This window comes from Paraburkholderia sp. EB58 (assembly GCF_050436665.1).
Classification (GTDB): domain Bacteria; phylum Pseudomonadota; class Gammaproteobacteria; order Burkholderiales; family Burkholderiaceae; genus Paraburkholderia.
On the sequence record NZ_JBNDMQ010000006.1, the window covers coordinates 1 to 115343 of the forward strand.

A 115343-nucleotide genomic window follows, 5' to 3' on the forward strand; every position below is an offset into this window, starting at 1 on the left:
AACCGTTGGCCCTTAAGCGGATGAAATGGATGACAGATCTCCGCCCAACCCAAATGCTCGTTGAGCACGTGTGCAGTTCGCGCTGACCGTCCCGACCATGAAGGACAGGGCGATGCAAGCTCTGTATCTGCTGGCGTTGGAGCCGGTGTCGGAATCGACGAGCGACCCCAACTCGTATGGGTTCAGGTTAAACCGCTCGACGGCTGATGCCATGTCGCAGATTTTCGTAGCCATGTCTCAGAAGGGCTCTGCTCATTGGGTACTGGAAGCGGATATCAAGGGATGCTTTGACTACATCAACCATGACTGGCTGGAAAGAAATGTCCCGATGGACACGACGATCCTGCGGAAGTGGTTGAAAGCGGGCCTGATTTATCGAGGTCAGCTTCAGGCGACTGAGGCCGGTACGCCACAGGGGGGCATCATTTCCCCAACGTTGGCAAATGTGACGCTGAACGGGCTGGAACGTGAACTGATCGCGCACCTCGGTGCGAAATTCGGGATTGCGAAGGCGAAGAAGCTGAAGGTGCATGTGGTGCGATACGCGGATGACTTCGTGATTACTGGCGACTCGCGAGAGATGCTGGAAAGCGAGGTCCGACCTTGGGTGGAGACATTCCTCGCTGTTCGAGGACTGCAACTGTCCGAGGAGAAAACACGGATTACGCACATTGACCAAGGCTTCGACTTCCTTGGGTGGAATTTTCGGAAATATTCGGGAAAACTGCTCATCAAGCCGAGCAAGAAGAACGTGCAAACGTTCTATCGCAAGGTGGCGGATACGATCAGCAGCAACAAGGCGGTAAGGCAGGAGGATCTGATTCGCTTGCTGAATCCGATGCTACGAGGCTGGGCGCAGTATCACAGTCCCGTGGTTGCCAAACAGGCGTACAGCCGTATGGAGCATCTGCTTTTCGGGAGGCTCTGGCGGTGGTCGAAGCGGCGGCACCCGCAGAAGAACGCGGACTGGGTGAGAAAGAAATATTTTCACACGGTCGGTGAACGGAATTGGGTGTTTGCTGCTCCCGTGGTCTGGCAAGACGGCAGTAAGGGACTGTTTGAGATGTATCAGGCCGGAAGTACGGTCATCAAACGGCACAAAAAGATCAAGGGGGATTTCAATCCTTTTGATCCCAAGTGGGAGCAGTACAGCGAGCAGTTGCGTCAGGAGCGCATGTGGGAATCGATGCGCTACAGGAAGCAATGGGCGACGCTGTACATGTCACAAAGCGGGCTTTGCGCGCAATGTGGCTGCGCCTTGACGGACGAAACGGGTTGGCACGACCATCATCTGGAATATCGGATGCACGGTGGGACCGACGCGCTGTCCAACAGGGTTCTGCTTCACCCGGAATGTCATCGCCAGGTACATTCTGGTAACATCGCCGTGGCTAAGCCGGTCCTGTAGTAGACAGGATTTTGTTTGTAGGCTTGAGCCGTATGCGGGGAAACTCGCACGTACGGTTCTTAGGGGGCCCTTCTTCCGCAAGGAAGGAGGGCTACCCTACCAAGACCGCTGTTACGACTACCTGACAGCGCCCGACAGGCGCGCAGCGAGCTGTAATACAGCGGTTTAGCGCAATGAGAAAAGTTTGCAGGTGGGGCCTTTTTGCGCGACTGCAAGACACCTGTGAGACTATGCCGCAGGTCGCGGGTCGCTCGCGGCGGGCCGCCCGAGGTATGCTGCCCGACGGTGTGTCGCCCGGCCCCAGGCCGTCCAGATTATTCAAAACACGTTCCCGATGTCCATTCCGTCCGCAACATCTTCACGCATGAGCGCGCCTGAGCTGCGCGCGACCGTGTCGCTCGCAGGCATCTTTGCGCTGCGCATGCTCGGTCTCTTCATGATCATGCCGGTGTTCTCGATCTACGCGAAAACCATCCCTGGCGGAGACAACGTGGTGCTGGTGGGCATTGCGCTCGGCGCCTACGGCGTGACGCAATCGCTGCTGTATATCTTCTACGGCTGGATTTCCGACAAGGTGGGGCGCAAGCCCGTGATCGCCACCGGGCTTGCGATTTTCGCGCTCGGCAGCTTTGTCGCGGCGGGGGCGCACGACATGACGTGGATTATCGTCGGCCGGGTGATTCAGGGGATGGGCGCCGTGTCGTCCGCCGTACTCGCCTTTATCGCCGATCTCACGTCCGAGGAACATCGCACCAAGGCGATGGCGATGGTGGGCGGCAGCATTGGCATTTCTTTCGCAGTGGCGATTGTCGGTGCGCCGATCGTGTTCCATTGGGTCGGCATGAGCGGCCTGTTTGCGCTGGTCGGCATTTTCTCGATTCTGGCGATTGGCGTGGTGATCTGGATTGTGCCCAATGCGCCGATGCCCGTTCATGTGCGTGCGCCGTTTTCGGAAGTGCTTCACAACGTTGAACTGCTGCGCCTGAATTTTGGCGTGCTGGTGCTGCACGCGACGCAAACGGCGCTGTTTTTGGTGGTGCCCCGGATTCTGGAAGCCGGCGGTTTGCCGGTCGCGTCGCATTGGAAGGTGTATTTGCCGGTGATGGGGCTGTCGTTCGTGATGATGGTCCCGGCGATCATCGCAGCGGAGAAGCGCGGCAAGATGAAGGTAGTGCTGGTTAGTGCGATTGGTCTTATCCTGATCGGACAGTTGCTGCTTGGCGTCGCGCCCCATACCATTCTGAGTGTGGCCGGGATCCTGTTTATCTACTTTCTCGGCTTCAATATTCTTGAAGCGTCGCAGCCTTCGCTGGTGTCGAAACTGGCGCCGGGCTCGCGCAAAGGCGCGGCTACGGGCGTGTACAACACGACGCAGTCTATCGGCCTGGCTATTGGCGGCGTGATCGGCGGCGTGCTGCTGAAAGCGGACGGACAGAGCGCGGTATTTTTCGCTTGCTCGGGGCTTGTGTTTTGCTGGCTTATAATCGCGGCAAACATGAAGCAGCCGCCGGTCAGGAAGGCGTAATAGAACTCACCGGTGGCCGGCTGAGGCGCAGTTTTCCTCTCGGGCCAGCTGGTTCTGAGACGTTAAACGTGCGTTGCCGCGCCACCTGCAACGGAATCAACAGGAGAAACTCATGGCATCCGTGAACAAGGTCATTCTCGTCGGCAACCTCGGAGCCGATCCGGAAGTCCGTTATCTTCCGAGCGGCGACGCAGTGGCGAACATCCGCCTTGCGACGACGGATCGGTACAAGGACAAGACGTCTGGGGAAATGAAGGAAGCTACCGAGTGGCACCGGGTTTCGTTCTTTGGGCGTTTGGCTGAGATCGTGAACGAGTACCTCAAGAAGGGCTCGTCGGTTTATATCGAAGGGCGCATTCGCACGCGTAAATGGCAAGCGCAGGATGGGACGGATCGGTATTCGACCGAGATTGTTGCTGAGCAGATGCAGATGCTGGGTGGCCGCGGCGGCTCGATGGGCGGCGGTGGTGGCGATGAAGGTGGTTATAGCCGTGAGCCGTCGGAGCGCAGTGGCGGCGGCGGTGGTGGCCGTGTAGCTTCGGGTGGTGGTGGCGCTTCGCGTGGTGGTAGCGGCGGTGGTGCAAGCCGTCCGAGCGCGCCAGCCGGCGGCGGGTTCGATGAGATGGATGACGATATTCCGTTCTGAGGTTTTGTAACCACAAAGTGTAAACATCAGCCCCGCTTTTTAGCGGGGTTTTCTTTTTCAATCGGCCATTCACGGCGTGCAGTGATTTGCCCATCGCGCCGAGCCGCTCCCCCGAATTCGCTGAGCTCGCGCTGGCCGGCATCATCCGTGACGCCGCCCGCAGGCGCTCCTCCCCTCAAGCGGGCGTTCGCCCATGCGACGCCTGCTGCTGCCGAAAATCACGCGGACTCACCTGCTCCAGCCGCCGGAAGAAGCGCGAAAAATAGCCCACGTCGGAAAAACCCAACAAATCGGCAACCTGGGCGACCGACATGGTCGTGTAGATCAGATTGCGCTTCGCCTCGAGCAGAACGCGACGGTGTACATGCTCGAGCGCCGTGCATCCCAGCGACCGGCGGCAGACATGGTTGAGTTGCGCCGCCGTAATGGCAAGCTCCGCAGCGTACTGGGCGACGGACCAATGCTCGCGAAAATGCTGCTCGACCAGCCGGGAAAAGGATGCCGTATGTTGCTGTCCTCGATCCGGCCGCCATTCGGCTTCTCGTTGCTCGTGCTGCTGCCGCTCAACCCAACTGCCGAGCGCGCCGACCAGCGAATGCAGCACGAAATCGCGCCCCGGCGCTACGTTGCCATACTCGCAGGCGATCCGCTGGCATAACTGGTCGATGTAGGGCTTGTCGGCACCGACCTCATGGCAGCCTGCCCGCAACAAAGCAGGGGCGGCATCGCCCAGGCTGTCCTGCAGCCAGTCGAACAGCGGCAGCGCCAGTGTGATCACGTAGCCGGCAATATTGCGGCTGAAGCGAAAGCCGTGCACGCACATCGGCGGTACGACCTGCACGGCCGGCTCGTCGATTTCGCTGACGGTGCCCTCCACGTCGAGCAGCGCATGACCGGATTGCACGTACACGAACTGGCCGAGATCCGCATGTCGGTGCTGCGTGATCTCCCAGTCGTGCACGCGGCTGCGCTCCGGTATCGACTCGCAGTGCAGGAGATCCGGCGTGGGCCACGTCTGCCGTTCACCGAAGAGCTCGAATACCGGGACGCCGGTTCCGCCCAATGGCCGATGAAGTACTTTCCCCATCCCGCCCCCCGACTGGTTCAGGAGTTTCCAAAAGTCCAAATTTAACGCCGATTCCTCCCTTCCCGCCAGATCCGCAGTGTTAAAGAATGCCGACATCAGAAAACGAAACCTCGTGTCCGTCGCATTCGCACGAGGCGGTGAAAAACCTGGAGGCACGCAATGAAAACCCAAGTCGCCATCATCGGCGCAGGCCCTTCCGGCCTGCTGCTAGGCCAGCTGCTGACGCAAGCCGGAATCGACAACGTCGTCCTCGAACGGCAAACGCCCGAGTACGTTCTAGGCCGTATTCGGGCCGGGGTGCTCGAACAGGGCACGGTCGATCTGCTGCGCGAAGCCGGGGTCGGCGCCCGCATGGATCAGGATGGCGTCGTGCACGAGGGCGTCGAACTCGCCTTCGCGGGCCGGCGCGTACGCATCGACCTGAAGGCGTTGACGGGCGGCAAAACCGTCACCGTCTACGGCCAGACCGAAGTCACGCGAGACCTCATGGAAGCGCGCACGCGGTCCGGTGCGACGAGCATTTATCACGTAGCAAATGTCCAGATTCACGACATTACCGGCGCCTCCCCTTATCTGACTTATGAGAGTAACGGTGAGCGGCGCACGCTGCACTGCGATTACGTGGCGGGCTGCGACGGCTTTCATGGCGTCTCGCGGCAGACGATTCCCGCCGAGGTCCTGCGCGTCTACGAACGCATCTATCCTTTCGGCTGGCTCGGCCTGCTGTCCGATACCCCGCCGGTCCATCACGAGCTGATCTACGCGCATCATCCGAGCGGCTTTGCGCTGTGCAGCCAGCGCTCGCGCACCCGTAGCCGCTACTACCTGCAGGTACCCCTGACAGAAAAGGCCGAGGACTGGTCCGACGACCGATTCTGGAGCGAACTCAAAAATCGCTTGCCCGACCATCTCGGCGATCAGCTCGTTACCGGGCCTTCGCTCGAAAAGAGCATCGCACCGCTGCGCAGCTTCGTCGCCGAACCGATGCAGTATGGACGCCTGTTCCTGGTCGGCGATGCCGCGCATATCGTGCCGCCCACGGGAGCCAAAGGTCTTAATCTTGCCGCGAGCGACGTGAGCACGTTGTATGGAATCCTGATCAAGACTTACCGTGAACGGCGCACGGATCTGCTGGCGCGCTATTCGGATATCGCCTTGCGCCGGGTCTGGAAGGCTGTCCGCTTTTCGTGGTCGATGACTTCACTGCTGCACGAGTTTCCCGACAGCGACGCGTTCAGCCGCAAGATGCAGGAAATCGAGCGGGACTATCTGACGAGCTCGCAAGCCGGCTTGACCACGATTGCGGAAAACTACGTCGGCTTGCCCTACGAAGCCATCGAATGATGCAATCCTGCGCTGGCGTCAGCTAGTCGCGTCCCGCAGGTTTCGATAGTTTGGAAGCATTCAAAAGTCACTTTCTGTCCACCATGTGTAGAGGAGTGCTAATGTGCAACCTGAAATCCGCAATGCCCCTCCCGCTAGCGCGCTCGACGAAGATACGTTCGAATTCGCGAACACGGTATTCGATCTCGCGCGCGCAGGCCACTCTGAAACGCTTGGCGCGCTACTTGGCAAAGGCCTGCCGCCAAACCTGCGAGATCATCGCGGCGACAGTCTACTGATGCTCGCCGCGTATCACGGACATCTGGAAACGGTGCGCGTGCTGCTTCGGCATCGCTCCGATCCGGATCTGCGCAACAGCAACGGACAGACGCCGCTGGCAGGCGCCGCCTTCAAGGGCGATCTGCCGATGATCAAGCTGCTGCTAGCGTACAGCGCCGATATCGAAGGGCTGAGCGAACCGTCGAGTCCCGGTGCCGCTTTGTCGAATAGCCACATCCAATAGCGCGGTGAACGCCTATTCTTGAAGAGTCCATTCGGACACAATCAAGGAGGAAGACCATGCGCATGCTTCTGAACATACGAATACCTCACGAGCCATTTAACACCTTTGTGCGCGACGGCACCATCGGAGCGTTAATGGAGAGGATTCTCGCAGAGATGAAACCGGAAGCCGCCTACTTTACCTCGGAGAACGGAACACGCGGAGCAATCCTCATCGTGAACCTTGAGGAGCCGTCGCAGATTCCAAAGTTCGCGGAACCCTGGTTTCTTTCGTTCAATGCCGACTGCGAGTTTCGCGTGGTGATGGTGGCAGATGACCTCAAGAAAGCTGGACTCGAAACGCTTGGCGCGAAGTGGAAATAGGGAGCGCGGCACGGCGTCTGAGTGACTTGAGCAGCATGCCGTGCTGCCGCCCGCTTCGGTCAACCTGGGTCAACCTGCGTCAACTACAAGCTTGCGTAGGACACCCCTTGGTTTTGCATTTGCGTCCTGCACGAACCATACTGGTTCTGTCTGGCAATCTTCCGAGCGGACTTCGATGAGCCGAAACGATCCTGAAGGCGACCCGCAAGAGCATGCACATGGCGACGCTCACGACCACAACGGTAGTGAGTTGTCGGAGATGGATCTGCGCGTGCGTGCGCTGGAGTCCCTCCTAGTAGAGAAAGGGTACGTCGATCCCCGTGCCCTGGAGATCCTGATCGAGACATACGAGCACAAGGTCGGGCCGCACAATGGTGCGCGCGTAGTCGCGAAGGCATGGCGCGACGCGGCGTACAGGCAATGGCTGTTGGACGACGCTACCGCAGCGATTGCTTCGCTCGGCTATACCGGCAGGCAAGGCGAACACATGGTGGCGCTGGAGAACACGCCTGTGCTGCACAACATGGTGGTCTGCACGCTGTGTTCGTGCTATCCCTGGTCGGTGCTTGGGCTTCCGCCGGTCTGGTACAAGTCGGCGCCATACCGCTCGCGCGCGGTGATCGATCCGCGGGGTGTATTGAAGGAGTTCGGCTTCGAATTGCCCGCCGAAGTGGAGTTTCGCGTGTGGGACTCCACCGCAGAGGTTCGCTATCTGGTGTTACCCATGCAGCCGCCCGGAGCCAGTGGCCTCTCTGAGGAGGCGCTCGCTGAACTGGTGACACGTGACTCGATGATCGGCACAGGATTGCCGAAGACACCGGAATCGATACGGGGGCCCGCATGAACGGCGCACAGGACCTTGGCGGCATGCAGGCATTCGGCCTCGTACAGGCGGAAGCCGACGCCTCGCTCTTTCACGCCGACTGGGAGCGCCGGGTGCTGGCGATCACGCTGGCAATGGGCGCAACCGGCAAATGGAACATTGACATGTCTCGTGCGGCACGGGAGAGCCTGCCGCCTGCACAATACCTTTCCAGCAGCTACTACCAGATATGGTTCGAAGGACTAAAAAAGCTGCTGCTGAGTACGGGGCTGGCAACGGCGGAGGAAATCGGCACCGGCGAGTCGACGAGTGCGGCGGCGTCGGTCCCTCGCGTGTTGATGGCCGACCAGGTTGCCGCTGCGCTGCTCCGGGGCAGCCCTGTCAATCGCGCCGCGGCCGCTGGTGCACGCTTTAAGCTGGGCGACAGGGTGCAGACCCGTCAGTTGAATCCGTCCACCCATACCCGTTTGCCGCGCTACTGCCGCGGCAAGCGAGGGCGCATTCTCGCCGTGCACGGCGCGCACGTTTTTCCCGATACCAACGCAGTTGGGCTTGGCGAACAACCGCAATGGCTCTATACGGTGTGCTTCGATGCCTCTGAACTTTGGGGGACGGATACGACAGCGGCATCGGTCTGCGTCGATTGCTGGGAGCCGTATCTCGTCGACCCGGACGCCGGATCTACCTGACATGACTTCCGCCCGACCGAATCTGCCTGAACTGCGTGCCGCCTTGCCGGCGTTGCCTTGCGACGACGCTGGGCCCGTTTTTAGTGCTCCGTGGGAAGCCCAGGCGTTTGCCATGACAGTGGCTTTGCACAAGCGCGGCATGTTCACCTGGGCGGAATGGGCCGAATGTCTGAGTCGGGCAATCCGTGATGCACAGGCCGCTGGCGACCCGGACCGTGGCAACACTTACTACAGTCACTGGCTGACGGCGCTGGAGCGCATCAGCACCATCAAGGGCCTGGTGACAGAGGACACGCTCCGGCAGCGTCACAATGCGTGGGACGTCGCCGCGCGCTATACCCCGCACGGGCAGCCGATCGAACTCGGGTGACGCAAAGCGGCTGACAAAGACGTACTATCTAGCGGCGAAATGCGCGGAAACGCACAGAGGCATTCGGAGCGGGACCCTACGCTGTACGGCACCGCAGAAACGCCTCTGCCTGGCTTCCGGGAGCAGTATTTCTGCAGGTCCTTCACACGCCCCAGCTGCCGAGCAGTCGGGGAACGATCACTCGCAGGAACACCAGGCCGACATCGCCGAGCCGCGCTACCCGGCGCAAAGCGGCGCTTACGCAATCAGGTGCCACCGATGCGTCTCCAAGCCGTTAGCTATGCCGTGATACTCGCATGCGGGTGCATGGATATTGCCGATGCACGTGCCGCCGATGCGGCCGGCGTCGTCAAGACCCTAAAAGGCAAGGTGCAGATTGAGCGGGCTGCAGGAAATGCGGGCGCGGCCGTCGGCAGTGAGGTGTATGGCAGCGATCGCATCGTGACTGGCCCGCAATCCTCCGTTGGTATCACGCTGCGTGACAGCACTCAACTGTCGGCCGGCTCCAATACCACTCTCGAACTGAACAAATTCGCGTTCGATACCACGACGCATGACGGGGTGCTGGACGCCACCGTCAAACGCGGTTCCCTGGCTGTGATTTCCGGCAAGCTGGCGAAGGCGAATCCGGATGCCGTCCGTTTCAGCACGCCGACCACCACGCTGGGCGTACGCGGCACAGAATTTATCATCGAAGTCGGCGAGAAAGGGGAGAGCGGACATTGAAGGCTGCAATCCGAAGTCGCGCGTTGGTAGCTGGAGCGGCATTCGTCTTGCTGGCTCTCCTGGCCGGTTGTAGCACGCCCCCAGACAAAATTATTTTATTGCCGGATCCGGAGGGCAAAGTTGGAGCGGTCATTGTCCATAGCGCCACCGGTGAGCAAACCATCAACAAGGCTTACGCCGGAGTCGACGTCACCAGCAGTGGTGCCATCGAAACGACGATGGATAGCCAGGCAGCCGTCCAGACCCGCTATGCCGAGGTACTCGCGGCGCGGCCTCCTCGCCCCGTGACGTTCACGATTTTCTTCCTGTTCGACTCCGCAACCGACCTGGCCCCGGAGTCAGCCGCCACGGTTAAACAGCTGAAAGCCGTCCTGGCGACCTGGCCCGCGCCCGAGGTGCTGGTGGTCGGACACACCGATCTGGCGGGCTCTCAGGAGTGGGACGACAAACTGTCGTTGCGGCGCGCGCAGACAGTTGCCGCGTTCCTGGTCAAGGAAGGCATACCTGCCCGCCAGATTGAAGCCGCGGGCCGCGGCAAGCGCGAGCCGCTAGTCCCTACGGCAGATGGCGTTCCCAATCGCATGAACCGGCGCACCGTCATCACCATCCAATGACGGCGGCGATCATCGACGCGGTATGTTCTTTCCCTCGATGAAACGCTATTACGACCGGTGGGTTGCGCGCATCAGGAGTCTGGTGAGGGCAGCCCAGGGGCGCCCGGTGGCACTGGTGGTGCTGTTCGGCCTGAGCCTCATCAACCTGTCCAGCGAATGGCCGAGCGACATACACCGTCCGGCTTTCGTGGGTGCGATGGACGAGGCGCTTCCGGACTCCTTCAAAACGGCCCGGCAACTTCTGTTCGACCAGTATCAACGCCGCTTTCCACGCGTTCCAACGGCTCAGCCGGTGACCATTGTCGAGATTGATGAGGAAACATTGGCGACGGTCGGTCAATGGCCCTGGCCGCGAAATCGACTCGCGAACCTCATCGATGCGATTGCGGCACTGAAACCGCTGGCTATCGGTCTCGACATTTATATGCCAGAGCCGGATCAGACTTCGCCCGACAAGGTGGCCGCCAATCTGCCGAAGGCGGCCACGGGCCTCGCTGCCGGCTTGCGGGCTCTGCCCAGTCACGAGGCCATTCTCGCCAGTTCGTTGCGCGCTGCGCCGACCATCCTGGGTGCCGCGGCGCTTGATCATTACGTCTTCGCCGCCAGTACGGATCTGCGAAGCGCTCCGATCCTCGTGCATGGCAGCGACCCACTCGACCACGTGCAACGGTTCGACTTTGTGCTCGCGAGTCTGCCGGAATTACAGGCGGCGGCCCACGGTGAGGCAATGCTGAGCGTCTCGCTCGAACAAGGCGTGGTCCGGCATATTCCCCTCATCATGGGTTTGAGGGACAAGCTGGTACCCGGGCTGCCGATGGAAATGCTTCGCCTCGCCACGGATTCAGCGGCGATCGACGTCTACGCTGACACATCGGGCGTGCAGGCGGTGGGTGTCGCGGACGTGCAGGTGCCGACGCAACCAGGCGGCGATATCTGGCTGCACTTCGCGTCCATACGCACGACGCTGAGCCGCTACGTGTCAGCGCGCGACATTCTGCAGGGCACAGTCGATCCGGAACGGATCCGCGGCAAACTGGTGCTGGTAGGCCTGACCGGCAGCGGCGTGACCGACATGCGCACGACCGCATTGGGGGAACTGGTGCCGGGTATCGAGATTCAGGCGCAAGTCATTGAGACGATTGTCGAGGGACGATTCCTGCGCCGCCCCACCTGGCTGAAATGGGCGGAAAGCGCCTTTATTATGGCGTTCGGACTGCTGATTATCTGGTACGTGCCCCGCCCCCGATCGCGGTTTGCACTATTCCTGAGAGCCGTCCCGAGGGCTTCCACCGTCCTGGGCGTCTTCCTGCATCTACTGAATGTTGTGTGCTGCTTCTTTGTTTTCGTGCGTCTCGGATTGCTGGTCGATGCGGCATCGATTTTCATTATCCTGTCCGCAGTCATGGGCTGCTTCTTTGCACGCACATTGCTCCAGGTTGTCGAACAATCCAGGTCAGAGGCCCCGTACGCGCAGGAGCGTCAAGATGACGCCCACGCGCGCAAGACGCCTGGGCCTTGAGACACCGGTCACGCTACCCGAATACACGCCACCCTTCGATCGCCCGTCCCGCGCGAGATCGACTGCGGCACTTCTTCCGCACACGCCCCAATCGCCTCCGGACACCGCGTGCGAAACGCACAGCCGGAAGGCAGATTCAACGGCGAGGGCATTTCCCCGGTCAGCACCGCATGCGTACGCGTGCGCTCCGTCGCAGGATCAGGCCTCGGCACTGCGGACAACAAAGCCCGCGTATAAGGATGCTGCGGCGATCCATACACCTCTTGCCGCGTTCCAAGCTCCATTACGCGCCCGAGGTACATCACCAGCACGCGCTGACTGATCGCCTTAACAACGGCGAGGTCATGGGCGACAAACAGCAACGAAAGGTGCAACTCCCGCTGCAAATCACGCAGGAGGTTAACAATCTGCGCCTGAATCGAAACATCCAGCGCCGACACAGGCTCGTCGCAAATCACCAACTGCGGTTCACCCACCAAAGCGCGTGCAATCCCGATCCGCTGACACTGTCCCCCAGAAAACTCATGCGCATAGCGCGACAGATGATGCGCGCCGAGCCCCACGCGCTCGAGCATCGTCACCACCCGCGCATGCGTCTCGTCACGCCCCATACCCGGACGCTGCACCTTCAACGGCTCGGTGACGATCTGCTCAATTGTCATCCGCGGATCCAGCGAAGCTAAAGGATCCTGAAACACCATTTGCACATCCTTGCGCAGCCGCTCCATCGCAGCAGCCGGCCGTCGTCCGTCGGTGACGGTCTCGGTATCGCGCCAACGCACGCTACCTTCCGTCACGGGCGTCAGCCCAATGATCGCGCGTGCCAGCGTCGACTTACCGCAGCCCGACTCACCCACGAGCCCCACCGTCTCACCGCGCCGAACGTCGAACGACACGCCGTCCACCGCGCGCAGCGTCGCCTTCGACGACCACGGATACGCGCCGCGCGGCACCTGGAAGTGCACCTTGAGATCGCGCACCGTCAGCACGGGCTCGCCCACTGCGTTAGCGCGGGCATCGCCACCCGCCGCGCCGCCGGCGAGCGGCTTTCCTGTCGTCCCGTTACCCATACCCACCGTCTTTTGTGTCGCCGTGTCACTCACCGCACCACCTCCATCATCTCGCCGACCGGCCGCAGGCACGCACGCCAGCCGTCCGTCACACCGGCGATCGGCTCCAGTTCAGGCCGCGTGCCGTGGCAGCCTTCTTTCGCCAGCGCACAGCGCGGCGCAAACGCGCAGCCTTCGATGGCCTCACCCGGCGCCGGCGGATTGCCCGCAATCGTGCGCAGCGGCGCGTCTATGTCATGGGTCCCGTCGCCGTCGTCAATGCGCGGCAGCGCGTCGAGCAGGCCGCGCGTATAGGGATGGGTCGGGTTCTCGAACAGTGCCTGCGCGCTCGCGCGCTCCACGGTCCGGCCTGCGTACATCACCATCACGTCGTCGGCGAGCCCTGCTACCACGCCCATGTCGTGCGTAATCAGAATGATCGCCGTCCCCAGGTCGCGGTTCAGCTCGCGTAGGAGTTCGATGATCTGCGCCTGCACCGTCACGTCGAGTGCCGTGGTCGGCTCGTCGGCAATCAGGATCTCAGGTTCGGTGAGAAGCGCCGTGGCGATCGTCACGCGCTGACGCATGCCGCCCGAGAACTCGTGAGGATACCGATCGATCCGGCGTGCCGCGTCCGGAATCCACACACGCTGCAGCGCCTCGATGGCCTTTTGGCGCGCATCGCGCCGCGAGATGCCGCGGTGCAGTTGCAGTGCCTCGGTCATCTGCCGCTCGACCGTCAGAAACGGATTGAGCGAGGTCATCGGATCCTGAAACACCATGCCGATGCGATCGCCGCGAATCTGGTTCAGTTCGCGCTGGCTCAGCGCCAGCAGGTTGCGTCCTCCGTAGAGCGCTTCGCCGGAGGTTTGGCCATTGCCCGGCAGCAGTCCGAGCAGCGCCATTACGGTCTGACTCTTGCCCGAGCCTGACTCGCCGACAATCCCCAGCGTCTTGCCCTTTTCGAGCGTGAACGACACACGTTGCACCGCATCCACGGGCGAAGCGTCGCGTCGTGTAAAGCGCACGCCCAGATCTTTTACTTCGAGCAACGCCATCTCAACGCTCCTTGGTATCGAGCGCGTCGCGCAGCCCGTCGCCGACAAAGTTCACACAGTACAGCGTGACGCACAGCATCACCGCCGGGCACAGCAGCAGCCACGGCATCGACTCCAGTTTTTGCGCGCCGTCGTTGATCAGCACGCCCCAGCTTGTCATCGGTTCCTGCACGCCCAGGCCGAGAAACGACAGCACCGATTCGGTCAGCACGATGCCCGGCACCGTGACCGTCGCGTACACCACCACCACGCCGAGCAGGTTCGGCACGATGTGCCGCAGGATGATCCCCGGTGTGCTCACACCGGTGGCGCGCGCGGCGTCGATAAACTCGCGGGTCCGCAGCGACAACGTCTGGCCGCGCACCACGCGCGCCATGTCGAGCCACGAGAACGCGCTGATCGTCAGCACCACCAGGTAGAAGGCGCGGCCGAGCAGCGTCATCATCAGGATGGCGATCAGCATGTAGGGAATGGCATACATCATGTCGACGATACGCATCATCACTGCGTCGGTGCGTCCGCCGATATAGCCGGCCGTAGCGCCCCACGCGACGCCGATCAAGCCTGACACCAGCGTGCCAAGCAGCCCGACCTCGAGCGACACGCGTCCACCGGCGAGCGTACGCACCAGCAAATCGCGGCCAAGCTCGTCGGTGCCGAACCAGTGTTGGCCCAGCAGCGTGGGCGGCATGCTGATGGCGCCCCAGTCGTTGGCGGCGGGGTCGTTGGACAGGAACAGCGGGCCCACAAAGCAGGCAATGATGATCAGCCCGAGGATCACGAGGCTGGCGAGCGCGGCGCGGTTGCGGAGAAACTGCCTGAAGGCAAGTTCGAGCGGACTGCGCGAGCGCCGCGGGGCGGCGGTAGCCGTAGACGCAGCGGCGGAAGGGGAGGTGTTCATGGTGTCTCTGTCTGTCTCAAGCGAAGTTCGATGATCAAGGCGGGATCCGTTCACGCAATCTCAGTAGCGGATGCGCGGGTCGAGCCACGCGTACGCCAGATCGACGAGCAGGTTGAACACGACGGCCGCGACGGTCGTGAGTACGACGAGCCCGAGCACCAGCGTGTAGTCGCGGTTGATGGCGCCGTCCACCACCAGTTGGCCGAGACCCGGCAGCGCGAAGACCGATTCCGTGACCACGGCGGCGGTAATCGACGAAATACAGATCGAACCGAGTAGCGATACCACCGGCATCAACGCAGGTTTAAGCGCATGCCGCAGCACGATCACGTGACCGGGCATGCCCTTCGCGCGTGCGGTGCGGATGAAGTTGCCCGACAGCACTTCGATCATGCTGCCGCGCATCACCCGCGCAATCGACGAAACGTTGATGATCACCAGCAGCGCCATTGGCAACACGCGGTAGCGCCACCCGCCGTCGCCCCAGCCGCCCGCAGGCAGCCAGCCGTGACCGTCCGAACGTTTCAAAAGAATCGCAAACACCCACACCAGTACCGGCCCGAGCACGAACGGCGGAATCACGTTGCCGACGTTTCCAAGCAGCATCACGATGCGATCGGTGATGCCGTCACGGCGCACCGCGGCCGCGGTGCCGAGCAGCACGCCGATCACCAGCGCGATCGGCACCGAAAGACCACCCACGCCGAGACTCACCGGCAGCGCCTTGCTCACCAGATCGTTGACCGACCAGTCGACGTAGCGGACCGACGGCCCGAGGTCGCCATGCAGCAGCGCGTTGAGGTACAGCAGGTACTGCTTCCAGAGCGGCTGGTCGAGGTGATACTTCGCATTGAGGTTTGCGAGGGTGGCCGCGGACAGGTGTTTTTCCGTGTCGAACGGACCGCCGGGCGTCGCGTGCAACATCAGATAGCACACCGTAATCACGGCAAGAACGGTCGGAATGACCCATAGAGTGCGGCGCAGCGCGTAGGCGAGCATGGCGGATTCCGTTACTTCAACATTCAGTGGTCAAGGGTAAGTGGTCGGGGTTCAGTGCGCCAGCAGATACATGTCCTGCGAGGCACGCTGATCGACATAGTTGGTCGCCTGGTAGCCGCCCACGTACGGCTTCACGAGCCGGTCTGCCGAGTACTGGAACAGTGGGATCAGCGGCGTTTCGCTCATGGCCAGATTGTGCGCCTGCGTGAGCAACGCGGTGCGCTTCTGGTCGTCGAGTTGAGCGTTACCCTGATCGATTAGCGCGTCGACCCTCGGATCGCAGAAGTGCAGGTCGTTCTGCACGCTGCTGCAGCGGAGCTGATCGAAGTACGACATCGCGTCGTTATAGTCGACGAACCAGCCATCGCGCGAGGCTTGCACCTTGCCCGCATGGCGTTCGCTCAGCAGTACCTTGTATTCGACGTTCTCCAGCTTCGCATTCACGCCCAGCTTGGTGCGCCATTCCGAGGTGGAGAAGAGCGCCACTTTCTTGTGCAGATCGTTCGTGTTGTACGTGAGGGTGAAGGTGAGCGGTTTCGCGTCCGAATAGCCCGCTGCCTTCAGCAGGCCGCGTGCGTAATCGACTCGTTTGGCCATCGGCCAGCTCGCCCAGTCGGGGGTGTAGACGGCGGCACCCTTGGTGCCTTTGGCGATCAGCCCGTACATCGGCACTTCGCCCGCCTGCGTGAGTTTCGAAGTGAGCAGGTCACGGTCGATCACCATCGAAAGCGCCTGTCTCACACGCGGGTCATGGAATGCAGGATCGCTGTTGTTCAGGCTATAGAAGTACGTTGCAAGCTGCACGCCGGTCTGGAGTTCCTTGCCGAACTGCTTGCTGACCTGGGCGTAGATGCCCGACGGAATCGAATACGTGTAGTCGATCTGGCCGGACTGGTACATGCGCATCGCCGTCTCGTCGCTTTCCACCGGCATGTAGGTGACTTTCGTGATCACCACATGTTGTGCATTCCAGTAGTTGTTGTCCTTGACCAGCACGATGCGGTTATTCGGTTCCCAATCGTTTAGCGCGTACGGACCGTTGCTCACCATGTTGCCCGGGCGTGTCCAGCTATCGCCGAACTTGTCCACCGTCGCCTTGTTCACCGGTGCCATGGCCGGCATGGCGGTCAGTTCGGTGAAGAAAGCGGTCGGAACCTCAGTCTTGACCTCGAGCGTGTACGGATCTACCGCACGCGCGGCCAGCGAAGTAAGCGGCGCCTTGCCTGCGAGGATCGCCTTTGCGCCCTTCACGAATTCCAGCAGGATCGTATATTTCGAGCCCGTCTTCGGATCGAGCACGCGCTGCCACGCGTAGACGAAATCTGCCGCGGTTACCGGCTGGCCATTGCTCCACTTTGCGTCATGACGCAGCTTGAACACCCAGGTGTCGGGCGCAGTACGCGTCCACGACTCCGCAACGCCCGGCACGACCGCGCCGGAGGCGCTGATGCGGGTAAGGCCTTCGAACAGGTCGAGGCCGATGGTGTCGCCTGTCCACGATTCGATATGCGCGGGATCGAGCGATTCGACTTCGGTTGGCACCTGTCGCGTCAATTCCTGCTTGGCGGCGAGAGAGGTGCCCGGTAACACTGTGACCGCCGACGCTGCGCCGGCAAAGGTGAGCGAGATCGCTGAGAGCACCGCGGTAAGGGAATGCGACAGTTTCATGGCCTGTTTAGAAGAAGAGGTTCAAGAGCAAATCACGCCCCGTGATGCGGCACGAGAGGGGGCGGAGAGGAAAGTCCGGCGTCGTAACAGCACGACGAGGTTCACCGGAGATCGCGCGGCGAACCGTCCCAGCCCGCAGGGGGGCGTGGGCGTCTGAAAGGGAATGAGGTGTCAGGCGGCAGGGGGTGGCGCGCAAGCTCGCGGACCGATCGAACGTGCTCTGCAGTGCGCACCGGCGGCTCGCTCGTATCGGAGTGCCGCGCTGCCATCGCAGTCATGGATGGCTCAAGGTCTTGCCACATCGTTATGGGCGTACCGCCGTTTCGTCGCCCGGCGGCCGATACCATTTGCATACGTTTCACTTACGATTCTTCCTGTCGTTGAAGCCACAACCATGGACGATCTGCGCAGCGACGCACGAGCCGTGCGCCCAGCAGACATGCGCGTTGTCCGGCAAGCGTTTTGCCGTTGACGCGCAACATTCGTTATCGAAAGTCCCATCAGCACGCAATGCCGATTGTGTCGGCAGCACGCTGGTTTGAGGCGACGGCACACCAAGCAGAAGCTGTGCCAAAGCGCGGCTCGATCCCCGTCGATCGTCGGAGGCAACCGTGCTCAGGCATCCATCGGTACCCACACGGTCGAAAGGGTATCGCGCTTATATCACGCCGAAAGAGTTCGCGTTTTTGTAAACACCGAAACTAGAGGGAATGATCTATCGCATCCTGGTGCAGTGCGTGCACTAGTTCGAACCGGAGGTTTCAGCGGCCCTTCAACGTCCTTACGGCTCAACCGAAATTGATCGCTTCAGACAGCGCAGCGCAAAGATCGAGCGGCTGTTCTGAAAGCCGGGCAGCCGGTACAGCTTGCGGCGCAGGAACGACTCATAGCCTTCGGTGCCCGCCACGGCCACCTTGATCAGATAGTCGTACTCGCCTGACACGAGGAATGCTTCGACCACCTCCGGCAGATCCGCGAGCGCCTCACCGAAGCGCTCCAGCGTGCGTTCGTCGTGCTTGTCGAGCGTCACTTCGATGATGACGGTGTCGGGCAAGCCAAGCGCTTTCTGATTGAGCAGTGCCGCATAGCCTTCGATCACGCCGGCGTCTTCGAGCGCGCGCACCCGGTTCCAGCAAGGCGTCGCCGACAGGCCGACGCGCTCGGCCAGTTTGGCGTTGGAAAGGCGGCCGTCGCTGCGCAGTTCGCGCAGGATCCGCTGATCGATGGCGTCGAGCTTCATGTCGTCCTCCGATGGCTCCCACTACGCGGCATATGGGGAGACGATTCATCTTTAATCTGCAGTTTCAATGGTCATTGCTTCTGCCGCGGCTCGGCATGATGCCAGATAAATAGAAGAAATCCCCAGAATTGGCCGCATACACTCTTGCGGTCGAGGCGCACCCGAACTGCAGTCTTTGCGCCTCGCCCATACTCCGCATGCTGCCGCGATCCGGACCGCATGCGGTGAGGCGCGAAGCCATCGCTTCGCGCGGACGCTGAACTCTCCGCCCACAAGGAAGGAATACCGATGGACAGACTGACGACTACCGCTGCCGGCACGCTTTTCGGACTGCATGGCGAACCCGCCCATGAGCGCATCGTGCTCGCCACCGACGCCGCTTCCGGACTGCAAGCCATCGTTGCCGTTTACAGCACGGCGCGCGGCCCCGCGTTCGGCGGCTGCCGCTACTGGCAATACGCATCGGACCACGAAGCGTACAACGACGCCCTGCGTCTGTCGCAAGGCATGGCGTTCAAGAACGCGCTCGCCGACCTGCCGTTCGGCGGCGGCAAGGCCGTGATCCTGCGCCGCCCGGAAGCGCTCGACCGCGCGGCGCTGTTCAAGGCGTTCGGCCGGTTGGTGCAATCGCTGGAAGGCATCTACATCACCGCTGAGGATGTCGGCACGACGGCTGACGATATGCGCGCCGTGCAAAGCGAAACCGGCTACGTGAGCGGCATTCCGCGCGCCAACGACGTGTATGGCGGCAACCCATCGCCGCGCACTGCCTATGGCGTGTTTGTCGGCCTGCTGGCTGCCGTGGAAGCGGCGCTCGGGCGTACGACGCTCGACGGCGTCTCGGTTGCGGTGCAAGGGCTAGGCTCGGTAGGCTGGGATCTGTGCGAGCGCCTGCATCAGGCGGGCGCGCAACTGATCGTGTCGGACATCGATGCGGCCAAAACCGCGCTCGCGCAGCAACGCTTCAACGCGCGCGTGGTGGCCACGGCGGAGATCACAGGTGTCGAAGCAGACGTCTTCGCGCCTTGCGCGCTCGGCGGATCGATCACGGAATCGGTCGCGGCGCAGTGCCGGTTCAAGGTGGTGGCGGGCGGCGCGAACAACCAGTTGCTTTCGCTTGCCGAAGGCGACGTCCTGCATCGACGCGGCATTTTCTACGCGCCGGACTTTCTCGTGAACGCGGGTGGCATCATCAGTTGCGTGCGGGAATATGAGGGTTCGGGCGAAGAGCAGTCGGTACTCGCAGAAGTCGCGAAGATTGGCCCGCGCGTCTTCGAACTGGCGGAACGCGTGAAAGCAACCGGCATCGCGCCGGCGCGTGCCGCGGTGGCGTGGGCTCGCGAAAAGATGGTGGCTTGCTGACGCGAGGATTCCCGCATTCACCGCACCGATGCCCGGCCGCTACTGGTTCAAATGCGCCAGCGCGTCGCGCATCGGTTGACTCGAAATAACAATGGGTCCGGTGAACGGCGTATCCAGATCGACGATCACGTAGACTGCCGACGCAATCGACAACGCCCCCAGCGTGATCATGACCAGCGCCAGGGCGTTGCGCGGCGCAATCAGGCCGAAGCTCAGGAAGATGACGAAAAGCCAGAACGTCAGCGTTTTGAAGAACGGCTGGGAAATCTTGCTGTGCGCTTCTTCAATCAGTTTCCAGCGCGCCTGCACGACAGTTTCGAACTGCTTCATGCTCTGGTCCAGCAGCCGCTGGTGAAAGATATCCGGCGCGGACATCTGGCGCAGTTTCTGGCCGGCAAGATTGAGCATGTCGCCGAGCCGGGTATCTTCCAGTTTTTCCAGGTTGTTCTCCGCCGGGATGTCTTTCGGATAGTAGTCGCCGGCGGGGTGCGGCTCGGACGGCCAGGTGCTGGCGATGGCCGCTGCCGTGTAGGCGCGCAGCAGTTGGCGCACCTCGTTCGCGTCCGGTCCGTATTGCCGCAAGGTGGCATTGAACTGGATCAGGTCGGCGGAGTAGGTACGAAAGTCGTCGCCGACCATATCGAAGCTGTTTTTGGCGGAGGCCGTCATCAGTCCCAGCACGAGCGCTGCGAAGGTGACGAGCATGCCGATCACCAACTGGATGAGCTGCACCGTCTCGTGGGCCTTGTGCTCTTCCGGCAGCAAGGGTTTCACCACCACGCCCACCCCCGTGCCGATCAAAAGCAGCACGAATACCAGCAACGCTGATCCAATCTCGTACATGGCGCGTGCCTCCGCGGAACGTCGCCTCGCTACTTTCCACCAACTCGCACGCGAGGACAACCTCCGGGAGTTCAGGGCCATACCTACTTTGCCCACGGCCCACGGCGCACGGCGCACGGCGCACGGCGCACGGCGCACGGCGCACAGCGGCCTGCGGCCTGCGGCCTGCGGCCTGCGGCCTGCGGCCTGCGGCCTGCGGCAAAGCAATGTAAGGGTGAATTGTCTTACCACACCATAAAGTTTTCTTTAATTTGGCCGTAGACCAAGCTGTGTGGCGTTCGCTTAAATTTTAATCATCAAGTTGCGGACCTGGCCAATGGGCTTGGGCGCAGCATGCCTGTCCGGACCTTCTCGCTGACTGCCGGTCAGGCCGCCCAACGGAGATTTGCCCATGTTGAACAAGCTGTCGATCCGCGCCTGTCTAACCCTGATGGTCGCCTTCTTCGGCGTCGTCCTGTTGATCGGAGCGGCGGCCGGGTTGCTCTCGCTGCGGGCCAGTAACGACTCGCTGCAGCAGATGTACACGGTGGACACACCTGCGGTCGCTGATCTCGAAGGCAGCGCCGGCCAGTTGCTTCGCCTGCGCCTCGCGCTGGCGACGTACGCGTCGCTGGTCGACCTGAACGACCAGGACGGCGCCTCGGCGGTTCTGCAGCGTTTCGACCAGTATCTGAAGGTGTCGAACGATCGCCTTGCTCACTATGTGAGCCGCGCTGGTTCGGACGACGAAGAACAGCATCTCATCAAGGATATGCAGGACAAGCGCGACATCTTCCTGCACGAAGGGGTCGAGCCGGCGATGGCCGCGCTGAAGTCGGGCGACAAGGCGACCTTCCAGCAACTGCAAGCGCATAAGCTGCCTTCGCTCTACAACGGGTACGAAAAGGCCATGCTCACGCTGGAGCAACTGCAACTGGACCATGGCGCGCAACGCTATCAGGACGCGCAGGACCGCTTCTTTGCGATTAGCGTCGCGGTCGCTGTGGGCATGGTGCTGGCACTGGTGCTTTCGTGGCTCGCGCGCCTGGTGCTGGTGCGGGCGATCGTTCACCCTGTAGATGCGACGATCGGCCAGTTTCAGCGCATCGCCGAGGGCGACCTGACCGGCCGCATCGAAGTCATCAGCGACAACGAAATGGGTAGGCTCGCGGCCGCGCTGCGCAAGATGCAGGACTCGCTGATCTCGACGGTCAATACCGTTCGGCAGGGTACCGAATCGATCGATACCGGCGTCAGCGAAATTGCCGCCGGCAACACCGATCTGTCGCAACGTACCGAAGAGCAGGCCGCTTCGCTCGAAGAGACCGCGGCAAGCATCGAAGAGCTGACTTCCACCGTCAAGCAGACCGCCGAGAACGCCAAGCAGGCAAGCTCGCTCGCGCAAGGCGCCTCGAGCTTGGCGGCACAGGGCGGTGAGCTCACCCAGCAGGTGGTCGGCACGATGAATCACATGGTCGACGATTCGCGCCGTATCGCCGACATCGTCGGCGTGATCGAAGGCATTGCATTCCAGACCAATATTCTCGCGCTCAACGCTGCGGTCGAAGCAGCCCGCGCCGGCGAGCAGGGCCGCGGCTTCGCGGTAGTCGCGAGCGAAGTGCGCTCGCTTGCCCAGCGTAGCGCGGGCGCCGCCAAAGAGATCAAGACGCTGATCGACGATTCGAATGCGCGCGTGCAATCCGGCGCGCAACTGGTCGAGCGTTCGGGCTCGACGATGACCGAGATCGTCAACGCAATCGCGCGCGTGAGCGCGATCATGGCTGAGATCGCCGCGGCGGCGACCGAACAAAGCACCGGTATCGATCAGGTCAACCTCGCCGTCGCACAGATGGACGAAGTCACGCAGCAGAACGCCGCGCTCGTCGAGCAGGCTGCTGCTGCGGCGAGTTCGTTGGAGGATCAGGCGCGTCGCTTGACGGCGGCCGTTGCAGTGTTCCGCACCGATTCCGCGACAGCGGATGGCCGGGTACGTCCGGTAGCGGGCAATGTGCGTGCAGGCGCGCGCCGGGCGGAGCCGGTCGCGGTGTAGATAGCCTCGTTCTGAAGGGCTAGCTCCTGCTGGCCGTTCGGGAGACGTCAGTTCAAGCCGTTACGGTTTGCATCCGGGGAGCGCTGAGTTCCAGTCAAGCCGTGCGCTTCGCTCGGTTCGTCAATCTCGCGGCTAAGGCTGCGCGGCATAGTATTTCGCCAGCCCATCAATTTCCTGCTGGGTCAGATGCCGCGCAACATTGCGCATCTGCTCGTTGATGTCGTTGTGACGTTCGCCGCTCGCAAAGCGCTGCATTTGCGCGGCCAGATAGATCGACGACTGTCCACCGAGCCACGGCGCGGCGCCCTTACGATCGAGCTGGCCGTGACACGCGGCGCACGGCGCGATGTTGCGGATCGGGTCGCCCTGCATCGCCAGCTTGACGGCATCCGCCTCCTGCGCCGCGTCGGTGGCGCCGGGTTCCGCCGGCGCAGCCCGCTGCAGTGAGGCGTAGTACGCCGCCAGATCGTGCAGATCCTGATCGCTGCGATTGTGGATGATCGGCTGCATGATGGCACTGGTGCGCAGCCCATTCTGGTAGTCGCGCAACTCCTTGTAGATCACATCCGCATACTGACCGGCAAGCGCCGGCGCCGTGACCTGCACAGTGCCGAGCACACCGTGACACATCGAACAGTTCTGCGTCGCGATGGTCGCGCCGCGGCCGATGGAACCCGCGTCCGCACTCACATGCCGCGGCGGCGGCAGCACGACGACCTCGCTCGGTGCCGGGCCCTCAACGTTCGCCCCGCCACCGTACCAGCTCGACGGTGCGCCTGCAGCGCTGCAGATAGTCGCCCACAAGCCGTGTCCGCTGAAGTCGCCGTTGGCCGACGGCAGCCAGATAAAGCCGATCAGAATAGCAATCACCGCGATCGTGACGATGCCGCCCACGCTCGTCACGAACCATGGGTTGCGCACGCTGAAGACGCGTTCGTGATTCATCGTTGGGCTCCGACGGCGACCGCCGGCACGGAGGTCTGCGGCAGACGCAATAACTGGAAGATCGGCACGCTGTAGTTGACAACCGTCAGCGCAATCATCAGCGCGACCCACAGGCCGAAGCCATTCAATGCGACGGGTACGTGATCCACCGGATGGGTGGGAAGACTAAAGCGGAATTCTCTCGGTTGCGCGAGCGGTCCGAACTGCGACTTCGCGAGAATGTAGATGAACAGCACGCCGGAGATCACCAGTACAAAGCCGCCGATCGCCGACATCGCCACCCAGATGGCCTGCTGATCCAGGCCCGGCGCGCTGTAATCGTAGTAGGCCATGCGCCGTGGCGCGCCGAGCAGGCCCACGTAGTGCCACGGCAGCGTTACGACCATCATGCCGATGAACCACAACCAGAGTTGTGTGCGTACGAGACTCAGCGAGCACAGCGCGCGTCCCGTCAGTTGCGGCCACAGTTCGTAGGCGATGGCGAAATACATGATGACGATCGCGCCGCCGAAGATCAGATGGAAATGGCCGGTGACCCATTGCGTATTGTGGACCGACGAATTCAACTGGTAGCTCATGTTGATGAGCCCGCCCGCGCCGCCCAGTCCCAGCATCACGAACGAAAACGCCAGCACCAGCATCATCGGATTGCGCCATGGCAGCGCGGTCAGCCAGCCGAACGCGCCCTTGCCGCCGCGCAGGCGGCCGGCGATTTCAACCGATGCACTGATCGTGAACACAGTGAGCAACGTCGGCACCGACACCATCCCTGTGAACACCGCATGCAGGAACTTGAAGCCCGCACCGACCTGCGGATCGGCAAACAGATGGTGAATGCCGATCGGCATGGCGAAGATCAGGAACATGATGAACGAGACGCGTGCCATCGAGTCGCTGTAGAGGCGCCCGCCGATCGCGCCGGGCACGATCGTGTAATAAGCGATGTACGCGGGAACGAGCCAGAAATAGACGATGGCATGCAGCGTCCACGAGAACAGCACGCGGGCAAGGCCGGCATCGATGGTGGTTTTCCACCCGAGTGCGACCGGCAGAATCTGCAGCAGGATTTCAAGCGCCGCGCCGACCGCGGTCCATGCCCATAGATACGCGCCCGCCACGTTGGCGAACATCGCAAGCGGCACCGGCTTGCCGGGATTGGCGCGCTTCCAGACGCGCAGGTTCACGTGCATTAGCGCGACCCAGATCCACGAACCGACCACCACCAGCACCACGCCGATGTAATAGAGCGGATTGCCGATCAATGGCGGATAGAAGGTATACAGGACCGATGCCTCGCCCATCGCAACCGGAATTATGGCGACCACTGCGCCCACCGCCAGGACGAAGAACGCGGCCCACGCCCATTTCAGTCCGACCAGCGGCTGGCGCAGCGCGAGTTCGACGATTGCGTAGCCGAAGCCCATCGCCACGAGGGTCGGCATCACGTAGCCCATCACCGTGCCGTGCGCGGTCACGGAGCGATAGTAGAGTTCGGGATTGCCCACCCACGGCAATAGCGGGCTGCGCACCAGCATCTGCCACGAGCCAAGAAAGAGCGCCAGCAGAAGCGCAATAAAGGCGAGCCAGAAGTGCGCAAGAACGAGTCGCTTAGCGAGAAACACAGCTCAGCCTCCTTGATTGTCGTGCCTGCTCGAAGAACGCGGCCTTGTCGATAACCTTCACGTGCGCCCACATGGTTTGATGACCGAGGCCGCAGAATTCGTGGCATGGCATCAGATGATCCCCGGGATGAGCGAAGCTCGTGGCGAGCGTCGAGATGTAGCCCGGCACGACCATCGTGTTGATGTTGGTGTCCGTGACCAGCAGCCCGTGCACGACGTCCGCGCTGGTGGTGCGGAAGGTGACCGGCGTGTCGGTGGGGACCAGCAGGCACTGCGGCGTGAACGAATATTGCTGCGCGATGAAGCGCACCACGACCGAGCCGTCCGCTTCGACTGCAGAGCCCAGGTTGTCTTCGACGAATTCGCCGGATAACTGCAGGCGCGTCGGATCGACAGTCTCGACGCGCGACGGCGGCATCATGGCCCAATGCAGGCCGGAAAACACGACCACGACCAGCATGAACAGGATCAGTCCCGTCGCGAAGATGGCCCAGCGCCGTTCGGCACGCAGGGCGACCGCGTGGCCGCTATCCGGATGGTCAGGGGAGGGCGTCGCCATGATCAGTGAACAATCCCGCGTGGCAAAAAGACGAAAAGATAGAAGCCGACCCAGATCGCCATCACGATCAGCGTGGCAACGCCGGCCACGGCTATCGCGCCATGCGGTCCGGCCGCCACCACGCGTTCGACCTCGTCATCGGAGGGCGGCGGGGCGCTCGGGTTGTCTTTGTCGTCCATCTGATGGATCTCCGGAACAACGTTTGGAACAGTTCACGCAGGCTCGTGGCCGTTTTGGTGGCTGGTTCAGCGTATGGCTCAATGCAGCGGCGCCTTGCGCAGTTCGTTGACCTCTCGCTCCGTCACGGGCGCGCCATGATTGCCCCAGGCGGTGCGGATATAGGTCACGACGGCGGCGGCGTCCGTGTCGCTCAACTCTTGCCCGAACGGCGGCATGCCATACGGCTCGGGATTGCGTTGCGTCCCTGGCGGGAAACCGCCGTTCAGGACAATGCGGATCGGATTGACGGCCGAATTCATTTCAATCGACTGGTTGCGCGCGAGCGGCGGGTAATGCTGCACGTGACCTTCGCCGTTCTGGCCATGACACAGCGCGCATTTGTCCGCATAGATCTGGCCGCCGAGTTCGAACACCTTGGTGTTGGTCGGCGCGGACGGCCCCGACTTACGGCCGGGATCGTTGTCCGGCAGCGTCTTCAGATAGGCGGCCATCGCCTTGATGTCGTCGTCGGTCATGTACTGGAGGCTGTGATAGGTGACCTCGGCCATTGGGCCGTACACCGCGCCGCGATCGGAGATGCCGGCTTGCAGCAGATCGACGATGTCCTTCACGCTCCAGTCGCCGAGGCCGCCGTCCTTGTCGGAGGTGAGCGACGGCGCGTACCAGTTCTGCACCGGAATCAGGCCACCCGCAAACTGGTCGCGCCGCGACGAGCCACCAAGCAGGTTGATCTTCGTGTGGCAGAGCGTGCAGTGGCCGAGCCCTTCCACCAGATACGCGCCGCGGTTCCATTCCACCGAGCGCGTCGGGTCCGGCTTGTATTCGCCTTCGTGGAAATACAGCGTGCGCCAGCCGAGCAGCAGCTTGCGCTGGTTGAAGGGAAATTTCAGCGCCTGCGGGTGACTCGGTTCACGCACCGGCGGCACCGACTTCAGGTAGGCGAAGATCGCATCGGAGTCCTCACGCGTGACCTTGGTGTATTGCGCGATTGGCATGGCTGGGTAGAGCAGCTTGCCGTCGGGCGTGATGCCGGTGCGCATCATGTGGAAGAACGCGTCCGGGCTCCATGCACCGATACCGTACTGTGCGTCCGGGCTGATGTTCGGCGAGTAGAGCGTGCCGAACGGCGTGTCCATGGCGAGGCCGCCGCCGAACATCTTGCCGCGCGGCGCGGTGTGGCAGGCGATACAGTCGCCGGCGCGCGCGAGGTATTCGCCGCGCTTGACGATGTCGGGGCGGGTGTCGGGGGTTGCGTTGGCTGCGGTTGACGGGTCGGCGCCGGTTGCTGCGAACACCCGCGACATTGATGACCAGGGCGCAACGGTCAGCGCCAACATTAGCGCGAAGCGAAACAGGATCGGCCTCATTGCGGTCGACTCCCGCATGCCAATGGCAACGCCGCGTTGGTCCCAGGCGCCGGTCGCGGATCGTCGGGCCGCGGCTGGCGCGCGAGCCAGCTCGACACCGCGGTGATGTCCTTGTCGGTCAGCTTGACGGCGATCGAATGCATGCAGTCCGGCGCGATCGCATGACGCGTACCGGAGCGCCAGGTCCCCATCTGTCCAGCGATGTAACTGGCGTGCAGACCGAGCAGACCTGGGATGCCGGGCTGCGTGCCGGTCAGCCGCGCACCATGGCAGGCCGCGCACGCGGGTAGCTTGCGCGCGGGGTCGCCGTGCGTGACGAGCCGTTGGCCATATGCGAGCACCGCGGGCGAAACGTCGCCGGTGTCGGCATTCGGATAGGGCGGTTGCAGGTCGGCAAAGTACTGGCTGATCTTGCGCAGATAGTCGTCAGGCAGGAAGGCGATCAGATAGCCCATGGGCGGATAAGTGCGGCCGCCGTCGCGAAACGAGGTCAACTGGTTGAACAGGTAGTCCGCAGGTTTACCGGCGATGCGCGGAAAGTAGTCGTTATTGCGCCCCTGGCCCTGCACGCCGTGGCAGGACGTACAGGCTCGTACACGCTCGTCCATGGCAGAGGGCATGGGTGCGGCTGCGTCGGATGCGGCGGCAAGAGTCACGCAAGCCCACGCGCTGCAAATTACAAAGAGAATAGAGGATCCGATAGTTCTGCAATGCACGCCAAGCCTCGTCGGGGAGAACGCGTTGGTGACGCATATCTCTCATGCATGCGAACGCGAATGCATGACAGCCCTTCAAACCTGCTCTAGAACGCGACAATGAAACGGAGAATCAGAACGGTTTTGGTCAATGTGATGCGTAGTGCAAAATAATAAGATCGAATGTTTACTTTTCAGGGCAGTTGTTCGCGCGAAATGCCTGTGCGATGAAGGCTTCGGGTTTGCACGTCCGGTTGTATCGTGCGGTATCGCAATAGCGGCGACCGCGGCAACTGTGCAAGGCCAGATTACCTCCGTTTACCGCCAGCGGCAACTCGCGTGCCCCGGCCGTTCCTGCGGACACCGGTTAATCATAGGCGGCATCGTGGGCGCTTTCAAACCCGTGTTCGCGCGGCGGCAAGATGGGCGTCACGCTGCTGTAAGCGCGCGAGGCAGCTCAACTAAACAGTCGCACCAGAGCGGCGCGCGCATTGCTGACGCGTTCGCTTTCGCCGGTGCGCCCTGGCAGCAGATGAAATTCGACCGTGGGCAGTGCGGGCAGGCCGACGCTCGCTGCACACGCGACGACCCCAGGACCGATCGACGATTCGTTCAGGCAGCCAATCCCAAGCCCCGCTTTCAACGCGAGTTGCAGACCCGCGACGCCCGACGCCGAGTGCGCGATCAGATAGGGCACTTTGAGTTCGTCGAGCCGTTTGACGACAAAGCGCTGCAGTTGGCAGGTGGGCGGCAGCAGGACCAGCGGAAAAGGCGTGCTTACGTGCGGAGACGCATCGGCTGAGATCGCCCACAGCAGCTTCTCGCGCCGTACCACGATGCCTTGCGCACGGGCACTGCCGACGGCGCCGCGCCGGTTGCCGGGCGTCACGAGACGCAACGACAGGCCGATGTCGAAAGCCGCGTCACCACCAGCGCTGTCGTCGATCACGGCACTCGGCAAAACCGTGACGTGCAGTTTGAGCCGCGGATATTGCTCCGAGAACGTTTTCAGAATGCGGGCGATATCGTGCGGACGGTAGTAGTCGGTGATGGCGATACGCAGTTCGCCGTCGAGCGAATGGCCTTGCAGGTCGTCGAAGGCGGCTTCACTCATGGCGAGGATCCGCCGCGCATGATCGAGCAGCCGTGCGCCGGCCTGCGTGGCAGTCACGCCTTGCTTGCTGCGCACGAACAACGGCTGACCGGCGCGCTCCTCCAGCTTCTTCAACTGCTCGCTGACCGATGACTGCGACAGGAACACCTGCTCCGAGCCCGCCGATACGCTGCCCGCCTCGGCGACGGCGACAAAGCTGCGCAGGTGGCTCAAATCGAATCCACGCCAGTTCATGATTCGGAATCTCCGATGGAAGTGATCTGATTTTCCGGCTTTTCCGATAGTTAGTCCAGCCGTACGATGGCCTCAATTCATCTTGGCTGAGGGCATCATGGGAAGCGAGTCTCTATCCGTTGCACAAGGAAGCCGCACGAGCGGCGCCAATCACCGGTGGAAGGTGCTGGGGGTCGGCTTTGCCGCTAACGCCAGCTTTGCCGCGGCGTTCTCCGGTATCCCGACCACAGCGGTGTTTCTGCGCTCCGGTTACCACATCGGCAATAGCGGCCTTGGACTGGTGCTCGGCATGCTCGGACTCGGCATCGCCGTCAGCGAACTGCCGTGGGGACTGCTCACCGACCGGTGGGGCGACCGGCGGGTTCTATTGCTCGGTTTGGGTGCTACGGCCGCAGCGCTCGCAGGCATGGCGTTCGTCGCCGTGCCGCACGGCGCGTATATCCCCGGTCTGCGCATGCTGGCGCTCGGACTGTTGCTGGTGGGCCTGCTGGGCGGCAGCGTCAACGGCTCGAGCGGCCGCGCGGTGATGGCATGGTTTCGTGAAGGCGAGCGCGGACTGGCGATGAGCATTCGCCAGACGGCGGTGCCTGCCGGCGGCGGTCTCGGTGCGCTCATGTTGCCGGCGCTTGCCTCGCACTTTGGCTTTGCCAGTGTTTACGGCGTGCTGGCCCTGCTCTGCGCAGTGACGGCTGCCTTCGCCTGGAGCTGGCTGCATGAACCAGCGACGCAGCAACATGCGGATGCCGAGCGCAGCGACGCCGGCGCGGTGGCTGTGGCAACGAACGCGAGGTCCGGCCCGCTGCGCGATATCCGCGTGTGGCGGGTCGCGCTAGGCATCGGCGCGCTGTGCGTGCCGCAGCTCGCAGTGCTGACGTTCGGCACTGTGTTTCTGCATGACTTCAATCATGCCGGTGTGCTGCTGATCAGCGCCACGATGGCCGCTGTGCAAACCGGTGCGGCGATTGCCCGCGTCTGGAGCGGCGGTTGGACCGACCGGCGCGGCAATCGTCGAGCGTATATGCGGGGCTGCAGTCTGATTAGCGCATTGCTCTTTGCGCTGCTCGCTCTAGTGACGGGTTTGATCGGCCCGCACCACGCGGCGATGACGGCCGCATTTGCAGGACTGCTTGTGGTGGGTGGCGTAAGCGCTTCAGCCTGGCACGGCGTCGCGTTCACCGAACTCGCGACGCTCGCCGGCACTCGTCGTGCCGGTACCGCGCTCGCGATGGGCAACACGTTTGCATTTCTGACCTTGTTCCTGACGCCGCTGGCGATCCCGCCGCTGCTCGCCGTCGGATCATGGCCGATGGTGTGGGCGGTCGCTAGTGTGTGTGCATTGATTGCGTTGCCGGTGTTCCCGCGCGCCATTGCGGCCAAGGTGGCGCGGGCGGCGGCATAGACGCGGGTAGGTTGTGAGCCGTAGCGTGATGATAGTCAGTCGCTCACTCGGCGACCAGAACGCGGCGTAAGTGCGAGGAGAAGGGTCACGCTTCGGTTATTCCCACATATAAATTCTGCATTCCTTATGGTCTAACCGAAATTATCGACATTGACGAGTCGATTCGGAAACCTCCGATTCTATTTTTGTCAGAAAAGTGATTTTATGGAGGCGCCTGCCGCGCCGTTTCCAAGCTGTGAGAGACCGCAAGCTCGGCCTCGCGAGCGGCGCGCCTGACAGCGCTCCATCGAAGCGATTGACGCGCGCACACATACAACAAACAAACGAGAGATATCCATGGTGAACCTTCGAGTCATCCTGGCAGACGATCATCCGTTCGTTCTGCTCGGAGTCCGCTCCGCACTTTCCGCGCATAGCGACATCATGATCGCCGGCGAGGCGGCGAGTCCCGCCGCCCTTATCGACCTGTTGCAGCGCGTTGCTTGCGATGTGCTCGTCACCGATCTGACCATGCCCGAGGTGGACGGCACGGCGGAGGACGGCTTGCGGCTCATCCGCCGGATCCGCGACCAATGGCCGACGCTGCGTATCGTGGTACTCACCAGTTTGACGCACACCGCCATTCTGAGGTCAGTCATTTCGGACGGCGCGGTAAGCATGCTCAACAAGACGGAGCCGATGACCGAACTGGTCGCCGCGATCCGCTCCGCGAGTACGGGATGCACCTACATCAGCCGGTCAATCCTCGAGGCACTCGCCAGACTCGACAGCGACCCGGGCGCCATGCTGCAGATGCGACGTCTGTCGCCGCGAGAATCCGAGGTTATCGGAATGTTCGCACAAGGTCAGTCGATATCTGAAATCGCTCGTGCCCTCGGACGGGATGTCCGCACTGTTAGCCGACAAAAGCGCTTCGCGATGACGAAGCTCGGTGTCACGAACGATCCTGGTCTATTTGCGTATGTCAGGGCTCACGGCGCGATCTGACAATTGTGTCGGATAACTAAGTAAAAGCGATTTGTAAGCAACCTTCGACTGGCATTTCGGAGCAATCTTATGTTTGTGGAATCGCAAATGTTTGATGCTCGCCGCTAGGCTGGTTGCTCTGCAAGAGAACGGCACGAATCCGATAAACGAGTGGGCCCCCACACAATGAATGAAAGCGTCGACGTAAGCACGCCCGTCAGGGCGATCATCGCGGACGATCATCCGCTTGTCCTGCTGGCGGTCGAGAATCTGATGACGGGTTTCCCCAACATGCAGATCGTAGGTCGGGCCAGCGACTCGGCCGAGTTGTTTGCCGAGGCCGATCGTGTCGAATGCGATCTCGCCGTGATTGATCTGTACATGCCAGGAAGTATTGACGCAGACGCCTTTGGCACACTGAGGCAGTTTCGCAAGCGGCACCCCAAAGTCGCGCTGGTGGTGCTGACAATGGAAACGTCGCCGGAGGTATTGGAGCGATTGATTTCGCTTGGCGTGGACGCCGTGATGAGCAAGCGCGACCGGATCGACCTGATCCATGTGGCGATTGTCAATGCGCTCGCGCATGAGCGTTATGTCGGTCCGGCGGTGCGCGCGGCACTCGCCGATGCCACCGTCGCGCGACGACTCGAGTTCGTGCGCGAGTTGCTCTCGCCGCGCGAAATGGAGGTCCTCAGGCAATACGCATCGGGCATCGGCGTGACGGAAATTGCCAACCGCCTCGGCCGCAGCGTCAAGACAATCAGCGCACAGAAATGCAAGGCGATGCGCAAACTCGCTCTGCACAGCGACACCGAGTTGTTCAAGTTTGCGGCCGACCACGGCTTGCTGCCGAACGACATGCCGAAACACCGGCGCTGATCCGGTAGGGCGTCGCGTACGACGAACCGGCGCGACAGTCAGAAATATGATCGGGCAATTCCTGGGGATGCACTGTGTGCAAGGAATGTCCGTCAATAGCACAACAACAAGATGAAACCGATTACCCGAGTGATTGTGGCCGACGACCATAGCTGCGTGCGCCTTGGCGTAAGGCGTCTGCTGGAAGCAGTGCCGTTTGTGTCGATCGTGGGCGAGGCGTACGACACGCAAACGCTGGCTGAACTCGTCGACACCTGCCCGTGCGACGTCGTCGTGTCCGATATCGGCATGCCGGACATCGACGGCCTTAGAAACGCGACGCCGACCTTGCGGCGTGTCTTGCGGCACCCGCCGCATCCGCGCGTCGTGGTGCTGACTATGATCTGCCATCCGCCGACGCTGTCAGGTCTGCTGCACCTCGGTGTGTCGGCCATTGTCGACAAGCGCGACACCGTTGACGCGCTCCCTGACGCGATCGCCGCCGCGGTGGCGGGGCATCGGTTTCTGTCAGCGAGCGTGCAATCAGCCTTCGACCAGATGGACTCTTTCCCACAACCTCGCGCGGGTGTTCTGAGTGCGCGGGAATGGGAGGTGTTTCGCCTCTATATACAGGGGATGCCCATCAGCGAGATTGCGATGAGACTCAACCGCAGCAGTAAGACGATCAGCACGCAAAAGCGCAGCGCGATGCGCAAACTGGGACTCGATTCGGACACCGCGCTGATCAAATACGCACAGCAGCTAGGTCTGACCTGAGCACCTGCGGGAGATATTCCTACGTTCCGTCGGGCATCTTCGCTGATTTCGGAATCGTCTGATTAGTAGGGCCGCACCGCCGTCTCATACTTCCGTATGGCATGCGGTTCAGTGATGGTTGCAACGACCTGTCACGAATAAACGATTCGGCATGCAAATTTGATTAAAGAATCTGCATGGCAGCGTCCAGCGCGCAATGCGCGCCTTCGCACCGTGTAACTCGGACAGTGAGGGGCGCAATGACAAGCTTGGGTAAGCGATTAGTGGTCGAAGGTGCGGGCACGGCATGGCTGGTGTTCGTGGGATGCGGCAGCATCGTTCTGAATGGGGCTGCCCCGCAGCCAGCTTATGGCGTGCTGGAAGTCGCGCTTGCGTTCGGCCTTGCACTTGCTACGGCGACATACGCACTCGAGCGCCTGTCGGGTGCTCATTTCAACCCCATCGTGACGGTCGGATTCGCCGTCGCCAACCGATTCCCCATCCGCGATCTGGTTCCGTATATTGCCGCTCAGATCCTGGGCGCGGTTGCGGGTACCGCGCTACTCGCCTACGTGGCGAGCGGGCGGCCCGGGTTCGATCTCGCCGCGAGCGAGTTCGGCGCGAACGGTTTTGGAGACCACTCCCCTTCGGACTATCAACTCCACTCCGCTTTGGCGATCGAGCTGGTGATGTCGTTCGTCCTGGTGATGGCCAATCTGCTGATGTCACGTAGAGCCGTCTCACGTTCAGTCGCCCCGTTGGTCAAGGGCACCTGCCTCGCGCTGATCTATCTGGTTGCGCTGCCGGTCACCAATGGGGCGGTCAATCCGGCGCGCTCCACCGGTCCGGCATTGTTCGTCGGCGACTGGGCGCTCGATCAGCTTTGGCTCTTCTGGGCCGCACCGATGGCCGGCGGCATCGCCGCCGGCGCCCTGCACGCGCTCCTGTGGGGCAAACCGCGCGCAAGCCATGGCGGCACAGTGGGGAAACACGGCGAAGCCGCCTGAGTGGCGTTCCCCGACATGGTCTGCTCTTCCATCATGAATACTCCAGGTATCCGCAACGTGCGTGAAGCAGCGCGACGCCTTTCGCAGAGCTTCGCGGCTCTGCTCATGCTGCTCGTCACGCAGTTCGCGCTTGCAGTAACGCCAACGCCAGCGAGCGCCGCCGTGGCTCCGGCGAGCGGCGCTATCGCTGTCCCAGCAAAGCTCGTCGTCGGCACGCTCGCGGGCGGATGGGCGCCCTTCGAAGAAGTGGCAGACGGCCGTCTGACCGGATTGAGCGCCGACTACCTGCGGGCGCTCGTCGGCCCGGCCGTCGTGATCGAGCCCAGAACTTTTCCCGACATGCCCCAACTCCTCGCGGCCGTTGCGGCCGGCAAGGTCGACCTGTTGATGAGTGTCGCCCGCACGCCGGAGCGGGAGCACAGTCTCAGCTTCACGGCACCGTATTTCCGGGCATCCACATCCGTTGTTGTGAAGACTGACGACAAGGTTGCAAACGGCCCCGGGCAGTTGGCCAATGCGCGTCTCGCAATTGAAAGAGGCTTCGCGCTCGAGCGCGTGTTGCGCGAACGCTTTCCTCGCGCGCAAATCGTTTCGTTCGCAGACACGGGCTCGGCGTTGCGAGCCGTCGCGCAGGGCGACGCGGACGCCTATCTGGGCTTCACTCCCGCGGTTCAATACGCGCTCGCGAACGAGGCGTTTCGGGGTTTGCGCATCGCCTTCGAGGATAGCGCCAGGCCCAGCGAACTGCGCTTCGCCGTTTCGAAGGACCGCGCCGCTCTGCGTGATCAGCTCGATCGTGCGCTTGCGGTGATGTACCCCTCGGACGAGACTGCCATTCGCGCGCGCTGGCTCGGCGCGAGCTTCGATTCGCCGTCCATCTATCCCGCGAAACGGCTGGTGCTGACTCCTGCCGAGCAGACATGGCTGCATTCGCTGCAACCTCTCGCCGTTGGCTTTGACAGCGGCTGGCCGCCGTTTAGCTATCTCGACGGTGCGGGACATCCGAGCGGCATCGCCGCTGAGTATCTGGACTATTTGAGCCGCACGCTCGGCATCCAGTTCACGCGGGCACCGCTTACGAACTGGCCCGCGACGATAGACGCCTTTCAGCTCGGCGACCTCGCGGTTCTGGCCACTTCATCGCGCGGCGACCCGCGTTTGAAGAATGCGGTAAATACCCGTCCCTATGAGAGTTATCCGCTTGTCATCGTGGGGCGTGAAGACGAGCCCGCGGCGCGGAGTCTGAGTGATTTCGCAACACGCCGCATCGCCGTATCCGCGCATATTGCCGGTTCCATTCCGCTGTCGGCATACAACGTGCCGGCGGCGAATGTAACCGTCGCGCCGAGTCTTGAAGACGCGTTGGATCTGGTCGCGCACGGCAAGGCCGATGTGCTGGTAGGCAACGTGGCTGCCGTCGATCTCGATTTGAAGCAGCGCTACGCGGGCGAGCTGAAGATTCTTGGCACAGTCGGCGAATCCGACTCGTTGAGCTTTGCCGTACGCGCCGATCTGGCGCCGCTTGCCGGGCTGATCGATCGCGCGCTGCTGGCGATGCCGCCCGCAGAAAAGCAACGCATCCGTCAGAAATGGGTGACCGGCAGTGCGAGCGAGCACGGCGCCTGGAGCGTGACGGCGGTGCGTCTGCTGCCGTTGCTGATCGGCATAGCCGTCGTGCTGGCGGTGACGCTGCGTGCCTACCTGTTGCTGCAGCGCGAAGTGCGACGGCGCAAGCAGACGGAGCGGGAACTGGCCGCGCAGTTGAACTTCCAGCAAACCATGATGGAGACGGTGCCGTATCCGCTCGTCGCCAAGGACCTTGAAGGGCGTTACATCGCCATCAATCGCGCTTACGAAGAGAGTTCGGGTTTGCGGCGCGAGCAGGTAATGGGACTGACCAGCGAGGAGGTGCAGGCGTGGGGTCCCCTGAACAGCCGCAGACTCGAAAGCGCAACGCGTGAGATGCTGAAAACCGGCGAGCGTGTCCAACTCGAACTCGAGTTTGCAGACGCCAATGGCGAAGGGCGGCATGGTCTCTTCTGGACCCGGCTTTGCCGCGGTGTCGACGGCAAACCCTCGTGCGTGCTGGGCACGATGGTCGACATCACGGACATCCGGCGTGCGGAGATGCTTGCCCGTGAGACCGAGCGGCGACTGTTTGACGTCACGCGTTCACTGCCGGCGGTGGTATTCCAGTTGCGGCGCGATGCGCACGGTCGCTACTCGTTTCCCTATATCGGGGGCGACACGCAGCACTTGCTGGGTGGCGTTAGTAGCGCGTTCACGAGCCGCGGCGCAATCGACTTCGAGCGTGTATGGGAGGAAGACCGGCCGCGCGTATTGGCGGAACTCGAGCGGTCGGCACGCACCGAGACGCCGATTCATATGGAGTTCCGCTTCAGCGCGGCCGATGGCCTCAGGTGGGTGCGGGCGGAACTGGTTCCGCGTCGCGAACCGGCGGGCAGCGTCGTCTGGAGCGGTTACTGGGTGGACGCTAGCGCGGAACACGCTCGCTCCGAGGAACTGGCGCGCGCCCGCGATCTCGCCGAAGCCGCATCACGCGCCAAGGACGACTTCCTTGCGATGATGAGCCACGAAATCCGCACGCCGATGAACGGTGTGCTTGGGCTGGTCGAAGTGCTGGAGCGCACGCACCTGAATGCCGATCAGGGCGAAATGCTCGGCATGATCCACGAGTCCGCTGGCGCCTTGTTGCAGATTCTGGACGACCTGCTCGACTACTCGAAGATCGAAGCTGGGCGGCTTACGATCGAGGCGGAGCCGATCGACATGCGCGAACTGGTCGACAACGCCGTTGGCCTGCTTGCGGGCCGCGCGCACGAGAAGGGTCTGAAGGTGCGTGTCGACATTGCGCCCGAGGTGGCGGCGAGCTTGCGGGGCGACAGCGTGCGCCTGCGGCAGATTCTCTTCAATCTGCTCGGCAATGCCATCAAGTTCACGCTGGCTGGCGAGGTCGACGTGCGGGTTGCGGTCACCGGGCAGACCCACGCGGCGCAGACGCTCGAGATGACGGTTGAAGATACCGGCATCGGTATCGCGCCGGATGTCCAAGCGCGCCTGTTCGAGCCGTTCGTGCAGGCCGAATCGTCGACAACGCGGCGCTTCGGCGGCACCGGGCTTGGATTGACCATCTGCCGCAAGCTGATCGCGCTGATGGGCGGCGCGCTGGAGTTGCAGAGCACGCCCGGCGTGGGAACCCGCATGACCGTGCGGCTCGTGATGCCCGTCGAGGCGCAGCGCTATAAGGTAAGCGGTCTGCGCGGCAAGCGCGGCGTCGTCGCTGTGGCCGACGCTCGCGTCGCTCAGGCGCTGGTGCATTTTGGCGAGGCGCTCGGCATCGACCTGCGCAGGGTAGGGCTGGGCACGGCGGAGTTGAGCGACCCCGCGGCGTTGGCCGACGCGGACCTGATTTTCTTGAGCGAGGGAGTTGAAATACCGGGCGCCGCGCGCCTCGGTTCGCGCGTGATCTGCCTGACGGAGAAACCCAAGCCGACCGGTTACCGCATTCTTGAGGACACCGTGCGCGTCAGTATCAATCCCATTTCCTGGCGTGGACTCGGTGCAGCGTGTGCAGCGGCGTTGACCGGCTTGCCGACTCGTCCACCACGTCCACGCGGCATTGCCGAAGCCGGCTCAGCTCCTCCGGACCGGGAGCGCGCCATTGCCAGCGGCCGCTTGATCCTGGTGGCAGAGGACCATCCGGTCAATCAGGAACTGATCCGTCATCAGTTGACGCTACTTGGGTTCGCGTGCGATGTAGTCAACGACGGTGTGGAGGCGCTCGCCGCCCTGCAGCAGACGAGCTACGGGTGCCTGATCACCGACTGCCACATGCCGAATCTGTCCGGCTACGAACTGGCACGTCGGGTGCGCGAAGCTGAAGAGGCACCGCAAGGAGGCGCGCAGCATCTGCCGATCCTCGGTATCACTGCCAACACTGCGCCGGAGGATTTGAGCCAATGCCGAGACGCCGGCATGGACGATTGCCTCGTCAAGCCCACCCGTCTGGCGACGTTGCGCGAGCATCTGAGCCGCTGGTTCGGCGCGGACGGGGCGCGCCAGGCCACAATGCCGGCCGAGACGGTCAACGCCGCCTTGCCTGCTGCGGAAGCGCAAGGCCAGGAGTCCGTCGAGCCGTTCGTGCCCGTGGATCTGGGACACATGACGCAACTATGGGGCAGTGAGTCGACCGTGAAGGCGTTGCTGGACTCGTTTGTGACGTCTGTACGGGACGACGTCCGGGCGTTGCCGCCGTTGCTCGATAACGCGAATGTTGCGCAATTACGCGAATGGCATCACCGGGTGGCGGGCGCGGTTGGCGTGCTGCAGTATCCGCCGCTTCTCGCCGCGCTGGAACAATACCGGGCCGGCATGACCGTCAAGACACCCGACGCACTGCGCGCGGACGGGCTAGCGCTTGTCAGAAAATGCCAAGCCATGCTCGATGGAATCGAAGAGCAGGCTGCGCTGCTCGCTTAAAAAAAAACGCGGCCGAAGCCGCGTTGAAGATTGGAGACATCCTTCGATGAAGGAGTCACTTCTCGCTGACTGAAGCATAACGCCGCATAGCGCGTCGATTTAGTGCAAATTGTGCAATTAAGTATTTTGAAATATTGCAGGAAATGGAGGCACGGATTCTGACCGGAAGTAGTCGACCGTGAAATCGACGAACGATCGGGTTTTTGCAGAAACGTGCCGGCGTCCCGGATAGACGAGCGACACTTCCTTGTCGGCCCCTTTGATCTGGTAACTGGCCAATACCCGCACCAGCGTTCCCTCCGACAAATCCGCGGCAACGTGGTTTTCCGGGAGAATCGTAATGCCCATGTCGGCGAGGGCGGCCTGGCGCAGCATCACCGCATTGTTGACCGAGTAGGCGGGCTCAAGCGTAACCGTCTCCACGTGGCCGTCTTCGGCGACAAAACTCCAGTCAGAATTGTGCAGGTTAGCCGAGGGCGCGAGGAACGTATGCTCAGAAAGACTCGCCGGCGTCACCGGCATGCCGTTGGCGCCGATATACCCGTGTGAGGCGACCGCTATTGCGCGGACCCTGAACAGCGAGCGTGTGATCAGCGTGCCGCTGCTGACCTGTCCCGGCACCACGATGCCAACATCGAATCCTTCCTCGATCAGATCGACAGGCCGATGCAGAAGTGTCACCGACAACTTTACCTTGGGATGCTGCGCACGGTACCGCTGCAACAAAGGCGTGAGCCCGAATAGCGAGAACGAGGCCACTGCCACGAGCTTCAGTGTGCCTGCCGGATGGGTGGCGCTTTGCGAAATGCTCGACTCCATGGCATCGAGCTGCTCGAGGGTCTGTCTGCAGCCTTCCGCATAGGCCAATCCCGCTTCGGTCAACGACAGGCTGCGCGTGGTCCGGTTGACGAGCCGGGTATTGAGGTGCGTCTCAAGCAGCGCGACGTAGCGTGTCACGACCGCGTTGGATAAATCCAGACTCGCTGCGGCACGCCCGAACGAACCATTCTCCGCGACCTTCAGAAAGACGCGCATGGCCTGCAAATGGTTCATCGTTAATTTCGGTTCAAACGGAAACGAGCGGAGAAGTGTAGGAAAGAGTGGGAACGAGCCGCAATTGCCGCGCGCCGCGATAGGTGTGCGGGGCATGGAAAATACCTGAGTTCCGCATGTTAACGATTCTTGACCTGTGCAGGCGTGAGACCGGTCTGAATTCTCCCTCAGATAGTTTTACCTCGACGCTGTGGCAGGCTGGCAACGCTTTAAATAGATAAGTAACGCTAACTATAAAACGAGATAAAACACGGCCCTTGGAAATCAAGGGGTGCAGCCGGATGGAGGGGCTATTTTTGAATAATTCAAAAAATCTTTTGTGCGAATCGCGTGACCATCGCGAAAGTCGCCCACCTACACTTTGCGCTGCAGATCGAACCGGCGTCCGGTGAAAGCCGGCGCGGTGAGGCTACCCGCGCTCGGACTGCTGTCTCGCGGTCAATCAAACGAGTCTGAAGACTCAAATCACACGGTATTTAGGGAGCAACATGAAAAAGACGCTGATTCTCGCGGCTGTGGCTGCGAGCTTTGGAAGTGCGGCTTACGCACAAAGCAGTGTGACGTTGTATGGCGTTATCGATGCAGGGTTCACCTATGTGAACAACGAAGCCAATGCAAACGGTGGTCACAAGTCGGCCTATGCACTGACGAGCGGCAACGTGGATGGCAGCCGTTGGGGCCTGCGTGGCAAGGAAGATCTGGGCGGCGGTCTCGCAGCAATCTTCACGCTCGAAAGCGGTTTCGACGTGGCCAACGGCCGGTCCGATGAAAGCGGCCGCAGCTTCAACCGCGAGGCGTTTGCTGGCATCTCCAGTCCGTACGGCACGCTCACGCTGGGCCGGCAGTACGACTCCGTGGTCGACTATCTCGGTCCGTTGACGGCAACCGGAAGCTGGGGCGGCACGTACTTCGCCCATCCCGGTGACAACGACAACGCGAACGACTCTGTGCGCATCAACAACTCTGTGAAGTTTCAGAGTGCGAACTACGATGGTCTGTCGTTTAGCGGTTTGTATGGCTTCTCGAATCAGGCCGGCGGTTTCGCCAATGACCGCGCCTATAGCGTGGGTGCAGGGTATGCGAACGGTGGCCTGAAGCTGGCAGCGGGTTACCTGCAGGCGCAAGGCCTCGACCGTAGCGCGAACGGTGCAATCCAGGACGACGCACCGGACTTCGGTGTCGCTGGCACCACCCAGAAACAGCGTACCTGGGGTGCAGGTGGCAGCTACACGTTCGGCCCCGCTGTGGTTGGTGCCGTGTTCACGCAAACCCGCTACCAGTTCGCGCTGGGCGATGGCTCGCTGCGCTTCAACAACTATGAAGTCAATGCGCGCTACAACCTGACGCCGGCGTTCTCGCTGGGTGCGGCTTATACCTACACGCAAGCTGTGGTGCGCACGCCCGACACGGCGAAGGGTTCGAATCACTGGAACCAGTTCGGCTTGCAGACCGACTATGCGCTGTCGCGTCGCACGGACCTGTATGCCGAGGGCGTGGTGCACGTCGGCGCGAACGGCAACGCGCTTGACACCCAAGTGTTCGGCACCGACGCACCTGCGTCCGGCCGGAACCAGGTGGTGGTGAGCACTGGTATCCGTCACCGCTTCTAACCGCATCGTTGCCGGATCATGAAAGGCACCGTTCGCGGTGCCTTTTTTATTGGCGCGACCCCGCGCAGTGAGATTGCGGGTCCAGTCAGACGGACATCGGCCAGCGAATTGCACTAGTATGTGGTGGCTCCGTGCGCAGCCTATCCGTTGGTGCGGCGGTGCACCAAGTCCGGAGAAAATATGATTGCGATTCGGAAGGTAAGTCTGGGGGTCGTGTTGTGGGCGCTGGCATCGGGGATCGCCTTTGCTGATACGGTAGCGCTCAAGGCGGACCTGGAGCCGTCAAGTGAAGTCCCGCCGCGAGTGAGTCACGGGCACGGCATGGTCAACGCCACCTTCGATACCTCGACCAAGGCGTTGCAGTGGACGATCACGTACGAAAGCCTCTCCAGTGCCACTACGGCGGCCCACTTCCACGGCCCGGCGCCGGTCGGGCAGAACGCAAAGATCCAGATTCCCATCGAGAAGGGCGCACTTGCGAGCCCCATCAAGGGCTCAGCGACGCTGACGGATCAGCAGGTGACCGACTTGATGGCGGGCCAATGGTATTTCAACATCCACACCGCACAGAATCCGATGGGCGAGATTCGCGGCCAGGTGTTGCCTTCCAACTAAGGGGCGCGGACGGCAAGGGGGTTCCGATGAGTTGGCAGAGTGCTCTCGCATGCTGGTATCTGCGCCGCCAGTTTCGACCGGCCACCCAAAGGACGGAGATCAATGTCGAGGCTGCGCGCGCCCTGACGGCAAAGCGTGCATGGTCACCGAAAGTGCCGGCTGGCTGGCGCTTGCGTGAACAGTACGGTGCTGGCGAGACGTTGCGCGGCGAATGGTTGGAACCCTCTGACACCGGCGCAGCGCGCGCCGCCGGCACGCCCACCATCCTCTATCTGCACGGCGGTGGTTATTACTTTTGCTCGCCGCGTTCGCATCGTTCAATCGTGTTTGGACTCGCGACGCGCTCGCGCGCTCCCGCGTTCTCGCTCGATTACCGGCTCGCCCCCGAAGCACGTTTTCCTGCTGCGCTCGACGATGCGCTGGCCGCCTACCGGCAACTGCTCGCTGATGGCACGCCGCCGCAATCGATCGTGATCTCAGGTGACTCGGCGGGAGGCGGTCTTGCGCTGGCGACCCTCGTCGCACTGCGCGATGCGGGCGATCCACTGCCGGCGGGCAGCCTGCTGTTTTCGCCGTGGACTGATTTAAGCGCGAGCGGCGCGTCGATCCGCACCAACGATGGCGTCGACCCCATGTTCAGCGGTCACGCAATCGGCCGGGCCGCGAAGGTCTATCTTGGCGATACGCCTGCGACTCATCCGTACGCGTCGCCAGTCTATGCAGACTTGCATGGCCTGCCGCCGCTTTTCATTCAGGCCGGCAGCACCGAGGTGTTGCTTGACGATGCGCGGCGCGTGGCCGAGAGCGCGCGCTCGGCGAGTGTGTCGGTCGAATTGCAGATCTGGCCGAACATGCCGCACGTCTGGCAGATCTTCACGCCGTTCATCCCCGAGGCACGTCGCGCGCTCGATGGCGCCGCTGCTTTTGTGCGCCAGGTGACGAGCCCGCGCAGCAGTCAGCCGTCGAGCGCGATGTCGATGGTCTGATAGGCCGACTTGACGAGTTCAGTTCCGTATTGGCGCTCGAGCCGGCGCACAGTGAAGTGGCCGTGTGCCACGAGCTGGAAGTGATCCATGAACACCGTATTGACCATGGCGCCCAGCACGGCACCGATCGCCGGGATCGACTTGGCTGCGATCTGTTCGCTCACCTGAACGGAAAAGCGCGAGGCGATCGTGTTGAGCAGACGCAGCAGCGCAGCCGAGCCGTGCGCGGTGAAACCTTTGGTCGCGATCTCCGATGACGCTTTCGAGACGGCCTGCGCCAGCGCGCCGCGCATGATGAAGTAGCCGTAGTCGGCGTCGTCATCGGCTTTCGACGTGCCGCCCATCCCCAGCACCGTCAGACACTGCAATTGCGTGTCGATCGACGACAGGTCTTCGCCCTCGCTGCGGGCAATGTCGCAGATCGAGCGGAACATCAGCGTGGTCGTGACCGGCAATTCCACTGGCAGCGCGAACAATCCGAATGCCCCGCCCGCCGCGCCGGTGGTCGCAACCGCGAACTTGTGCAGCAGATTGCTGGGCTTGTCGGGCGCCGCGAGCGGAACGGCGGCGTCCTGGCGGCCGAGCGTGCGCAGCGCGATCTGCAGGCACTTGCGCAACGCGAGCTGCGTTGCGTCGTTCACCTTTTCGTTGGCGATGGCCGGCATCCGCGACAGCAGCTTTTCGAGCGGCGCACCGACGATACCGGCGAGTTTCATCGCCAGCGCCGGACTTTCCAGCTCATGTTTCGCGCGGCGCAGCGCGGCAAGATCTTCGACGGACAAGCTCTGTTCGGCGAGCGAAGTGGACTCCATGTGCCTCCCTGGTGCGGGCAATTTCTGTAGATAGCCGGTTGGCGGCAAACTGAAATGTGCGCCGCCACTCGCAGTTTAGAGCGCCATAACATGGTATGATTCCCTATTGTTTGACGCGTCAACTGTTGCGCTATCAAAAAATGGCCGTCCATACCGCCGCCCACCACTCGAGTGGGCAAGTCTTACCGTTCCGGGAATCGCTTATGGCGATGCTCGGCGTTTCTTTCGTGACGATGCTCGTCGCGCTCGACCAAACCGTCGTAGGCACTGCGCTGCCTACGATCGTGGCCGAGCTCAAAGGCTTCGAGCTCTACGCATGGGTCGCCACGTCCTACCTGCTGACCTCGGTCATCACGGTGCCGATCTTCGGTCGCCTCGGTGATTATTACGGGCGCAAGCCGTTCGTGATTGCGTCGATCGTGGTCTTCACTGGCGCGTCGGTGCTGTGCGGTATGGCCAACAGCATGCTGTTCCTCGTGCTGGCGCGTGGCCTGCAGGGTATCGGCGGCGGCATGCTGGTTGGCACCGCGTTTGCCTGTATTCCCGATCTCTTCCCCGATTCTGTCGTGCGCCTGCGCTGGCAGGTGCTGATGAGTTCGGCGTTCGGCATTGCCAACGCAATCGGACCGTCGCTCGGCGGTTTCCTCACGCAGTACTACGGCTGGCGCTCGGTGTTCTATGTGAATCTGCCGGTCGGTTTGTTGTCGCTGTTCTTCGTGTGGCGCTTCCTGCCACACTTGCGGCACGTCGAGCACGAAGGCAAGATGCGCCTCGATTGGCCCGGCGCGTTGCTGATCGCGATCTCGCTCGGCTCGCTGCAACTTTTCGTCGAGATGCTGCCTAAGCACGGCGTGACGTTCACGGCTGCCGCCCTGCTGGTAGCGAGCGTGGCGTCGGCCTACTCCCTGTGGAAATGGGAACAGCGCTGCCCGACGGCCATTCTGCCGGTCGACATGTTCCGTAACCGCAGTCTCGCCGCCTTGTTCACGCTGGCCGTGCTTGGTGGTTTCACGATGTTCTCGCTGCTGTTCTACGCACCGCTGCTGTTCCAGGGCGGCTTCGGCATGTCGCCGAAGGAGGCGGGCCTCGTCATCACGCCGCTGGTGGTGTTCATTACGATTGGCAGCATCGCCAACGGCCGGATCGTCTCGCGCGTGCGCAATCCGAACCTGATGCTGTACATCGGCTTCACTTTGCTTGCGCTGGCGTGTCTCGGCGTGGTGGTGGCGACCCGCGCGATGCCGCAATGGATCCTGATGACGTTCATGGTGCTCGGCGGTCTCGGTCTCGGCTTCGTGATGCCGAACCTGACGATCTTCGCGCAGCAGACCGCGGGCCGCGAACATCTTGGTATCGCGACGGCGTTGCTGCAATCGCTGCGGATGATCGGCGGCATGATCGGCACGGCGCTGACCGGCACGCTCGTGACGCATATGTACGCGAGCGGCGTGCGCAGCGCGCTGGAGCACGATCGGGCCACGCACTGGTTCTCCGATCTCGGTGACCCGCAGATCCTCATCAATCGTGACGCGCAAGCTACGCTACTAGGGCAGTTGACGCATGCCGGTCACAACGGGGCGATGCTGCTCGAGTCAGCACGCGAAGCGCTCGTCTCGGCCATTCATCTGGGTCTCGCGCTGGCCGCCGTCATCGCTGTCGTGTCGATCTGGCAGAGTCGCCGCGTGCCGCCTATCAGGCTCCGCCGTCAGGTTGAGCCGGTTATTCACGCGGATTGATTTTCGAGCACGAGCGTCAACGGAACACCATGGAAGATCAGGACCGCGTCGCCATCCTTCAGCAATTCGGCCGCACGTATCGGGCGTTCATGTCGGCGTTCGAGGCGCAGGTTGGGCATCCCCTGCCGCGTTGGCGCGTGATGCTGGCGTTGCACGACCAGGGCGGAGAGTCTTCGCAGAAGCGTCTTGTTGAGCGGCTGCGGGTCGATCCCGGCGCATTGACCCGGCAGTTGAAAGCACTTGAAGCGCTGGGCTGGATTTCGCGCAGCATGGACGAGCGCGATAACCGTGTGACCAACGTGCGGCTCACCGAAGCCGGGATGGCCGCGACCGCAGAGAGCTTGCCGCGCCGCAACGCGTTCCTTCATAACACCATGGCTGCGTTGCCGGACGATACGCTTGCTGCGCTGTCCGGCGCGTTGGGAATGCTGGAGGCACGCATTGGCGAAGTGGTCGCGGGCGGGACAGGGGCAGGAGACGGGCTGAGCTGAGTAGGGCAGCTTAGCGGCGTGCGGCGGCTGTGAAGGAGACCGTTGGCGCGACCGCTAACGGCCGCGCCGAATGTCCGTCGAGCGCGAGCGGCTAGCCTCACACGTGCCGCTCGCAAGCCGCCATATCAGAAGAACGTCTCGATCACTTCCGTGACCTGATACGACGGATCAACCACCAGCAACTGGCGCCACTTATCGAAAGTCAGACAGGGATGCGAGATGTCGAACGCAATCATGTCGCCGACTTTCAGATCCGCCCCGGCGGGAATCCGCAGATACGCGTGCTGATCCATCATGCCGAAAATCTCCCAACCCTCGTTGGCCTCGATTTCGCGCGGCGCTTCGTTGCCCGGACGGTAGTGACGGGCGGGTTCGGGCATGCCTGCGTCGAAAGCGGAATCGCGCTTGCCTAGTCCGATGATGGCGCGGTCCGGCTCGGGAATCGACTGCACATAAGCCCACAATTGCAGCGCCGGCAGTAGCCCTTCACCCATTTTCCTGGCCACCGGATTGCGCGCAAAAATATCCGTCTGCGCTTTCCGGTAGACGCCGACGTCATGCGTCAGATAGCAGCCCGGCCGCAGCACGACTTCAACCTGGCCTGCCTGTGACGCCTTCACGAATTCTTCCGCCACCACGTCGTACCAGGCCGAGCCGGCGCCGGACAGAATGGCCGGCGTGCGCGCAAAGCGTCCCTCGTTCGCCAGCGTGCGCGTAATGGCCACGGCGCTCTGCAGAAACTCGCGCACTTCCTGTTCTTCCTTCAGCACGCCCTCATACAGTTCGACGCCGGCAAGCTTTAGTGCATCCGGGTAGCGTGCGATCGCCTCGAGCACTGCATTGCGCTGCGCCTCGTCGCGCACGCCGGTGCGTCCGCCCGGCACGCCGAGTTCGAGCAGCACGTTCAGCGATTTGCGCACCGAGCCGAAGAACTTGCCGAGTTGCTCGACACCTTCAACCGAATCCACCAGACAGAAAAACTCGAACTCCGGATCGCTGAGCATCTCGGCGATCATCAGCATGTTGCGGCGGCCGACCAGCTGATTGGCCATCAGGATGCGCGACACGCCGCCGTGATAGGCGGCCCGCACCTGATGAGCGGTGGCGAGCGTGATGCCCCATGCGCCGGTTTCGAGCTGGCGGCGAAACAGTTGCGGCGCCATGGTGGTCTTGCCGTGCGGCGCGAGCTTGACACCGTATTCCGCGACAAACGCTTGCATCCACTTGAGGTTGTGCTCGATGCGATCCGCGTAGAGCACGGCGGCCGGCAGACTCACGTCCTCGTTCAGCAGATTCCATTCAAGGCGGCCGGCGTCCATCAGCTGGATACTAGCGCCCGGAACCATGCCCAAGCCCTTGCTATAAGGATCAATCGTCGCGCCCTGATAGTTTGTAACTTTCATGTAATCCTGCTCCATCGTCCAGATAAATTGCAGCGAAGTTGACTTTCACATGTTACCGAAAGTAGGATGTTTCCTGAAATGTTATTTAGTACCACGGCGGCATGGCCGGCTGGTACAAGGTGCCGCGTGCGGCGTTTCGGGCGGCGCAACGGTCTCCACGATCATTCTGTTCCTTCATGAACTCCAGCGCTGAACCGCTTACTTTCGACATCGTCGCCCGCATCGCCGAATGCGCGCCGGAGTTGCGTTCGGCCGAGCGCAAGGTAGCCGCGTTGATCCTCGACGATCTGACCGGCGCATCGCGTGCCAGCATCGGCGCACTGGCACAGCAGGCCGGCGTCAGCGTCGCGACGGTCACGCGCTTTGCCAAGGCCGTGGGTTGCCGCGACGTGCGCGAACTGAAGCTGCGGCTTGCCCAGGCAGCGGCGGTTGGTCAGCGTTTTTTGCAAAGCGGTGCGTCGGGACAGACGCCAGAGCCGCTTGCCACCCGTGTGTTCGACGAAGTGCAGACCGCGCTCACCCACAACCACCAGCTGCTGTGCCAGGCGCCGGTTGCCGAGGCCGCCGCCGCCTTGCGCGAGGCGCGCATGATCTACGTGTTCGGCATGGGCGGTGGTTCGACCGCGCTGGCCGACGAAATGCGCTTTCGCCTTGTGCGCCTCGGTCGGCCGGTGGCGACCTATCAGGACGGCTTGCTGCAACGGATGGTGGCGAGCACAGTATCGCGCGAATGTGTCGTGATTGCGTTGTCGGCCACCGGGCGGGTGCCGGAGATGGTGGAAAACTGCCGCATTGCGCGCAGTTACGGTGCGACGCTGATTACGCTGACCGCTCCGGCGTCGCCGCTGGCGCGGCTGGCCGACTGGGTGATTCCGATCGTCGCATTCGAAACCGATTTTATTTACAAGCCATCGTCATCCCGCTACGCGATGATGATGGCGCTCGACGTGCTCGTCACCGAACTTGCTGTCAGCCAGGGTGATGAGAGCCGCGAATTGCTGCGCCGCATGAAACACGCGCTCGATGCGCACCGCGGCGGCGGCGACCGACAACCGCTAGGAGACTGACCCATGCATTCGCATCCCGAAGCCGCCGACACGCTGATCATCGACGCGCAACTGTACGACGGTACGGGCGCGCCGCCGGTCGAACGCGACGTGGCGGTGCGCGACGGCAAGATTGTCGCGATTGGCAATCTGTCGAACTGGCTGGCCGAAGAGATCATCGAAGCGAACGGACGGGCGCTGGCGCCGGGATTTATTGACGTCCACACGCACGACGACACCCACGTGATTCGCGCGCCGCAGATGCTGCCGAAGATCAGCCAGGGGGTGACGACGGTGATTGTAGGCAATTGCGGCATCAGCGCGTCGCCGGTGGTGTTGAAGGGCGAGCCGCCCGATCCGATGAACCTGCTCGGTGAGCGCGATGCGTTTAAATATCCGACCTTCGCCGCGTATGTCGAAGCGGTGCATGCGGCGCGCCCGGCGGTGAATGTAGGTGCGCTGATTGGACATACGGCGTTGCGCAACAACCAGATGGACCGGCTCGACCGAGCGGCGACCACGCAGGAAATCGAAGGCATGTGTGCGCAGCTTGAAGAGGCGCTTCAGCATGGCGCGCTCGGGCTGAGTTCCGGCCTGGCGTACGGCTCGGCGTTTGCGGCGCCGACGGAAGAGGTTATGGCGCTCGCTGAGCCCCTGGCGGCGGCGGGTGCGCTGTACACGACGCATATGCGCACGGAGTTCGACGCGATTCTCGACGCAATGGACGAGGCGTACCGAGTGGGCCGTCACGCGCGGGTGCCGGTGGTGATTTCGCATCTGAAGTGCGCAGGGCCGTCGAACTGGGGGCGCAGCGTGGAGGTGTTGAAGTCTCTGGATGGCGCGCGGCGGTTGCAGCCGATCGGCTGCGACTGTTATCCGTACAACTGCAGTTCGTCGACGCTGGACCTGAAGCAAGTGACGGGCGATATCGACATCACGATTACGTGGTCGGAGCCACATCCGGAGATGGCGGGCAAGCTGGTGAAGGAGATTGCCGCCGAGTGGGGCGTGACGCAGCAGGAGGCGGGCAAGCGCTTGCAGCCGGCGGGCGCGGTGTATCACAACATGTCGGAGGAAGACGTGCGGCGCATTCTTTCGCATCCAGCGACGATGGTGGGCTCCGATGGCTTGCCGAACGATCCGTTGCCGCATCCTCGTTTGTGGGGCGCGTTTCCGCGCGTGCTGGGGCATTACGCACGGGATGCTGGATTGCTGCCGCTGGAGGAAGCGGTGCGCAAGATGACGAGCTTGTCGGCGCGGCGTTTTGGTTTGACGCAGCGTGGGGAAGTGCATATTGGGTACCACGCGGATCTGGTGTTGTTCGACCCGGCGCGGGTGCGCGATGCGGCGACATTTGAGAAGCCCCAACAGCCGGCGGACGGGATTGACGCGGTGTGGGTGAATGGCGTGTTGTCGTATCGCGATGGGCAACTTACCGGTGAGCGGGCAGGGCATTTTGTGGCGCGTGGTGTGGCATCGCAGGTTGATGCGCACGGTGTGTTTTGAGTTTTTGTTTTTTGGGTTTGTTGACGCGGCGCGTTTTGACTTTTTTGCTTTGGCTTGGGCTTACGTGCCGCTGGATCTTATAAGGAGTGTTTGTAATGAAGCGTTATGGCGTTGAAGGTGGCAAGGGGACCGGTGGACAACATATGCCGTTCGCGCGTGCCGTTGAGGCGGATGGCTGGTTGTTTGTGTCTGGGCAGACGCCTATGGAGAATGGCGAGGTGATCGAAGGCGGGATTGTCGCGCAATCGCATAAGGCGATTCAGAACGTTTTTGCCATTCTCAAAGAGGCCGGCTATGGCGCCGAGCATGTGGTTCGGTGTGGGGTGTGGCTCGATGATCCGCGCGATTTTGCTTCGTTTAACAAGGTGTTTCGCGAGTATTTTGGGGAGAATCCTCCGGCACGGGCGTGCGTTGTTTCTAGCATGGTGATTGACTGTAAAGTTGAGGTTGATTGCGTTGCTTATAAGGCGCCTGTCGGGAAGGCTTAAGGTTTTGGGTTTTTGCCTGTCGGAGTCTGGTCATGTCTGTCAGACAGCTGACTCTGAACAGTCCGCTGCGTGGTCGGATTGAATCGTAGTGCCAGGTAAAATGCAATTAGATGAATCCTATTTTCTAGAATATTTGCATTTAGCCTGAATAGTTGAAGGGTTTCGGCGCGGTTGCTTTTATACTTTTCCTCGCCATTGGCAACAACCGATGGTCAGGTTTGACAGCCTGCGCTTGAAACCGCACCCCCGCCCAGGCGGGGCGTGCGTCTGCTGCTGCACGTCTCTTTCCTATGGGCGGGCCGTGGCGGGGGAGCCGTAAGGCTCGCCGGTTTGTTTCAAGCCCGGTCTGTCAACCCCGTTACGTGCCCGCTCACCCCATCTGTTAGCGAGTGTCGGGCGATCCAGGGATGCAACCGGAAATCGCACCATGACCCAATCGGCTGAATACCAACACCTTGCGCGGCCCAAACCCGTCAGCGCCATCCACCATGAGCGCGTTGCGCGCTCCGCCTTTGAGTTTTGCGAAGGGCAGGTAGACAACCTCAAGAGGCTTGTCGAATTGTCGGCGACCATGCTTAGGTCTCCTGCCGTGACGTTCCAGGAACGACAAAGCCAGCATGTGCTGCTGGGACTGCTCGTTGATACGGCAGAGACTTATTTGAGGGAGGCGGAAGGATCACGCGAGATGTTCCGCATCATTGCTTTTGACGCGAGCGGGGTGCCGGATGCAACTGTCAGCGCTGAATCGGCGGCGCGGCTTCTTACGCCGGTGCGGAAGGCGAAAAGGGATTCCCGTGGGTCTCGTGGCGCAACTAAGGTCCAAGGCGTTTCCAGAGGCGAAACGCAGGACAGGGTGAACTAATGTGTCCGCTTTCGCATGCGCGCTTTAGTAACGATCGAGCTAGCTACAGCAAGAAGGAAGCCACTCGCCAAGCCACAGTGAAAGGCAAAAGTTAAAGCTCGCCCCCCGCATTCGTCACCGCATTCGGCCGTCGAAGGTGGCAGGGAGACGAGCAGGCCGAGCAAGCCGCCTGCGATAGCCCCGCTAACGAACATTGCGAGGGAGAGCATCGCTGTCTTCATGCAATTTCTCAAAATAGTATCTGCTTCGCATCTGCGAGATTGGAGAGCAGATTATCTGACCCGACACCGATGATCCACAACGGATTCCAGACCCTCGGAATGCCTACGTCAACCTTTAATGTGGTCTAGGTACAAGGCGTTAGCCGTTAGCCGTTCGCCGTTCCATAAGTCGATATGGTCGTCCGATGGGTCTTTCTCCTTGAGACAGCGACGCCAATAGCTTCCAAAGAAGATGATACCGGTCCTGCCCGTCTCTTTCTCCAGCGCGCAAACCGTGTGGCGTCATCGTGAGCCTTCATGTAGTCGTCATGCACCTTCATAGGTTACATGGCTATTGGCGACACGTTAGTGATACGTACTCCATATAAATCATGTATGGCGGAGGGGATCGACGTGGCGCTATTGATGTACGAAGAATCCCACCGCATTTGCAGATCTATCTCATATACGACGCCCGCAAAAAGAGGCAGCCTATGGGGAAGCGGTTTTTCCGATCCAGAGGAAACTGACGCATCAACTGTCACGGCGGAGTTCGACATCAAGGCAAACCGTGAAAGGTAAGTCTGCATCTGCAGCTAAAAAATGGAGATATATATGGCAATACCTTTGCATCTGTCGCTGAAGGATGCTGGCGGTGCTGATATCAGAGGTTCGAGCGCCGTAGCGGGACGGGAGGGAAGCATCGAGGTCCTGAGTCTGACGCATGGCATGTACACGCCTACCTGTGGGGCCACGGGGAAATTGATGGCCGGTCGCTTGCATCGGCCACTCACAATCGAGAAGGAAATCGATAAGGCATCGCCCGTTCTCTACAAAGCCGTCGCAGAGGGGACGCCGCTCTCTCAAGCAATCTTGCGTTGGTACCGCATTAACGAAGCAGGACGTGAAGAAGAATATTTCAATATGACGATGAAAAACGTCAGGGTCGTTTCCGTCGCTCCTAAGGTTCTCAACATCAAAGAACAAGAGTCGATGACAAGGAATCACTTTGAAATGGTCGAACTCCGTTACGAGCAAATTACGTGGACGTATCGCGACGGGAACCTGATGTTCAAAGACGAGTGGAACGAACGTTGGTAGGGGGATACGGGAATGCCTGTCAGGTGCACGTTTTCACTCAATAGTCGCGAAACATCGAGGCTCGCTTGCGAAGGCTTCGGCTCGGTCGTTGCCTATTCAGGACGCGGTAAAGGCCGCGATAACCCTTATGATGTTGCCGATAAGGATGTAGGGGCATTGCCGCCAGGAACCTACTATCTCGTCGACCGGCAGTCTGGCGGTCGCATTGGTTGGGTGCGCGATTTTGCCGCCGCTTACGTCGGAAGCACGGATCGAACAGAATGGTTCATGCTTTGGAATGCCAATGGTGGAGATACGACGATGATTGATGGCATCATGCGCGGTCAGTTTCGTTTACACCCTGAAGGGATAAGGCACGAAAGTGACGGATGCATCACACTCAAATTTCGTGACCAGTTCGAAGCGCTTCAGCGCTTCATTCGTTCGCACCCTGCCGACCTTCCTGTCCCAGGAAGCACGCTTAAGGCATATGGAACGGTAGAAGTGCGATGAGGCGGGCAGAACTGATTCTTTGGTGTCTCGCGTCCGTTGGCGTATGGTATTTCGCCAGTGTGCAACTTGCGCGCGTCCTTCCGACCGTATCGTTCGATGTGCCGCTATGGCTCGCAAACGTGGTCAGATATGGGTTTCATGTCGTGTACCACTACGACACACCCGACGCCGGAGATATGGACGATGGAGTAACGTTGTTTTTGGTGCTGGGAACGTTTGCCGTCGTGGGGCTGGTCGTTTCCTTGGCTAGCGCTTTTGTATGGCGTCGATTGAGCGCGCGCTGGTTCCTTGGTCGATGATTCGAAGCGTCAAACCGAGCGCGACGGTTGAATGCTTTTGGTCGTTAGCTAATACACGGATAACAAATCAAAGAGAGGCCAACGCCGCGCGAACAGCGACCTGCATTCAAGCCGCCGCAGGCAAAAAACCTTACTGCCGCGCCGTGCGCAAATTATCCGGCATGGGCAAATTAAAATTAGTCCGGAAGGGGTTGATATCAAGCCCACCACGCCGCGTGTAGCGAGCATAAACAGCCAGCTTCAGCGGCTTACAAACCTTGAGAACATCAACAAAAATCCGCTCAACGCACTGCTCATGAAACCCGGTGTGATTCCGGTAGGACACGATATACCGCAGCAAGCCAGCGTGATCGATCTGCGGCCCAACATAGTGAATCTGAACACTGCCCCAATCAGGCTGCCCAGTAACAGGACAATTCGACTTAAGCAGATTCGAGAACACGGTCTCCTCAACAGGAGACTCATCGAGTGCTGCCTTGAGCAACGAAGAATCCGGATGATAAACATCCGTATCCAGATCGAGCCGATCAAGAGAAGTCCCTTCAAACTCCTCAAGCCCCAGCTTGCCAAAGTCCATCGGCCCAGTCAGATGCACTGAAACACTAGCGCCGCAGGCACCAGAAACATCCCGCTTGATCGTATCGCGCACCGCCTCAAACGACTCAAACGAACTCTGCGCAAACGACCCCAAGTACAACTTGAACGACTTCGACTCGACGATATTCGGCGAATCCGCCGGCACATAGAAAGTCGCCACAGCAATCTGCGGCTTGCCACGCCCATTCAGCCAGGAAAGCTCATAAGCATTCCAGATATCCGTTCCAAAGAACGGCAACTGCGCCCCAATGCCAATCGCCTCGCGCGCGGCCTTGCGCGCGATCGGAAAGAGCAGCGTCGCGTCATACTGTTCGGTATATGCGGCAGGTTTGCCAAGCGGTGATTGTTCGGGTGTCATGATGCGTTCACGATGCCACTCAGCACGTGCCCCGTCGCCGTCACGACGCGGGCCGATTCGCAGTGGCCAATTTGATCGTCGAAGAAAAAGTCCGGCTCGAATTCGCGCAAAAATGCGCTCTTGTCGAGCCCACCGAGGAACATCGCTTCGTCGATTTCGATGTTCCACGCCATCAGCGTGCGGATCGCCCGTTCATGGGCCGGCGCCGAGCGCGCCGTCACCAGTGCCGTGCGGATGTGCATCGGCGCCACCTGGGTTGGCGCGGCTTCGTCCGCCAGCTTCTGCAGCCGGTGCAGCGCTTCAAGCAACGGCTTGAGCGGCCCATCGGCCAACGGCAGGTCCTTGTTGTGGATTTCATGGCCCACAAACGCCCGCAAGCCATCCTTCTGAAACACCCGCTCCGCTTCGTCCGAAAACAGCACGGCGTCGCCGTCGAAGGCAATGCGGATTTCATCCGGGTGCTTGCTCGCCATTTTCGCCGATTCCGGCAACACGCGTGCAGCCGGAAATCCGGCGGCCAGCGCGTCGCGTACGTCCTCCTGATTGGCGGACAGAAACAGCGAGGCATTCAACGGCTTCAAATAGCCAAACGGCGCACGTCCACGCGTAAAGACGCCGCGCTCGATCGCGAGCCCATGCTCGCGGCACGAGTGGAATGCCCGCAGCCCGCTGATCGGATCGCTGCGCGACAGGATCACCACTTCGACACGATGCGCTCCCGCGTTCAGCGCCAGCAGCTTGCGGATCAGCGGAAACGCCACGCCTGGCTTGGCGGGCACGCTTAGCCGTTCGCGCTGCAACGTTTCGTAGGCGTGCAGGTCGCCTTCCTCGTACACGCGGTTCTCTTCCTCGAAGTCGAACAGCGCGCGCGACGAAATCGCCACAACCAGTTTGTCCTGAAGCGTCATTGCCATCGGCAAGGTCCCGTCAGCCTATGCGAGGAACAGCCGGTACACCGGGTTCGTCGTCTCTTCCCAGTATGGATAGCCGAGCGTCGCCAGGAAGCGGTCGAACTCACTGTTCTCCGAAACAGGCACCTGGATGCCGACGAGGATCGAGCTGTAGTCCGCGCCCTGGTTCCGGTAATGGAACAGGCTGATATTCCAGTTCGGCGCCATCGACGACAGAAACTTCATCAGCGCGCCCGGCCGTTCCGGGAATTCGAAGCGGAACAGGCGCTCGTCATGCGCGAGCGGCGAACGGCCGCCCACCATGTAGCGGATGTGTTGCTTCGAGAGCTCGTCGCCGGTCAGATCGACTGTGGCAAAGCCGTGCGCTTCGAAAGCGCCTGCAATCTGCGCCGATTCGCTGCGGTTTCTGATCTGCACGCCCACGAAGATATGCGCGGAGTTCGCGTCCGCAATCCGGTAGTTGAACTCGGTTACGCTGCGCGTGCCCACCAGTTCGCAGAAGCGTTTGAAACTGCCGCGTTCTTCGGGGATTGTCACCGCGAACACCGCTTCGCGCGACTCACCGACTTCGGCGCGTTCGGCCACGAAACGCATCCGGTCGAAATTCATGTTTGCGCCGGAAGTGACCGCAATCAGCGTCTGATTCTCGATGCCTTCGCGCTCGGCATACTGTTTGGCCCCCGCCACAGCCAGCGAGCCCGCCGGCTCCAGCACGCTGCGGGTGTCCTGGAACACGTCCTTGATCGCTGCGCACAGGGCGTCGGTGTTCACGATCAGCACGTCGTCGAGATACTCGCGGCACAGCCGGAAGGTTTCCTCGCCCACCAGCTTCACGGCCGTCCCGTCGGAAAACAGGCCCACTTCGTTCAACGTGACCCGCTCGCCCGCCTTCAGGGACTGCGCCATCGCGCAGGAATCGTCGGTCTGCACGCCGATCACCTTGATCTCCGGGCGCACCGACTTGACGTAAGCGGCAACCCCGGCCGCCAGTCCGCCACCGCCGATCGGCACAAAGATCGCGTGAATCGGCCCTTGATGCTGGCTCAGGATCTCCATCGCCACCGTGCCCTGGCCGGCGATCACGTACGGATCGTCGAACGGATGCACGAAAGTCAGGCCGTGCTGTTCCTGCAGCTTGACGGCGTGCGCGTAAGCGTCGCTATACGATTCGCCCGCCTGCACGACCTCCACCGTCGGGCCGCCGTGTGCGCGCACGGCGTCGACCTTCACCTGCGGGGTCGTCACCGGCACCACGATGATCGCCTTCACGCCCATGCGCGCGGCCGAGAGCGCCACGCCCTGAGCATGATTCCCAGCCGAGGCCGTAATCACGCCGCGTTGCAGCGCTTCGACCGGAATATGCGCCATCTTGTTGTACGCGCCGCGCACCTTGAACGAGAACACCGGTTGGTTGTCTTCGCGCTTCAGGTAAACCGGATTGCGCAGCCGTGCCGACAGATTCGGCGCATGCTCGAGTTCGGTCTCGCGGGCGACGTCATAGACGCGCGCGGTCAGGGTTTTCTTCAGATAGTCGTGGGAAACCATGCGGGTGGCGCAGTGCGCTGTGTGAGACGGGAAAGGACAATGATAGCGCCAACGGCCCGCGCTCTGGACTCTACCGAATGGCCAAGGTCCCGGAAGGGTGGCCGCCCGACCGTCCGGTCGACGAATTTCGGACTCACCGGATGGAACATATTTCGGCGCTGGCCCCAACAAACGCCCGTTTTCAGGCGATTCGAGCGTCAACGCGTGCGTGGATCATGCGGTAGAATTCTATTTTGGAACAAGGATCGGAAGATGCACTGGCAGCCTCGGATCGCCCATTTGATGCCCGTCCCGCGTGAGGCTCGTCCCGCGGCGCAGAGGCACGTGTGTTGCGCACGATCGTGTAGCTGCATCTGAGCGCCGCGAAGCGGCCGGTGTGTGTCAGCCGCCGGCAGGTGCTTCGCCCAACTAGAAGATTTCCAGAATTGCGCCCCACGCGCACCGTCAGGCGGCGCCTCGTTAATCGTCGCTGAGTTGTCGATTAGCAAGCGCGCCCAACTGACTCACCGAGTCGTCCAAACATGAACGCACCTCAAGTATTCGATCCGCACGGAGCCGCCGCTGCGGTGGCCGCCGCCCCTGAAGCGCGTCTGCGCGAAATTCCCTATAACTACACCTCGTTTTCGGACCGTGAAATCGTTATCCGCCTGCTGGGCAACGATGCGTGGGACGCGCTGGCCGAATTGCGCGCCGAACGCCGCACAGGCCGCTCGGCGCGGATGCTGTACGAAGTGCTCGGCGACATTTGGGTGGTGCGCCGCAATCCTTACCTGCAAGACGACCTGCTCGACAACCCGAAGCGCCGCGCGCTGCTGATCGAAGCGCTGCACCACCGTCTGTCGGAGATCGAGAAGCGCCGTCGCGCCGACCTGACCGAGCACGGCGACGAAGCGGGTGTGGGCCGCGCCGCACGCGTCGAAACGCTAGTGGTGGCGGCGCGCCGTGCCGTGGACGACTTCGCCAACGAGTTCGACAAGACCTCTGAGTTGCGCCGCCGTGCCACCAAGGTGCTGGGCCGCGTGACGCAGAAAGACAACATCAAGTTCGACGGCCTTTCACGCGTCTCTCATGTGACCGACGCCACCGACTGGCGCGTCGAGTATCCGTTCGTCGTCCTGACGCCGGACAGCGAAGCCGAGATCGCCGGCATGATCAAGGCGTGCTTCGAGCTGGGTCTAACGGTGATCCCGCGTGGGGGCGGCACGGGCTACACGGGCGGCGCAGTGCCGCTCACGCCGTTCTCGGCCGTCATCAACACCGAAAAGCTCGAACAGCTCGGCGCAGTCGAACTGACCGAGCTGCCGGGCGTGCCGCGCAAGGTCGCGACCATTTTTTCGGGAGCGGGCGTCGTCACCCGCCGTGTGACTGAAGCCGCTGAACAGGCCGGCTACGTGTTCGCCGTCGATCCGACCTCGCTCGACGCCTCTTGCATCGGCGGTAACGTCGCCATGAACGCCGGCGGCAAGAAGGCCGTGCTGTGGGGTACCGCGCTCGACAATCTCGCCTGGTGGCGCATGGTTGACCCGGAGGGTAACTGGCTCGAAGTCACGCGTCTCGAGCACAACATGGGCAAGATCCATGACATCGCCGTGGCGCGTTTCGAACTGAAGTGGTTCGACGGCGAATATGCGCCGGGCGAAAAGCTGCTGCGCACCGAGTCGCTCGACATCGAAGGCCGTGTGTTCCGTAAGGAAGGGCTCGGCAAGGACGTCACGGATAAATTCCTCGCCGGCCTGCCGGGCATCCAGAAGGAAGGCTGCGACGGCCTGATCACGTCGGCGCGCTGGGTGCTGCACAAAATGCCCGCGCATACGCGCACTGTCTGCCTCGAATTCTTCGGCCAGGCGCGCGATGCGATTCCGAGCATCGTCGAAATCAAGGACTACCTGTTCGAAACGTCGCGGCAGGGCGGGGCCATTCTCGCGGGCCTCGAGCATCTGGACGAACGCTATCTGCGTGCCGTCGGCTATGCGACCAAGTCCAAGCGCAACGCGTTTCCGAAGATGGTGCTGATCGGCGACATCGTCGGCGACGATGCGGATGCGGTGGCGCAAGCCACGTCGGAAGTGGTGCGCATGGCCAACGGCAAGAGCGGCGAAGGCTTCGTCGCGGTGAATGCCGAAGCGCGCAAGCGCTTCTGGCTGGACCGCAGCCGAACGGCCGCGATCGCGAAGCACACCAACGCGTTCAAGATCAATGAAGACGTGGTGATTCCGCTCAACCGCATGGGCGAGTACACCGACGGTATCGAGCGCATCAACATCGAGCTGTCGATCAAAAACAAGCTGCAGCTGCTCGACGCGCTCGAAGCGTTCTTCAAGGCCGGCAAGCTGCCGCTCGGCAAGAGCGACGACGCCAACGAGATTCCGAGCGCCGAACTGCTCGAAGACCGTGTGCAGCAAGCGTTCGAGTTGCTCAAGCAAGTGCGTACCCGCTGGGAATTCCTGCGCGACAAGCTCGATTTGTCGCTGCGCGAGGCCCAGCATTACCTGGTCGGACTCGGCTACGAAGCGCTTGCAGAGAAGTTTGCTGATCGCGCCGACGCGCAGCCTGGCGTCACGGTGTTCCATGTCACGCAGGACCGTACGATTCGCGTGTCGTGGAAGCAGGAAGTTCGCGCCGAACTGCGCCAGATCTTCAACGGCGGCGAATTCAAGCCGATCCTCGAAGAAGCGCAGGCCATCCACAAGCAGGTGCTGCGCGGCCGCGTGTTCGTCGCGCTGCACATGCACGCGGGCGACGGCAATGTTCATACGAACATCCCCGTCAATTCCGACAACTACGAGATGCTGCAGGACGCCCACACGGCCGTCGCACGCATCATGAAGCTGGCGCGTTCGCTCGACGGCGTGATTTCGGGTGAGCACGGCATCGGCATTACCAAGCTCGAATTCCTGACGGAAGACGAGATTGGCGAATTCCGCAAGTACAAGCAGCGCGTCGATCCGCATGGCCGCTTCAATGCGGGCAAGCTGCTCGAGGGCGCCGACCTGCGCAACGCCTACACGCCGAGCTTCGGGCTGATGGGCTATGAATCGCTGATCATGCAGCAGTCGGATATCGGTGCGATTTCCGAATCGATCAAGGACTGCTTGCGTTGCGGCAAGTGCAAGCCGGTGTGCGCGACTCACGTTCCGCGCGCCAATCTGCTGTACAGCCCGCGCAACAAGATTCTCGCCACCTCGCTACTGGTCGAGGCGTTCCTTTACGAAGAGCAGACACGCCGTGGTGTGTCGATCAAGCACTGGGACGAGTTCAACGACGTCGCCGACCACTGCACGGTCTGTCACAAGTGCGTGACGCCGTGCCCGGTGAAGATCGACTTCGGCGATGTCACGATGAACATGCGCAATCTGCTGCGCAAGATGGGCAAGAAGAAGTTCAATGCGGGCAACGCGGCCGGGATGTTCTTCCTCAATGCCACCAATCCGCAGACCATTAACCTCGCGCGCACTGCGATGATGGGCGTCGGCTACAAGGCGCAGCGGCTTGGCAACGAGGTGCTGAAGAAGTTCGCGAAGAAACAGACGGCACACCCGCCCGCTACGGTCGGCAAGCCGAAGGTGGTGGAGCAGGTGATCCACTTTATGAACAAGAAGATGCCGGGCAATCTGCCGAAGAAGACGGCGCGCGCGTTGCTGGACATCGAAGACAACAAGATCGTTCCGATCATCCGCAATCCGAAGACCACCACGATCGATACGGAAGCGGTGTTCTACTTCCCCGGCTGCGGCTCCGAGCGTCTGTTCTCGCAGGTGGGTCTGGCGACCCAGGCCATGCTGTGGGAGGCGGGCGTGCAAACCGTGCTGCCGCCGGGATATCTGTGCTGCGGCTATCCGCAGCGCGGCTCGGGCCAGTTCGACAAGGCCGAGAAGATCGTCACGGATAACCGCGTGCTGTTCCACCGCGTCGCCAACACGCTTAACTACCTCGACATCAAAACGGTAGTGGTGTCGTGCGGCACGTGCTACGACCAGCTCGCCGGTTACGAATTCGAAAAGATTTTCCCGGGCTGCCGGATCATCGACATTCACGAGTTCCTGCTCGAGAAAGGCATGAAGCTCAACGGCGTCAATGGCATGCGCTACATGTATCACGACCCGTGCCACACGCCGATCAAGACGATGGACCCGATCAAGCTCGTCAACCAGTTGATGGGCTCGGAGAAGGACGGCTACAAGATCGAGAAGAACGATCGTTGCTGTGGTGAATCCGGCACACTCGCGGTGACGCGTCCGGACATTTCTACCCAAGTCCGTTTCCGCAAGGAAGAGGAGATCCGCAAGGGTGCGGCGAAGCTGCGCGGTATCCCGTTGGTGGCCGAAGCAGGCGCCAATGCCATCAATCCGGCCAATGCTTCGGCAGGTGCTGCGGGTGCCCCGGATGGCTCGGTGCTCAAGGCTGGCGACGGTCCCACGCCTACCGGCGCCACCGACGTGAAGATCCTGACGAGCTGCCCGTCCTGCCTGCAAGGGCTGTCGCGCTACAACGAGGACGCGAACATCGAGGCGGACTATATCGTCGTCGAAATGGCCCGTCACGTGCTGGGTGAAGACTGGATGGCGGACTACGTTCAACGTGCGAACAATGGCGGAATCGAGCGCGTGCTGGTTTAATGGCACGACCGACGATTTCAGCTTGAGGACGACGATGGACTGTGTATTTTGCCGTGAAGATGGCGGTGACGTGCTGTGGCAGGACGATACGCTGCGTGTCGTCCTCGCTGATGAACACGATTACCCGGGCTTCTGCCGGGTGATCTGGAACAGGCACGTTGCCGAGTTCTCGGATCTCGCCGAAGCCGACCGCGACCGCGTGATGCGCGCGGTGAACGCCGTCGAGCGCGCCATGCGGCGCATCCTGCAACCAGTCAAGGTGAACCTGGCTAGCCTCGGCAACCAGGTACCGCACGTGCACTGGCATGTGATTCCGCGTTTCTCGAACGACGCCCATTTCCCGCTGCCGATCTGGGCGCCGCGCCAGCGCACGGTGTCGGAGGCCCTGCTGTCGCAGCGTCGCGCGCAGGCTACCTTGCTGCGCGACGCGGTGCGGCACGAAATCGAACAAGCTCTGGCCTGAGGTCAATATATGAGTGGACTGACTCCCGACACGCCGGTGCCGACCGGCGTGGTGGTGCACGCCAAATCGCACGTGCTCGAACTGCAGTACGCGAATGGCGAATCTTTCCGTGTGCCGTTCGAACTGCTGCGCGTGTATTCGCCGTCCGCGGAAGTGCGCGGCCATGGGCCTGGGCAGGAGACGCTGCAGACCGGCAAGCGCGACGTCACGATCACCTCAATCGAGGGCGTGGGCAACTACGCGCTCCAGCCGACCTTCTCGGACGGCCATTCCACCGGACTTTATTCGTGGGACCTGCTGTACGACATTGCCATCCGCCAGGATGAACTCTGGCGCGAATATCTCGACAAACTTGCAGCGGCTGGAGTCGACCGCGACGCCCCAATGCTTGCATCCGGCGCACCGCACGGACATTGTCACTGATACGATTCGGCCTACTGCCGCGATGATGCGGCGCAACAATTCAGAATACGCGAAAGGACGAACGCGATGAGCAAAACCCACTTCGGCTTTCAGACAGTCGACGAACAGGAAAAAGCGCAGAAGGTGGCGGGCGTGTTCCACTCGGTTGCCGCCAACTACGACCTGATGAACGACCTGATGTCGGGCGGGTTGCACCGGGCGTGGAAGATCTTCACGATCGCCCAGGCGAACGTGCGGCCGGGCTACAAGGTGCTGGATATCGCTGGCGGCACGGGCGATCTGTCCAAGGAATTCGCCAAAAAGGCGGGCTCGACCGGCGAGGTCTGGCATACGGATATCAACGAATCGATGCTGCGCGTGGGCCGCGACCGTCTGCTCGACAAGGGCATCGTCACGCCGGCCCTCTTGTGCGACGCAGAAAAAATTCCTTTTCCGGACAACTACTTCGACGTGGTGACCGTGGCTTTCGGGCTGCGCAACATGACCCACAAAGATGTCGCGCTGGCGGAAATGCGCCGCGTGCTGAAACCGGGCGGGCGCCTGCTGGTGCTGGAATTCTCCAAAGTGTGGGACCCGCTTAAAAAAGTCTACGATGTATATTCGTTCAAGGTGCTGCCGTGGCTCGGCGACCGCTTCGCGAAAGACGCTGAGAGCTACCGATACCTCGCGGAATCGATCCGGATGCACCCGGACCAGGAAACTTTAAAAACAATGATGGAACAAGCCGGCCTCGACGGCGTCAAATATTACAATCTGTCAGCTGGTGTGGTAGCTTTGCATGTGGGGACCAAATACTAGGGTTCCTAACCCATCGTTTTTAAAGGAATATTTCATCATGTCCGATTCGCAGTTGTTATCTTCCCGTAAAGTTTCGAGGTCGTTGGCGAGGAGAATCGGACTGGCAGCGATGGTCGGTCTGATCGCGTTTGCCACCGTTGCATCGCTGGACGCCGAGGCAAGGCGCATGGGCGGCGGCCGCAGCATCGGCCGCCAGCAGTCCAGCACCATGCAGCGGCAAACCACGCCGCCGGCGCAACCTGCTCAATCTCCGCAGCAATCGGCTCAGGCCGCCCAGGCGCAGCGCGCGCAACCTGCGCCGACGCCGGCCGCCGCGCCTAACCGCTCGCGTTGGCTCGGGCCGATCGCGGGTCTGGCCGCAGGTCTGGGTATCGCCGCGCTGCTTTCGCACTTCGGCATGGGTGAAGCATTTGCCGGTGCCATGGCCAACATGCTCGTGATTGCTGCCATCGCAATGCTGGCGATCTGGCTGATCCGCCGCTTCATGGGCCGCAAGCGCGACGCCGCTACGCCGGCTTATGCGGGCAGCGCACCGAGCCTGAACGCCGGGCGCGATCATTACTCGCAGGAGCCCAGCTTCACGCCAGCGTCGTCCGGTCCAGGTTCGTACCTTGAACCGCAAGGCAACGGCGCGCCGGCTGCGCCTGTGATGCAAGCGGCTCCGGTCGTGCCCGCCGGCTTCGATTCAGATGCTTTTGTGCGTAACGCGAAGGTGTACTTCGTGCGCCTGCAGGCCGCCTGGGACGTGGGCAACATCGCGGACATCCGCGAGTTCACGACGCCGGAGATGTTCGCCGAAGTGAAGGTCGACCTCGACTCGCGCGGCGCGGAATCCAATCTGACCGATGTGGTGCAGTTGAACGCGGAGTTGCTGGGCGTCGAAGACCACGGCAGCGAGTATGTCGCCAGCGTGCGCTTCTCCGGCCTGATGCGCGAGAGCTCGGGCGCGCCGGCCGCGCCGTTCGTGGAAATCTGGAATCTGTGTAAGTCGACACGCGCCGGTGAAGGCTGGTTGCTCGCCGGCATTCAGCAGGTCGGCGCGTCCACGTCTGCGCATTAACGTCACGCCTTGCTCATTGGCCGTTCGGCCGAGCAAGCCGGAAAGCGAACGGACGTTACAATAGGAACCCGCGCGGGCACATCGCCCGCGCGGGTTTTTTCTTGCCACTTTCAATGACCCTCGCCGCCAAGCCCTTCGCTGCTGCCGTCAATCATCTGCTCGCCCGCGAATCGTGGGCACGTGAGCGCCTCGTCCCCTACGCCGGCAAGACTGCCCGGCTATCCTGTCCGCCTGTCGTTCTGATCCTGCTGGTTCAGCCGGACGGCTATCTGGCCGCGGTCGATGAAACGCAAACGCATCAGTTCGACGTCACTGTCTCCGTGCCGTCCGAGGCGCTGCCGGCCTTCGTACAGGGCGGTCAAGCGGCGGTGATGAAGCACGTGAAGATCGAGGGCGACGCGGAGTTCGCCACGGCGATCGCCAAACTGGCCGAGCATTTGCGCTGGGAGCCGGAGGAAGACCTGGCGCGGCTGATCGGCGATGGTCCGGCCTGGCGGGTGGCCACCGTTGCGCGGTCGGTCGGCGAGCATGCGCGCCGCACCGGGCGCAATCTGCTCGACTCGGTCGCTGAGTATCTGCTCGATGAAAATCCGCAACTGGTGCGCCGCGCCGCGCTCGACGAGTTCAACGCCGAACTCGCCCGGGCCCGCGATGCGCTGGCGCGCGTCGAAAAGCGCCTCGAGCGCCTTGAACGGAAGGTCGAAGCCCGCGGCGCCAATGCGCCGGGCGGCGCCGCCACGTCGCGCGGCACGCGCTAGTCACCGGGCTCAACCATGCGTTTTCTGCGTTTCCTCAAGATTTTCTTCACAGTCATCCGCTTCGGTCTCGATGAGATGATGCTGGGCCGCATCAACGACCGTCGCGTGCGGTTGTTGCTGCGTATCACCACCATTGGCCGCAAGTTCGATCAGCCGCCGGGTGTGCGGCTGCGCCTCGCGCTCGAGAGCCTTGGGCCGATCTTCGTGAAGTTTGGCCAGGTGCTGTCTACCCGGCGTGATCTGCTGCCCGTCGATATCGCCAACGAGCTCGCCAAGCTGCAGGACCAGGTGCCGCCGTTCCCTTCGGACGTGGCGATCGGCCTCGTCGAAAAGTCGCTAGGTGCGCCGGTCGACGTGCTGTTCGACGATTTCGAACGGGTGCCGGTGGCGAGCGCGTCGATCGCGCAGGTGCACTTTGCGAAGGTGAAGGCCGGCCAGCATGCGGGCAAGGCCGTCGCGGTGAAGGTGCTGCGCCCGAACATGTTGCCCGTGATCGACTCCGACCTCGCACTGCTGCGCGACATCGCGGTCTGGGCCGAACGTCTGTGGGCCGACGGCAAGCGTCTGAAGCCACGCGAGGTGGTCGCAGAATTCGACAAGTACCTGCACGATGAACTCGACCTGATGCGCGAAGCGGCCAACGGTAGCCAGTTGCGCCGCAACTTCGCGGGCCTCGATCTGCTGCTCGTGCCCGAGATGTATTGGGAGTTCTGCACGCCCACCGTGCTGGTGATGGAGCGCATGGTCGGCGTGCCGATCAGCCAGGTGGAGACGCTGCGCGCCGCGGGTGTGGACATTCCGAAGCTGGCCCGCGAAGGCGTCGAAATCTTCTTCACCCAGGTGTTCCGCGACGGCTTTTTCCACGCCGACATGCACCCGGGCAACATTCAGGTGAGTCTCGATCCGGCGCACTTCGGGCGCTATATCGCCCTTGACTTCGGCATCATCGGCGCGCTGTCGGACTTTGATAAAAACTACCTCGCGCAGAACTTCCTCGCGTTCTTCAAGCGCGACTACCATCGGGTCGCCACGCTGCACCTGGAGTCGGGCTGGGTGCCGCACACCACGCGCGTCGAAGAACTGGAGAGCGCGATTCGTGCCGTCTGCGAGCCGTACTTCGATCGCGCGCTGAAGGACATTTCGCTGGGCCAGGTGCTGATGCGCCTGTTCTCCACCTCGCGCCGCTTCAATGTGGAGATCCAGCCGCAACTCGTGTTGCTGCAGAAGACCATGCTGAACGTCGAAGGGCTGGGGCGTTCGCTCGATCCCGAACTCGACCTCTGGAAGACCGCCAAGCCTTACCTCGAACGCTGGATGAACGAACAGATCGGCCTGCGCGGCTGGTATGAGCGGCTCAAGATCGAGGCGCCGCAGTGGAGCAAAACGCTGCCGCAATTGCCGCGCCTGATCCATCACGTGCTGGCGGAGCGTCACGACAACTCGCGCGGTACGAGCGACGACATGGTTCGCCAGATCCTGCTCGAGCAGAAGCGGACCAACCGGCTGCTGCAGGGCTTGCTGCTGTTCGGGATCGCGGTGGGGATCGGAGCAGTGGTGGCGCGTGCGTGGCTGGCGCTGGCATATGGTGGATAGGATGCAACCGAGCGACCCTTTAAACCCCGCAGCAGCCGACTTCGCCACGCGCGACCCGAATTCTCCGGCCTTTTGGGACGAACGCTTTGAGCGCGGTTTCATCCCATGGGATCACGCGGGAGTGCCTGCGGCGTTTGAAGCCTTCGCCGCGCGGCATACCGATGCGGCAGTGGTGATCCCCGGTTGCGGCAGCGCTTGGGAGGCCCTATGGCTGGCCCGTCAGGGACGCCGGGTGCAGGCGATCGATTTCTCCCCAGCGGCAGTCGCAGCGGCGCGAGCGCAGTTAGGGTCACACGCGGAGGTAGTCGAGCAGGCGGATTTTTTCACTTGGCAGCCACCCTTCACGCCGGACTGGGTGTACGAGCGCGCGTTTCTGTGTGCATTGCCAAGGGAGCGCCGCGCGGACTATGCACAGCGCATGGCTGAGCTTCTGCCACAGGGCGCGCTGCTCGCCGGCTTCTTTTTCCTCGGCGCCACCCCGAAGGGGCCGCCGTTCGGAATCGAACGCGCCGAGCTCGACGTCTTGTTGACACCGTACTTCGATTTGATCGAAGACGAGCCGGTAAGCGATTCGATCCCAGTGTTCGCCGGTCGCGAACGCTGGCTGACCTGGCGCCGCCGGGCCGAGCCCGGGACTTGATCCCGCGGGGAGCGCCCCCACCTAAGAAAACGGTGCCTGCGTCGGCCGCTCGCCCCCAAAATCCGGGGGTGGCTATTGTTTGCGGCTATAATTCAAGGCTTTGCAAGCGTTTATCAGATTACTGTAGGGAAAAGATCATGCCGATCTACGCTTATCGCTGCGAGTCATGCGGCTTCGGGAAGGACGTGCTTCAGAAGATGAGCGACGCGCCGTTGACGAACTGTCCTGAGTGCGGAAAAGACAGCTTTCGCAAGCAGGTGACTGCGGCCGGGTTCCAGTTGAAGGGTTCGGGCTGGTATGTGACCGATTTCCGGGGCGGCAATAGCGCAAAGAGCGCAGCGGCCCCGAACGGCGGCACTGAGGCAGCACCGGCCAAGACCGAAGGCGGTAGCGCTGCAACCGGTGCGTCGGACAGCGCGGCCACGAGTTCCACGAGCACGGCCGCAGCGCCGGCGGCGCCGGCAGCGGCACCCGCCACCAACAGCGGCTCCGGCAACGCCTAGCTAGCGTCGCCGTCTTTCGAGGCGGCACACTCGCCGCGCCTGGCTTAGCCGGGGTGGCTTTCAGGCGATACACATGACGACGAAAAAAGCGACGCTCAAATCGGTGTTTCTGACTGGCCTGCTGGTGCTGGTGCCGTTGGCCATCACCTTGTGGGTGCTCGGTCTGATTATCGGCACGATGGATCAGACGCTGCTGCTGCTGCCGGAGTCCTGGCAGCCGGAGCGGGCGCTCGGCTTCCGGCTGCCCGGCCTCGGCGCGGTGCTGACGCTGGCGTTCATCTTCATCGTCGGGCTGTTGACGCAAAACTTCATCGGGCAGAAGCTCGTGAAGTGGTGGGAACTGCTCGTTGGCCATATCCCAGTCGTGGGGCCGATCTACACGAGCGTCAAGCAGGTGTCGGATACGTTGCTCTCGAGCAGCGGCAATGCGTTTCGCAAGGCACTCCTGATCGAGTATCCGCGCAAGGGGTCCTATACGATTGCGTTTTTGACCGGGATCCCGGGCGGCGACGTGGTCAACCACCTGAGGGAAGATCACGTCAGCGTGTACGTGCCGACTACGCCGAACCCGACGTCCGGCTTCTTCCTGATGGTGCCTAAGAGCGAAGTGATCGAACTCGACATGACAGTCGACGCTGCGCTCAAGTACATTGTCTCGATGGGCGTGGTGGCGCCGTCCGCGCCTCCGGCGCAGGTGCGCCGCACCACCATCGAGCCTCCGATGTAATGCCGGCACGCATTGTTTCAGTTTCATGAGCAGCGCGCCGTTCAACTAATGCAAAACGAAAGACAAACATCATGTCGATGCGATCTGAATACTGCGGTCTGGTGACCGAACACCTGTTGGGCCAAACCGTGTCGCTGTGCGGCTGGGTGAGCCGTCGCCGTGACCATGGCGGCGTTATCTTCATCGACCTGCGCGACCGTGAAGGCCTCGTTCAGGTCGTGTGCGACCCGGATCGCGCGGAGATGTTCAAGACTGCCGAAGGCGTGCGCAACGAGTTTTGCGTGCAGATCAAGGGTGTCGTGCGCAACCGTCCGGAAGGCACGACCAATGCCGGTCTGAAGAGCGGCAAGATCGAAGTGCTGTGCCATGAGCTGACCGTGCTCAATGCGTCGGTCACGCCGCCGTTCCAGCTCGACGACGACAACCTCTCCGAAACCACGCGTCTCACGCATCGCGTGCTGGACCTGCGTCGTCCGCAGATGCAGCACAACCTGCGCCTGCGTTATCGCGTCGCGATCGAAGTGCGCAAGTACCTCGACGCGCAAGGCTTCATCGACATCGAAACGCCGATGCTCACGAAGAGCACGCCGGAAGGCGCGCGCGACTACCTCGTGCCGTCGCGTACCAACGCCGGCCAATTCTTCGCGCTGCCGCAGTCGCCGCAGCTCTTCAAGCAGTTGCTGATGGTCGCCAACTTCGACCGCTACTACCAGATCGTTAAGTGCTTCCGCGACGAAGACCTGCGCGCTGACCGTCAGCCGGAATTCACGCAGATCGACTGCGAAACCTCGTTCCTTTCGGAGCAGGAAATTCGCGACCTGTTCGAAGCGATGATCCGTCACGTGTTCAAGGTGACGATCGGCGTCGAACTGGACGAAAAATTCACGGTGATGCAGTACTCGGAAGCGATGCGCCGTTTCGGTTCGGACAAGCCGGACCTGCGCGTGAAGCTCGAATTCACCGACCTGACCGACGCGGTCAAGGACGTCGACTTCAAGGTGTTCAGCACGCCGGCCAACACCAAGGACGGCCGCGTTGCGGCGCTGCGCGTGCCGAAGGGTAGCGAGCTTTCGCGTGGCGACATCGACAGCTATACGGAATTCGTGCGCATCTATGGCGCGAAGGGTCTCGCCTGGATCAAGGTCAACGAAGTCGCGAAGGGCCGTGACGGTCTGCAAAGCCCGATCGTCAAGAACCTGCACGACGAAGCCGTCAAGGCCATCATCGAGCGCACCGGCGCGCAAGACGGCGACATCATTTTCTTCGCGGCGGATCGTGCGAAGGTCGTCAACGACAGCCTCGGCGCCCTGCGTCTGAAGATCGGTCACTCGGAATTCGGCAAGGCCAACGGCCTCGTCGAGACCGGCTGGAAGCCGCTGTGGGTGGTGGACTTTCCGATGTTCGAATACGACGAAGAAGAAAACCGCTATGTTGCCGCGCATCACCCGTTCACGAGCCCGAAGGACGAGCACCTCGAGTATCTGGAAACGGATCCGGGCCGCTGCTTGGCCAAGGCATACGACATGGTGCTGAACGGCTGGGAAATCGGCGGCGGTTCAGTGCGTATTCACCGTGAAGAAGTGCAGAGCAAGGTGTTCCGCGCGCTCAAGATCAATGCGGAAGAAGCACGCGCCAAGTTCGGCTTCCTGCTCGACGCGCTGCAATACGGCGCGCCGCCGCACGGCGGTATCGCCTTCGGTCTCGACCGCATCATCACGATGATGGCCGGCGCCGATTCGATCCGCGACGTGATCGCGTTCCCGAAGACGCAGCGTGCGCAGGATCTGCTCACGCAGGCGCCGAGCGAAGTGGACGAGCGCCAGTTGCGCGAGTTGCACATCCGTCTGCGTCAACCGGAAGCGAAGGCATAAGGCTGCAGGCTGCTTCAGCGGGTCATTTGGCGGCTCATTTAGCAACTCAATGAGCCGCAATCAAGCAAACGAAAAAGGCGCGTCATGCGCCTTTTTCGTTTTTTGCGTTACAGTCGAAGCAACACGCCAAGCAATACTCGAAGCCATACCGTCGACCGACATGTACCGCGCGCAGCGCGCGCCTAGTCTTATCGCCATGCCGAAACCGCCGAAGATTCCCGAATCCGTTCTTGTTGTGATCCATACGCCGGGGCTCGATGTGCTGCTCATCGAACGGGCCGACCGCGCGGGCTTCTGGCAGTCGGTGACCGGCTCGAAAGATACGCTCGACGAGCCGCTTGCCGAGACCGCCGCACGCGAAGTGGCCGAGGAGACCGGTATCGTGATCGGCAGGCCCGCCGTGCCGCGTGAGGCGCTGTTCGACTGGCAGTATCAGATCGAGTATGAGATCTATCCGGTCTGGCGGCATCGCTATGCCGAGGGCGTCACGCACAACACCGAGCACTGGTTCAGCCTCGAGGTGCCGGAACGCTGCGAGGTGACGCTCGCGCCGCTCGAGCATACGGCACACCTCTGGCTGCCCTATGAAGAGGCCGCCGAGCGCTGCTTTTCATCGTCGAACGCTGACGCGATCCTGCAGTTGCCGCAGCGCCTGAAGGGGCGGTTCCGATGACGGGCGGTGGTCCGCGGCATTTCGAGCGACTTCGGCAGACGCTGTTCGGTCGTCGTTATTGGTCGAAATACCGCTTCACCGCCGGTAACGAAGTCCAACTGTTTCTTTCAGGCGAGGCTTTTTTTACTTCGCTGATCGAGCGCGTCGACGCGGCCGAGAAGGACGTCGTTCTCGAAACGTATATCTTCTGCAATGACAGCGCGGGCCAGGCCGTGAGCGCCGCGTTGCTGCGCGCGGCCGACCGGGGCGTGCGCGTGCGCGTGATTACCGATGGCACCGGCACCGCGCGTCTGCCGCTTTTCAACGACTGGCCAGCACGCGGCGTCGAGCATCGGATCTACAACCCGCATATATTCGGCCGCTTCGGCTTTTCGCGCACGCATCGCAAGCTGGCGGTGGTCGACGACAAGGTGGCCTGGTGCGGCGGCATCAATATCGTCGACGACTATGAAAACGACGGTGTGCGTCTGCCGTATCGTCGCTGGGATTTCGCGGTCGAATTGCGGGGGCCAGTGGTCGCCGATGTGCGCGAGGCGTTTGAGACGCAATGGCATCGGATTCGCTTCGGCCACCGGCCGGTCGAGTCGCTGCAGCCCGATTTCGCGCTCAAGGACGATACGAGCCCCGGCGCGCCGAGCCACGGCCGCAACCGCAGCGCCGATCTGCGGGGCGCGGGCGAGCCGGTGGTGGCCTTCGTCGCGCGTGACAACCTGATCAACCGCCGCGCCATCGAGAAGGCCTATCTCACCGCGATTGGTCAGGCGCGCTCGGAGGTGCTGCTCGCCAATCCTTATTTCATGCCGGGCCGCAAGCTGCGCCGGGCGCTGACGTATGCGGCGCGGCGCGGGGTGGACGTGAAGCTCATCATTGGCCGCAAGGAGTTCGCGGCGCTCGATTACGCCGTGCCGTTCCTGTACCGCTCGTTGCTGAAGGCCGGCGTGAAGATCGCCGAATATGAAAAGACCATGTTGCACGGCAAGGTTGCCGTGGTCGATTCGAACTGGGGGACGGTAGGCTCGTCGAACCTCGATGCATTGAGCCTGATGCTCAACAACGAGGCCAACGTCGTGCTGGTGCAGGACCCGCAGATCGGCGCGTTACGCGAGGCGATCCTCAAGGCGTTCGACGAGTCGCTGCGGATCGATCTCGCCCACTACGAGGCGCGTCCGGCGGGCGAGCGCGTGTTGAACTGGCTGGCCTATAACACCTACCGCGTCGTGATGAAGCTGCTGACGGTGGGCGGATACGACTAGTCCGGCACGAGCCACGAGCCACGAGTCACGAGCCATAAGTCACGAGCCACGAGTCATAAGTCACGAGCCGAGGTCACCGTCACAAACCGCCATCACCCGCAAAAATCCGCCCAGGGCAAACCCGCCTGCCGGTCGCATCTCGCGCGGCCAGTTGAGCCCAGTCACTACGACAAGGCAAACGCCTCTAAAAAATCTCCCTCGTCCGATTGACGTATGACGCAAAATTGATGCTCCGGTTAGAAACCGGTTTCTAATAAAGTCCTTGTTTCGCGGACGGCAGCACTCAATAATAGTACGGCCGTTCGATTTTTCTTTCGGTCACATAAGAACGGTAAAACAGCTATGCGAAAAGGCGAACAAACGCGAGCCGCGATTCTCGAAGCAGCACTCGATCTGGCAAGCCGCGACGGACTAGAAGGTCTGACGATTGGGCTGCTGGCCGAGCGCATGCAGATGAGCAAGAGCGGCGTGTTTGCGCACTTCGGGTCGCGCGAAGACTTGCAGGTTGAAGTGGTGCGCGAATATCACCGTCGTTTCGAAGACGAGGTGTTTTTCCCGAGTCTGCGCGAGCCGCGCGGCCTGCCGCGTTTGCGCGCGATGATCTCCCGCTGGATTGAGAAGCGCATCCAGGAAGTCACAACCGGATGCATCTACATCAGCGGTGCGGTCGAGTACGACGATCGTGCGGACAGCCAGGTGCGCGAGCAACTGGTGTCGAGCGTGACGACATGGCGTGCTGCGCTCACCCGGGCCATTTCGCAGGCAATGGAAGAAGGGCATCTGCGTGCGGACACCAACCCGCAACTGATGCTGTTCGAACTGTACAGCTTCACGCTCGGCCTGCATCACGACGCACGCTTCCTGCACTTGCCGGACGCCGTGCCTCTCACGTGGGCCGCGCTCGAAAAACTGATTGTTTCGTATCAGAGCGAAAGCCGTTAGCAGGGCGGCCGGGTCCGGTGGACCCAGCGGCGCTAAATAGTCCGAACAAAGGACCAAAGCTGACGGCCTGGCTTCTTGTCAAACTTTGGAGAGAGAGTCATGGGACAGTACGCCGCGCCACTGCGCGACATGCAATTCGTGTTGCACGAGCTGCTTAACGTCGAAGGCGAAATCAAGCAGATGCCGAAGCACGCGGATCTCGATGCCGACACGATCAATGCGGTGCTGGAAGAGGCCGGCAAGTTCTGCTCCGAAGTGCTGTTCCCGCTGAATCAGAGCGGCGACCAGGAAGGCTGCACGTACGTCGGCGACGGCGTCGTGACCACGCCCAAGGGCTTCAAGGAAGCGTACAAGCAATACGTTGAAGCCGGCTGGCCGGCGCTTGGCTGCGATCCGGAATACGGCGGCCAGGGCCTGCCTGCGTTCGTCAACAACGCTTTGTACGAAATGCTTAATTCGGCCAACCAGGCGTGGACGATGTATCCGGGCTTGTCGCACGGCGCGTACGAATGCCTGCACGCGCATGGCACGCCGGAACTGCAGAAGCTCTATTTGCCGAAGCTCGTCTCGGGCGTCTGGACCGGCACGATGTGTCTGACCGAGCCGCACTGCGGCACGGACCTCGGCATCCTGCGCACCAAGGCCGAGCCGAATAGCGACGGCTCCTACTCGATCAGCGGCACCAAGATTTTCATCTCCAGCGGCGAACACGATCTCGCGGAGAACATCGTCCACCTCGTGCTCGCGCGTCTGCCGGACGCGCCGAAGGGCACCAAGGGCATCTCGCTCTTCATCGTGCCGAAGTTCGTGCCGAACGAAGCGGGCGAGCCGGGCGAGCGCAACACCGTGAAGTGCGGTTCCATCGAACACAAGATGGGCATTCACGGCAACGCCACCTGCGTGATCAACCTCGACAACGCGAAGGGCTGGCTGGTCGGTGAGCCGAACAAGGGCCTGAACGCCATGTTCGTGATGATGAATGCCGCGCGTCTGGGCGTCGGCATGCAGAGCCTGGGGCTGACCGAAATCGGTTATCAGAACTCGCTGACCTACGCGAAAGAGCGTCTGCAGATGCGTTCGCTGACCGGCCCGAAGGCGCCGGAAAAAGCCGCTGACCCGATCATCGTTCACCCGGACGTGCGTCGCATGTTGCTCACGCAAAAGGCCTACGCAGAAGGCGCGCGCGCATTCTCGTACTGGTCGGCGCTGCACATCGACAAGGAACTGTCGCACGCCGAAGAATCGGTACGCAAGGACGCGGAAGATCTGGTCGCGCTGCTCACGCCGATCCTGAAGGCGTTTCTCTCGGACAACGCGTTCGAAAGCACCAACCACGCCATGCAGATCTACGGCGGCCACGGCTTCATCGCCGAGTGGGGCATGGAGCAGTACGTGCGCGACGCGCGGATCAACATGATCTACGAAGGCACCAATGCGATTCAGTCGCTCGACCTGTTGGGTCGCAAGGTCCTCGGTGACATGGGCGCGAAGATGAAGAAGTTCGGCAAGCTGGTGACGGAGTTCGTCGAAGCCGAAGGCATCAAGCCGGAAATGCAAGAGTTCGTGAACCCGCTCGCCGATATCGGCGATAAGGTGCAGAAGCTGACCATGGAAATCGGCATGAAGGCCATGCAGAACCCGGACGAAGTGGGCGCCGCGGCTGTGCCGTATCTGCGTACCGTTGGCCATCTGGTGTTCTCGTACTTCTGGGCCCGCATGGCACGTATCGCACTGGACAAGGAAGCGTCCGGCGATCCGTTCTACAAGGCCAAGCTTGCTACCGCGCGCTTCTACTTCGCCAAGCTGCTGCCGGAAACGGCAATGACGATTCGCCAGGCACGCGCCGGTTCGAAGTCGCTGATGGAAGTCGACGAAGCGCTGTTCTAAAGCCACCTCACGGCAGCGTCAGGCGTGCTTGAAACGCGTGGCGCTGCCGCCAGCCATGCATAGCGAAACCCGTGCGAACCCGCACGAAACGCCAACCAACATTCGCGACACCGCATAACTCCCCCGGAGGAACGACGTGAGCAATCTGATCATTCGCAAGGTAGCCGTACTCGGCGCCGGCGTGATGGGCGCGCAGATCGCAGCGCACCTGATCAACGCCAAGGTGCCCGTGCTGCTATTCGACCTGCCTGCCAAGGAAGGCCCGAAGAACGCGATCGCGTTGAAGGCGATCGAGAATCTGAAGAAGCTGTCGCCGGCGCCGTTCGGCGTCAAGGACGACGCACAGTACATCCAGCCCGCCAACTACGACGACGACATCGAGAAGCTCGCCGAGTGCGACCTCGTGATCGAAGCGATCGCCGAGCGGATGGACTGGAAGCACGACCTGTACAAGAAGGTTTCGCCGCATATCGCGCCGAACGCGATCTTCGCGACCAACACGTCGGGTCTGTCGATCACCGAATTGTCGCAAGGTTTCTCGGATGAACTGAAGGCGCGCTTCTGCGGCGTGCACTTCTTCAATCCGCCGCGCTACATGCATCTGGTTGAGCTGATTCCGACCGCGACGACGCGCCCGGAAATCCTCGATCAGCTCGAAACCTTCCTGACGAGCGTGGTCGGCAAGGGTGTCGTCCGTGCGAAAGACACGCCGAACTTCATCGCTAACCGCGTCGGGATTTTCTCGATCCTCGCCGTCATTACCGAAGCCGCCAAGTTCGGTCTGCGTTTCGACGAAGTGGACGACCTGACGGGTTCGCGTCTGGGCCGTGCGAAGTCCGCGACGTTCCGTACCGCTGACGTGGTCGGTTTGGACACGATGGCGCACGTCATCAAGACGATGCAGGACACCCTGAAGGACGATCCGTTCTTCCCGGTCTACGAAACGCCCGCTGTGCTCGCTGAACTGGTGAAAAAGGGCGCGCTCGGTCAGAAGACCGGCGGCGGTTTCTACAAGAAGGAAGGCAAGGCGATCAAGGTGCTCGATCCGAAGACGGGCGAGTACGTCGAAGGCGGCGCCAAGGCCGACGAACTGGTCGGCCGCATCCTCAAGCGTCCGCCGGCGGAGCGTCTGAAGCTCCTGCGCGAATCGGAACACCCGCAGGCGCAGTTCCTGTGGTCGATCTTCCGCGACGTGTATCACTACATCGGCGTGCATCTGGAGTCGATCGCGGACAACGCGCGTGATGTGGATCTGGCCATCCGTTGGGGCTTCGGCTGGAACGAAGGTCCGTTCGAAGGCTGGCAGACGGCCGGCTGGAAGCAGATCGCCGAGTGGGTGCAGGAAGACATCGCGGCAGGCAAGGCATTGTCGAACGCACCGCTGCCTTCGTGGGTGCTCGAAGGTCCGGTGGCCGAGAAGGGTGGCGTGCATACAAACGAAGGTTCGTGGTCGCCGGCTTCGCAGACCTTCGTGCCGCGCTCTTCACTCTCTGTGTATGAGAAGCAGGTGTTCCGTGCGCCGCTGGTCGGCGAAACCGGCGCCGATCCGAAGACCTATGGCAAGACGCTGTTCGAAACGGACGCCGTGCGCGCATGGGTCGACGACCGTGCGGGCGAGAACGACGTCCTGATCGTCTCGTTCAAGAGCAAGATGAATACGATTGGACCGTCGGTGATCGACGGCCTGACGCAGGCGATCGAACTGGCGGAGAAGGAATACAAGGGCCTGGTGGTGTGGCAGCCCACGTCGCTGAAGCTCGGCACGCCGGGCGGTCCGTTCTCGGCTGGCGCAAACCTGGAAGAAGCGATGCCCGCGTTCATGATGGGCGGCGCGAAGGGCATCGAGCCGTTCGTGCAGAAATTCCAGCAAGGCATGCTGCGCGTGAAGTACGCGAATGTGCCGGTCATTGCTGCCGTGTCGGGCATCGCGCTCGGCGGCGGTTGTGAGCTGGCGCTGCATAGCGCGAAGCGTGTGGCGCACATCGAGAGCTACCTGGGTCTCGTGGAAGTGGGCGTGGGTCTCGTGCCCGCAGGCGGCGGTCTGAAGGAAGCCGCATTGCGTGCAGCAGAAGCGGCGACGCAAGTTGGCGCGACCAACGATCTGCTGAAGTTCGTGCAAAAGTCGTTCGAAAACGCCGCGATGGCCAAGGTCTCGGCCTCCGCACTCGATGCCCGCGCGATGGGCTATCTGAAGCCGTCCGACACGATCGTCTTCAACGTGTTCGAACTGCTCGACGTGGCGAAGAAGGAAGCACGTGCGCTATCCGCTGCGGGCTACCGTCCGCCGCTGCGTGTGACGCAAGTGCCGGTAGCGGGCCGCTCGGCGATTGCGACGATCAAGGCATCGCTCGTCAACATGCGCGATGGCCGTTTCATCAGCGAACACGATTACCTGATCGCGAGCCGGATTGCTGAAGCCGTGTGCGGTGGCGATGTCGAAGCTGGCAGCCTGGTGGATGAAGAATGGCTGCTGAAACTCGAGCGCCGTGCGTTCGTCGACCTGCTCGGCACGCAGAAGACGCAGGAACGGATCATGGGCATGCTGCAAACCGGCAAGCCGGTGCGTAACTAACGCGCGACGAGCAAATTGAGGAGCCTCAAATGACAAAGCAATTGCAAGACGCATACATCGTCGCCGCGAGCCGTACGCCGATCGGCAAGGCGCCGCGCGGTATGTTCAAGAACACGCGCCCGGACGAACTGCTGGTGCACGTGATCAAGTCGGCCGTGACGCAAGTGCCGGGCCTCGACACCAAGGTGATCGAAGACGCCATCATCGGCTGTGCGATTCCGGAAGCGGAACAAGGCCTGAATGTGGCGCGTATGGGCGCGCTGCTGTCCGGCCTGCCGAACACGGTCGGCGGCGTGACGGTGAACCGCTTCTGCGCCTCGGGCTTGACGGCTCTGGCGATGGCCGCTGACCGCATTCGCGTCGGCGAATCGGACGCGATGATCGCAGGCGGCTGCGAATCGATGAGCATGGTGCCGATGATGGGCAACAAGCCGTCGATGTCGCCGCACATCTTCGATCGCAGCGAAGACTTCGGCATCGCCTACGGCATGGGCCTGACCGCGGAGAAGGTCGCTGAACGCTGGAAGATCAGCCGCGAAGCGCAGGACCAGTTCTCGGTCGAATCGCATCGCCGCGCGATTGCCGCGCAGCAAGCCGGTGAGTTCAATGACGAAATCGCCGCCTACACGATTACCGAGCGGTTCCCCGATCTCGCTACCGGCGAAGTGAAGGTGAAGACGCGCGAAGTCGCGCTCGACGAAGGTCCGCGCGCGGACACGTCGATGGAAGGGCTGGCCAAGCTGCGCACCGTGTTCGCCAACAAGGGTTCGGTGACGGCGGGCAATAGCTCGCAGACCTCGGACGGCGCCGGCGCGCTGATCGTGGTGTCGGAAAAGATGCTCAAGGAATTCAACCTGACGCCGCTTGCGCGTTTCGTCAGCTTCGCCGTGCGTGGCGTGCCGCCGGAAATCATGGGCATCGGTCCGAAGGAAGCGATTCCGGCTGCGCTGAAGGCCGCGGGTCTGAAGCAGGAAGACCTCGACTGGATCGAACTGAACGAAGCTTTTGCTGCGCAGTCGCTGGCGGTGATTCAGGACCTCGGTCTCGATCCGTCGAAGATCAACCCGCTCGGCGGCGCGATTGCGCTGGGCCACCCGCTCGGCGCGACGGGTGCGATTCGTGCGTCGACAGTGGTGCACGGCCTGCGTCGCCGTAACTACAAGTACGGCATGATCACCATGTGTGTCGGTACGGGTATGGGCGCGGCGGGCATCATCGAGCGTCTGTAAGCATGTACGCCGTGGTCCGCTATGGACTCACACGCGGCCTCCCATGAGGACCGCTGAACGGTTCGCAGGCCGCGAGGCTTGCGGACCGTTTTTCCATTCAGCTGAAGTGAGCAGGAGTACGAGGAGATGACAATGGACATTCTGATCGAGCGCGCCAACGGCGTGCTGACGATTGCCTTCAACCGGCCGGACAAGAAGAACGCGATTACGGCCGCGATGTACCAGACGATGGCCGATGCGCTGGTTGAAGCGCAGGGCGATGCGGCGGTGCGGGCCATCCTGATTCGCGGCAGCGTCGGGATTTTCAGCGCCGGCAACGATCTCGAAGATTTCATGAAAACGCCGCCAATGGGCGAGAGCGCGCCGGTGTTCCAGTTCCTGCGCGCGATCAGCTCGGCGGAAAAGCCCGTGGTGGCTTCCGTGGCAGGCGCGGCGGTGGGCATCGGCACCACGCTGTTGCTGCATTGCGATCTGGTCTACGCCGCCGACACCGCGAAGTTCTCGCTGCCGTTTGCGCAGCTTGGACTGTGCCCGGAAGCGGCGTCGAGCCTGCTGTTGCAGCGCATCGCCGGCTATCAGGCCGCCGCTGAAAAGCTGCTACTCGGCGAAGCGTTCGACGCGCACGAAGCCCAGCGTATGGGCTTCGTGAACCGTCTGCTGCCGGTTGCGGAAGTCGACGCCTTTGCGCTGGAGCAAGCGTCGAAACTGGCAGCCTTGCCGGCTTCGTCGCTACGCGTCACCAAGTCGTTGATGAAGCGCGCGAGCCACCATGAACTGCAAACGCAGATGAGCGAGGAAGCGGTGCACTTCGGCAAGATGCTGCTCGCGCCGGAAGCGCGCGAGGCGTTCAAGGCGTTCTTCGAGAAGCGCAAGCCGGATTTCCGGCAATTCGATTGAGATTGGCGGGGGGTAGGTCGGGCCGCGGCGGTGTGACAACGAGCCGGGCCGTGCGGTCCGGACCGCGTAAGGTCTTGGCCCACCCCACTTAAACCGTCTCGTAGTCGACGTAACCCGCTTCGCGACAGAAGCTCACCAGCCGCACACCGGCCTGGCGCGCAATCGAAATTGCCAGCGACGACGGCGCCGAGATGGTCGCCAGCATCGGCACGTCGACGCGTGCGGCCTTGCGCACCAGCTCATAGCTCGCGCGGCTCGACAGGAACACGAAGCCGTCCTTCGTATCCGCGCGGTCGAGCACCAGTTGGCCAATCAGCTTATCCAGCGCGTTGTGACGGCCGACATCCTCGAACGCGAGGCGAATCGCGCCTGTCGCATCGCACCACGCCGCCGCGTGCAGGCCACCCGTCAGCTTGGTCAGCGATTGATGCTCCGGAAGCGCCCGCGCGGCGCGGGCAATTGCGTCCGGCGCCAGCCGTTCCAGAAAACCGGTATCCGGCACGCGCTCCGGCTTCAGATCCAGCAAATCGATGCTTTCGATGCCGCACACGCCGCAGCCGGTCCGGCCGGCGAGCGCCCGGCGCTTTTCTTTCAGCGCAACAAACGCTTGTTGCACGACCTGCAATTGCACTTCAGCATGCGGCAATTCGCCGCCGTAACACGCCACCTCGATGTCCTGAATATCGCTGCCGCGCGCGACAATTCCTTCCGAAATCGCAAATCCGACCGCGAACGCCTCCAGATCGCGCGGCGTACACATCATCACGGCGTGCGAAATGCCGTTGAATACGAGCGCTACCGGCCACTCCTGACCGACGTGATCCGTCACGGTTTGCACCGCGTCGCCGCGATGCCGGCGCACCTGCCGCTCGACGATGCCCGGCTGGTCGGCCGTTTCCAGTTCGTTCACACCTGACTCCTTTAACCATACGGTACGCGCGCTGGCCCCAGCCAGACCGGGCCGCCGCTGCGCGAATAAGGTTCTAAAATACCTCAAGCTGGCATTGCGTGTTGCCTGCCAACCAAGCGCATTAAAGGGCATCAACGAGGATACTGTCATGGGACTGAACGAAGCGCCCCTCCTGTTCGACTTCGAAGTCGAGTCTTCTGAGGATCTCACCTATATCCCGATGGCGGTACGTTTCAATCTCGACCGCTTCGGACTGCGCGTCTCGCTGGCCCAGTGGCAGATGCTGCCGTACGAAGACCGCAAGCTGCTGGCGCGTTTCCCGGTCGAGGAAGACGCCGCGATCGAGCCGAATTTCGACCATGCGCTGTTCGAGATGCTGCGCACGCATGCGAACGTCGAGCCCGACTGGTTCACGCCCGAAGACGCGCCGGCGTGGCGCCGTGCGGATGCGGTGCCGGAAGGGGTGCTGCATCAGGCGTCGCTCGCCAGCCTGCATGCTCCGAGCGCAGACCAATGGGCGCAACTCGACCCGTTCAAGCGCTATGTGCTCGCCAAGCTGTCACGCAAGCCGGAAGCGAACCACGACTTTGTGCCCGCCATGAAGGAATTCGGTCTGACCGGGTAGGTCTGGCCGGGTAGGTCTCGGCGCGTACGTCTGGCCCAATAGCGCTTGCCGGGCCGGCCTCGCCGGGAGGTTTTCCCTGCCACGCCCCCCGCAAATAATTTCACATTTCCCCCTCAAGCTGTTCCAGCTGCGGCCGATAACCATGGGTTGGCGCGTAAAAGAACCATAGACCGGGCGGATGCAGGAAGATGCACGTGCTACACGACGCATCGAAAGCGGACGATCCTGAGCGCGCTCCCGCCCGCAGAACGAATGACGTTCGGAGCTCATGAATCCTTTCCTATCGAGGCGGCTGCTGATCAATCTGGCAGTCGTCGCCGCAGCGGTCGGCGCGAACGCGTTCGTCGCCTACACGCAGATCCGCGGCCAGCGCGACGCCGATGTGCGCACCCTGCGCTCGACCGACATCCGCCAGAATCTCGACGCATATCGCACCGCGCTGGACAGCGGCCTTGCGGCACTGGGGCGCTACGAGGCGACCGGGCGGCCAGAGGCGGCTGACGCGGCGTCCGCGATGACGGCGTCGCTCTCCGGACTGGAGCGCACCCTGGCCGCCGAACTCGCCGATGAGCCGATGATGTCCGCCTCGCTGGGCAAGCTGAGCAGCGAGAGCCGCGGTCTGCAAGTTGAAATCGAGGCCGCGCTAGTGCGCGCCCAGGCGAGCGCACCTGACGACTCGCGCGCCTGGGCGGCGTCGGCCTATACGCGGCTGGGCATGGAGCTGGGCCGCGTGGAAGCCGCGCTGGCAACGCTGCGGCAACAGGAAAATCATGCACTGCAGGCGTCGCTGGCGGAGTCGAACCGGCAGACGCAGCACGCCATGCTGCTCCTGATCGTCACGATGCTGGCGGGCAGTTCGCTCCTGATCTATACGTTCGGCGCCCGCGAGAGCGCGGCACGCGAGCGGTTGCGGGTCGCCAAGGCTTTGCGCCGCCACGACGAGCGCTTTCGCGGCCTGTTCGACACCCACCCGGTGCCGATGTACATCTTCGATCGCGAGACGCTGCGTTTTCTCGCGGTCAACACCGCCGCCACGCAGCAATACGGCTATTCGGAGAGCGAATTCCTCGGCATGACGATTCGCGCGATCCGGCCGAACGGCGAGATCGGCCGCCTCGAATCGCACCTCTCGCGCAGCGAAGGCGGCCCAATGCAGGGTCGCATCATGGCGGGCGTGTGGCATCACCGGCGCAAGGACGGCTCGACCATCAGCGCCGACATTTCGTATCATTACCTGACCTACATGAGCCGTCCGGCGATCTTTGTGCTGGCCGATGACGTCACCGAGCAGATCAATGCCGAAGCCGAGGCGCAGCGCTCGAACCAGATGCTCGAAACGGTGATCGACAATATCCCGCAGCGAATCTTCTGGAAGGATCAGGAATCGCGCTATCTGGGCTGCAATATGGCGTTCGCCCGCGACGCCGGGCTCGCTTATCCGGAGCAGGTGGTAGGCAAGACCGATCACGACCTGCCGTGGCGGGCGCTCGCCGACGAGGTCCGGGCGCACGACATCGAGGTGGTCAGCACGGGCGTGCCGAAGATGAATTTTGAGGTCGATCTGGTGATCGACGGTGTACACCGCACCACCGTGACGAGCAAGCTGCCGTTCACCGATAGCGATGGCCGCGTGATCGGCGTGCTCGGTTCCTATACGGACATCACCGAACGCAAGCGCGCTGATCTCGCGCTGCGGCTGCAAAGCCGCGCGCTCGATGCGAGCGTGAACGCGATCCTGATCACCGGGCCGACCGCCGCCGGTAATCTGATCGAATACGTGAACCCGGCTTTCAAGCGCATTACGGGCTATGACGCGGCCGAGGTGATCGGTCAGGACTGCCGCCTGTTGCAACGCGACGACCGCGATCAGGAGGGGATTGCCTTGATCCGGCAGTCGCTCGCCGCCAATCGCGAGGTAAGCGCGGTGCTGCGCAACTACCGTAAAGACGGCGCGTTGTTCTGGAACCAGCTTTTCATTGCGCCGGTGCCGAATCCGGACGGCGAGACAACGCATCACATCGGCGTCATCAACGACGTTACCGATCTGATCCGCTATCAGGAGCAACTCGAGTATCAGGCGAACTACGACAGCCTCACCCGGCTGCCGAACCGCAACCTGCTGCGCGACCGTCTGCAGCATGCGTTGATCGTGTCCAAACGGCACCACAAGGGTGTCGCCGTCGTGTTCATGGATCTGGACGGCTTCAAGAACGTCAATGACAGCCTCGGACACAGCGTCGGCGACCGCTTGCTGAGCGTCGTCGCCGAGCGGCTCTCGCGTTGCGCACGGGCGAGCGATACGGTGGCGCGCCACGGCGGCGACGAGTTCGTGATCGTCATGACCGATATCGTCGATGAGCAGTCGCTGATCGCGTGGATGGAGCGGGTGCGGGCGTCGATCTCGGAACCGGTGTGGCTCGATGGCACCGAGCTGTATGTGGGCTGCAGCATGGGGGCGAGCCTGTTCCCGCAGGATGGCGAGGATGCCGAAACGCTCATGAAGAAATCCGACCTCGCGATGTACCGCGCGAAGGACATGGGCCGCAATAACTTCCAGTTCTACCAGCCGGAGATGAATGCGAGCGCGGGTGCGCGGCTGAATCTCGAACGCCGTCTGCGGCGCGCGTTGCGCGACAACGAGTTCCTGCTGCACTACCAGCCGCAGGTGGATATGGTGACGGGGCAGATCGTTGGTATGGAGGCGCTGGTGCGCTGGCGCGATCCGGAAGTGGGGCTGATTCCGCCGTCGTCGTTTATCCCGGTGGCGGAGGAGTGCGGGCTGATCGGGCCGCTCTCCGAGTGGGTGCTGCGCGAGGCGTGCCGGCAAAACAAGGCCTGGCAGGATGAAGGCTTGCCGCCGGCGCGTGTGTCGGTGAATCTCTCGGCGCGGCAGTTCCAGCAGCACGATATCGTGAAGCTGGTGACCCAGGTGCTCGAGGAGACCGGGCTCGAGCCGCAATACCTCGAACTGGAACTCACCGAAAGCACGATCATGCGCAACGCCGAGGAAGCGGTGTTGATGCTCAATTCGCTGCACGCGCTCGGTATTGGGCTGGCGATCGATGACTTCGGCACCGGCTATTCGAGCCTCAGCTACCTGAAGCGCTTCCCGGTGGACCGCCTGAAAATCGACCGCTCGTTTGTGTCGGATATCGGCGTGTCGGGCGATGACGAGACCATCACGTCGGCAATCATCGCGCTCGCGCACTCGCTGAAATTGCAGGTGATCGCCGAAGGCGTGGAGACTTCCGCGCAACTCGACTTTCTCAAGGAGCGCGCGTGCGACGAAATGCAGGGCTTTTACTTTTCCAGGCCCATGCCGCGTGACGCGATTCCAAACCTGCTGCAGGGCGGGGCGGCGGTGATGGCGTAGCGGCGGCCTGATGCCTCTCAAGAGGCTCGCCGCGAGGCCGTGTCGTCCTTTCGCGTCATTCACGGCCGCCGTGTAATTTTCAGTTTACTAGAATTTTGTTCTAGTAAACTGGATAACATGGACATCAACAACCGAATCGCCAGCCGTGTGCGTGAGCTTCGCAACGCTCAAGGCTTCTCACTCGACACGCTCGCCGAACGCAGCGGCGTGAGCCGATCCACCATCTCGCTGATCGAGCGCGGCCAGAGCAGCCCGACGGCTACCGTGCTCGACAAGCTCGCCACCGCGCTGGCCGTCACGCTTGCCTCGCTGTTCGAAGAGAGCGCAGCGCCGGCCGCCGAGCCCTCGCCGATGGCCCGCGCTGCCGCGCAGCCGGTGTGGACCGATCCGACTTCCGGCTATGTCCGCCGCAATCTGTCGCCTGCGGCGCGCTCGCCTATCCAGTTGGTAGAGGTCAATTTCCCGGCCGGCCAGCAGGTCGCTTACGACACCAGCGCACGCGACGTCGAGATTCACCAGCAGGTCTGGATGATCGACGGCGTGATGGAGATGACGGTGGGTGAGGTGCACTGGCGTCTGGAAACGGGCGACTGCCTCACCATGCGGCTCGACTGCCCCATCGTGTTTCGCAACCCCACTCGCGAGCCGGCCCGCTACCTCGTGGCGCTGGTTACCGCACCGCTTGCGCAGACAAGGAGAAACGGATGAGCGAAGAAGTCAGCGTGCGGCGGATCGGCGCGAATGAAGCCGTCGCCTGCGTGGCGGCATTGGCTGATGTGCTGATCGATTGCGTCGAAGGCGGCGCCTCGGTGAGCTTTATGCTGCCGTTGCCGCGTGAGAAAGCGTTGGCGTTCTGGCGCGGCGTCGCCGAGGGCGTAGCGCGCAACGAGCGCGCGCTGTTGATCGCTGAGACGCGCGAGGGCGAGCTCCTCGGCACCGTGCAGTTGATCACTGCGCAGCCGGATAATCAGCCGCATCGGGCGGATGTCGCCAAGATGCTGGTGTCGCGCAAGGCGCGGCGGCGAGGGATTGCGCAGCAGTTGATGGTGGCCGTCGACGCGGTAGCGCGTGAGGAAGGCAAGACCGTGCTGGTGCTGGATACGGTGACGGGTGGTGACGCCGAGCGTTTGTACGAGCGGGCCGGTTGGCAGCGAGCCGGGGTGGTGCCGAAATACGCGCTGATGCCCGATGGCGAGTTCTGTGCGACGACGTTTTACTACAAGCATCTGTGAATAAGGATCAGGCACGGCGTTTGTCCGGCTGTTGCCTTCGTGTTAAAGATCGGCTATCTATAAGGACCGCCTCGCCGCCGGCCGGAACGAGGATGCGACGTGCAATGCGTCACCAGGAGCCTGATCGATGAAGCATGCTGGACCCACGGCACTCGACGCTCTGGCCGACCTGATCGCCTCCCTACGCGAGCGAAGCGAGCTCAAAGAACCACGCCCAGGTGTTTTCTATCGCAAGGGCAAAGCGTTTCTGCATTTTCATGAGGACGCTTCAGGCTTCTTCGCGGACCTTCGGGTGAGCGCCGCATGGGAGCGCTTTCGCGTATCCAGGGAAGATGAGCGCGCAACCTTTCTCTCGACCGTCGAGCGAAGCTTGTGACGCTGGCGGGCGCGGCACACCTACACCGATCTTCAGCAAATCAGCCAATCAGCTCTTCTTATGAGAATCGCTTTTCCACCGGACTCCGGCTATCCCGGCATCGCGCTGCGGCAACTCGAACGGGCGGATATACCCGCATGGTTCGACTACCTTTCGGTTCCCGAAGTAGTTGAGCACACCAGCTGGAACCTGCGTTCGGCCGCGGATCTCGTGCCGATGCTGGACGCGGTCGAATCGAGCGCACCCACGTCGATGCGCCGCATGGCGATGATCGATGAGGAGCGCGGCGGTCTCGTGGGCACGATCGGTTTCCATACGGTCTCCGATGTGAACCGCAGCGCCGAGATCGCATATGATCTGGCGCCGGCTTACTGGGGACGAGGCATCGCGAGCGCGGTGTGCACTGCGGTCACGGCATGGGCGTTCTCGCATGAAGATTGGGTGCGTGTCCAGGCCACGGTGCTGGAGACGAATCTGCGTTCCGACAAGGTTCTGAAAAAATGCGCATACGGTTATGAAGGCCTGCTGCGCGCCTATCGGATGGTGCGCGGCACGCCTGGTAACTTCAGGATGTATGCTCGTGTCAGCGAAGGCGTGCGGTGACTGGAACACCGCTTGCTCAGAACTTTGACCGCAATCATCTTGCATGGGACCGGAGACGTAGCCAATTGAACCCGCCCGACTTTCCTGCCGACGGTATCGTCACCGAGCGCGTGCGGCTTGGCATGGCGAGCCGCGCGGATGCCGAAGCGCTGCTCGCGTTCCAGATCGAGAACCGTGCCCATTTGCAGCCATGGGAGCCGCTGCGCGCGGACGAGTTCTACACCTTGCAGGCGGCCGAGCAACGTCTCGCCGTGATGGAACAGCAGACGACCAACGGCTCGGCGCTGCACTTGCTGCTGCGTGGCCGGCTCACCGGCGCGGTGCTTGGCGAGTGCAACTTTACAAACATCGTCCGCGGGCCGTTTCAGGCGTGTTTCCTGGGGTTTTCGATCGGCAGTCGCTACGAGGGGCGGGGATTGATGCACGAGGCGCTGAGCGCTGCGATCGATCATGTGTTCGGCCAGTATCGGCTGCATCGGATCATGGCCAACCATCGTCCGGAGAACCTGCGCAGCGGCAGGCTGTTGACGAAGCTCGGCTTCGAGCGCGAGGGTCTCGCGCGGGCCTATCTGAAGATCAACGGCACGTGGGCCGATCACGTGCTGACCTCCCGCATCAATCCGCGAGACTAACCTACCGTACCGTACGGGAGCGAATGAGAATCGCACGTCCCGGGCAGGCATGCTTGCCCGCGCGACGGCGACGAATCTCTCGCACTCGCGCGACTCATGTCGGGTAGCTTCGCGGCGTGCAAGATCGCTGCGCAGGCAGGCATGTAGAATTGCCGCTCGCATTTCCGCAATCCACCAGGTGCCTGATGAGCGACTTTCCCACGCTCGAAACTGACCGGCTGCTGCTGCGCGAACTCGTCGCGGACGACGCTCCCGCGCTGTTTGCGATTCACAGCGACGCGCCCGCCATGCGCTGGTACGGCGCTGATCCGATGATCGACGTGCGGCAGGCGCAAAGGCTGATCGAGATTTTTGCCGGCTGGCGCCAGATGCCGAATCCGGGCGTGCGGTGGGGGATTGAACGCCAATCCGATGGCTCGCTGGTCGGCACGTGCGGGTTGTTCAAATGGAACCGTGGCTGGCGGACCTGTACCGTCGGCTATGAACTGGCCCGGGCGGCGCGAGGTGCGGGTCTGATGGCCGAAGCCTTGTCTGCAGCACTCGCGTGGGCTTTCGAAGAGATGCAACTCAACCGGATCGAAGCGCAGATTCATCCGGACAACGCCGCCTCACTCAACCTGGCGCGTGGACTCGGCTTCGTTCAGGAGGGGCGGGCGCGCGAAGCCGGCTGCTGGCAGGGCGGGCATCATGACCTGCTGCAGTTCGGCCTGCTGCGTAGGGATTGGGGGCAGGCGTAACTCGGTTGCCCGGCAGGCCGCCAAGTAGGTAATGAGTGGGGCGATAAGCGGCCCGCCGAGCGAACCCGCATAGGTGCCCCTTGTCTTGCTCAGTCGAGTGCGGGCAGGGCGCGGGGACGGCGGTCGCTATCGGTGGCGACATATGTCAGCGTTGCTTCCGTGACCTTCACCACTTCTTCCGCGAGGCTCATCCGCTGCGCATACACCGTGACTTCGACGGTGACCGAGGTATTGCCGGTCTTGACGATATCCGCGTAAAAGCTCAGCAGATCGCCGACGAACACCGGTTGCTTGAACACGAACGAATTGACCGCGATCGTCGCCACGCGACCGTTCGCGCGCCGGCTCGCGGGGATCGACCCGGCGATATCGACCTGCGCCATGATCCAGCCGCCGAACACGTCGCCGTGGACATTGGCGTCGGACGGTTGCGGCACGACGCGCAGCGCGCAGTGCTTTTGCGGAAGTTGAAGTTGATCGGTCATCGGGGCACCCATGAGAAACGGATTGGCTCAGCGAGCAGGCGGGTTCTTCACGACAACATCACGACTGGCAACCGGCCAGCCCATGAAAAGCGGCGCCAGCCGGCTTCTGCGACAATAGAAAGATCAGGAATTGTACGGGAAAGCGTCCAGCCGGGTTGCGCGCCAGAATGCCTGCGCGCCGGCGTGCCGGTAGCCGCAAACCGTTTGCCGCTCCAACTGCTGTTGCCTCCGTCCTTTCCGCCCCACTCCAGCAGACTCCCATGCGCCGCTCTTCCGCCCCCTCCGAACCCTCACCGATCTCGACCCAGCCGCGCAACGACTGGCAGACGATCGTGTCGCTGCTGCCCTATCTCGCCACCTATAAGGGACGGGTCGCGCTCGCGCTCACTTGCCTGATCGGCGCGAAGGTCGCCAATCTCGGCGTGCCGATCGTGATGAAACACATCGTCGACGGTCTCGCGTCGGTGCGGCATCTGACGGCGCTCGGCCGTGCGGATCACGCGCCGGGCATCGTGCTGCTGGGTGGCGTCGGCTTGCTGGTGGTGGCGTATGCGATTGTGCGTCTGTCCACGTCGCTATTCACCGAACTGCGCGAAATCCTGTTCTCGAAGGTCACGCAAAGCGCCGTGCGCCAGCTCGCGCTCAAAGTATTCCGCCATCTGCACGGGCTGTCGCTGCGCTTTCACCTCGAACGGCAGACGGGCGGCATGTCACGCGACATCGAACGCGGAACGCGAGGGATTACGCAGCTGATTTCGTATTCGCTCTACAGCATCCTGCCGACGCTGGTGGAAGTGGGCCTCGTGCTCGGCTTCTTCGTCGTCAAATACGAGGCGTACTACGCGATCGTCACGTTCGTGGCGCTGGCCGTGTACATCGTCTTTACCGTGAAACTGACCGAGTGGCGCACGCATTTCCGCCGCACGATGAACGACCTCGATTCGCGCGCCAACTCGCGAGCGATCGATTCGCTGCTCAACTATGAGACCGTCAAGTATTTCGGCAACGAGGAGTGGGAAGCGCAACGCTACGACGAGAATCTGAAGCGCTACCGGGCTGCGGCGATCAAGTCGCAGAACTCGCTGTCGGTGCTGAACTTCGGTCAGCAGGCGATCATCGGCACGGGGCTTGTCTTCATCCTGTGGCGTGCGACCCAGGGCGTGATGGCGGGGCGGCTCACGCTCGGCGATCTGGTGCTGATCAATACCTTCATGTTGCAGCTTTACATTCCGCTGAATTTTCTCGGCGTGGTGTATCGCGAACTGAAGCAGAGCCTGACCGACATGGACCGCATGTTTTCGTTGCTCGGCGCGCCCCAGGAAGTACCGGATGAACCCAATGCGCAGGACCTCATTGTGCGCGGTGCGCAAGTGCGCTTCGAGCATGTGAACTTTGCTTATGAGCCGGCACGGCAGATCCTGCACGATGTGAGCTTCACGATACCCGCCGGCACCACGACCGCCGTGGTCGGCCACAGCGGCTCCGGCAAATCGACGCTCGCGCGCCTGATGTTCCGCTTCTACGATCTGGAGCGGGGTGCGGGCGGTGCGATCACGATCGACGGCCAGGCTATCCGCGACGTGACGCAGGATTCGCTGCGGGCTTCGATCGGCATCGTGCCGCAGGATACGGTGCTGTTCAACGACTCGATCTATTACAACATCGCCTATGGCCGGCCGTCGGCGACACGCGACGAAGTGATCGCGGCCGCACGCGCCGCGCACATTCACGACTTCATCGAAGGGTTGCCGAAGGGTTACGAAACGCCGGTCGGCGAGCGTGGACTGAAATTGTCCGGCGGCGAGAAGCAACGCGTGGCGATTGCCCGCACCATCCTGAAGAACCCGCCCATTTTGCTGTTCGATGAAGCGACCTCCGCGCTGGATTCACGGTCCGAACGCGCGATCCAGCATGAGCTCGATCAAATCGCCCGCGAGCGAACCACGCTGATCATTGCGCACCGGTTGTCGACCGTGGTGCACGCGCAGCAGATCATCGTGATGGACAAGGGGCGCATCGTCGAGCGCGGCACGCATGCGGAGTTGGTTCGCGCAGGTGGTTTGTTCTCGCAGATGTGGGCGCTGCAGCAGCAACGCGCTGCGGAGGGTGAGGAGACGGCGGAGGTGGCGGCGGTTGGGCGCGCGGCGTTGGACAATCCGGATCTGCCGGTTTCCTTTATCGCGGAAACGCTAGTCGCAATGGCCGAACCGCGTGAAGAGGCGGCGCCGTTCGTGCCGCGTGGACGCCGCGGATGACGTATGAAGTTAGGCGATCTGGGTGCGTAGCTATTCCGTCGAAGCGAGCCTTAACCGCTCATCCAGCGCCTGCAATTGCGCAGGTGTGCCGACGTTTTCCCACAAGCCGTCATACCGCTCGCCGCTCGCCAGCCCGCGTGCGATGGTTTCCCGATAATAAGGCGTGAGTGCGCGTCGCGTGCCGCGCGGCAAGGCGCGGAACATACGGGTGTCGTAGAGGGCGATGCTGCCAAACGTCAGGCGCGGCTGCGCATCGCTCGACACGACACCGTCCACCAACCCGAAATCGCCCGTGGGATGAAACGGCGGATTGGGCACCATCACCAGATGCATGCCCGGATCCGCTTGCGAGGCGAGCCGCCCGGCGTACGCATGAAGCGACGCGTAATCGAAATCGGCGTACACGTCACCGGCTACGCCAAGAAAGACCTCGCCCGCAGCATCGTCTTCCAGCAGCGGTAGCGCCTGCGCAATCCCGCCGGCCGTCTCCAGCGCCTCCTGCTCGGGCGAATAGCGCAGTTGCACGCCCCAGCGCGAGCCGTCGCCGAGGGACGCCTCAATGCGCTCGCCGAGCCACGCATGATTGATCACGATGGTCCGAAACCCAGCTTGCGCCAGCCGTTCGATCTGCCACACGATCAGCGGCTTGCCGCCGGCTTCGAGCAGCGGCTTCGGGGTATGGTCCGTCAGCGGACGCATGCGCTCGCCGCGCCCGGCGGCAAAAATCATCGCTTTGGTAAGAGGCTTCGTCATCGTCGGCAACGCTCAGAAGGTGTAGCCGACTTCGTTCGCACGGCCTTCCAGCTCGTCGAGCAGTTTTGCAAACGGCCTCAGCGGCCGGTAACGTTCGGCGACCTTGCGCGCATAACCGATGAAGCGCGGCAGGTCCTTCATGTAATGCGGCTTGTGGTCCCGATAGTTGATCCGGCAGAACAGACCCAGCACCTTGATATGCCGTTGCAGGCCCATCCATTCGAGTTGCCGGTAGAACTCGCCGAAATCGGCATCGACCGGCAGGCCGGCTTTTTTCGCGCGCTCCCAGTAGTACACGAAGCAGTCGAGCTCGAACTCCTCGTCCCAACTGAGGAACGCATCGCGCAACAGCGACGCCACGTCATACGTGATCGGCCCATAGACTGCGTCCTGGAAGTCGAGCACGCCGGGGTTCGCCGGGTTGGGCTCGGGCATCACCATCAGGTTGCGCGGCATGAAATCGCGTAGCATGAAGACCTGCGGCTGCGCCCGCGCGCTGGCGATCAAAAGTGCGAACGTGCGGTCGAGCAGCCCGCGGGTCTTCTCGTCGACCTCGCGGCCCAGATGGCGGCCGATGAACCATTCCGGCAGCAATTCCATTTCCCGGCGCAGGAAGGCTTCGTCGAACGGCGGCAGCACGTCCGGTTTCGAGGCGAGCTGCCAGCGGATCAGCGCATCGAGCGCGTCGCGCATCAACGGCCGGGCTGTGTCCGGATTCAGCGCGCTGAGGTACGACGTGGTGCCCAGGTCGGTGACGAGCATGAAGCCGGCCTCGAAGTCGACTTCCAGCACACGCGGCACATTCACGCCCGCCGCGCTCAGCAACTTTGCAATTTGCACAAATTCGCGGCACTTTTCTGGCGGCGGAGCGTCGACAGCGATCAGCGTCGTGCGGGCGGCTCCTTCCGCTTCCTTACCGTTCAGGCGGAAATAGCGGCGGAAACTGGCGTCGCTGGATGCGGGGGCGAGCGTCGCAAGGTCGAGCGCATAACGGTTCGCGTGGCTGTGCAGCCAGGCGGTGAGCAGTTGCAGGCGGGCGTCGGGGGCGTGGGAAGCAGGGGGCAGCGTCATGAAAACCGGAAGGCAAATTCAGAGGGGGCAACGTCTTGCCATATAATACCCCACGACTTTTTTGACGCGACGCACGCCAGCTTTCGCTCATCACGCTTTACCGCCCGCCTCATCGTTCGACCGGTTGTAAATTTTGATTGATGGGTCGCTGACCATCACGGTCGTGCTGCTCAGGCGGAGGATCGTGGTTGCAGGAGCTGGCGGTCGGGCCAATTCGCCAAACCGATACATGCCGCCAAGACAGCTTTCCCAAACGACCCCCTCTCGTGGCGGCGTGCCCCGCAGAAGGCGGCTCGTCGCGGCGTTGATTGCCGTGCCGGGCCTGATGCCCGCGCTCTCGCACGCCCAGTTGTCGGGTGACGCCGCGCAGGCGCAGCCTATCGACGCGCCTTGGGGCATGCGGCTTGACCCGCAGCTCCAGGAGCATCCGTTGAAGCCGGACCAGAAGGCGGCGACCTTCGTGCTCGGCGACAAGACGGATGGCACAACGGATCAGGATCTCGCCGCCAAGGGTTCCGCCGAGGTGCGCCGTCCAACCTTCACGATCAAGGCCGACGCGCTGCACTACGATCAAGACACCGACATGGCCGACGCGTACGGCAAGGTGTACGTGATCAACAACGGCGCCACCTTCCAGGGGCCGGAAGCACATATGCAGGTGGATTCGAGCGAGGGCTACATGACCTCGCCGAAGTATCACTTCAACATGACAGGCGGGTCGGGCAGCGCGGCGCGGGTCGACATGCTCGACAATGAGCGCTCGGTCTTCACCCAGGGCACCTACACGGCGTGCCAGTGCGAGAGCCATCCGGCGTGGTACATCCGCGGCAGCGAATTCGACTTCGATACCGGCGCCGACGAAGGTGTTGCGCACAACGGCGTGCTGTTCTTTCAGGGTGTGCCGATCTTCGGTTCGCCGTGGCTGTCGTTCCCGTTGTCGGGCGAGCGGCGCAGCGGCTTCCTGCCGCCGACGTTCTCGGTCGATTCGACCAACGGGTTCGAGCTGAACCTGCCGTACTACTTCAACATCGCGCCGAATCGCGATTTGTTGCTGACGCCGAATTACATCTCGAAGCGCGGTCTGGAGCTGAACGAGACGTTCCGCTATCTGTCGCCGGATTACTCCGGCTCGATCAGTGGCACGTTCCTGCCGCACGACGACCTTACCAAGACGAACCGTTGGGCGCTGTTCATCCAGCACAACCAGAACTTCGGTAATGGCTTCGGCGGCTACATTTATTACAACAAGGTCTCGGACGCCACTTTCCCGGAAGACCTTGGCTCCGTTTCCAGCCAGATCCTCAACGGCACCCAGCTGCTGTACCAGCAGGAAGCCGGGCTGACGTACAACAACGGTCCGTGGTCGGTGCTGGCGCGCGAGCAGAACTGGCAGACGCTCTACCCTTCGGTGGCGCCGTATGGGCGTGAACCCGAACTCAATGTCAAATACGCCAAGTACAACGTCGGCGGATTCGACTTCGGTGCGACAGGCGACTTCTCGCGGTTCCGCATTACCACTGCGGATTCGACCGAAGGCGACCGAATCACCTTCGACCCGTATGTATCGTATTCGGTAGTCGGCCCGGGCTATTTCGTGACGCCGAAGGTGCAGTGGCACTTCGCGTCGTACGACCTGAGCAACATCGGGACGGGCTCACCGGCCGGGCAACCGAAGGATTTCACGGAGTCGGTTCCGACCTTCTCGTTCGATACCGGGCTGATTTTCGAGCGTTCGGTGCGGCTGTTCGGTCAGGATTACATTCAGACCCTCGAACCGCGCCTGTACTACGTGTACACGCCGTACCACAATCAGACGTTTGCGCCGCTGTTCGATACGGCAGACGCGGACTTCGGACTTGCGGAAATTTTCACGCCGAATACGTTCGTCGGCGGCGACCGGGTCGCCGATGCTAACCGGCTGACCGCGGCGATTACTACGCGCTTCATCAATCCGGCTACCGGGGATGAGCGCGCGCGCTTCGTGCTGGCGCAGCAGTATTACTTCCAGGATCAACGGGTCACGCTGCTGCCCACGCAGACGCCTGCGCAGGCCACCCATTCGGACCTGATTGCCGGGGCGTCGCTGAAGCTCGGGGCCGGTTTCGGGTCTGAAACCGCGGTCCAATATAATGCGGACAACAACCGGCTTACCCAGAGCAGTATCGGCTTCGGTTTCAGCCCGGAATCGGGCAAGGTGCTCAATCTCGCGTATGTCTATACGCGTGCCGATACGACGCTGGACAACACGCCGGTCAACCAGATCACCATTTCGGCGCAGTGGCCGCTGACGCACCACGTGTATAGTGTGGCGCGCCTGAACTACGATCTGCAGGGGCACGCGATCATCGATAGCTTGATCGGCCTGCAATACGACGCCGACTGCTGGGTACTGGGCGTGGGCGTGCAGCGGTACGCAGACGGGGTCAACAACCTCGGACTGCCGAGCCAGGGCACGCGTTTCCTCGCGCAAATCACGTTCAAGGGCTTGTCGAGCGTCGACAACGGCTTGATCCAGGCGTTCCGCTCCGGCGTGCCGGGGTACACGCCGATACCGGCGGCGCCGCCTCCAGAGGCGCGTTTCACCAATTACGACTGACGATTGTCCGATCACCTATAAAATGTGGAAAGCCGGGCGGGGCGCGCCCGACATTATTGGAGTATCTGTGGGAATCATGAAAAAGCTTCGCTTGGCATCGCTCGCGGCCGGTCTCGCCGCTGCGGCCTCTTTCCTGTCGGTCGCGCCAGCACAGGCGCAAGATCTTCCCAACGCGGCTGCGGGGCAGGCCCAGGCGGCCGCCAGCAATGGCCAGACAATCGACACGATCGCCGCGGTGGTCAATGACGGCGTGATCACGCAGCGCGAGCTCGACGAACGCACCGGCCTGATCACGCGCCGTCTCCAGCAGCAAAATGCACCGATTCCGCCGGCAGACCAGTTGCGCCAGCAGGTGCTGAACCAGATGGTGCTGGAGCGCATTCAGTTGCAACGGGCGAAGGAAGACAACATCACGGTCGACGACGCTGCGGTGCAGAAGACGCTCGAACGGCTCGCGGCGGCCAACAATCTGCCGCTCGACGTGTACCGCTCGAAGATCGAGGCTCAGGGCGTGCCCTGGTCCACGTTCACGCGCGATGCCCGCACGGAACTGATTCTGTCGCGTCTGCGCGAAAAGGAAGTGGACAGCAAGGTGACGGTGTCGGACGCTGAAGTGGCCAACTACATCGCCAGCCAGCGCGGACCGAACGTCGGTCTGACGAGCGACCTGCACCTCGAACATATTCTCGTGAAGGTGCCGGCCAACGCCGCAGAGAACGACATCGTCGCTGCCGAGCAGAAGGCGCAGGCCATCCTGAAGCAGGCAACGAGCGGCGATACGAAGTTCGAGAAGCTCGCCAAGTCGGATTCGCAGGCAGCCGACGCTTCGAAGGGCGGCGACCTGGGCTTCCAGTCGACCTCGCAACTGGCGCCGGAGTTCGTCAAGGCGGCCGCGACGCTGCGTCCGGGCGAAGTGAGCCCGGATCTGATCCGTACCGCCGACGGCTTCGAAGTCATGCGTCTCGTCGAGCGTCGCGCAGGTCAAGGTGCGGCGACCAGCGATTCGACCCACCTTACACAAACCCATGTGCGCCACATCCTGCTGCGCGTCGGCGACAACATGTCGGAGCCGGCGGCGCGTCAGAAACTGCTCGAGATCAAGCGTGAAATCTCCGAAGGCGGCGACTTCGCCAAGTTTGCCCGCACTTATTCGCAGGACGGTTCGGCATCGCAAGGCGGCGACCTCGGCTGGATCAGCCCGGGCGAGACCGTGCCGGAATTCGAGCGTGCGATGAACAGCTTGCAGGACGGCCAGATCAGCGAGCCGGTGCGCAGCGAATACGGCTACCACCTGATCCAGGTGCTGGGTCGCCGCGAAGCGGAAGGGTCGGTCGCGCAGCAGATGGATCTGGCGCGTCAGGCCATCGGTCAGCGCAAGGCGGAACAGGCCTATGCAGACTGGCTGCGTGAATTGCGCGATACGGCTTATATCGACGTCAAGGTCGGCAAGCCGAGCCTTCAGTAAGCATCATGACGAGCGCTGCCCAACCGTCCCACGCCCTGTTGCAGATCGCGATCACGACCGGCGAACCCGCCGGCGTCGGCCCCGAACTGACCGCGCAGGCGCTGGCGGGTGCGGCAGCTCACTGGCCCGATGCACAGTTCATCGTGCTGGGCGATGCGCAACTGCTCGCCGAACGGGCCAAGGCGGTCGGCGTGGACTGGGCGGCATTATCCGGTGCGGGCCGCGCTCCTGGTCACGAGCGGGTTCGCGTGCAGCATCAGCCGCTCGGCGTGCCGTCGCAGGCGGGCAAGCTCGACGCGGCCAACGGCCGTTACGTGCTGAATCTGCTGGATAGCGCCATTGACGGTGCGCTGGCTGGCCAGTTCGACGCGATCGTCACCGCACCGCTGCAAAAGAGCACCATCAACGATGCCGGGGTGCCGTTCACCGGCCACACTGAGTATCTCGCCGAGCGTACCCACACGCCGCACGTGGTGATGATGCTGGCCGGCACCGGCCAGCGGCCGCTGCGGGTCGCGCTGGCCACCACGCATCTGCCTTTGAAGGATGTGCCGGCGGCGCTGACGATTGAGAGCATCGTCGATACCCTGCGCATCATCGACCACGACCTGCGCCACCATTTCGGCTTGCCGGCGCCGCGCATCCTCGTCACCGGCCTGAACCCGCATGCGGGCGAAAACGGCTATCTGGGACACGAGGAAATCGATGTGATCGCGCCCGCCTTGAAGCAGGTCAACGGCGAGGGCATCGACGCCCGCGGCCCGTATCCGGCCGATACGCTGTTCCAGCCGCGATACTTGAACGAAGCCGACTGCGTGCTCGCGATGTTCCACGATCAGGGCCTGCCGGTCCTGAAATACGCGACTTTCGGCGAAGGCATCAATGTCACGCTCGGGCTGCCGATCATCCGCACCTCCGTCGACCACGGCACGGCGCTCGATCTCGCAGGCACCGGCCGTGCGGACGCGGGCAGCCTGATTGCCGCTATCGACACAGCCGTCTCGATGGCGCGCCACCGTCGCGCCGCCTGATTTTTTTCCGTTCCTTTTTTGTAGCGTCTTTCGATGTCCACCAGCAGACAGCACCAGGGCCATTTCGCGCGCAAGCGTTTCGGACAGAATTTTCTGGTCGATATCGGCGTGATCGATGCGATCGTGAACGTGATTCGTCCGCAACGCGGCGAACGCATGGTCGAGATCGGGCCGGGCCTCGGCGCACTGACCGAGCCGCTGATCGAACGCATCGCCACGCCTGAGTCGCCGCTGCATGCGGTCGAGCTGGATCGCGATCTGATCGTGCGCCTGAAGAAGAAATTCGGCGACCTGCTCGAACTGCACTCGGGCGACGCGCTCGACTTCGACTTTGGCTCTCTGGCGGCGCCCTCGGCGTCCGGTACGCCTGGTACGCCGGACGGCAAGCCTACGCTGCGGATTGTCGGCAACCTGCCGTACAACATTTCGAGTCCGCTGCTGTTTCATCTCACTTCGTTCGCACACTGCGTGATCGACCAGCACTTCATGCTGCAGAACGAGGTGGTGGAGCGGATGGTGGCGGAGCCCGGCAGCAAGGCGTTCAGCCGGCTGTCGGTGATGCTGCAGTACCGCTACGTGATCGACAAGCAGCTCGACGTGCCGCCTGAGTCCTTTCAGCCGCCGCCCAAGGTCGATTCGGCAATCGTGCGGATGATTCCGTTTGCGCCGCATGAGCTGCCTGAGGTCGACGAGCGTGTGCTTGGCGAGGTCGTGACCGCGGCTTTCTCGCAGCGGCGCAAGATGTTGCGCAATACGCTGGCAGCATTTCGCGACAGGGTGGATTTCGAGGCGCTTGGCTTCGATCTGCAACGTCGCGCCGAGGATGTGCCGGTCGCCGAGTATGTGCGTGTCGCGCAGATCGTGGCTGGGTCAGCTGCGCGCGGCGCGGCGCCGGAGCAAGCCTGAGCGCTTGAGCGCGGCTGAAGGTTAGGCCGCGCTGCGCCGCGCCGGTGCGTTGACGAGCGCAATGCCGGTGAGCACTAGCAACGCGGCGAGCAGAAACCGCCCGCTGAACGATTCGCCGAGCAGCAGCACACCGAAGGTGACGCCGAAGAGCGGCGTCAGAAACGAGAACACCGACAGACGCGACGCAATGTAGCGCGTCAGCAGCCAGAACCAGATCAGATAGCTGACGAACGCGACGACTACGGCCTGATACGCAAGGCTCACGAACGCGATTGGCGTGAGGACGGCCACTTTGACCTGACCCAACCCCGCCGCAAGGGCGAGCAACACCACGGCCGACACCGCCAACTGGTAGAACAGCGTTTTGCAGGCGCTCGACTGGGCGAGGCGCGAGGCGCGCACCACGACCGTCGTCGCAGCCCACGTAATCCCCCCCAGCACGCCGAGCGCGTCACCAGTCAAGCCCGCGAGCATCGAGCCCTGGTTGGCGCCATGTGCATGCGTGAAGCCGTCGGCAAACGCCAGCGCCATGCCCGCGAAGGCGAAGATGATGCCGGCCCACTGGATGCGCCGCATCCGCTCGCCGTCGACGAACCAGTGCAGTCCCAGGGCGGTGAAGCACGGCGCGGTGTAAAGAAACACGGCCATGCGCGACGCGCTGGTCAGCGTCAGGCCCAGAAAAATGCAAACGAATTCGCTGGCGAACAGGATGCCCGCGAGCAGTCCGGCGCCGAGCGTGCCGTCGTCGCGAAATAGCGGTGTTCCACGGGCGCGCGCCCAGCCCCACACCAACAGCGTCGCGATGGCCGAGCGCAATCCGGCCTGGAACATAGGCGGCAGAAATGCATTGGTGCTCTTGATCGCAACCTGCTGGAGGCCCCAGATTGCGCATAGTGCGATCATCGTCAGGATGGCGAAGCCGTCGGGGGTGCGGCGGACCGGCAGGGCGGTGGTGCTCATTGTCTCGGGTTTCGCCTGGTTATCGCTTTAGTTGCCGCTTTAGTTGTTGTTTCAATTACCGCCTCGATTAGCGCGACGGTTGAGGCTGTCAGCGCGGAGGGCTTCGGTCTGCCTCCGCTGTACGATAACAAATCCGGCACACGGTGGGTTCGATGCCCCCATCGTTCGCGTGTATTCAGCCGTTCTGTTGCAATCCATCGCGCATGGACGATTACCAGCTCCAGCGCGCACCGGCGTTACCCTCGACAACGCTGCGATGCGCGCCATTCACGTTGGTCGTGTAACCGGCTGCCGCGTACACGCTGCCGTGCACGCTCAAACGTGCAGCGATACCGAGGCCGAACTCGGCCGCCGTCGCGGGAACGCTGGTCGGAATGACAGTGGTGCCTCCGAAAGTCACCTCGTCAGTGCCGTTGAAGTAGCGCCACAGGTTGGCGCGCAGGTACGGCTCCCAGACTGTGCCCGCGCCTTCGAACTTCCCTTCGAGCCGGAGTCCCAGGCGGCCGATCAGGCCGTTCGCGGCATGAAACGTCACGCTTGAGACGCCATCGTCGAGATCGTTGATCGACGTGTGCTGCCAGATCAGTTGTGCTTGCGGCTCGATGCGCAGATTGGCCGGCAGCGGAATCGGCAAGCCGGCTTCGAACGACGCGGCTTCGGCGTAGCCATGCGTGGAGGCGCCGATGTTCTCGTAGGACATCGGGCTGATGGTGAGCGAGCTGCCCATCAGAACGGTATCGGTGTACCAGCCGCCCGGGCCGACATGGGTCCAGTAGCCGCCGGCGTTGTAGGCGTTGATCGAGAGGTGTCCCGCTGCGAGATTCGGAAAGCCGAGCGCAAAGCCGCTCACGTCGCCTTGCGCGCGGGAAAAGCCGAGCATGAAGCCGTAATGGTTGCGCTGACCGCCTGACGTCGAGTCGGCGTAGAGGTCCTGGCCGACTTCTATCCCACCCATCGTGCCGCTGAACTCCGGATTCACTGCGCCGCCATTGCTCAGCGTAGCGTGTTCGCCCCATACGCGTGTCCACGAGGCCGGTACCGCGCCGGTCTCATTCAGCAGGGATTGCGATCCCTCGCGGTCGTGGAAGGTGCCTATCTGCTCGAGGCCGAGTGCGCGTGCGAGTTCTGGGACTTCGGCGTAGACAGGCACCTCCATCCGGTAGAGCGGCGTGGGTGCCGAGCCCGTCGGCGGCGCGGACGGAAGGGGTGGTGTGCCGCCGGCGGCGAGCGGGCCGCTGGGAGTGGGCGTTGGCGTGGGAGCCGGTGTGGGCGTAGGCGTAGGTGCGGGCGTAGGCGTAGGCGTTGTAGCCAGGCTCGAGCGCAAATACCAGTTGTCCGCCGTCCCCGCACTCACGCCGCCTTTGAACAGATAGTACGTGTAGGCGCCTGCAACCAGCGGCTTCGGCAGCGTGAATGTGCCCGCGGCCGTCGTCGCGCCGTCGGTTGCCTGCACGACCATGATGCCGTCCGTGACCGTCGCAGCGCCTATGCCGCCGACGTTCGTAATTCCTAGCGTCGTCTTTCCCGAGCCAGTGCCTTGAACGATCACCAGCTTGTCGCTCGCCGAGCCGTCCCCGTTGAGCACGCTTTGCAGCAACAGCCTGCCGTTGAGTCCCACGTAGTTCCCGTTCACCACCAGCGCATCGGTCGTGCTGGTGCCGCCGTTGGTGAGGTCGATCGTGCCCGCGTTGTTGACAGTGACAAGGTGCCCACTCACCGCAGGGGTGATCGCGGGGTCCCCCAGACCGCCGGCGAACAGAGTGCTGGTTGAATCGAGCGTGAGCGTGCCCGTCAGCGTGCCGCTGTTGCCGAGCGTCAGACCGTTGTTGTCGAGGGTGAGTTGGCTGCCGTTCGTGGCGTTGATGGTCGACCAGTTCGTGAAGCGGCTAAGGCCACTCGCTTGAGTGTCGCTGAAGTTGAGGACGCTGGAGACATTGCCGCCCGCGAGCAACGGCACGCCGGCGAGGTTGGTATCGGTGAGGCCGGTCAGCGTCGCGGTATCGTGGCCCGTGCCGAGCCGCACGAAGCCGGTGATCGTGCCCGCGCTCCAGTTGAGCGTGTCATTGCCGGTATCGGTATAGATGGCGCGGCCATTGCCGCCCGCAATGGTGCCGGTGTTGTTGATGACGATGTCGTACGCGCCGATCGAGCTGATCGCCTGGGTAGTGGCGGCTTCGATGGTGCCGCTATTGTTGATGGTCGCGCTACCGTTGGCGATCGAGATCGCGACGTCCTCACCTGAGATCGTCCCTGCATTGGTGAAGGTGCCGCCGCCGTTCGCGTCGATGCCATTGGACTGTTTGCTCACAATGCTCGCGCCCGCTGCGTTGACGAGTGTTGCGCTGCCCGATATGAACGCGCCCAGGCCGCCCGAGCCGCTCGCGGTGATCGCGCCGGTATTGGTGATCATGCCCGGTGACCGGTCGTTCGAGGCGATCCCATGCGAACCCGTCCCCGAAACGTTGATGGTGCCGTTGTTGGTGATGACGTTATTGCCGGCCCCACCCACCACATTGCCGTTTGTGAACATGCCAGGCGAACCAGCCCCGGTCGTCGTGATGGTGCCGCTGTTGACGAGCGTGTCATTGACCGTCTCCGCGGCCATGCCTGCGGAGCCGTCGCCGCTCGTCGAAAGCTGGCCCTTGTTGGTGAGGGTGCCACCCCCTGGGCTTGCGAAGTCGTGCATCGCAACGGAATCGGTGCCGCTCGTCTGGATCACACCGCTGGTGTCGTTGAGCATCGTCACGGTCGCGGCGCCGTTGAAGAGGCCTTCCGATTCGCTGCCGCTTGTCACGATCGTTCCGCGGTTGATCAATACGTTCTGGCCTGCGCCGCTTCCCTGAGCCGAGATGCCATCGAAGGTGTCCCCGCTGACGGTGATGCTGCCAAGGTTGGTGACCGTGCTGTGGTCGTACACGAGAATGGCATTGTTGCCGCTAATGACGAGTTCGGTTCCCAGTAGTACGTTTACTGAAATGTTGGTACTACCTAATGTAGCCGCGACCGAGGTGCTCGAGGGATTGGGCGGGATCGTGCTGCTGCACGTAACGGTTTGCCCGCTCGCCGGCGTGGCATTGTCGCAGCCGGCCAGCGCCGGCGACACGCGCAACAGGATCAGGAGACCCAGTGCGGAAGAGGTGGATTCGAATAGGCGGCTCGGTACCAAGGGCGAACATGCTCGGCGCATACGTTCCTCTGTAGAGGGCAGACGACATCACTGCCCATGGGGTTCGCTGACGTGCAGAGTCGCCTCTTGGGGCGTTGGTTCAAGCGGATACCGTGCGTGGTGAGAATCAGAATAGGCAACGTATGACTGGGAGGCAATATTCAGATGCGTCAGAACGTGGCGTGAGATGGCGGGCGTGCGGCGAGTGTGTCAGCGTGCGAGCGGGTACATCTGGGCCGTGCGCCAATTCACCCGTTATCTCACCCGCTAACGCATCAATTAACGTAACAATCAAGCGCACTATTGCAGCGCATGGAGCTTGCGCCGTGAGCGTTGCGGATCGAGTAACGAGAAGCCTGCAATGCCCACCGCCAGCAACAATGCACCGGTGACTGCGAAGCCGATCTCGTAGCCGTGGCCATCGCCAGCCGCGCCGAGCAGCTTGCCCATCGCGAACGGTCCAATCAGGCCCGCCGTGGTGGTGATGGAATTAGTGATCGCGAGCAGCGCGCCGCGCTGGCCAACAGGTGCGACTTCCGCCACCAGCATCGGACCAAAGGTGAAGGTCTGGATTGCGAGTGCGCTGGCCAGTCCCATCAGCGCGACCTTGACGAACGGCGGCATGCCGAGAAACAGCCCACAGTAAGCTACCCCGCTTACCACGCAGGCGGCGCTGATGAGTGCGCCGCGCGCGCGCCGCGATGGCACGCCGCGCTTGAGCAGACGATGGGAGAACACTGCCAGTGCAATGCCTACCGGAATCTGCGTGGCTACTTGCGCCGCGAACAACCAGCCGGCCTGAGTAGCGGGAAAGCCGAGGCCGAGCCGGAAGTACGCCGGCACCCAGGTGAAGCCGACTGCGATCACCGCATACCCGACGAAGCATTGCAGCATCACGCCGATCACAGTGCGATCAGAGAGCAGGGTCCGATAGCGCAGCCGCGGTTGCCGAGTCACCGCGGCTGCGAGGGAGGGCACACTGCGTGAGCGCTGACCGGTTTTTCCGACGCACAACCACAGCACGGTCCACGCGGCACCAACCACGCCGAGGGTCAGAAAAGTGGCGTGCCAATGCCAGCGTTGCGAGATGTAGGTGAGCAGCGGTCCTGCAACGATCACCCCTGCTGTTGCACCTTGCTGAACGATCAGAGTGGGCAGGTTACGCTCGCGATCGTCGAACCATGTGTAGACCACATGCAGTGCGAGCGGCGATGCCGGTCCTTCGCCTGCGCCGAGCAGGATGCGGCAGAGCAGCAGGACTGCGAAACTAGTCGGCCACGCAAGCGGTAACTGGGCACAGGCCCACGTGAGCGCAAGCGCAGCCAGCAGCCATTTCATGCTGACGCGGTCGGCAATCAGGCCCACCGCGATGCCCGAAAGCGAAAAGAGCACAAAGAACGCACTGCCGACGAGGCCGAACTGAGCGTGCGTCAATTGCATGTCATGCATCATCGGAATCGCCACGAGACCGAGTACGGCCTTGTCGGCGAAGTTGATCAGCATGAACAGGAACAGCGAGGCGACGATAACCCAGCGGCGCGTCCGCGAGTGCTCGAGCGGCACGACCGACGCCGCGGGAGCTGCTGCAAGCCTTGAACCTTCTGCCTCAAGCATTCAATACTCCTGAGGGTGCCCGGTATGACCGCACGCCGCGGGCGTGCAATGCGGGGTGCGGCGAGGTGAGCAAACCCTGTCTCCTGAATATGTATTGTGCGACCTGTGCGGTCGTGCTGCCGTCCGGATTGCCAGGCTCTGCTGGCAGCGGCGAATATTCGCCCATTTGAGGTGGTATAAGGGAATTATTCAAGTGCAATCTGCTTATCGGAAACTTGCAAAACATGCATGAGATCAATTCACGCCGGCTCACCCACCTGATTGCGCTCGCCGAAGAGGGCAGCTTTGCGCGCGCCGCTGAACGCGTGCATTTGAGTCAGCCCGCGCTTAGCCGCAGCATTCAGGCGCTGGAGGAAGAACTGGGCATGAAGCTGTTCGACCGGGCGGCGCGCGGCGTTGCCATGACGGCGGCAGGGCGGCTGCTGGTCGAACGTGCGCGCCGCGTCCTTTTCGAGACACGGTGCCTGTTTCGCGACGTCGAACTGCTCAAGGCCCACGAACTTGGCGAGGTGCGTATCGGGCTCGGCCCCTACCCGGCCGTCGTGCTGCTGCCCGATCTGCTGGTGGAGTTTTCGCGGCGCTTTCCGAAGATCAAGATTTCTATCGAATTAGGCGAAGGGGATGCGTTGCTCGGCAAACTGCGCGCCGAGCAGGTCGACTTTCTGGTGACGGACCGGCGGGTGCCGCCCGTGACACCGGATGTCACGATGCAGCGCTTGCCGCGCCACGATGGCGCCTGGTTTGCGCGCCCCGGACATCCGCTGCTGACGCGTGGGCCCGTCCCGATCGCCGCGTTGCGCGAGTTTCCGCTGGTGTCGGTGACGTTGCCGGCGTTTATGAAGGACGCGGTGCACCGGTTGCTGAAATACCGGGCTCACGAGCAGATCCCCTTGCAGGTGGAGTGCAACGATGTCGCGGTGCTGAAGGACGTCGTGGCGCAGACGGACGCCGTATTGTTTGCCACTGGCTCGTCAGTGCGGCGCGATCTCGAGACGCGGCGGCTGGCACGCATTGCGCTGACCAACCCGCCGAAGCTGAGCCTCGAATTCGCGCTCGTGTACCTGGCAGAGCGCACCCCGTCGCCCGCGGCCAGTTCGGCGCTCGCGCTGACCGAACAGATCATGGATGAGGCTAACCACGCCGCGCAGCATTTGTTGTAGGCCGACTCATCGGCACAGGATTTACCCTCGGTGCGGTTGACAAAGCCAGGCTGATCCGTGACGATTCGGAATCAGGATTCCGTTTTTGATGGCGAACCGGTTTTGCCTTTGCTTCGCGTTTGCCCGGCATTGCCTGCGTTTGTCTCATCCGGCACCCGACCATCCCGCACCCTTTGCCTTGACACGATGTTGAAAGCCGCATGACAAGCACGCCTCTTCGCAAGCGCGAATCCTCTTCCGCCATCGCGGCGCCGCGTCAGACCCGCAGTCAGGTCGGCCTCGCCAAGATGCTGCAAGCCGGACGCGAGTTGATCGAGGCGAGCGGCAATCTCGACGATCTGTCCATCAACGATATTGTCGAACGTGCGGGCACGTCGATTGGCGCGTTCTACCGCCGCTTCGACAACAAGGACGCGTTCTTCGAAGTAGTCCAGGACCGGGTGATGGCCGAAGGTCTCGACTACGTGCGCGAGATTCTCGAGCGCGACCCGGTATGGCGCTCTAACGATGCAGGTACGCTCGCCGACGCGGTGGTGGCGTTTTACGTGCAGGTGTTCCGGCGCAATCGTGGGCTTTACCATGCCTCGCTGCTGCGGTCCTCGCAGCTCAAGCCGAGCTGGGATGCGGCCAAGGAGGCCAATCGCGAAGTGTTGGCGCTGCTCGCGCCGCGCCTCGTCGACGCGCTGCTTGCGGCGCGCGGCGCGCCCGCTTCGCAGGCGGCGGCTCTTGACTTCGAAGTGCGCGCGTCGGTACAGATGATCAATGGCTTGCTGGTGAATAGCATCCTGAACGATCCGGGGCCGCTATCGCTCGAGAGCCGCCGCCTGCGTCCGTGGCTGCAGACGGCATTTCGCCGCTGCCTCGGTCTTCCCGACGGCTGATTTTTTTAAGCAAAAAACGGAATAAGAATTCCGTTTCCGATTTTTTAAAAGCTGGCTGCCAGAGACTTGGCCAGCTTTCCTGGAGGAGACACTGCATGACCCGTTGTTGCCCTGCGAGCCTTCGCAATCCTGCTTTTGACGCGCCGCATGTCGGCGATCCGCTCGACGTCGCCTTCGATGCCGGCGTCAATCTCGCCTTCGCCATTGCTGCGCCGACGGTGCCGCCGCGGCTCACGGAACATTCGCGCCGCATGGCGCAGCGCATCTACCGCGTGGCCGAGCGGGTGTATTGCGCGGTGGGATACGCGATTGCGAACATCATCTTTGTGGTCGGCGACGATGGAATCGTGGTCGTCGACGCAACTGAGGCGGTATCGGCGGCGAAGCGTATCTACGAAGACTTTTGCGCGATCGATCCACGTCACGCCGGGTTGCCGGTGAAGGCGGTCGTCTACACGCATAACCACACGGATCACACTGGCGGCGTGCGCGCGTTCGTCGACGAAGCCGCGCTCGAAGCGGGGCAGGTCGAGATCATCGCGCACCGTACGCTGATGGACACGGTGATCAACAATGCCAATCTGGTTGCGCCCATTCTCGCCACGCGTTCGGCGTACAGCTTCGGCACGCTGTTGCCGGCCGGCGCGACCGGCAAGGTCAACGCGGGGATCGGGCCGGTGCTGATCGCCGAGCCGGCGAGCTTTTTCGCGCCTACTCGTGTGTTCGATGACGCGCTCGATATCGTGCTGGCCGGCGTGCGCTTCCAGTTCCGCTACGCGCCGTCCGAAGCGGACGACGAGATTGTGATGTGGTTGCCGGATCTCGGCGTGTTGTTGTCGGCGGAAGTGATCCAGGGTGAGTGCCTCGCGAACGTGCATACGCTGCGTGGCACGCGCTATCGCGATCCGGTGCGTTGGTACCAGACAATCGACATGATGCGCGGCTTCGGCGCTGCGCATATGGTGCCGGCGCATGGCCGCCCGGTGTCGGGCGCCGCGGCGGTTGCGGATGTGCTGACGGTGTATCGCGATGCCATTCAGTTCATCCACGATCAGACGATCCGCCACATGAACTTCGGCATGACGCCGGACGAACTCGCGGAAGCGATCCCTGCGTTGCCGCCGCATCTCGCACAGCACGCGTGGCTCGGCGAGTACTACGGCACGGTCAAGCATTCGGTGCGCCAGGTGTATTCGGGGCAACTCGGCTGGTTCGATGGCGATCCGGCGTCCCTCGACCCGTTGCCGCGTGTTGAGCGCGCGCGCCGTACGGTCGACATGATGGGCGGCACGGATAGAGTACGCGCCGCCGCGCGGGTCGCGCTCGGCGATAGCGACTGGCGCTGGGCCGCTGAACTGGCGACGCTGCTCGTGCGGCTCGACATCGACGATGCCGACGCCCGTAGCATCAAGGCCGAGGCGCTGCGCGAACTGGGCTATCGTACCGAGAACACCAACTGGCGCAACTGGTACCTGAGCGCGGCACGAGAACTCGAGCGTGCCTACGAGGATCTGCCGTTCGCGGGCAGCGCGAGCCTGGCGTCCACCGACGTGCTACGTGCCCAACCGTTACGCAATGTGTTCCAGCGCTTCAGCGTGTGCATTGATCCGGGTCGTTGTGCCGATCTGCACGCAACGTTAGTATTCCGTATTACAGATCGAGACGAAACCTACGCGCTCGAGTTGCGCCGCGGCGTATTGCAGGTTCATGAGCGCACGCCTGCGGCTGCGGATCTGCAGCTCGCGCTCAATACTGCGACCTTGTACGGACTGCTGCGCGATATCGCAGGGCAGTTGCCGGCAGGTCTCGAAAGTGGTGCGATAGCGCTGGAGCGCGGTACGCTTCCTCAACTGCGCGCATTCTTCGACAGCTTCGACCGGCCAACGCGGCGCATGCCGGCGCTCGCCAGCCGCTAGGCCTCGCGAACCTGCACAAGGAGGGATTGAGGAGATGGAAAAGATCTGGTTGAAGTCTTATCCGCCAGGCGTCTCGGCGGAGATCGATACGACGCAATTTGGCTCCGTTGCGGATCTGCTCGAGCGCAGCTTCCGCGAGCATGCGGCGGCACGTGCCTTTGTCTGCATGGGGTGCGAGATGACCTATGCAGAACTGGACGAAAAGTCGCGCCATCTTGCCGCGTGGTTTCAGGCGCAGGGTCTCGCGCAAGGCGCGCGGATCGCCGTGATGCTGCCGAACCTGTTGCAGTATCCAGTCGCGATGGCAGCGATTTTGCGCGCGGGCTATATCGTGGTGAACGTGAATCCGCTGTACACACCGCGTGAGCTCGAGCATCAGTTGAACGATAGCGGCGCCGAGGCAATTGTCATACTCGACACGTTTGCCGCCACGCTGCAGGCCGTGCAGGCGCGTACTGCAGTGCGGCATGTGGTGGTGACGTCGATTGGTGAAATGAAGGGCGCGGCGCTGTTTGTTGCTGGCGATTCGATTTCGGATGAGACCGTGCGGCACTCGCACGTGAGCCTGGGCGACGCCATCGCCCGCGGCGCCGAGGTGGGCTTCACGCCGGTGCGAATCTCCGCTGACGATGTCGCGGTGCTGCAGTACACAGGCGGCACGACCGGTGTCTCGAAGGGCGCGACGCTGCTGCATCGCAATCTGGTTGCCAACATCGTGCAATCCGAGGTGTGGCGCGAACCGGCCTACCGAAACCGCACTGATATCGGCCAGTACATCACCGCCGTCGCGTTGCCGCTCTATCACATCTTCGGCCTGACCATCTGTGCCTTGCTGACGATGCGCTGCGGTGGCGTGGGCATTTTGATTCCGAATCCGCGCGACATCTCCGGCATGATCGAAACGCTGCGGGGCTATGCGATCAATTCGTTTCCGGGCGTGAATACGATGTATAACGCGTTACTCAACGACCCGGCGTTCGCGACACTCGATTTTTCGAAGCTGGTGCAGAGCACGGGCGGCGGCATGGCGGTGCAGCAAGCGGTCGCGCAACGCTGGCAAGCGGCGACGGGTGTGCCGATTATCGAAGGCTATGGGCTGTCGGAGACCTCGCCGTGTGCGACCACCAATCCGCCCACTGCAACGTCGTTCAACGGCACCGTCGGCTTGCCGCTGCCGTCAACGGAGATATCTATCCGCGATGACGCTGGCAACGATGTGCCCCTTGGTCAGCCGGGCGAGATCTGCATTCGCGGTCCACAAGTGATGGCCGGCTACTGGAATCGTCCCGACGAAACCGCTCGCGCGATGACCGCGGATGGCTTCTTCAAATCAGGCGACGTCGGGCTGATGGACAAAGCCGGCTTCGTGAGAATCGTCGATCGCAAGAAGGACATGATTCTGGTGTCGGGCTTCAACGTCTACCCGAACGAGATCGAGGATGTGGTGGCAAAACATCCAGGCGTGTTCGAAGTGGTCGCGGTCGGTGTGCCGGACGAACAGGCGGGCGAAGCGGTCAAACTGTTCGTCGTGAAGCGCGATCCAGCGCTGACTGAAACGGATATTTTCAATTTCTGCAAGGAGCAACTCACCGGCTACAAGCGGCCCAAGATCATTGAATTTCGCACCGAACTGCCGAAGACGAACGTCGGCAAGATTCTGCGGCGTGCCTTACGCGACGAGGCCAAGCCGCGAGCGTAACGTCATCGGTTGCGCAGGTGCCTGACAGGGCTGCTTGGTCCTGTCGGCCCTTGTTGGGTTGTCAGCAGCATGGCGCGATTCCGGGTACATTTACGTCCTCGACATCAAGCAACGGGGAGTACACGATGCGCCTTCTACACACCATGCTCCGAGTGGGCAACCTGGACCGCTCGGTCAAGTTCTACACTGAATTGCTCGGCATGAAATTGCTGCGCCGCCACGATTATCCGGAGGGCAAGTTCACGCTCGCCTTCGTGGGCTACGAGGATGAGAGCGACGGCACCGTCATCGAGCTGACGCACAACTGGGACACCGAATCGTATGATCTGGGCACCGGTTTTGGCCACCTGGCGGTCGAGGTCGAAGATGCCTACGCGGCTTGCGACAAGATCAAGGCGCAAGGCGGCACTGTCGTGCGCGAGGCCGGCCCGATGAAACACGGCACCACCGTGATCGCGTTTGTGACCGATCCGGACGGCTACAAGATCGAATTCATCCAGAAGAAGAAATAACCTGCGTGAGAGCGGCGCGCCGGGCTTCGCTACGGTGCGTCCAGTGCCGCGCAGCGCAGTTATCCCGAGCACCGCGCACCGCACGCTGCGCTGCATCAGACCTGGCTTGACGTTGTTTGAGCGTGGCTGAAGCAGTGCGACGCGCGATGGCGCTGGCCGGCGGCAACCACAGACATAAACGATGAATGACGCGAATCCCTACTTCGACGAGATCCAGGCCGTCAACGCCGAGGTAGAGGCGTGGTACAGCGGCGCGGCGCAAGCCGGTGCACTTGACCATCTGATGGCGCACTTTTCGCCGCAATTTTCGATGATTCTGCCGAACGGCGGGACGTTGGACTGGCCGACGCTGCGCGACATCTTCGCTCAGCATGGCGGGCAGCGGCCGAACTTCAAAATCCAGATTACCGACAGTACGATCGTCGCCCAGTATGCGGGTGGGGCGGTCGTGACGTACAACGAGCGGCAGTCGGACGGCGAGCACAGCCGCAATTTGCGGCGCTCCACGGCGGTGCTGGAAATTGACGCGCACGGCAGGGTGCAGTGGCGGCATTTGCAGGAAACGTTCTGCACGGAGTGATCAGCGCATCACTTGCCCGAGACGAGGCGAGGCGAGTGCCGCGATAGTGGCCGAAGCAACGACGACTCGCTTCTCTACAGCTAAATGGCGAAAAAAAGCGTCTTTTCGCAAGACGCTTTCTTCGTGCATCGCATCAGCCTCACAGAGTAGGCAACAACTCAGGCGGATGATGCTTGAGTGTCTGCCGCGCCTCGCGGAATTCCGGAAAGATCGATTCGACCGTCTGCCAGAAACGCGGGCTATGATTCATCTCGCGCAGATGCGCGAGCTCATGCGCGACGACATAATCGATGATCGACAGCGGGAAGTGAATCAGCCGCCAGTTGAGCCGGATCTTGCCATCGCTCGAACAACTACCCCAACGCGTCGCCGCTGAAGACAGCGCGTAGGCGCGATAACTCACCCCCAGCTTCTCCGCGTAAATCGCGAGGCGTTCGCCGAATAGCCGCTTGGCTTCGCCTTGCAACCAACCCTGAACACGATCCTTGATCTGCTGAGGATCGGCTTGCAGGGGCAGCGGCAACGCGAGCGCGGCTTGCTCGGCATCGAAGGCGAGCGTGCCGCGCGGCGCACCGAGCGTGACGCGCACCGGCTGGCCGAGATACGGCACCTGGGCGCCGTCCTTCCAGTCGACGCGCGGCAGCGCGCGTTGCTCGACACGCGTTTGCCATTCAATCAACTTCGTGAAAATCCAGCGCTGCTTTTCGCTGATAGCGGTTTCGATGTCGGCCAGCGTGACCCAACGTGGTGCAGTGATCATCAGGCCACTGCTGTCGATCGCAAAGCCGATCGAACGGCGCGATGACCGTTTGAGCTGGTAGTGAAGGGTCTGCGTGCCGAGCGTCAGGCTGCGCAACTTCGAGCCGTCGGGCGCGCGTGGCACATCCGGCTTCAGCGATGAAGGCGGCGTGGACGGCGGGATTGCCGGCTCGGCGAAGAGCGGCAGATCGAGTTGCCGGCTATCGAGCGCCGCAGCGGGCTGCGGCGTGGGAGACTTCTGCATCGGTTCAGGTTTCGCGCAATACGCGCCGGCGCAAATACGCCATCAATGGCGCGGGCGCGTCAGATACGGGCGGCGGCGGGTGTGCTATCCGCAGCACGATACGCGGCAGGATCAATGCGACGCATCTCCGCTTCGATCCACGTCTCGACGCGCGTGTTCACTTCATCGGGCGTGAGCCCCTTCGTCTCGATCGGCTTGCCGATCGACACTGTGACTATACCCGCATATTTGAGAAACGAGTTGCGCGGCCACACACGCCCCGCGTTGTGCGCAATCGGTACGACCGGCGCACCGGTCCCTACTGCGAAGCGCGCACCACCGGTTTTGTATTTGCCCTGCTTGCCCGTCGGTGTGCGGGTGCCCTCCGGAAACATGATGACCCAGGCGCCTTCTTCCATGCGCGCCTTGCCTTGCCGGATGACCGACTCGAACGCGTACTTGCCGTCCTTGCGGTTGATATGCACCATCTTCAGCAGGCCGAGGGCCCAGCCGAAAAACGGCACGTATAGCAGTTCGCGCTTGAAAACGTAGCACAACGGACGTGGCATCAATGCCGGAAACGCCAGCGTTTCCCATGCCGATTGATGCTTCGACAGCAGCACGGCCGGGCCGTCAGGCAGATTCTCGAAGCCTTCGATACGGTACTTGATGCCGTTTAGCCAACGCACGACCGCGAGCGTCGAGCGGCACCAGCCGGCCGCCATCCAGTAGCGGCGCTCGGCGCGCATGAACGGGAAAGCGATGAAGCAGGCGGTCGCGTAGGGGATCGTGTAGACCACCAGGTAGATCAGCAGCAACAGCGAACGGAGGAAGCGCATCGGCGTGGAAGGTTGTTATCAAGGACGCGCGTAGGTCGCGTCAGTGTTGTTCTGTGGAGAGAAAGTCGAGCGAGAAGGCGCGCAAATCATCGTGAACCTTCGTGCCTTCAGGCAGGCCGCCAGTAGCGAGCGTCTTGCGGCCCTTGCCGGTTAGCACCAGATGCGCGGGAAAACCAAGCGCCGCGCCCGCTTGCAGGTCGCGCAGCGAATCGCCCACGACCGGTGTCTCGTCCGGATCCGCTTCGAAGCGCTCGGCGATCATCTTCAGCATGCCGGGTTTCGGCTTGCGGCACTCGCAATGATCCTCCGCCGTGTGCGGGCAGAAGAACACCGCGTCGATGCGTCCACCGACTGCCGCGACCATCCGGTGCATCTTCAGATGCATCGCGTTGAGTGCGTTCATGTCGAACAGACCCCGCCCGATGCCCGACTGGTTCGTCGCGATCGCCACGCGATAGCCGGCCTGATTCAGACGGGCAATCGCTTCGAGACTCCCGGGCAGCGCGACCCACTCGTCCGGCGACTTGATGAACGCATCGGAATCGACGTTGATCACACCGTCACGGTCGAGGACAACGACTTTTTTGTGGGAGGTCGGCATGGTTCGTCGGTTCAGTGGGCGCGCTGGATTGGGTCGCTCTGGTTGGTCACTTACGCCGCCAGCCTGGAGATGTCCGCGACGCAGTTCATCTGCTGATGCAGTGCGCCGAGCAAGGCCAGACGGTTAGCGCGCAACGCGGGATCTTCAGCGTTGACCATTACGTTGTTGAAGAACGTGTCGACCGGTTCGCGCAGCGCCGCAAGCGCAGTCAGCGCGCCCGTGTAGTCGTGCGCAGCCAGTTGCGACTGGACGCGCGGAGCGACCTGTTCGAGCTGCGCGTATAGCGCTTTTTCTGCCGCTTCGATCAGCAACGTAGGTTGCACGCCGCTCACCGGTGTGCCATCCGACTTCTTCAGGATGTTCGAAATGCGCTTGTTGGCCGCTGCGAGCGAAGCCGCTTCGCTGAGCGAAGAGAATTCGCGGACCGCGTCAAGGCGTGCGACGATGTCGTTCAGGCGCGTCGGGTTCAGCGCCAGCACGGCGTCGATTTCACCCGCCGAATAGCCGCGCTCGCGCAGCAGACCACGCAGACGGTCCATGCAGAATTCGTAGATGGCCTGCGTCGAGTCGGCGACGTTCGGCACCGCAGCGAATTGCGCGTAAGCGGTGCGCAGGAGTTCGACGAGGTCGACCGGCAACTGCTTTTCGACGAGGATCCGCAGCACGCCCAGTGCATGACGGCGCAAGGCGAATGGGTCCTTCTCGCCGGTCGGTTGCAGACCAATGCCCCAGATGCCGACCAGCGTTTCGAGCTTGTCAGCCAGTGCGACGACGGTGCCGGTTGCCGTTGCGGGCAAGGCATCGCCGGAGAAACGCGGCTGATAGTGTTCCGTGCAGGCCAGCGCGACTTCTTCGGGCTCGCCGTCGTGGCGTGCGTAATACGTGCCCATCGTGCCTTGCAGCTCGGGGAATTCGCCGACCATGTCGGTGATCAGATCGGCCTTGGCGAGCAGGGCGGCGCGTTTGGCGAGCGCAACATCCGCGCCCATCAGCGCGGCAATCGCACCAGCCAGTGCTTCGACGCGTTCGACGCGTTGCAGCGCCGAGCCGAGCTTGTTGTGATACACGACGTTGGCGAGCAGCGGGACGCGGTCGGCGAGCGGCTTCTTCTTGTCCTGCTCGAAGAAGAACTTTGCATCGGCCAGACGCGGGCGCACCACGCGCTCGTTGCCTTCGATGATATCGCCCGGCGTTTGCGTCTCGATGTTCGAGACGATCAGGAAACGCGAGCGCAGCTTACCGGCGGCGTCGGTCAGTGCGAAGTACTTCTGGTTCGTCTGCATCGTCAGAATCAGGCATTCCTGTGGGACTTGCAGGAATTCGTCCTCGAAGCGGCAGGTGTAGACCACTGGCCATTCGACAAGCGCGGTCACTTCGTCGAGCAGCGCTTCAGGCATCACG

Annotated in this window: 102 protein-coding genes (1 of these 102 running past the window's edge); 69 read left to right on the forward strand and 33 right to left on the reverse strand. The window is 62.3% G+C overall.

Annotated elements, in window-relative coordinates:
* Positions 1-70 precede the first annotated feature (70 nt).
* From ltrA to P3T40_RS10590, 3 genes are all read left to right on the forward strand, one after another.
* Positions 71-1408, forward strand: coding sequence for a group II intron reverse transcriptase/maturase (ltrA, locus tag P3T40_RS10580; protein ID WP_429267641.1), 1338 nt, complete (start codon positions 71-73; stop codon positions 1406-1408).
* A 364-nt stretch (positions 1409-1772) separates the two neighbouring features.
* Positions 1773-2933, forward strand: a complete 1161-nt coding sequence (locus tag P3T40_RS10585) for an MFS transporter (RefSeq protein ID WP_429267642.1) — start codon at positions 1773-1775, stop codon at positions 2931-2933.
* Positions 2934-3045: 112 nt separating this feature from the next.
* A complete protein-coding gene (locus P3T40_RS10590; RefSeq protein WP_429267643.1) occupies positions 3046-3579 on the forward strand; it encodes a single-stranded DNA-binding protein in 534 nt (177 codons plus the stop codon).
* Positions 3580-3754: 175 nt separating this feature from the next.
* Here P3T40_RS10590 and P3T40_RS10595 read toward each other — a convergent pair whose 3' ends face one another.
* Positions 3755-4540, reverse strand: coding sequence for a helix-turn-helix domain-containing protein (locus P3T40_RS10595; RefSeq protein WP_429267923.1), 786 nt, complete (start codon positions 4538-4540; stop codon positions 3755-3757).
* Here P3T40_RS10595 and P3T40_RS10600 point away from each other — a divergent pair.
* The 10 genes from P3T40_RS10600 (at position 4469) to P3T40_RS10645 (ending at position 11615) form a co-directional block, all read left to right on the forward strand.
* Positions 4469-4711, forward strand: coding sequence for a hypothetical protein (locus P3T40_RS10600; RefSeq protein ID WP_429267941.1), 243 nt, complete (start codon positions 4469-4471; stop codon positions 4709-4711). The two genes, P3T40_RS10595 and P3T40_RS10600, sit on opposite strands and share 72 nt — an antisense overlap.
* Before the next feature lie 114 nt (positions 4712-4825).
* Complete coding sequence (gene pobA, locus P3T40_RS10605) at positions 4826-6010, forward strand: 4-hydroxybenzoate 3-monooxygenase (RefSeq protein ID WP_429267644.1); 1185 nt, start codon at positions 4826-4828, stop codon at positions 6008-6010.
* A gap of 103 nt (positions 6011-6113) precedes the next feature.
* The gene (locus P3T40_RS10610) at positions 6114-6512 is read left to right on the forward strand and encodes an ankyrin repeat domain-containing protein (RefSeq protein ID WP_429267645.1); all 399 of its coding nucleotides are present in this window, start codon (positions 6114-6116) and stop codon (positions 6510-6512) included.
* A gap of 56 nt (positions 6513-6568) precedes the next feature.
* Positions 6569-6874, forward strand: coding sequence for a panthothenate synthetase (locus P3T40_RS10615; RefSeq protein WP_429267646.1), 306 nt, complete (start codon positions 6569-6571; stop codon positions 6872-6874).
* 175 nt (positions 6875-7049) lie between these two features.
* Positions 7050-7718: a nitrile hydratase subunit alpha gene (gene nthA, locus P3T40_RS10620; protein ID WP_429267647.1), complete on the forward strand. Its 669-nt coding sequence runs from the start codon at positions 7050-7052 to the stop codon at positions 7716-7718.
* On the forward strand, positions 7715-8386 hold the full coding sequence (nthB, locus tag P3T40_RS10625; protein ID WP_429267648.1) for a nitrile hydratase subunit beta: 672 nt from the start codon (positions 7715-7717) through the stop codon (positions 8384-8386). Before nthA ends, nthB begins: the two co-directional genes overlap by 4 nt.
* 1 nt (position 8387) lies before the next feature.
* Positions 8388-8756 carry a nitrile hydratase accessory protein gene (locus tag P3T40_RS10630; RefSeq protein ID WP_429267649.1) on the forward strand — a complete coding sequence of 123 codons (369 nt, stop codon included), beginning with the start codon at positions 8388-8390 and terminating at the stop codon, positions 8754-8756.
* A gap of 306 nt (positions 8757-9062) precedes the next feature.
* Positions 9063-9482 (forward strand): FecR domain-containing protein, encoded by a 420-nt coding sequence (locus P3T40_RS10635; RefSeq protein WP_429267650.1) that lies wholly within the window; start codon positions 9063-9065, stop codon positions 9480-9482.
* A complete protein-coding gene (locus tag P3T40_RS10640; protein ID WP_429267651.1) occupies positions 9479-10096 on the forward strand; it encodes an OmpA family protein in 618 nt (205 codons plus the stop codon). The genes P3T40_RS10635 and P3T40_RS10640 overlap by 4 nt, the downstream gene beginning before the upstream one ends.
* Before the next feature lie 22 nt (positions 10097-10118).
* The gene (locus P3T40_RS10645) at positions 10119-11615 is read left to right on the forward strand and encodes a CHASE2 domain-containing protein (RefSeq protein ID WP_429267652.1); all 1497 of its coding nucleotides are present in this window, start codon (positions 10119-10121) and stop codon (positions 11613-11615) included.
* 8 nt (positions 11616-11623) lie between these two features.
* On the opposite strand, the gene P3T40_RS10650 is transcribed toward P3T40_RS10645, so the two are convergent.
* The 6 genes from P3T40_RS10650 to P3T40_RS10675 form a co-directional block, all read right to left on the reverse strand.
* Positions 11624-12685: an ABC transporter ATP-binding protein gene (locus P3T40_RS10650; protein WP_429267924.1), complete on the reverse strand. Its 1062-nt coding sequence runs from the start codon at positions 12683-12685 to the stop codon at positions 11624-11626.
* A gap of 29 nt (positions 12686-12714) precedes the next feature.
* Entirely contained in the window at positions 12715-13722 is a 1008-nt protein-coding gene (locus P3T40_RS10655) for an ABC transporter ATP-binding protein (RefSeq protein ID WP_429267653.1), read from the reverse strand.
* Position 13723: 1 nt separating this feature from the next.
* Positions 13724-14623 carry an ABC transporter permease gene (locus P3T40_RS10660; RefSeq protein ID WP_429267654.1) on the reverse strand — a complete coding sequence of 300 codons (900 nt, stop codon included), beginning with the start codon at positions 14621-14623 and terminating at the stop codon, positions 13724-13726.
* A 60-nt stretch (positions 14624-14683) separates the two neighbouring features.
* Positions 14684-15622 (reverse strand): ABC transporter permease subunit, encoded by a 939-nt coding sequence (locus P3T40_RS10665; protein ID WP_429267655.1) that lies wholly within the window; start codon positions 15620-15622, stop codon positions 14684-14686.
* 51 nt (positions 15623-15673) lie between these two features.
* Positions 15674-17290: a peptide ABC transporter substrate-binding protein gene (locus tag P3T40_RS10670; protein WP_429267656.1), complete on the reverse strand. Its 1617-nt coding sequence runs from the start codon at positions 17288-17290 to the stop codon at positions 15674-15676.
* Between the two features lie 781 nt (positions 17291-18071).
* On the reverse strand, positions 18072-18530 hold the full coding sequence (locus tag P3T40_RS10675) for an Lrp/AsnC family transcriptional regulator (protein ID WP_429267657.1): 459 nt from the start codon (positions 18528-18530) through the stop codon (positions 18072-18074).
* A 288-nt stretch (positions 18531-18818) separates the two neighbouring features.
* Here P3T40_RS10675 and P3T40_RS10680 point away from each other — a divergent pair, with 288 nt between their 5' ends.
* Positions 18819-19892 (forward strand): Leu/Phe/Val dehydrogenase, encoded by a 1074-nt coding sequence (locus P3T40_RS10680; RefSeq protein ID WP_429267658.1) that lies wholly within the window; start codon positions 18819-18821, stop codon positions 19890-19892.
* A 39-nt stretch (positions 19893-19931) separates the two neighbouring features.
* Here the strand turns inward: P3T40_RS10680 and P3T40_RS10685 are convergent, their stop codons facing one another.
* Positions 19932-20735 carry a hypothetical protein gene (locus P3T40_RS10685; RefSeq protein ID WP_429267659.1) on the reverse strand — a complete coding sequence of 268 codons (804 nt, stop codon included), beginning with the start codon at positions 20733-20735 and terminating at the stop codon, positions 19932-19934.
* Positions 20736-21126: 391 nt separating this feature from the next.
* Here P3T40_RS10685 and P3T40_RS10690 point away from each other — a divergent pair, with 391 nt between their 5' ends.
* Entirely contained in the window at positions 21127-22764 is a 1638-nt protein-coding gene (locus P3T40_RS10690) for a methyl-accepting chemotaxis protein (protein WP_429267660.1), read from the forward strand.
* Positions 22765-22896: 132 nt separating this feature from the next.
* Here P3T40_RS10690 and P3T40_RS10695 read toward each other — a convergent pair whose 3' ends face one another.
* From P3T40_RS10695 to P3T40_RS10725, 7 genes are all read right to left on the reverse strand, one after another.
* Positions 22897-23709 (reverse strand): c-type cytochrome, encoded by an 813-nt coding sequence (locus P3T40_RS10695; protein ID WP_429267661.1) that lies wholly within the window; start codon positions 23707-23709, stop codon positions 22897-22899.
* Complete coding sequence (locus P3T40_RS10700; RefSeq protein WP_429267662.1) at positions 23706-25331, reverse strand: b(o/a)3-type cytochrome-c oxidase subunit 1; 1626 nt, start codon at positions 25329-25331, stop codon at positions 23706-23708. Before P3T40_RS10700 ends, P3T40_RS10695 begins: the two co-directional genes overlap by 4 nt.
* Entirely contained in the window at positions 25318-25890 is a 573-nt protein-coding gene (locus P3T40_RS10705; protein ID WP_429267663.1) for a cytochrome C oxidase subunit II, read from the reverse strand. Before P3T40_RS10705 ends, P3T40_RS10700 begins: the two co-directional genes overlap by 14 nt.
* Before the next feature lie 2 nt (positions 25891-25892).
* Positions 25893-26069: a hypothetical protein gene (locus P3T40_RS10710; protein WP_429267664.1), complete on the reverse strand. Its 177-nt coding sequence runs from the start codon at positions 26067-26069 to the stop codon at positions 25893-25895.
* A gap of 78 nt (positions 26070-26147) precedes the next feature.
* Complete coding sequence (locus P3T40_RS10715; RefSeq protein WP_429267925.1) at positions 26148-27374, reverse strand: c-type cytochrome; 1227 nt, start codon at positions 27372-27374, stop codon at positions 26148-26150.
* A gap of 59 nt (positions 27375-27433) precedes the next feature.
* A complete protein-coding gene (locus P3T40_RS10720; RefSeq protein WP_429267665.1) occupies positions 27434-28153 on the reverse strand; it encodes a c-type cytochrome in 720 nt (239 codons plus the stop codon).
* Between the two features lie 436 nt (positions 28154-28589).
* Positions 28590-29480 carry a LysR family transcriptional regulator gene (locus tag P3T40_RS10725; protein ID WP_429267666.1) on the reverse strand — a complete coding sequence of 297 codons (891 nt, stop codon included), beginning with the start codon at positions 29478-29480 and terminating at the stop codon, positions 28590-28592.
* A 97-nt stretch (positions 29481-29577) separates the two neighbouring features.
* On the opposite strand from P3T40_RS10725, the gene P3T40_RS10730 reads away from it, so the two are divergent.
* The 6 genes from P3T40_RS10730 to P3T40_RS10755 all read left to right on the forward strand — a co-directional run bounded on the left by P3T40_RS10730 (position 29578) and on the right by P3T40_RS10755 (position 38966).
* Entirely contained in the window at positions 29578-30879 is a 1302-nt protein-coding gene (locus tag P3T40_RS10730; RefSeq protein ID WP_429267667.1) for an MFS transporter, read from the forward strand.
* A gap of 336 nt (positions 30880-31215) precedes the next feature.
* Positions 31216-31866, forward strand: a complete 651-nt coding sequence (locus tag P3T40_RS10735) for a response regulator (protein ID WP_429267668.1) — start codon at positions 31216-31218, stop codon at positions 31864-31866.
* A 165-nt stretch (positions 31867-32031) separates the two neighbouring features.
* Positions 32032-32724: a response regulator gene (locus P3T40_RS10740; RefSeq protein WP_429267669.1), complete on the forward strand. Its 693-nt coding sequence runs from the start codon at positions 32032-32034 to the stop codon at positions 32722-32724.
* 111 nt (positions 32725-32835) lie between these two features.
* On the forward strand, positions 32836-33480 hold the full coding sequence (locus P3T40_RS10745; protein WP_429267670.1) for a response regulator: 645 nt from the start codon (positions 32836-32838) through the stop codon (positions 33478-33480).
* A 239-nt stretch (positions 33481-33719) separates the two neighbouring features.
* Positions 33720-34466, forward strand: a complete 747-nt coding sequence (aqpZ, locus tag P3T40_RS10750; RefSeq protein WP_429267671.1) for an aquaporin Z — start codon at positions 33720-33722, stop codon at positions 34464-34466.
* Between the two features lie 33 nt (positions 34467-34499).
* Positions 34500-38966, forward strand: coding sequence for an ATP-binding protein (locus P3T40_RS10755; RefSeq protein WP_429267672.1), 4467 nt, complete (start codon positions 34500-34502; stop codon positions 38964-38966).
* Positions 38967-39083: 117 nt separating this feature from the next.
* On the opposite strand, the gene P3T40_RS10760 is transcribed toward P3T40_RS10755, so the two are convergent.
* Entirely contained in the window at positions 39084-40019 is a 936-nt protein-coding gene (locus tag P3T40_RS10760) for a LysR substrate-binding domain-containing protein (protein WP_429267673.1), read from the reverse strand.
* Between the two features lie 488 nt (positions 40020-40507).
* Here P3T40_RS10760 and P3T40_RS10765 point away from each other — a divergent pair, with 488 nt between their 5' ends.
* From P3T40_RS10765 to P3T40_RS10775, 3 genes are all read left to right on the forward strand, one after another.
* Positions 40508-41629, forward strand: coding sequence for a porin (locus tag P3T40_RS10765; protein WP_429267674.1), 1122 nt, complete (start codon positions 40508-40510; stop codon positions 41627-41629).
* A 180-nt stretch (positions 41630-41809) separates the two neighbouring features.
* Positions 41810-42244 carry a CHRD domain-containing protein gene (locus P3T40_RS10770; protein WP_429267675.1) on the forward strand — a complete coding sequence of 145 codons (435 nt, stop codon included), beginning with the start codon at positions 41810-41812 and terminating at the stop codon, positions 42242-42244.
* A 26-nt stretch (positions 42245-42270) separates the two neighbouring features.
* Positions 42271-43230 (forward strand): alpha/beta hydrolase, encoded by a 960-nt coding sequence (locus tag P3T40_RS10775; RefSeq protein ID WP_429267676.1) that lies wholly within the window; start codon positions 42271-42273, stop codon positions 43228-43230.
* On the opposite strand, the gene P3T40_RS10780 is transcribed toward P3T40_RS10775, so the two are convergent.
* The gene (locus tag P3T40_RS10780; RefSeq protein WP_429267677.1) at positions 43200-44042 is read right to left on the reverse strand and encodes an EcsC family protein; all 843 of its coding nucleotides are present in this window, start codon (positions 44040-44042) and stop codon (positions 43200-43202) included. The two genes, P3T40_RS10775 and P3T40_RS10780, sit on opposite strands and share 31 nt — an antisense overlap.
* Before the next feature lie 140 nt (positions 44043-44182).
* On the opposite strand from P3T40_RS10780, the gene P3T40_RS10785 reads away from it, so the two are divergent.
* On the forward strand, positions 44183-45778 hold the full coding sequence (locus P3T40_RS10785; protein ID WP_429267678.1) for an MDR family MFS transporter: 1596 nt from the start codon (positions 44183-44185) through the stop codon (positions 45776-45778).
* A gap of 29 nt (positions 45779-45807) precedes the next feature.
* Complete coding sequence (locus tag P3T40_RS10790) at positions 45808-46269, forward strand: MarR family winged helix-turn-helix transcriptional regulator (RefSeq protein ID WP_429267679.1); 462 nt, start codon at positions 45808-45810, stop codon at positions 46267-46269.
* A 125-nt stretch (positions 46270-46394) separates the two neighbouring features.
* On the opposite strand, the gene P3T40_RS10795 is transcribed toward P3T40_RS10790, so the two are convergent.
* On the reverse strand, positions 46395-47672 hold the full coding sequence (locus P3T40_RS10795; protein ID WP_429267680.1) for an amino acid deaminase: 1278 nt from the start codon (positions 47670-47672) through the stop codon (positions 46395-46397).
* Between the two features lie 176 nt (positions 47673-47848).
* Between P3T40_RS10795 and P3T40_RS10800 the strand changes: the two genes are divergently transcribed.
* The 4 genes from P3T40_RS10800 (at position 47849) to P3T40_RS10815 (ending at position 51574) form a co-directional block, all read left to right on the forward strand.
* Complete coding sequence (locus P3T40_RS10800; RefSeq protein ID WP_429267681.1) at positions 47849-48739, forward strand: MurR/RpiR family transcriptional regulator; 891 nt, start codon at positions 47849-47851, stop codon at positions 48737-48739.
* Positions 48740-48742: 3 nt separating this feature from the next.
* On the forward strand, positions 48743-50224 hold the full coding sequence (locus P3T40_RS10805; RefSeq protein ID WP_429267682.1) for an N-acyl-D-amino-acid deacylase family protein: 1482 nt from the start codon (positions 48743-48745) through the stop codon (positions 50222-50224).
* Between the two features lie 95 nt (positions 50225-50319).
* A complete protein-coding gene (locus tag P3T40_RS10810) occupies positions 50320-50712 on the forward strand; it encodes a RidA family protein (RefSeq protein ID WP_429267683.1) in 393 nt (130 codons plus the stop codon).
* 427 nt (positions 50713-51139) lie between these two features.
* Positions 51140-51574, forward strand: a complete 435-nt coding sequence (locus tag P3T40_RS10815) for a hypothetical protein (protein WP_429267684.1) — start codon at positions 51140-51142, stop codon at positions 51572-51574.
* A 329-nt stretch (positions 51575-51903) separates the two neighbouring features.
* On the opposite strand, the gene P3T40_RS10820 is transcribed toward P3T40_RS10815, so the two are convergent.
* Positions 51904-52059, reverse strand: coding sequence for a T6SS effector amidase Tae4 family protein (locus tag P3T40_RS10820; RefSeq protein WP_429267926.1), 156 nt, complete (start codon positions 52057-52059; stop codon positions 51904-51906).
* A gap of 330 nt (positions 52060-52389) precedes the next feature.
* Here P3T40_RS10820 and P3T40_RS10825 point away from each other — a divergent pair, with 330 nt between their 5' ends.
* Positions 52390-52875, forward strand: coding sequence for an Hcp family type VI secretion system effector (locus tag P3T40_RS10825; RefSeq protein ID WP_429267685.1), 486 nt, complete (start codon positions 52390-52392; stop codon positions 52873-52875).
* A 12-nt stretch (positions 52876-52887) separates the two neighbouring features.
* Positions 52888-53367, forward strand: a complete 480-nt coding sequence (locus tag P3T40_RS10830; protein WP_429267686.1) for a DUF2778 domain-containing protein — start codon at positions 52888-52890, stop codon at positions 53365-53367.
* 429 nt (positions 53368-53796) lie between these two features.
* Here P3T40_RS10830 and queF read toward each other — a convergent pair whose 3' ends face one another.
* The 3 genes from queF to ilvA are packed head-to-tail and all read right to left on the reverse strand — an operon-like array spanning position 53797 to position 57077.
* Entirely contained in the window at positions 53797-54621 is an 825-nt protein-coding gene (gene queF / locus P3T40_RS10835; protein WP_429267687.1) for an NADPH-dependent 7-cyano-7-deazaguanine reductase QueF, read from the reverse strand.
* Positions 54618-55535, reverse strand: a complete 918-nt coding sequence (locus P3T40_RS10840; protein ID WP_429267688.1) for a 5'-nucleotidase — start codon at positions 55533-55535, stop codon at positions 54618-54620. Before P3T40_RS10840 ends, queF begins: the two co-directional genes overlap by 4 nt.
* 18 nt (positions 55536-55553) lie before the next feature.
* Positions 55554-57077: a threonine ammonia-lyase, biosynthetic gene (ilvA, locus tag P3T40_RS10845; RefSeq protein ID WP_429267689.1), complete on the reverse strand. Its 1524-nt coding sequence runs from the start codon at positions 57075-57077 to the stop codon at positions 55554-55556.
* A gap of 521 nt (positions 57078-57598) precedes the next feature.
* Here ilvA and P3T40_RS10850 point away from each other — a divergent pair.
* The 18 genes from P3T40_RS10850 to P3T40_RS10935 all read left to right on the forward strand — a co-directional run bounded on the left by P3T40_RS10850 (position 57599) and on the right by P3T40_RS10935 (position 79982).
* Positions 57599-61693 carry a DUF3683 domain-containing protein gene (locus P3T40_RS10850; RefSeq protein WP_429267690.1) on the forward strand — a complete coding sequence of 1365 codons (4095 nt, stop codon included), beginning with the start codon at positions 57599-57601 and terminating at the stop codon, positions 61691-61693.
* A 34-nt stretch (positions 61694-61727) separates the two neighbouring features.
* Positions 61728-62156: an HIT family protein gene (locus tag P3T40_RS10855; protein ID WP_429267691.1), complete on the forward strand. Its 429-nt coding sequence runs from the start codon at positions 61728-61730 to the stop codon at positions 62154-62156.
* A gap of 9 nt (positions 62157-62165) precedes the next feature.
* Positions 62166-62579 carry a gamma-butyrobetaine hydroxylase-like domain-containing protein gene (locus tag P3T40_RS10860; RefSeq protein WP_429267692.1) on the forward strand — a complete coding sequence of 138 codons (414 nt, stop codon included), beginning with the start codon at positions 62166-62168 and terminating at the stop codon, positions 62577-62579.
* A 66-nt stretch (positions 62580-62645) separates the two neighbouring features.
* A complete protein-coding gene (gene ubiE / locus P3T40_RS10865; protein ID WP_429267693.1) occupies positions 62646-63377 on the forward strand; it encodes a bifunctional demethylmenaquinone methyltransferase/2-methoxy-6-polyprenyl-1,4-benzoquinol methylase UbiE in 732 nt (243 codons plus the stop codon).
* Between the two features lie 37 nt (positions 63378-63414).
* Complete coding sequence (locus P3T40_RS10870) at positions 63415-64437, forward strand: Tim44 domain-containing protein (RefSeq protein ID WP_429267694.1); 1023 nt, start codon at positions 63415-63417, stop codon at positions 64435-64437.
* Between the two features lie 113 nt (positions 64438-64550).
* The gene (locus tag P3T40_RS10875) at positions 64551-65195 is read left to right on the forward strand and encodes a ubiquinone biosynthesis accessory factor UbiJ (RefSeq protein ID WP_429267695.1); all 645 of its coding nucleotides are present in this window, start codon (positions 64551-64553) and stop codon (positions 65193-65195) included.
* A gap of 15 nt (positions 65196-65210) precedes the next feature.
* Positions 65211-66788, forward strand: a complete 1578-nt coding sequence (gene ubiB, locus P3T40_RS10880; protein WP_429267696.1) for a ubiquinone biosynthesis regulatory protein kinase UbiB — start codon at positions 65211-65213, stop codon at positions 66786-66788.
* 1 nt (position 66789) lies between these two features.
* Positions 66790-67428: a methyltransferase domain-containing protein gene (locus P3T40_RS10885; RefSeq protein ID WP_429267697.1), complete on the forward strand. Its 639-nt coding sequence runs from the start codon at positions 66790-66792 to the stop codon at positions 67426-67428.
* Between the two features lie 137 nt (positions 67429-67565).
* Complete coding sequence (locus tag P3T40_RS10890) at positions 67566-67931, forward strand: FmdB family zinc ribbon protein (protein ID WP_429267698.1); 366 nt, start codon at positions 67566-67568, stop codon at positions 67929-67931.
* A gap of 73 nt (positions 67932-68004) precedes the next feature.
* The gene (locus P3T40_RS10895) at positions 68005-68658 is read left to right on the forward strand and encodes a DUF502 domain-containing protein (protein ID WP_429267699.1); all 654 of its coding nucleotides are present in this window, start codon (positions 68005-68007) and stop codon (positions 68656-68658) included.
* 71 nt (positions 68659-68729) lie between these two features.
* Positions 68730-70529, forward strand: a complete 1800-nt coding sequence (gene aspS / locus P3T40_RS10900) for an aspartate--tRNA ligase (protein WP_429267700.1) — start codon at positions 68730-68732, stop codon at positions 70527-70529.
* A 160-nt stretch (positions 70530-70689) separates the two neighbouring features.
* Positions 70690-71202: a dihydroneopterin triphosphate diphosphatase gene (nudB, locus tag P3T40_RS10905; protein WP_429267701.1), complete on the forward strand. Its 513-nt coding sequence runs from the start codon at positions 70690-70692 to the stop codon at positions 71200-71202.
* The gene (clsB, locus tag P3T40_RS10910; RefSeq protein WP_429267702.1) at positions 71199-72455 is read left to right on the forward strand and encodes a cardiolipin synthase ClsB; all 1257 of its coding nucleotides are present in this window, start codon (positions 71199-71201) and stop codon (positions 72453-72455) included. Before nudB ends, clsB begins: the two co-directional genes overlap by 4 nt.
* A 342-nt stretch (positions 72456-72797) precedes the next feature.
* The gene (locus tag P3T40_RS10915; protein ID WP_429267703.1) at positions 72798-73397 is read left to right on the forward strand and encodes a TetR/AcrR family transcriptional regulator; all 600 of its coding nucleotides are present in this window, start codon (positions 72798-72800) and stop codon (positions 73395-73397) included.
* 99 nt (positions 73398-73496) lie between these two features.
* On the forward strand, positions 73497-75284 hold the full coding sequence (locus P3T40_RS10920) for an acyl-CoA dehydrogenase C-terminal domain-containing protein (protein WP_429267704.1): 1788 nt from the start codon (positions 73497-73499) through the stop codon (positions 75282-75284).
* Between the two features lie 136 nt (positions 75285-75420).
* Positions 75421-77856 (forward strand): 3-hydroxyacyl-CoA dehydrogenase/enoyl-CoA hydratase family protein, encoded by a 2436-nt coding sequence (locus tag P3T40_RS10925; protein ID WP_429267705.1) that lies wholly within the window; start codon positions 75421-75423, stop codon positions 77854-77856.
* A 29-nt stretch (positions 77857-77885) separates the two neighbouring features.
* Positions 77886-79085, forward strand: coding sequence for an acetyl-CoA C-acyltransferase (locus P3T40_RS10930; RefSeq protein WP_429267706.1), 1200 nt, complete (start codon positions 77886-77888; stop codon positions 79083-79085).
* A 126-nt stretch (positions 79086-79211) separates the two neighbouring features.
* Positions 79212-79982: an enoyl-CoA hydratase gene (locus P3T40_RS10935; RefSeq protein ID WP_429267707.1), complete on the forward strand. Its 771-nt coding sequence runs from the start codon at positions 79212-79214 to the stop codon at positions 79980-79982.
* 88 nt (positions 79983-80070) lie between these two features.
* On the opposite strand, the gene fdhD is transcribed toward P3T40_RS10935, so the two are convergent.
* A complete protein-coding gene (gene fdhD / locus P3T40_RS10940; protein WP_429267708.1) occupies positions 80071-80892 on the reverse strand; it encodes a formate dehydrogenase accessory sulfurtransferase FdhD in 822 nt (273 codons plus the stop codon).
* A gap of 148 nt (positions 80893-81040) precedes the next feature.
* Between fdhD and P3T40_RS10945 the strand changes: the two genes are divergently transcribed.
* The 8 genes from P3T40_RS10945 to P3T40_RS10980 all read left to right on the forward strand — a co-directional run bounded on the left by P3T40_RS10945 (position 81041) and on the right by P3T40_RS10980 (position 88470).
* Positions 81041-81517 carry a nitrate reductase associated protein gene (locus P3T40_RS10945; RefSeq protein ID WP_429267709.1) on the forward strand — a complete coding sequence of 159 codons (477 nt, stop codon included), beginning with the start codon at positions 81041-81043 and terminating at the stop codon, positions 81515-81517.
* A 268-nt stretch (positions 81518-81785) separates the two neighbouring features.
* Entirely contained in the window at positions 81786-84890 is a 3105-nt protein-coding gene (locus P3T40_RS10950) for a sensor domain-containing protein (RefSeq protein ID WP_429267710.1), read from the forward strand.
* A 117-nt stretch (positions 84891-85007) separates the two neighbouring features.
* Positions 85008-85598 (forward strand): helix-turn-helix domain-containing protein, encoded by a 591-nt coding sequence (locus P3T40_RS10955; RefSeq protein ID WP_429267711.1) that lies wholly within the window; start codon positions 85008-85010, stop codon positions 85596-85598.
* Positions 85595-86122, forward strand: a complete 528-nt coding sequence (locus tag P3T40_RS10960) for an N-acetyltransferase family protein (RefSeq protein ID WP_429267712.1) — start codon at positions 85595-85597, stop codon at positions 86120-86122. The genes P3T40_RS10955 and P3T40_RS10960 overlap by 4 nt, the downstream gene beginning before the upstream one ends.
* Positions 86123-86249: 127 nt before the next feature.
* Entirely contained in the window at positions 86250-86498 is a 249-nt protein-coding gene (locus P3T40_RS10965; protein ID WP_429267713.1) for a hypothetical protein, read from the forward strand.
* Positions 86499-86558: 60 nt separating this feature from the next.
* On the forward strand, positions 86559-87101 hold the full coding sequence (locus P3T40_RS10970; RefSeq protein WP_429267714.1) for a GNAT family N-acetyltransferase: 543 nt from the start codon (positions 86559-86561) through the stop codon (positions 87099-87101).
* 65 nt (positions 87102-87166) lie between these two features.
* The gene (locus P3T40_RS10975; RefSeq protein WP_429267715.1) at positions 87167-87733 is read left to right on the forward strand and encodes a GNAT family N-acetyltransferase; all 567 of its coding nucleotides are present in this window, start codon (positions 87167-87169) and stop codon (positions 87731-87733) included.
* A gap of 185 nt (positions 87734-87918) precedes the next feature.
* Positions 87919-88470, forward strand: a complete 552-nt coding sequence (locus P3T40_RS10980; protein WP_429267716.1) for a GNAT family N-acetyltransferase — start codon at positions 87919-87921, stop codon at positions 88468-88470.
* An 89-nt stretch (positions 88471-88559) separates the two neighbouring features.
* Here P3T40_RS10980 and P3T40_RS10985 read toward each other — a convergent pair whose 3' ends face one another.
* The gene (locus P3T40_RS10985; RefSeq protein WP_429267717.1) at positions 88560-88955 is read right to left on the reverse strand and encodes an acyl-CoA thioesterase; all 396 of its coding nucleotides are present in this window, start codon (positions 88953-88955) and stop codon (positions 88560-88562) included.
* A 260-nt stretch (positions 88956-89215) separates the two neighbouring features.
* On the opposite strand from P3T40_RS10985, the gene P3T40_RS10990 reads away from it, so the two are divergent.
* Positions 89216-91210 (forward strand): ABC transporter transmembrane domain-containing protein, encoded by a 1995-nt coding sequence (locus P3T40_RS10990; protein ID WP_429267718.1) that lies wholly within the window; start codon positions 89216-89218, stop codon positions 91208-91210.
* Positions 91211-91240: 30 nt separating this feature from the next.
* Here the strand turns inward: P3T40_RS10990 and murU are convergent, their stop codons facing one another.
* A complete protein-coding gene (murU, locus tag P3T40_RS10995) occupies positions 91241-91963 on the reverse strand; it encodes an N-acetylmuramate alpha-1-phosphate uridylyltransferase MurU (protein ID WP_429267719.1) in 723 nt (240 codons plus the stop codon).
* A 12-nt stretch (positions 91964-91975) separates the two neighbouring features.
* Entirely contained in the window at positions 91976-93034 is a 1059-nt protein-coding gene (locus P3T40_RS11000; protein ID WP_429267720.1) for an aminoglycoside phosphotransferase family protein, read from the reverse strand.
* A 229-nt stretch (positions 93035-93263) separates the two neighbouring features.
* Between P3T40_RS11000 and P3T40_RS11005 the strand changes: the two genes are divergently transcribed.
* From P3T40_RS11005 to rsmA, 4 genes are all read left to right on the forward strand, one after another.
* The gene (locus P3T40_RS11005; protein WP_429267721.1) at positions 93264-95630 is read left to right on the forward strand and encodes an LPS-assembly protein LptD; all 2367 of its coding nucleotides are present in this window, start codon (positions 93264-93266) and stop codon (positions 95628-95630) included.
* A 67-nt stretch (positions 95631-95697) separates the two neighbouring features.
* Positions 95698-97095, forward strand: coding sequence for a peptidylprolyl isomerase (locus P3T40_RS11010; RefSeq protein WP_429267722.1), 1398 nt, complete (start codon positions 95698-95700; stop codon positions 97093-97095).
* A gap of 5 nt (positions 97096-97100) precedes the next feature.
* The gene (pdxA, locus tag P3T40_RS11015; RefSeq protein ID WP_429267723.1) at positions 97101-98126 is read left to right on the forward strand and encodes a 4-hydroxythreonine-4-phosphate dehydrogenase PdxA; all 1026 of its coding nucleotides are present in this window, start codon (positions 97101-97103) and stop codon (positions 98124-98126) included.
* A 33-nt stretch (positions 98127-98159) separates the two neighbouring features.
* The gene (gene rsmA, locus P3T40_RS11020) at positions 98160-99032 is read left to right on the forward strand and encodes a 16S rRNA (adenine(1518)-N(6)/adenine(1519)-N(6))-dimethyltransferase RsmA (RefSeq protein WP_429267724.1); all 873 of its coding nucleotides are present in this window, start codon (positions 98160-98162) and stop codon (positions 99030-99032) included.
* 21 nt (positions 99033-99053) lie between these two features.
* On the opposite strand, the gene P3T40_RS11025 is transcribed toward rsmA, so the two are convergent.
* The 3 genes from P3T40_RS11025 to P3T40_RS11035 form a co-directional block, all read right to left on the reverse strand.
* Positions 99054-99992: a DMT family transporter gene (locus tag P3T40_RS11025; protein ID WP_429267725.1), complete on the reverse strand. Its 939-nt coding sequence runs from the start codon at positions 99990-99992 to the stop codon at positions 99054-99056.
* 211 nt (positions 99993-100203) lie between these two features.
* Positions 100204-103179, reverse strand: coding sequence for an autotransporter outer membrane beta-barrel domain-containing protein (locus P3T40_RS11030; RefSeq protein WP_429267726.1), 2976 nt, complete (start codon positions 103177-103179; stop codon positions 100204-100206).
* Positions 103180-103458: 279 nt separating this feature from the next.
* Positions 103459-104772, reverse strand: a complete 1314-nt coding sequence (locus P3T40_RS11035; protein ID WP_429267727.1) for an MFS transporter — start codon at positions 104770-104772, stop codon at positions 103459-103461.
* Positions 104773-104996: 224 nt separating this feature from the next.
* On the opposite strand from P3T40_RS11035, the gene P3T40_RS11040 reads away from it, so the two are divergent.
* The 6 genes from P3T40_RS11040 to P3T40_RS11065 all read left to right on the forward strand — a co-directional run bounded on the left by P3T40_RS11040 (position 104997) and on the right by P3T40_RS11065 (position 111520).
* A complete protein-coding gene (locus P3T40_RS11040) occupies positions 104997-105932 on the forward strand; it encodes a LysR family transcriptional regulator (RefSeq protein ID WP_429267728.1) in 936 nt (311 codons plus the stop codon).
* Positions 105933-106132: 200 nt separating this feature from the next.
* Positions 106133-106813, forward strand: a complete 681-nt coding sequence (locus P3T40_RS11045) for a TetR/AcrR family transcriptional regulator (RefSeq protein WP_429267729.1) — start codon at positions 106133-106135, stop codon at positions 106811-106813.
* A gap of 95 nt (positions 106814-106908) precedes the next feature.
* Positions 106909-108729 (forward strand): alkyl sulfatase dimerization domain-containing protein, encoded by a 1821-nt coding sequence (locus P3T40_RS11050; protein WP_429267730.1) that lies wholly within the window; start codon positions 106909-106911, stop codon positions 108727-108729.
* A gap of 34 nt (positions 108730-108763) precedes the next feature.
* A complete protein-coding gene (locus P3T40_RS11055) occupies positions 108764-110428 on the forward strand; it encodes a long-chain-fatty-acid--CoA ligase (protein WP_429267731.1) in 1665 nt (554 codons plus the stop codon).
* A 125-nt stretch (positions 110429-110553) separates the two neighbouring features.
* A complete protein-coding gene (gloA, locus tag P3T40_RS11060) occupies positions 110554-110940 on the forward strand; it encodes a lactoylglutathione lyase (RefSeq protein WP_429267732.1) in 387 nt (128 codons plus the stop codon).
* A gap of 181 nt (positions 110941-111121) precedes the next feature.
* The gene (locus tag P3T40_RS11065; RefSeq protein WP_429267733.1) at positions 111122-111520 is read left to right on the forward strand and encodes a nuclear transport factor 2 family protein; all 399 of its coding nucleotides are present in this window, start codon (positions 111122-111124) and stop codon (positions 111518-111520) included.
* A 139-nt stretch (positions 111521-111659) separates the two neighbouring features.
* Here P3T40_RS11065 and P3T40_RS11070 read toward each other — a convergent pair whose 3' ends face one another.
* The 4 genes in view from P3T40_RS11070 to glyS are tightly spaced (at most 59 nt apart) and all read right to left on the reverse strand, a layout consistent with a single transcriptional unit that may run on beyond the window.
* Entirely contained in the window at positions 111660-112523 is an 864-nt protein-coding gene (locus P3T40_RS11070) for a M48 family metallopeptidase (RefSeq protein WP_429267734.1), read from the reverse strand.
* A gap of 59 nt (positions 112524-112582) precedes the next feature.
* Positions 112583-113341, reverse strand: a complete 759-nt coding sequence (locus tag P3T40_RS11075) for a lysophospholipid acyltransferase family protein (RefSeq protein WP_429267735.1) — start codon at positions 113339-113341, stop codon at positions 112583-112585.
* A gap of 40 nt (positions 113342-113381) precedes the next feature.
* Entirely contained in the window at positions 113382-113942 is a 561-nt protein-coding gene (gmhB, locus tag P3T40_RS11080) for a D-glycero-beta-D-manno-heptose 1,7-bisphosphate 7-phosphatase (RefSeq protein ID WP_429267736.1), read from the reverse strand.
* Positions 113943-113992: 50 nt separating this feature from the next.
* Positions 113993-115343, reverse strand: partial view of a glycine--tRNA ligase subunit beta gene (gene glyS, locus P3T40_RS11085; RefSeq protein ID WP_429267737.1) — the 3' portion only. 755 nt of this gene lie beyond the right edge of the window; the window shows 1351 of its 2106 coding nt (coding positions 756-2106); its start codon lies off the right edge, out of view — the gene reads right to left on this strand; it ends in the stop codon at positions 113993-113995.

What these genes read in the sequence shown, in the direction of transcription:
- P3T40_RS11040 (WP_429267728.1), top strand. Translation starts at nt 104,997, where the DNA reads ATGCATGAGATCAATTCACGCCGGCTCACCCACCTGATTGCGCTCGCC.
- P3T40_RS10695 (WP_429267661.1), bottom strand. Translation starts at nt 23,709, where the DNA reads ATGAATCACGAACGCGTCTTCAGCGTGCGCAACCCATGGTTCGTGACG.
- nthA (WP_429267647.1), top strand. Translation starts at nt 7,050, where the DNA reads ATGAGCCGAAACGATCCTGAAGGCGACCCGCAAGAGCATGCACATGGC.
- P3T40_RS10875 (WP_429267695.1), top strand. Translation starts at nt 64,551, where the DNA reads ATGACCCTCGCCGCCAAGCCCTTCGCTGCTGCCGTCAATCATCTGCTC.
- ilvA (WP_429267689.1), bottom strand. Translation starts at nt 57,077, where the DNA reads ATGGTTTCCCACGACTATCTGAAGAAAACCCTGACCGCGCGCGTCTAT.
- gloA (WP_429267732.1), top strand. Translation starts at nt 110,554, where the DNA reads ATGCGCCTTCTACACACCATGCTCCGAGTGGGCAACCTGGACCGCTCG.
- P3T40_RS10715 (WP_429267925.1), bottom strand. Translation starts at nt 27,374, where the DNA reads ATGTCGCGGGTGTTCGCAGCAACCGGCGCCGACCCGTCAACCGCAGCC.
- P3T40_RS10590 (WP_429267643.1), top strand. Translation starts at nt 3,046, where the DNA reads ATGGCATCCGTGAACAAGGTCATTCTCGTCGGCAACCTCGGAGCCGAT.
- P3T40_RS10970 (WP_429267714.1), top strand. Translation starts at nt 86,559, where the DNA reads ATGAGAATCGCTTTTCCACCGGACTCCGGCTATCCCGGCATCGCGCTG.
- aspS (WP_429267700.1), top strand. Translation starts at nt 68,730, where the DNA reads ATGTCGATGCGATCTGAATACTGCGGTCTGGTGACCGAACACCTGTTG.
- P3T40_RS11065 (WP_429267733.1), top strand. Translation starts at nt 111,122, where the DNA reads ATGAATGACGCGAATCCCTACTTCGACGAGATCCAGGCCGTCAACGCC.
- P3T40_RS10915 (WP_429267703.1), top strand. Translation starts at nt 72,798, where the DNA reads ATGCGAAAAGGCGAACAAACGCGAGCCGCGATTCTCGAAGCAGCACTC.
- gmhB (WP_429267736.1), bottom strand. Translation starts at nt 113,942, where the DNA reads ATGCCGACCTCCCACAAAAAAGTCGTTGTCCTCGACCGTGACGGTGTG.
- P3T40_RS10765 (WP_429267674.1), top strand. Translation starts at nt 40,508, where the DNA reads ATGAAAAAGACGCTGATTCTCGCGGCTGTGGCTGCGAGCTTTGGAAGT.
- P3T40_RS10615 (WP_429267646.1), top strand. Translation starts at nt 6,569, where the DNA reads ATGCGCATGCTTCTGAACATACGAATACCTCACGAGCCATTTAACACC.
- P3T40_RS11055 (WP_429267731.1), top strand. Translation starts at nt 108,764, where the DNA reads ATGGAAAAGATCTGGTTGAAGTCTTATCCGCCAGGCGTCTCGGCGGAG.
- P3T40_RS11000 (WP_429267720.1), bottom strand. Translation starts at nt 93,034, where the DNA reads ATGACGCTGCCCCCTGCTTCCCACGCCCCCGACGCCCGCCTGCAACTG.
- P3T40_RS10790 (WP_429267679.1), top strand. Translation starts at nt 45,808, where the DNA reads ATGGAAGATCAGGACCGCGTCGCCATCCTTCAGCAATTCGGCCGCACG.
- aqpZ (WP_429267671.1), top strand. Translation starts at nt 33,720, where the DNA reads ATGACAAGCTTGGGTAAGCGATTAGTGGTCGAAGGTGCGGGCACGGCA.
- P3T40_RS11025 (WP_429267725.1), bottom strand. Translation starts at nt 99,992, where the DNA reads ATGAGCACCACCGCCCTGCCGGTCCGCCGCACCCCCGACGGCTTCGCC.
- P3T40_RS10930 (WP_429267706.1), top strand. Translation starts at nt 77,886, where the DNA reads ATGACAAAGCAATTGCAAGACGCATACATCGTCGCCGCGAGCCGTACG.
- P3T40_RS10650 (WP_429267924.1), bottom strand. Translation starts at nt 12,685, where the DNA reads ATGGGTAACGGGACGACAGGAAAGCCGCTCGCCGGCGGCGCGGCGGGT.
- P3T40_RS10855 (WP_429267691.1), top strand. Translation starts at nt 61,728, where the DNA reads ATGGACTGTGTATTTTGCCGTGAAGATGGCGGTGACGTGCTGTGGCAG.
- P3T40_RS10600 (WP_429267941.1), top strand. Translation starts at nt 4,469, where the DNA reads ATGACCGGATTGCACGTACACGAACTGGCCGAGATCCGCATGTCGGTG.
- P3T40_RS10585 (WP_429267642.1), top strand. Translation starts at nt 1,773, where the DNA reads ATGAGCGCGCCTGAGCTGCGCGCGACCGTGTCGCTCGCAGGCATCTTT.
- P3T40_RS10710 (WP_429267664.1), bottom strand. Translation starts at nt 26,069, where the DNA reads ATGGACGACAAAGACAACCCGAGCGCCCCGCCGCCCTCCGATGACGAG.
- P3T40_RS10840 (WP_429267688.1), bottom strand. Translation starts at nt 55,535, where the DNA reads ATGGCAATGACGCTTCAGGACAAACTGGTTGTGGCGATTTCGTCGCGC.
- P3T40_RS11075 (WP_429267735.1), bottom strand. Translation starts at nt 113,341, where the DNA reads ATGCGCTTCCTCCGTTCGCTGTTGCTGCTGATCTACCTGGTGGTCTAC.
- P3T40_RS10645 (WP_429267652.1), top strand. Translation starts at nt 10,119, where the DNA reads ATGTTCTTTCCCTCGATGAAACGCTATTACGACCGGTGGGTTGCGCGC.
- nudB (WP_429267701.1), top strand. Translation starts at nt 70,690, where the DNA reads ATGTACCGCGCGCAGCGCGCGCCTAGTCTTATCGCCATGCCGAAACCG.
- P3T40_RS10815 (WP_429267684.1), top strand. Translation starts at nt 51,140, where the DNA reads ATGACCCAATCGGCTGAATACCAACACCTTGCGCGGCCCAAACCCGTC.
- P3T40_RS10655 (WP_429267653.1), bottom strand. Translation starts at nt 13,722, where the DNA reads ATGGCGTTGCTCGAAGTAAAAGATCTGGGCGTGCGCTTTACACGACGC.
- rsmA (WP_429267724.1), top strand. Translation starts at nt 98,160, where the DNA reads ATGTCCACCAGCAGACAGCACCAGGGCCATTTCGCGCGCAAGCGTTTC.
- nthB (WP_429267648.1), top strand. Translation starts at nt 7,715, where the DNA reads ATGAACGGCGCACAGGACCTTGGCGGCATGCAGGCATTCGGCCTCGTA.
- P3T40_RS10795 (WP_429267680.1), bottom strand. Translation starts at nt 47,672, where the DNA reads ATGAAAGTTACAAACTATCAGGGCGCGACGATTGATCCTTATAGCAAG.
- P3T40_RS10945 (WP_429267709.1), top strand. Translation starts at nt 81,041, where the DNA reads ATGGGACTGAACGAAGCGCCCCTCCTGTTCGACTTCGAAGTCGAGTCT.
- P3T40_RS10770 (WP_429267675.1), top strand. Translation starts at nt 41,810, where the DNA reads ATGATTGCGATTCGGAAGGTAAGTCTGGGGGTCGTGTTGTGGGCGCTG.
- P3T40_RS10690 (WP_429267660.1), top strand. Translation starts at nt 21,127, where the DNA reads ATGTTGAACAAGCTGTCGATCCGCGCCTGTCTAACCCTGATGGTCGCC.
- P3T40_RS10660 (WP_429267654.1), bottom strand. Translation starts at nt 14,623, where the DNA reads ATGAACACCTCCCCTTCCGCCGCTGCGTCTACGGCTACCGCCGCCCCG.
- P3T40_RS10800 (WP_429267681.1), top strand. Translation starts at nt 47,849, where the DNA reads ATGAACTCCAGCGCTGAACCGCTTACTTTCGACATCGTCGCCCGCATC.
- P3T40_RS10685 (WP_429267659.1), bottom strand. Translation starts at nt 20,735, where the DNA reads ATGTACGAGATTGGATCAGCGTTGCTGGTATTCGTGCTGCTTTTGATC.
- P3T40_RS10785 (WP_429267678.1), top strand. Translation starts at nt 44,183, where the DNA reads ATGGCCGTCCATACCGCCGCCCACCACTCGAGTGGGCAAGTCTTACCG.
- P3T40_RS10670 (WP_429267656.1), bottom strand. Translation starts at nt 17,290, where the DNA reads ATGAAACTGTCGCATTCCCTTACCGCGGTGCTCTCAGCGATCTCGCTC.
- P3T40_RS10780 (WP_429267677.1), bottom strand. Translation starts at nt 44,042, where the DNA reads ATGGAGTCCACTTCGCTCGCCGAACAGAGCTTGTCCGTCGAAGATCTT.
- P3T40_RS10630 (WP_429267649.1), top strand. Translation starts at nt 8,388, where the DNA reads ATGACTTCCGCCCGACCGAATCTGCCTGAACTGCGTGCCGCCTTGCCG.
- P3T40_RS10760 (WP_429267673.1), bottom strand. Translation starts at nt 40,019, where the DNA reads ATGAACCATTTGCAGGCCATGCGCGTCTTTCTGAAGGTCGCGGAGAAT.
- P3T40_RS10735 (WP_429267668.1), top strand. Translation starts at nt 31,216, where the DNA reads ATGGTGAACCTTCGAGTCATCCTGGCAGACGATCATCCGTTCGTTCTG.
- P3T40_RS10680 (WP_429267658.1), top strand. Translation starts at nt 18,819, where the DNA reads ATGGACAGACTGACGACTACCGCTGCCGGCACGCTTTTCGGACTGCAT.
- P3T40_RS10725 (WP_429267666.1), bottom strand. Translation starts at nt 29,480, where the DNA reads ATGAACTGGCGTGGATTCGATTTGAGCCACCTGCGCAGCTTTGTCGCC.
- pdxA (WP_429267723.1), top strand. Translation starts at nt 97,101, where the DNA reads ATGACGAGCGCTGCCCAACCGTCCCACGCCCTGTTGCAGATCGCGATC.
- P3T40_RS11050 (WP_429267730.1), top strand. Translation starts at nt 106,909, where the DNA reads ATGACCCGTTGTTGCCCTGCGAGCCTTCGCAATCCTGCTTTTGACGCG.
- P3T40_RS10810 (WP_429267683.1), top strand. Translation starts at nt 50,320, where the DNA reads ATGAAGCGTTATGGCGTTGAAGGTGGCAAGGGGACCGGTGGACAACAT.
- P3T40_RS10890 (WP_429267698.1), top strand. Translation starts at nt 67,566, where the DNA reads ATGCCGATCTACGCTTATCGCTGCGAGTCATGCGGCTTCGGGAAGGAC.
- P3T40_RS10825 (WP_429267685.1), top strand. Translation starts at nt 52,390, where the DNA reads ATGGCAATACCTTTGCATCTGTCGCTGAAGGATGCTGGCGGTGCTGAT.
- P3T40_RS11005 (WP_429267721.1), top strand. Translation starts at nt 93,264, where the DNA reads ATGCCGCCAAGACAGCTTTCCCAAACGACCCCCTCTCGTGGCGGCGTG.
- P3T40_RS10665 (WP_429267655.1), bottom strand. Translation starts at nt 15,622, where the DNA reads ATGCTCGCCTACGCGCTGCGCCGCACTCTATGGGTCATTCCGACCGTT.
- P3T40_RS10950 (WP_429267710.1), top strand. Translation starts at nt 81,786, where the DNA reads ATGAATCCTTTCCTATCGAGGCGGCTGCTGATCAATCTGGCAGTCGTC.
- P3T40_RS10850 (WP_429267690.1), top strand. Translation starts at nt 57,599, where the DNA reads ATGAACGCACCTCAAGTATTCGATCCGCACGGAGCCGCCGCTGCGGTG.
- P3T40_RS10895 (WP_429267699.1), top strand. Translation starts at nt 68,005, where the DNA reads ATGACGACGAAAAAAGCGACGCTCAAATCGGTGTTTCTGACTGGCCTG.
- P3T40_RS10755 (WP_429267672.1), top strand. Translation starts at nt 34,500, where the DNA reads ATGAATACTCCAGGTATCCGCAACGTGCGTGAAGCAGCGCGACGCCTT.
- P3T40_RS10805 (WP_429267682.1), top strand. Translation starts at nt 48,743, where the DNA reads ATGCATTCGCATCCCGAAGCCGCCGACACGCTGATCATCGACGCGCAA.
- P3T40_RS10740 (WP_429267669.1), top strand. Translation starts at nt 32,032, where the DNA reads ATGAATGAAAGCGTCGACGTAAGCACGCCCGTCAGGGCGATCATCGCG.
- P3T40_RS10965 (WP_429267713.1), top strand. Translation starts at nt 86,250, where the DNA reads ATGAAGCATGCTGGACCCACGGCACTCGACGCTCTGGCCGACCTGATC.
- P3T40_RS10775 (WP_429267676.1), top strand. Translation starts at nt 42,271, where the DNA reads ATGAGTTGGCAGAGTGCTCTCGCATGCTGGTATCTGCGCCGCCAGTTT.
- P3T40_RS10960 (WP_429267712.1), top strand. Translation starts at nt 85,595, where the DNA reads ATGAGCGAAGAAGTCAGCGTGCGGCGGATCGGCGCGAATGAAGCCGTC.
- P3T40_RS10935 (WP_429267707.1), top strand. Translation starts at nt 79,212, where the DNA reads ATGACAATGGACATTCTGATCGAGCGCGCCAACGGCGTGCTGACGATT.
- P3T40_RS10990 (WP_429267718.1), top strand. Translation starts at nt 89,216, where the DNA reads ATGCGCCGCTCTTCCGCCCCCTCCGAACCCTCACCGATCTCGACCCAG.
- clsB (WP_429267702.1), top strand. Translation starts at nt 71,199, where the DNA reads ATGACGGGCGGTGGTCCGCGGCATTTCGAGCGACTTCGGCAGACGCTG.
- pobA (WP_429267644.1), top strand. Translation starts at nt 4,826, where the DNA reads ATGAAAACCCAAGTCGCCATCATCGGCGCAGGCCCTTCCGGCCTGCTG.
- ubiE (WP_429267693.1), top strand. Translation starts at nt 62,646, where the DNA reads ATGAGCAAAACCCACTTCGGCTTTCAGACAGTCGACGAACAGGAAAAA.
- P3T40_RS11070 (WP_429267734.1), bottom strand. Translation starts at nt 112,523, where the DNA reads ATGCAGAAGTCTCCCACGCCGCAGCCCGCTGCGGCGCTCGATAGCCGG.
- murU (WP_429267719.1), bottom strand. Translation starts at nt 91,963, where the DNA reads ATGACGAAGCCTCTTACCAAAGCGATGATTTTTGCCGCCGGGCGCGGC.
- P3T40_RS10745 (WP_429267670.1), top strand. Translation starts at nt 32,836, where the DNA reads ATGAAACCGATTACCCGAGTGATTGTGGCCGACGACCATAGCTGCGTG.
- P3T40_RS11045 (WP_429267729.1), top strand. Translation starts at nt 106,133, where the DNA reads ATGACAAGCACGCCTCTTCGCAAGCGCGAATCCTCTTCCGCCATCGCG.
- ubiB (WP_429267696.1), top strand. Translation starts at nt 65,211, where the DNA reads ATGCGTTTTCTGCGTTTCCTCAAGATTTTCTTCACAGTCATCCGCTTC.
- P3T40_RS11030 (WP_429267726.1), bottom strand. Translation starts at nt 103,179, where the DNA reads ATGCGCCGAGCATGTTCGCCCTTGGTACCGAGCCGCCTATTCGAATCC.
- P3T40_RS10870 (WP_429267694.1), top strand. Translation starts at nt 63,415, where the DNA reads ATGTCCGATTCGCAGTTGTTATCTTCCCGTAAAGTTTCGAGGTCGTTG.
- P3T40_RS10730 (WP_429267667.1), top strand. Translation starts at nt 29,578, where the DNA reads ATGGGAAGCGAGTCTCTATCCGTTGCACAAGGAAGCCGCACGAGCGGC.
- P3T40_RS10920 (WP_429267704.1), top strand. Translation starts at nt 73,497, where the DNA reads ATGGGACAGTACGCCGCGCCACTGCGCGACATGCAATTCGTGTTGCAC.
- P3T40_RS10675 (WP_429267657.1), bottom strand. Translation starts at nt 18,530, where the DNA reads ATGAAGCTCGACGCCATCGATCAGCGGATCCTGCGCGAACTGCGCAGC.
- P3T40_RS10955 (WP_429267711.1), top strand. Translation starts at nt 85,008, where the DNA reads ATGGACATCAACAACCGAATCGCCAGCCGTGTGCGTGAGCTTCGCAAC.
- P3T40_RS10705 (WP_429267663.1), bottom strand. Translation starts at nt 25,890, where the DNA reads ATGGCGACGCCCTCCCCTGACCATCCGGATAGCGGCCACGCGGTCGCC.
- P3T40_RS10635 (WP_429267650.1), top strand. Translation starts at nt 9,063, where the DNA reads ATGGATATTGCCGATGCACGTGCCGCCGATGCGGCCGGCGTCGTCAAG.
- P3T40_RS10980 (WP_429267716.1), top strand. Translation starts at nt 87,919, where the DNA reads ATGAGCGACTTTCCCACGCTCGAAACTGACCGGCTGCTGCTGCGCGAA.
- P3T40_RS10885 (WP_429267697.1), top strand. Translation starts at nt 66,790, where the DNA reads ATGCAACCGAGCGACCCTTTAAACCCCGCAGCAGCCGACTTCGCCACG.
- P3T40_RS11035 (WP_429267727.1), bottom strand. Translation starts at nt 104,772, where the DNA reads ATGCTTGAGGCAGAAGGTTCAAGGCTTGCAGCAGCTCCCGCGGCGTCG.
- P3T40_RS10860 (WP_429267692.1), top strand. Translation starts at nt 62,166, where the DNA reads ATGAGTGGACTGACTCCCGACACGCCGGTGCCGACCGGCGTGGTGGTG.
- P3T40_RS10830 (WP_429267686.1), top strand. Translation starts at nt 52,888, where the DNA reads ATGCCTGTCAGGTGCACGTTTTCACTCAATAGTCGCGAAACATCGAGG.
- P3T40_RS10985 (WP_429267717.1), bottom strand. Translation starts at nt 88,955, where the DNA reads ATGACCGATCAACTTCAACTTCCGCAAAAGCACTGCGCGCTGCGCGTC.
- queF (WP_429267687.1), bottom strand. Translation starts at nt 54,621, where the DNA reads ATGACACCCGAACAATCACCGCTTGGCAAACCTGCCGCATATACCGAA.